Source organism: Falsiroseomonas ponticola, assembly GCF_016805305.1.
Classification (GTDB): Bacteria; Pseudomonadota; Alphaproteobacteria; order Acetobacterales; family Acetobacteraceae; genus Falsiroseomonas; species Falsiroseomonas ponticola.
In genome coordinates, this window is record NZ_JAERQN010000007.1 from 1 (window position 1) to 114,383 (window position 114,383).

At 71.2% G+C, this 114,383-nt stretch carries 97 protein-coding genes, 1 tRNA gene and 1 pseudogene; 45 read left to right on the plus strand and 54 right to left on the minus strand.

Features of this window, described 5'->3' with window-relative positions; genetic code table 11:
- Nucleotides 1-104 (plus strand): annotated as a pseudogene (locus JJI54_RS19545) (IS5/IS1182 family transposase); the annotation flags it as partial.
- 76 nt (nt 105-180) lie between these two features.
- Here JJI54_RS19545 and JJI54_RS19550 read toward each other — a convergent pair.
- Both JJI54_RS19550 and JJI54_RS19555 read right to left on the minus strand, forming a co-directional pair.
- Entirely contained in the window at nt 181-1,257 is a 1,077-nt protein-coding gene (locus JJI54_RS19550) for an ROK family protein (RefSeq protein ID WP_203074748.1), read from the minus strand.
- Nucleotides 1,258-1,308: 51 nt separating this feature from the next.
- A complete protein-coding gene (locus JJI54_RS19555; RefSeq protein WP_203074749.1) occupies nt 1,309-1,797 on the minus strand; it encodes a CinA family protein in 489 nt (162 codons plus the stop codon).
- 226 nt (nt 1,798-2,023) lie between these two features.
- Between JJI54_RS19555 and JJI54_RS19560 the strand changes: the two genes are divergently transcribed.
- Genes JJI54_RS19560 through JJI54_RS19580 form a run of 5 tightly spaced genes read left to right on the plus strand, consistent with a single transcriptional unit; the run spans nt 2,024 to nt 6,766 of the window.
- On the plus strand, nt 2,024-4,132 hold the full coding sequence (locus tag JJI54_RS19560) for a TonB-dependent receptor (RefSeq protein WP_203074750.1): 2,109 nt from the start codon (nt 2,024-2,026) through the stop codon (nt 4,130-4,132).
- Nucleotides 4,132-4,818, plus strand: a complete 687-nt coding sequence (locus JJI54_RS19565; protein WP_203074751.1) for a Fe2+-dependent dioxygenase — start codon at nt 4,132-4,134, stop codon at nt 4,816-4,818. Before JJI54_RS19560 ends, JJI54_RS19565 begins: the two co-directional genes overlap by 1 nt.
- A complete protein-coding gene (locus JJI54_RS19570; RefSeq protein ID WP_226381931.1) occupies nt 4,818-5,480 on the plus strand; it encodes a MotA/TolQ/ExbB proton channel family protein in 663 nt (220 codons plus the stop codon). Before JJI54_RS19565 ends, JJI54_RS19570 begins: the two co-directional genes overlap by 1 nt.
- A 4-nt stretch (nt 5,481-5,484) precedes the next feature.
- Nucleotides 5,485-5,916 carry an ExbD/TolR family protein gene (locus JJI54_RS19575; protein WP_203074753.1) on the plus strand — a complete coding sequence of 144 codons (432 nt, stop codon included), beginning with the start codon at nt 5,485-5,487 and terminating at the stop codon, nt 5,914-5,916.
- A complete protein-coding gene (locus JJI54_RS19580) occupies nt 5,897-6,766 on the plus strand; it encodes an energy transducer TonB (protein WP_203074754.1) in 870 nt (289 codons plus the stop codon). Before JJI54_RS19575 ends, JJI54_RS19580 begins: the two co-directional genes overlap by 20 nt.
- Here the strand turns inward: JJI54_RS19580 and JJI54_RS19585 are convergent.
- Both JJI54_RS19585 and JJI54_RS19590 read right to left on the minus strand, forming a co-directional pair.
- The gene (locus JJI54_RS19585) at nt 6,763-8,064 is read right to left on the minus strand and encodes an NtaA/DmoA family FMN-dependent monooxygenase (RefSeq protein ID WP_226381932.1); all 1,302 of its coding nucleotides are present in this window, start codon (nt 8,062-8,064) and stop codon (nt 6,763-6,765) included. The two genes, JJI54_RS19580 and JJI54_RS19585, sit on opposite strands and share 4 nt — an antisense overlap.
- A 2-nt stretch (nt 8,065-8,066) precedes the next feature.
- Nucleotides 8,067-9,449: an amidohydrolase family protein gene (locus tag JJI54_RS19590; protein ID WP_203074755.1), complete on the minus strand. Its 1,383-nt coding sequence runs from the start codon at nt 9,447-9,449 to the stop codon at nt 8,067-8,069.
- Nucleotides 9,450-9,542: 93 nt separating this feature from the next.
- On the opposite strand from JJI54_RS19590, the gene JJI54_RS19595 reads away from it, so the two are divergent.
- Entirely contained in the window at nt 9,543-11,096 is a 1,554-nt protein-coding gene (locus JJI54_RS19595; protein ID WP_203074756.1) for an ABC transporter substrate-binding protein, read from the plus strand.
- Between the two features lie 149 nt (nt 11,097-11,245).
- Here JJI54_RS19595 and JJI54_RS19600 read toward each other — a convergent pair whose 3' ends face one another.
- The 9 genes from JJI54_RS19600 to JJI54_RS19635 all read right to left on the minus strand — a co-directional run bounded on the left by JJI54_RS19600 (nt 11,246) and on the right by JJI54_RS19635 (nt 19,926).
- Nucleotides 11,246-11,944, minus strand: coding sequence for an SDR family NAD(P)-dependent oxidoreductase (locus tag JJI54_RS19600; protein WP_203074757.1), 699 nt, complete (start codon nt 11,942-11,944; stop codon nt 11,246-11,248).
- Nucleotides 11,937-12,119 carry a hypothetical protein gene (locus tag JJI54_RS19605; RefSeq protein WP_203074758.1) on the minus strand — a complete coding sequence of 61 codons (183 nt, stop codon included), beginning with the start codon at nt 12,117-12,119 and terminating at the stop codon, nt 11,937-11,939. The genes JJI54_RS19600 and JJI54_RS19605 overlap by 8 nt, the downstream gene beginning before the upstream one ends.
- Complete coding sequence (locus JJI54_RS32800) at nt 12,119-13,870, minus strand: Rieske (2Fe-2S) protein (protein ID WP_203074759.1); 1,752 nt, start codon at nt 13,868-13,870, stop codon at nt 12,119-12,121. The genes JJI54_RS19605 and JJI54_RS32800 overlap by 1 nt, the downstream gene beginning before the upstream one ends.
- Entirely contained in the window at nt 13,867-14,001 is a 135-nt protein-coding gene (locus tag JJI54_RS32805; RefSeq protein WP_264177200.1) for a hypothetical protein, read from the minus strand. Before JJI54_RS32805 ends, JJI54_RS32800 begins: the two co-directional genes overlap by 4 nt.
- Nucleotides 14,001-14,210 carry a hypothetical protein gene (locus JJI54_RS19615; RefSeq protein WP_203074760.1) on the minus strand — a complete coding sequence of 70 codons (210 nt, stop codon included), beginning with the start codon at nt 14,208-14,210 and terminating at the stop codon, nt 14,001-14,003. The genes JJI54_RS32805 and JJI54_RS19615 overlap by 1 nt, the downstream gene beginning before the upstream one ends.
- A gap of 64 nt (nt 14,211-14,274) precedes the next feature.
- Nucleotides 14,275-15,909 carry an alpha-D-glucose phosphate-specific phosphoglucomutase gene (locus tag JJI54_RS19620; protein WP_203074761.1) on the minus strand — a complete coding sequence of 545 codons (1,635 nt, stop codon included), beginning with the start codon at nt 15,907-15,909 and terminating at the stop codon, nt 14,275-14,277.
- 89 nt (nt 15,910-15,998) lie between these two features.
- Nucleotides 15,999-17,309, minus strand: coding sequence for a siroheme synthase CysG (cysG, locus tag JJI54_RS19625; RefSeq protein WP_203074762.1), 1,311 nt, complete (start codon nt 17,307-17,309; stop codon nt 15,999-16,001).
- Between the two features lie 82 nt (nt 17,310-17,391).
- Nucleotides 17,392-18,186 carry a hypothetical protein gene (locus tag JJI54_RS19630; protein WP_203074763.1) on the minus strand — a complete coding sequence of 265 codons (795 nt, stop codon included), beginning with the start codon at nt 18,184-18,186 and terminating at the stop codon, nt 17,392-17,394.
- Nucleotides 18,187-18,279: 93 nt separating this feature from the next.
- Complete coding sequence (locus JJI54_RS19635) at nt 18,280-19,926, minus strand: hypothetical protein (RefSeq protein WP_203074764.1); 1,647 nt, start codon at nt 19,924-19,926, stop codon at nt 18,280-18,282.
- A gap of 489 nt (nt 19,927-20,415) precedes the next feature.
- Here JJI54_RS19635 and JJI54_RS19640 point away from each other — a divergent pair, with 489 nt between their 5' ends.
- Together JJI54_RS19640 and JJI54_RS19645 are read left to right on the plus strand one after the other, a co-directional pair.
- A complete protein-coding gene (locus JJI54_RS19640; protein WP_203074765.1) occupies nt 20,416-20,727 on the plus strand; it encodes a DUF4387 domain-containing protein in 312 nt (103 codons plus the stop codon).
- A gap of 17 nt (nt 20,728-20,744) precedes the next feature.
- Nucleotides 20,745-22,121, plus strand: coding sequence for an acyclic terpene utilization AtuA family protein (locus tag JJI54_RS19645; protein ID WP_203074766.1), 1,377 nt, complete (start codon nt 20,745-20,747; stop codon nt 22,119-22,121).
- A gap of 6 nt (nt 22,122-22,127) precedes the next feature.
- Here the strand turns inward: JJI54_RS19645 and JJI54_RS19650 are convergent, their stop codons facing one another.
- The 10 genes from JJI54_RS19650 to JJI54_RS19695 all read right to left on the minus strand — a co-directional run bounded on the left by JJI54_RS19650 (nt 22,128) and on the right by JJI54_RS19695 (nt 37,871).
- Nucleotides 22,128-24,227, minus strand: coding sequence for an EAL domain-containing protein (locus JJI54_RS19650; RefSeq protein WP_203074767.1), 2,100 nt, complete (start codon nt 24,225-24,227; stop codon nt 22,128-22,130).
- Nucleotides 24,228-24,420: 193 nt separating this feature from the next.
- A complete protein-coding gene (locus tag JJI54_RS32810) occupies nt 24,421-25,071 on the minus strand; it encodes a TetR/AcrR family transcriptional regulator (RefSeq protein WP_203074768.1) in 651 nt (216 codons plus the stop codon).
- A gap of 5 nt (nt 25,072-25,076) precedes the next feature.
- Nucleotides 25,077-28,229: an efflux RND transporter permease subunit gene (locus JJI54_RS19660; protein WP_203074769.1), complete on the minus strand. Its 3,153-nt coding sequence runs from the start codon at nt 28,227-28,229 to the stop codon at nt 25,077-25,079.
- Between the two features lie 4 nt (nt 28,230-28,233).
- Nucleotides 28,234-29,442, minus strand: a complete 1,209-nt coding sequence (locus JJI54_RS19665) for an efflux RND transporter periplasmic adaptor subunit (RefSeq protein ID WP_203074770.1) — start codon at nt 29,440-29,442, stop codon at nt 28,234-28,236.
- 136 nt (nt 29,443-29,578) lie between these two features.
- Nucleotides 29,579-30,709 (minus strand): MFS transporter, encoded by a 1,131-nt coding sequence (locus JJI54_RS19670; protein ID WP_226381934.1) that lies wholly within the window; start codon nt 30,707-30,709, stop codon nt 29,579-29,581.
- Nucleotides 30,702-32,333 carry a hydantoinase B/oxoprolinase family protein gene (locus JJI54_RS19675; protein ID WP_203074772.1) on the minus strand — a complete coding sequence of 544 codons (1,632 nt, stop codon included), beginning with the start codon at nt 32,331-32,333 and terminating at the stop codon, nt 30,702-30,704. Before JJI54_RS19675 ends, JJI54_RS19670 begins: the two co-directional genes overlap by 8 nt.
- Nucleotides 32,330-34,363 carry a hydantoinase/oxoprolinase family protein gene (locus JJI54_RS19680; protein WP_203074773.1) on the minus strand — a complete coding sequence of 678 codons (2,034 nt, stop codon included), beginning with the start codon at nt 34,361-34,363 and terminating at the stop codon, nt 32,330-32,332. The genes JJI54_RS19675 and JJI54_RS19680 overlap by 4 nt, the downstream gene beginning before the upstream one ends.
- 129 nt (nt 34,364-34,492) lie before the next feature.
- Nucleotides 34,493-34,804, minus strand: coding sequence for an HU family DNA-binding protein (locus JJI54_RS19685; RefSeq protein WP_092960602.1), 312 nt, complete (start codon nt 34,802-34,804; stop codon nt 34,493-34,495).
- Between the two features lie 153 nt (nt 34,805-34,957).
- A complete protein-coding gene (locus tag JJI54_RS19690) occupies nt 34,958-36,934 on the minus strand; it encodes a molybdopterin biosynthesis protein (protein ID WP_226381935.1) in 1,977 nt (658 codons plus the stop codon).
- A complete protein-coding gene (locus tag JJI54_RS19695) occupies nt 36,927-37,871 on the minus strand; it encodes a molybdopterin-binding domain-containing protein (protein WP_203074774.1) in 945 nt (314 codons plus the stop codon). The genes JJI54_RS19690 and JJI54_RS19695 overlap by 8 nt, the downstream gene beginning before the upstream one ends.
- A 261-nt stretch (nt 37,872-38,132) precedes the next feature.
- Here JJI54_RS19695 and JJI54_RS19700 point away from each other — a divergent pair, with 261 nt between their 5' ends.
- The 4 genes from JJI54_RS19700 to JJI54_RS19715 all read left to right on the plus strand — a co-directional run bounded on the left by JJI54_RS19700 (nt 38,133) and on the right by JJI54_RS19715 (nt 41,491).
- Nucleotides 38,133-38,546: a hypothetical protein gene (locus JJI54_RS19700; protein ID WP_203074775.1), complete on the plus strand. Its 414-nt coding sequence runs from the start codon at nt 38,133-38,135 to the stop codon at nt 38,544-38,546.
- Between the two features lie 81 nt (nt 38,547-38,627).
- Nucleotides 38,628-39,335, plus strand: a complete 708-nt coding sequence (locus tag JJI54_RS19705) for an FCD domain-containing protein (RefSeq protein ID WP_203074776.1) — start codon at nt 38,628-38,630, stop codon at nt 39,333-39,335.
- Nucleotides 39,336-39,376: 41 nt separating this feature from the next.
- The gene (locus JJI54_RS19710) at nt 39,377-40,330 is read left to right on the plus strand and encodes a VOC family protein (protein WP_203074777.1); all 954 of its coding nucleotides are present in this window, start codon (nt 39,377-39,379) and stop codon (nt 40,328-40,330) included.
- Nucleotides 40,331-40,522: 192 nt separating this feature from the next.
- Nucleotides 40,523-41,491 (plus strand): Bug family tripartite tricarboxylate transporter substrate binding protein, encoded by a 969-nt coding sequence (locus JJI54_RS19715; protein ID WP_203074778.1) that lies wholly within the window; start codon nt 40,523-40,525, stop codon nt 41,489-41,491.
- A 230-nt stretch (nt 41,492-41,721) separates the two neighbouring features.
- On the opposite strand, the gene JJI54_RS19720 is transcribed toward JJI54_RS19715, so the two are convergent.
- From JJI54_RS19720 to JJI54_RS19765, 10 genes are all read right to left on the minus strand, one after another.
- Nucleotides 41,722-42,759 carry an Ldh family oxidoreductase gene (locus JJI54_RS19720; RefSeq protein ID WP_203074779.1) on the minus strand — a complete coding sequence of 346 codons (1,038 nt, stop codon included), beginning with the start codon at nt 42,757-42,759 and terminating at the stop codon, nt 41,722-41,724.
- A gap of 2 nt (nt 42,760-42,761) precedes the next feature.
- Nucleotides 42,762-43,634 (minus strand): alpha/beta hydrolase, encoded by an 873-nt coding sequence (locus JJI54_RS19725; protein WP_203074780.1) that lies wholly within the window; start codon nt 43,632-43,634, stop codon nt 42,762-42,764.
- A 94-nt stretch (nt 43,635-43,728) separates the two neighbouring features.
- Nucleotides 43,729-44,382 carry a DUF2161 family putative PD-(D/E)XK-type phosphodiesterase gene (locus tag JJI54_RS19730; protein WP_203074781.1) on the minus strand — a complete coding sequence of 218 codons (654 nt, stop codon included), beginning with the start codon at nt 44,380-44,382 and terminating at the stop codon, nt 43,729-43,731.
- A gap of 56 nt (nt 44,383-44,438) precedes the next feature.
- Nucleotides 44,439-46,967: an ATP-binding protein gene (locus JJI54_RS32980; protein WP_203074782.1), complete on the minus strand. Its 2,529-nt coding sequence runs from the start codon at nt 46,965-46,967 to the stop codon at nt 44,439-44,441.
- A gap of 163 nt (nt 46,968-47,130) precedes the next feature.
- Nucleotides 47,131-48,447 carry a methyl-accepting chemotaxis protein gene (locus JJI54_RS19740; protein WP_203074783.1) on the minus strand — a complete coding sequence of 439 codons (1,317 nt, stop codon included), beginning with the start codon at nt 48,445-48,447 and terminating at the stop codon, nt 47,131-47,133.
- A complete protein-coding gene (locus JJI54_RS19745; RefSeq protein WP_203074784.1) occupies nt 48,422-48,946 on the minus strand; it encodes a PAS domain-containing protein in 525 nt (174 codons plus the stop codon). The genes JJI54_RS19740 and JJI54_RS19745 overlap by 26 nt, the downstream gene beginning before the upstream one ends.
- Before the next feature lie 93 nt (nt 48,947-49,039).
- Entirely contained in the window at nt 49,040-49,639 is a 600-nt protein-coding gene (locus JJI54_RS19750; protein WP_203074785.1) for a glutathione S-transferase N-terminal domain-containing protein, read from the minus strand.
- Nucleotides 49,640-49,714: 75 nt separating this feature from the next.
- The gene (locus JJI54_RS19755; protein WP_203074786.1) at nt 49,715-50,941 is read right to left on the minus strand and encodes a C1 family peptidase; all 1,227 of its coding nucleotides are present in this window, start codon (nt 50,939-50,941) and stop codon (nt 49,715-49,717) included.
- 4 nt (nt 50,942-50,945) lie between these two features.
- Nucleotides 50,946-51,791: a phosphatase PAP2 family protein gene (locus JJI54_RS19760; protein WP_203074787.1), complete on the minus strand. Its 846-nt coding sequence runs from the start codon at nt 51,789-51,791 to the stop codon at nt 50,946-50,948.
- 96 nt (nt 51,792-51,887) lie between these two features.
- Nucleotides 51,888-53,939, minus strand: coding sequence for a BTAD domain-containing putative transcriptional regulator (locus tag JJI54_RS19765; RefSeq protein ID WP_203074788.1), 2,052 nt, complete (start codon nt 53,937-53,939; stop codon nt 51,888-51,890).
- A 187-nt stretch (nt 53,940-54,126) separates the two neighbouring features.
- Between JJI54_RS19765 and JJI54_RS19770 the strand changes: the two genes are divergently transcribed.
- From JJI54_RS19770 to JJI54_RS19805, 8 genes are all read left to right on the plus strand, one after another.
- Entirely contained in the window at nt 54,127-55,422 is a 1,296-nt protein-coding gene (locus JJI54_RS19770) for an aminotransferase class I/II-fold pyridoxal phosphate-dependent enzyme (protein ID WP_226381955.1), read from the plus strand.
- Nucleotides 55,423-55,467: 45 nt separating this feature from the next.
- The gene (locus JJI54_RS19775) at nt 55,468-57,255 is read left to right on the plus strand and encodes a peptide ABC transporter substrate-binding protein (RefSeq protein WP_226381938.1); all 1,788 of its coding nucleotides are present in this window, start codon (nt 55,468-55,470) and stop codon (nt 57,253-57,255) included.
- A gap of 51 nt (nt 57,256-57,306) precedes the next feature.
- Nucleotides 57,307-58,509, plus strand: a complete 1,203-nt coding sequence (locus tag JJI54_RS19780) for a M20 aminoacylase family protein (RefSeq protein ID WP_203074791.1) — start codon at nt 57,307-57,309, stop codon at nt 58,507-58,509.
- Nucleotides 58,510-58,648: 139 nt separating this feature from the next.
- On the plus strand, nt 58,649-60,445 hold the full coding sequence (locus JJI54_RS19785; protein WP_203074792.1) for a peptide ABC transporter substrate-binding protein: 1,797 nt from the start codon (nt 58,649-58,651) through the stop codon (nt 60,443-60,445).
- 9 nt (nt 60,446-60,454) lie between these two features.
- Entirely contained in the window at nt 60,455-61,414 is a 960-nt protein-coding gene (locus JJI54_RS32985) for an ABC transporter permease (RefSeq protein ID WP_203074793.1), read from the plus strand.
- Nucleotides 61,380-62,309, plus strand: coding sequence for an ABC transporter permease (locus tag JJI54_RS19795; RefSeq protein ID WP_203074794.1), 930 nt, complete (start codon nt 61,380-61,382; stop codon nt 62,307-62,309). Before JJI54_RS32985 ends, JJI54_RS19795 begins: the two co-directional genes overlap by 35 nt.
- Nucleotides 62,309-63,277, plus strand: coding sequence for an ABC transporter ATP-binding protein (locus tag JJI54_RS19800; RefSeq protein ID WP_203074795.1), 969 nt, complete (start codon nt 62,309-62,311; stop codon nt 63,275-63,277). The genes JJI54_RS19795 and JJI54_RS19800 overlap by 1 nt, the downstream gene beginning before the upstream one ends.
- A gap of 10 nt (nt 63,278-63,287) precedes the next feature.
- A complete protein-coding gene (locus JJI54_RS19805) occupies nt 63,288-64,262 on the plus strand; it encodes an ABC transporter ATP-binding protein (protein ID WP_203074796.1) in 975 nt (324 codons plus the stop codon).
- Between the two features lie 3 nt (nt 64,263-64,265).
- Here the strand turns inward: JJI54_RS19805 and JJI54_RS19810 are convergent, their stop codons facing one another.
- A complete protein-coding gene (locus tag JJI54_RS19810) occupies nt 64,266-64,979 on the minus strand; it encodes a response regulator transcription factor (RefSeq protein ID WP_203074797.1) in 714 nt (237 codons plus the stop codon).
- A 108-nt stretch (nt 64,980-65,087) separates the two neighbouring features.
- On the minus strand, nt 65,088-65,741 hold the full coding sequence (locus JJI54_RS19815; protein WP_203074798.1) for an HD-GYP domain-containing protein: 654 nt from the start codon (nt 65,739-65,741) through the stop codon (nt 65,088-65,090).
- Between the two features lie 144 nt (nt 65,742-65,885).
- On the opposite strand from JJI54_RS19815, the gene JJI54_RS19820 reads away from it, so the two are divergent.
- Nucleotides 65,886-66,995: a glycosyl hydrolase family 8 gene (locus JJI54_RS19820; RefSeq protein ID WP_203074799.1), complete on the plus strand. Its 1,110-nt coding sequence runs from the start codon at nt 65,886-65,888 to the stop codon at nt 66,993-66,995.
- A 68-nt stretch (nt 66,996-67,063) separates the two neighbouring features.
- Nucleotides 67,064-67,780 (plus strand): MlaA family lipoprotein, encoded by a 717-nt coding sequence (locus JJI54_RS19825; RefSeq protein ID WP_203074800.1) that lies wholly within the window; start codon nt 67,064-67,066, stop codon nt 67,778-67,780.
- Here JJI54_RS19825 and JJI54_RS19830 read toward each other — a convergent pair whose 3' ends face one another.
- The 9 genes from JJI54_RS19830 to JJI54_RS19870 form a co-directional block, all read right to left on the minus strand.
- Nucleotides 67,781-68,908, minus strand: coding sequence for a cobalamin-independent methionine synthase II family protein (locus JJI54_RS19830; protein ID WP_203074801.1), 1,128 nt, complete (start codon nt 68,906-68,908; stop codon nt 67,781-67,783). It abuts the gene before it with no gap.
- Nucleotides 68,908-69,906 (minus strand): cupin domain-containing protein, encoded by a 999-nt coding sequence (locus JJI54_RS19835; RefSeq protein WP_203074802.1) that lies wholly within the window; start codon nt 69,904-69,906, stop codon nt 68,908-68,910. Before JJI54_RS19835 ends, JJI54_RS19830 begins: the two co-directional genes overlap by 1 nt.
- Nucleotides 69,903-70,973 carry an ABC transporter ATP-binding protein gene (locus JJI54_RS19840; RefSeq protein WP_203074803.1) on the minus strand — a complete coding sequence of 357 codons (1,071 nt, stop codon included), beginning with the start codon at nt 70,971-70,973 and terminating at the stop codon, nt 69,903-69,905. Before JJI54_RS19840 ends, JJI54_RS19835 begins: the two co-directional genes overlap by 4 nt.
- A gap of 7 nt (nt 70,974-70,980) precedes the next feature.
- Nucleotides 70,981-71,820 (minus strand): carbohydrate ABC transporter permease, encoded by an 840-nt coding sequence (locus JJI54_RS19845; RefSeq protein WP_203074804.1) that lies wholly within the window; start codon nt 71,818-71,820, stop codon nt 70,981-70,983.
- A gap of 2 nt (nt 71,821-71,822) precedes the next feature.
- Nucleotides 71,823-72,704 (minus strand): carbohydrate ABC transporter permease, encoded by an 882-nt coding sequence (locus tag JJI54_RS19850; RefSeq protein WP_203074805.1) that lies wholly within the window; start codon nt 72,702-72,704, stop codon nt 71,823-71,825.
- Nucleotides 72,705-72,709: 5 nt separating this feature from the next.
- Nucleotides 72,710-74,026, minus strand: coding sequence for an ABC transporter substrate-binding protein (locus JJI54_RS19855; protein ID WP_203074806.1), 1,317 nt, complete (start codon nt 74,024-74,026; stop codon nt 72,710-72,712).
- A gap of 114 nt (nt 74,027-74,140) precedes the next feature.
- The gene (locus JJI54_RS19860) at nt 74,141-75,208 is read right to left on the minus strand and encodes a LacI family DNA-binding transcriptional regulator (RefSeq protein ID WP_203074807.1); all 1,068 of its coding nucleotides are present in this window, start codon (nt 75,206-75,208) and stop codon (nt 74,141-74,143) included.
- Nucleotides 75,209-75,301: 93 nt separating this feature from the next.
- Nucleotides 75,302-75,700 (minus strand): Zn-ribbon domain-containing OB-fold protein, encoded by a 399-nt coding sequence (locus JJI54_RS19865; RefSeq protein WP_203074808.1) that lies wholly within the window; start codon nt 75,698-75,700, stop codon nt 75,302-75,304.
- Nucleotides 75,701-75,705: 5 nt separating this feature from the next.
- The gene (locus JJI54_RS19870) at nt 75,706-76,857 is read right to left on the minus strand and encodes a thiolase family protein (RefSeq protein WP_203074809.1); all 1,152 of its coding nucleotides are present in this window, start codon (nt 76,855-76,857) and stop codon (nt 75,706-75,708) included.
- 340 nt (nt 76,858-77,197) lie between these two features.
- Here JJI54_RS19870 and paoA point away from each other — a divergent pair, with 340 nt between their 5' ends.
- The 8 genes from paoA to JJI54_RS19910 all read left to right on the plus strand — a co-directional run bounded on the left by paoA (nt 77,198) and on the right by JJI54_RS19910 (nt 86,676).
- Nucleotides 77,198-77,812 (plus strand): aldehyde dehydrogenase iron-sulfur subunit PaoA, encoded by a 615-nt coding sequence (gene paoA, locus JJI54_RS19875; RefSeq protein WP_203074810.1) that lies wholly within the window; start codon nt 77,198-77,200, stop codon nt 77,810-77,812.
- Nucleotides 77,809-78,756, plus strand: a complete 948-nt coding sequence (locus JJI54_RS19880; protein WP_203074811.1) for an FAD binding domain-containing protein — start codon at nt 77,809-77,811, stop codon at nt 78,754-78,756. The genes paoA and JJI54_RS19880 overlap by 4 nt, the downstream gene beginning before the upstream one ends.
- 3 nt (nt 78,757-78,759) lie before the next feature.
- Nucleotides 78,760-80,979 (plus strand): aldehyde oxidoreductase molybdenum-binding subunit PaoC, encoded by a 2,220-nt coding sequence (gene paoC, locus JJI54_RS19885; RefSeq protein WP_203074812.1) that lies wholly within the window; start codon nt 78,760-78,762, stop codon nt 80,977-80,979.
- 125 nt (nt 80,980-81,104) lie between these two features.
- Entirely contained in the window at nt 81,105-82,088 is a 984-nt protein-coding gene (locus tag JJI54_RS19890; protein WP_203074813.1) for a Bug family tripartite tricarboxylate transporter substrate binding protein, read from the plus strand.
- Nucleotides 82,089-82,132: 44 nt separating this feature from the next.
- Nucleotides 82,133-83,410 (plus strand): hydroxymethylglutaryl-CoA reductase, degradative, encoded by a 1,278-nt coding sequence (locus JJI54_RS19895; RefSeq protein ID WP_203074814.1) that lies wholly within the window; start codon nt 82,133-82,135, stop codon nt 83,408-83,410.
- A gap of 52 nt (nt 83,411-83,462) precedes the next feature.
- Nucleotides 83,463-84,857: an aminotransferase-like domain-containing protein gene (locus JJI54_RS19900; protein WP_203074815.1), complete on the plus strand. Its 1,395-nt coding sequence runs from the start codon at nt 83,463-83,465 to the stop codon at nt 84,855-84,857.
- A gap of 120 nt (nt 84,858-84,977) precedes the next feature.
- A complete protein-coding gene (locus JJI54_RS19905; protein ID WP_203074816.1) occupies nt 84,978-85,964 on the plus strand; it encodes a Bug family tripartite tricarboxylate transporter substrate binding protein in 987 nt (328 codons plus the stop codon).
- On the plus strand, nt 85,954-86,676 hold the full coding sequence (locus JJI54_RS19910) for a hypothetical protein (protein ID WP_203074817.1): 723 nt from the start codon (nt 85,954-85,956) through the stop codon (nt 86,674-86,676). The genes JJI54_RS19905 and JJI54_RS19910 overlap by 11 nt, the downstream gene beginning before the upstream one ends.
- Nucleotides 86,677-86,724: 48 nt before the next feature.
- Here JJI54_RS19910 and JJI54_RS19915 read toward each other — a convergent pair.
- A tRNA-Gln gene (locus JJI54_RS19915) sits at nt 86,725-86,798 on the minus strand.
- Nucleotides 86,799-87,023: 225 nt separating this feature from the next.
- On the opposite strand from JJI54_RS19915, the gene JJI54_RS19920 reads away from it, so the two are divergent.
- On the plus strand, nt 87,024-88,148 hold the full coding sequence (locus tag JJI54_RS19920; RefSeq protein WP_404817625.1) for a Ppx/GppA phosphatase family protein: 1,125 nt from the start codon (nt 87,024-87,026) through the stop codon (nt 88,146-88,148).
- Nucleotides 88,149-88,165: 17 nt separating this feature from the next.
- Nucleotides 88,166-88,894, plus strand: a complete 729-nt coding sequence (locus tag JJI54_RS19925) for an RlmE family RNA methyltransferase (protein ID WP_203074818.1) — start codon at nt 88,166-88,168, stop codon at nt 88,892-88,894.
- Here JJI54_RS19925 and JJI54_RS19930 read toward each other — a convergent pair.
- On the minus strand, nt 88,891-90,189 hold the full coding sequence (locus JJI54_RS19930; protein WP_203074819.1) for a hypothetical protein: 1,299 nt from the start codon (nt 90,187-90,189) through the stop codon (nt 88,891-88,893). The genes JJI54_RS19925 and JJI54_RS19930 overlap by 4 nt on opposite strands.
- 206 nt (nt 90,190-90,395) lie before the next feature.
- Between JJI54_RS19930 and guaB the strand changes: the two genes are divergently transcribed.
- Nucleotides 90,396-91,901: an IMP dehydrogenase gene (gene guaB / locus JJI54_RS19935; protein ID WP_203074820.1), complete on the plus strand. Its 1,506-nt coding sequence runs from the start codon at nt 90,396-90,398 to the stop codon at nt 91,899-91,901.
- A 222-nt stretch (nt 91,902-92,123) separates the two neighbouring features.
- On the opposite strand, the gene JJI54_RS19940 is transcribed toward guaB, so the two are convergent.
- A complete protein-coding gene (locus JJI54_RS19940; protein ID WP_203074821.1) occupies nt 92,124-93,578 on the minus strand; it encodes an SPOR domain-containing protein in 1,455 nt (484 codons plus the stop codon).
- A gap of 112 nt (nt 93,579-93,690) precedes the next feature.
- Entirely contained in the window at nt 93,691-94,191 is a 501-nt protein-coding gene (locus tag JJI54_RS19945; protein ID WP_203074822.1) for a hypothetical protein, read from the minus strand.
- A 225-nt stretch (nt 94,192-94,416) separates the two neighbouring features.
- On the opposite strand from JJI54_RS19945, the gene JJI54_RS19950 reads away from it, so the two are divergent.
- From JJI54_RS19950 to JJI54_RS19975, 6 genes are all read left to right on the plus strand, one after another.
- A complete protein-coding gene (locus JJI54_RS19950; RefSeq protein WP_226381940.1) occupies nt 94,417-95,118 on the plus strand; it encodes a haloacid dehalogenase type II in 702 nt (233 codons plus the stop codon).
- Between the two features lie 145 nt (nt 95,119-95,263).
- Nucleotides 95,264-96,577, plus strand: coding sequence for an RsmB/NOP family class I SAM-dependent RNA methyltransferase (locus JJI54_RS19955; protein WP_203074823.1), 1,314 nt, complete (start codon nt 95,264-95,266; stop codon nt 96,575-96,577).
- 25 nt (nt 96,578-96,602) lie between these two features.
- A complete protein-coding gene (locus JJI54_RS19960; protein ID WP_203074824.1) occupies nt 96,603-97,196 on the plus strand; it encodes a GNAT family N-acetyltransferase in 594 nt (197 codons plus the stop codon).
- Between the two features lie 48 nt (nt 97,197-97,244).
- Nucleotides 97,245-98,831: a glutamine-hydrolyzing GMP synthase gene (guaA, locus tag JJI54_RS19965; RefSeq protein WP_203074825.1), complete on the plus strand. Its 1,587-nt coding sequence runs from the start codon at nt 97,245-97,247 to the stop codon at nt 98,829-98,831.
- 163 nt (nt 98,832-98,994) lie between these two features.
- Nucleotides 98,995-100,269 (plus strand): tyrosine-type recombinase/integrase, encoded by a 1,275-nt coding sequence (locus JJI54_RS19970; RefSeq protein WP_203074826.1) that lies wholly within the window; start codon nt 98,995-98,997, stop codon nt 100,267-100,269.
- A gap of 561 nt (nt 100,270-100,830) precedes the next feature.
- A complete protein-coding gene (locus tag JJI54_RS19975) occupies nt 100,831-103,155 on the plus strand; it encodes an SNF2-related protein (RefSeq protein WP_203074827.1) in 2,325 nt (774 codons plus the stop codon).
- Nucleotides 103,156-103,309: 154 nt separating this feature from the next.
- On the opposite strand, the gene JJI54_RS19980 is transcribed toward JJI54_RS19975, so the two are convergent.
- Nucleotides 103,310-104,278 carry a hypothetical protein gene (locus tag JJI54_RS19980; protein ID WP_203074828.1) on the minus strand — a complete coding sequence of 323 codons (969 nt, stop codon included), beginning with the start codon at nt 104,276-104,278 and terminating at the stop codon, nt 103,310-103,312.
- Nucleotides 104,279-104,429: 151 nt separating this feature from the next.
- On the opposite strand from JJI54_RS19980, the gene JJI54_RS19985 reads away from it, so the two are divergent.
- The 4 genes from JJI54_RS19985 (at nt 104,430) to JJI54_RS20000 (ending at nt 109,082) form a co-directional block, all read left to right on the plus strand.
- A complete protein-coding gene (locus JJI54_RS19985) occupies nt 104,430-106,181 on the plus strand; it encodes a hypothetical protein (protein WP_203074829.1) in 1,752 nt (583 codons plus the stop codon).
- A gap of 140 nt (nt 106,182-106,321) precedes the next feature.
- A complete protein-coding gene (locus tag JJI54_RS19990) occupies nt 106,322-106,510 on the plus strand; it encodes a hypothetical protein (protein ID WP_203074830.1) in 189 nt (62 codons plus the stop codon).
- A 219-nt stretch (nt 106,511-106,729) separates the two neighbouring features.
- On the plus strand, nt 106,730-107,299 hold the full coding sequence (locus JJI54_RS19995) for a tyrosine-type recombinase/integrase (RefSeq protein WP_203074831.1): 570 nt from the start codon (nt 106,730-106,732) through the stop codon (nt 107,297-107,299).
- Nucleotides 107,300-107,495: 196 nt separating this feature from the next.
- Entirely contained in the window at nt 107,496-109,082 is a 1,587-nt protein-coding gene (locus JJI54_RS20000; protein WP_203074832.1) for a hypothetical protein, read from the plus strand.
- Between the two features lie 307 nt (nt 109,083-109,389).
- Here JJI54_RS20000 and JJI54_RS20005 read toward each other — a convergent pair whose 3' ends face one another.
- Genes JJI54_RS20005 through JJI54_RS20015 form a run of 3 tightly spaced genes read right to left on the minus strand, consistent with a single transcriptional unit; the run spans nt 109,390 to nt 111,749 of the window.
- Entirely contained in the window at nt 109,390-109,782 is a 393-nt protein-coding gene (locus JJI54_RS20005; protein WP_203074833.1) for a DUF6525 family protein, read from the minus strand.
- A gap of 30 nt (nt 109,783-109,812) precedes the next feature.
- Nucleotides 109,813-111,291 carry a tripartite tricarboxylate transporter permease gene (locus tag JJI54_RS20010; RefSeq protein WP_203074834.1) on the minus strand — a complete coding sequence of 493 codons (1,479 nt, stop codon included), beginning with the start codon at nt 111,289-111,291 and terminating at the stop codon, nt 109,813-109,815.
- Entirely contained in the window at nt 111,288-111,749 is a 462-nt protein-coding gene (locus JJI54_RS20015) for a tripartite tricarboxylate transporter TctB family protein (RefSeq protein ID WP_203074835.1), read from the minus strand. The genes JJI54_RS20010 and JJI54_RS20015 overlap by 4 nt, the downstream gene beginning before the upstream one ends.
- Before the next feature lie 43 nt (nt 111,750-111,792).
- On the opposite strand from JJI54_RS20015, the gene JJI54_RS20020 reads away from it, so the two are divergent.
- Complete coding sequence (locus tag JJI54_RS20020) at nt 111,793-112,782, plus strand: Bug family tripartite tricarboxylate transporter substrate binding protein (RefSeq protein WP_203074836.1); 990 nt, start codon at nt 111,793-111,795, stop codon at nt 112,780-112,782.
- 44 nt (nt 112,783-112,826) lie between these two features.
- On the opposite strand, the gene JJI54_RS20025 is transcribed toward JJI54_RS20020, so the two are convergent.
- Both JJI54_RS20025 and JJI54_RS20030 read right to left on the minus strand, forming a co-directional pair.
- Entirely contained in the window at nt 112,827-113,846 is a 1,020-nt protein-coding gene (locus JJI54_RS20025) for a TerC family protein (protein ID WP_203074837.1), read from the minus strand.
- Nucleotides 113,843-114,274: a DUF4112 domain-containing protein gene (locus tag JJI54_RS20030; RefSeq protein WP_203074838.1), complete on the minus strand. Its 432-nt coding sequence runs from the start codon at nt 114,272-114,274 to the stop codon at nt 113,843-113,845. The genes JJI54_RS20025 and JJI54_RS20030 overlap by 4 nt, the downstream gene beginning before the upstream one ends.
- Between the last annotated feature and the right edge of the window lie 109 nt (nt 114,275-114,383).

The following is a 114,383-nucleotide window of genomic DNA, read 5'->3' on the forward strand; positions in this document are numbered from 1 at the left end:
GTCGGCTGAAGGACTGGCGCCGCATCCACACCCGATACGACAAGCTCGCTGCCAACTTCGCCTCGGCCGTCGCCATCGCCGCCATCCTACTCGGATGGACCTGATTGAGTCTGGAGCCTAGAGCATTTTCAAGTCGGGCGGAATCGCCAGACGACTCGGAAAATGCGTCAACACAAATGTCTAGCCCGGGTTGCTGAACCGGGCATTGCCGAGCCCGGTGCCGATGGTCAGCACCCCCCAATGCCGCACGTCGCGCATGGCCGGACTCTGGCTCAGCCCCTGCACCACCGCGTCATTGTGCAGGATGATGGCGGGCGGCAGGCCGTTGATCGATGGCAGCGCCGCCAGCAGCGCCTCCGGCAGGTGGAAATCCTCATCCTCCCAATTGCCGCCGGGCAGGTTCTGGCCGCCGCGCGCGATGCGCCCATCCCCGGTGATCACGCCGGGGCAGCCGATGCCGATGAAGGGGGCGAGCCGCCGGCCCATCGCGCCGGCCTGCTGCACCATGTGGTCCAGCAGCGTCGCCAGCCGGGCCACCGCCTCGTCGCGGTCGGGCGCTTCCTCGGCGTGTTTCCAGCGTTCGGAATCCAGCACCTCGGCGCCCGAGAGGTCCGCCGCCTCCCCCAGCGCCACCAGCCCCGCGCGCATGTTGGTGCCGCCGATATCGACGGCCAGGCAGGCATCGAATCCCTCCAGCAGCGCGGGCGGGGCCAGGTGCGGCGCGCCGCACAGCGCGGCATCGTCGGGGTGGTGCAGCACCGGCGCCACGCGCACCTGCTCGCCGCCCGCGCGCAGCAGCACGCCGACGCGGCCGATCGCCATCAGCCCCACCTTCGCCTCCAGGAATCCGCCGCCCACCGCGATGCGCTGCGTATCCCGCCATTCCGGCAGCCGCAGGAAGCGCCGCACCACGGCGGCCATGTCCTGCGCGAAATCCTCGATGGCGGAATGCACCAGCCCCGCGGCCTCCGGGTCCTCCGCCGCGCTGTCCAGCATCGCGTCCAGCTCCGCCCGGTCGATCGCGCGCGTCGGCCGGTCCTCGCCCAGCGCCTCCTCGATCGGGTCCTCCCCGCCGGAGCCGCGCGTCACGCGCGTGCGCCAGTCATCCAGCATCTCCATGAAGGCGCGGTTGCTGGCGCGGTCGCCGAGGAAGCCGTGGCCCTCCGGGTCCTGCAATTCGGCGTTGTAGGCATCGAGCCGCAGCCGGGGCAGCGCCGTCGCGCCATGGCGGGCGGCGGGCTTGGACGTGGATGGCATGGGACCTCGGCGTTGGATGAAGCCGAGTTAACGTGGCCTGGGCCGCGCGGTTCAGCCCGCCTCGGCCAGCGCCTGTTCCAGCAGCGCCAGCGCCGCGGCGGCGAAGCGGCGCATATTCGCCTCGCGGTCGTCGCTGCCCGTCTCCAGCGTCGTCACCCGCGCGAGGCGGCCATCCACCGCCAGGCAGGCATGCCCGGCCGCGTCGCCATAGCGGTTGCCGGCGGGCCCGGCCGCGCCCGTCTCCGCGATTCCCCAATCCGCGTCGAGCTTCCGCCGGATCGTCGCGGCACAGAGCGCCGCATAGGGTTCGGAGGCCGAGCGCATGCCCTGCATGGCGGCGGGCGTGATGCCGAGCAGCCCGCCCCGCGCCTGCGCCGTATAGACCACCGCGCCGCCGCGGAAATACGCGCTGGCGCCGGGCAGGGCGAGCAGGCTGGCGGCAATCAGCCCGCCGGCGGCGGATTCGGACACCGCGACGGTCTCGCCGCGCGCCTTCAGCAGCACGCCGATGCGGGCGGCGATCGGCAGCAGATCCTGCATGGCGGCGGCTTTCCTGTTGGGGCGGGGAGATTCTTACGGCTTTTCAATCCGGGCAAGGGGCGCTGTCACGCGTTGTGACATTGCGAGGCATTCGCAAACAGTCTAATCGCGTCAGGGCCGGCCCCTGTCCCGGCACCCCTCTGCCAAGCCAGCCAGCACCGGGCCTCTCCTCCTCCCGCGCGCAAGCCAGCCAGGCGCCACTTCGAGCCCCTGGAGCGCCCCGCCCGTGAAGCCCGTCACCCCTGCCACCCCTGGACTGCTGAAGCCGACGCTCGGCCTGGCGGGCATCGGCCTCGTCACCGCGCTCGGCGCCCCGGCCTCGACGGCGCAGGAAGCCCCCGCCGCGGCGCTGCCGGAGATCGGCATCACCGGCCAGGCGCCCTCCACCTACCGCACCGAAACCGCGCCGCTCAGCCGCAGCCCCGTCACGGCCGGGGAGATGCCGCAGAGCGTCAGCGTGGTGCCCCGCGCGGTGATGGAGGAACGCGCCGCGACGACGGTGCGGGAGGCGCTGCGCAACGTCACCGGCATCAGCCTGGCGGCCGGCGAGGGCGGCTTCAGCGGCGACAACCTGACGCTTCGCGGCTTCTCCGCCCGCAGCGACTTCTTCATCGACGGCATCCGCGACACCGGCCAGTACACGCGCGACACCTTCTTCCTCGAATCCGTCGATGTGCTGAAGGGCCCGTCCTCCGTCATGTTCGGCCGCGGATCGACCGGCGGCGCGGTGGACCAGCGCTCCCGCCTGCCGCTGGCGACAAACCAGGGCGAGGTCTGGCTCTCCGGCTATTCGCCCTCCGGCGTCCGCGCGACGAGCGACGTGAACATCCGCGCCGGCGACGTCGCCACGCGCATCGCGGCGATGGGGTCGCGCATCGACGCGTCGCAGCGCGACCACGTCTTCAACGAACGCTGGGGCGTCTTCCCCTCCGTCACCTGGGGCATCGGCGGGCCCACCTCGCTCACGCTGTCCTGGCTGCACCAGGAGGAGCGGAACATGCCGGACTACGGCGTGCCCTACCGCAACGGCCGCCCGCTGCGCGTCTCCACCAACACCTTCTACGGCCTGAACCAGACGGATGAGGAGAACACGCGCACCGATGTCTTCACCGCGCGGCTGGAGCATCGCGTGAACGAAGGCGTGCTGCTGCGCAACACCACGCGTTGGGCGAACTACTACCGCGACGTCTCCGCCACCGCGCCGCGCCTGAACGCCGCCGGCACCGCCATCACCCGCCAGCCGCAGGTGCGCAACGGCTTCGACGCCATGCTGGTGAACCAGTCGGAGGCGTCGCTGAACGTCAACCTGCTGGGCTTCCGCCACGACATCCTGGCGGGCGTCGAGTTCGGCCGGGAATCCTCCGAGGTCACGCGCTACAGCCAGACCGGCCGGCCGACCGCCAACCTGCTCTCGCCCGATTTCTACGACAGCGGCAACATCGTCACGAGCCTGGCGTCGGACATCAAGACATCCGCCGACACCATGGCCTTCTACTTCGTGGACCGCATCCACCTGAGCGAGATGTGGGAAGTGATGCTGGGCGGGCGCTGGGAGAGCTTCGAGGCATCCCAGACCAACCGCGGCACCGGCCAGGTCTTCGGCCGCACGGACCGGGAAGCCACCTGGCGCGGCGCGCTGATCTTCAAGCCGTGGGAAGGCGTGCGCACCTACGTCTCCGCCGGCACCTCCTTCAACCCGTCGGCCGAATCGCTGACCCTGGCGGCGAACAACGCGAATCTGGCGCCGGAGACGGCGACCACCTACGAATTCGGCGCCTCCTGGAACATCGTGGACGGCGTGCGCCTGCAGGGCGCGCTGTTCCGGACGGAGAAGCTGAACGCCCGCACCAGCGACCCCGCCAATTCCACGCTCCAGGTGCTGGATGGCGAGGTCCGCGTGGATGGGCTCGAGGTCTCGGTCCAGGGCCGCATCCGGCCGGGCTGGAACGTCATGGCCGGCTACACCTACATGCAGTCGGAGATCGTGCGGTCCGGCAACGCGGCCGAGCGCGGCAAGGAATTCTCCAACGTGCCGCCGCACTCCGCCTCGCTCTGGACCACCTACGACCTGCCCGGCGGCATCCAGATCGGCGGCGGCCTCTCCTACGTCGATCGCCGCTTCGCCAACACCACCAACACGGCGCTGGCGCCGGCCTATACGCGGGTCGATGCCGCGGTGGCCTGGACGCCGTCGCAGACCAACCTTCAGGGGCTCCGCGTGCAGCTGAACGCCATCAACCTGGGCGATGCCCGCACCTATGACACGGTCTATACCGGCCATGTCGTGCCGGGCGTCGGCCGCACCTTCATCGCCAGCGCGGCGGTGCGCTTCTGATGCTGGTCGAGATCGCCGATGTCCTGACGGCGGAGGAGGCGGCCCGCGCGCATGCCGCCCTCCTCGCCGCGCCCTGGATCGATGGCCGCGCCACGGCCGGCCACGAATCCGCGGAGGTGAAGCACAACCTTCAGATCGAGGAAGGCACCAGGCTCCACCAGGAACTCGGCGATCTCGTCCTCGGCGGGCTCGGAAGGTCGGCGCTGTTCATCTCCGCCGTGCTGCCCTTCCGCGTCTTCCCGCCGCTGTTCAACCGCTACGACCCGGGGATGAATTTCGGCGCGCATGTGGACAACGCCATCCGGCAGATCCGCGGCACGCCGCACCGCATCCGCACCGACGTCTCCTGCACCCTCTTCCTGACACCGCCCGAGGAGTATGACGGCGGCGAGCTGGTGGTGCAGGACACCTATGGCGAGCAGCGCGTGAAGCTGCCCGCCGGCCATGCCGTGGTCTATCCCGCCACCAGCCTGCATCGGGTGGAGCCGGTGACGCGCGGCAGCCGCGTCTCCTCCTTCTTCTGGATCCAGTCGATGATCCGCGACGACATGCAGCGAAGGCTGCTCTTCGACCTCGACATGGCGATCAACGGCGTGATGGCGGAACTGCCGCCTGACCATGGCGGCCCGGTCGCGCTGACCGGCGTCTACCACAACCTGCTGCGGCAATGGGCGGAGGTGGCGTGATGCAGGACGCCGTGCATGGGCCGGACCTCTCGCCGGTCGGCCTCATCCTCCAGGCGGGCCCCGTGGTGCAGGGCGTCATGGCGGTGCTCGCGCTCGCCTCCGTCGTCTGCTGGGCCATCGCGATCGAGAAGGCGATTTTGCTGCGCCGCCTGAAGCGGGAAGTGCGCCGGCTGCAGGACAGCGAGGCCGCGCAGAACGGGGAGAACCTGGCCGCCCGCCTGCACCGCGCCGCCGCGCGCGAATGGTCGGAAGGGCGCGAGGCCGGCGAGAGCCGCGGCGAGTACCGCGAGCGGATCGAGCGCGCGATGCGCGACCTGCTGTCCACCGCGCTGCGCGGCATGCAGGGCGGCGTGCCCATCCTGGCGACGACGGGCGCGGTCGGCCCCTTCGTCGGCCTCTTCGGCACGGTCTGGGGCATCATGGGCAGCTTCCAGGGCATCGCGAAGATGCAGGACACCAGCCTCTCCGTCGTCGCGCCCGGCATCGCGGAGGCGCTGCTCGCCACCGCCATCGGCCTGGTCGCCGCCATCCCCGCCGTCATCGCCTATAACCGCATCACGCTCGGCTTCGCGCGGCTGCGGCAGGAAGCGCTTTCCGCCATCGCCGTCGTCGGCGCGCGGCTTTCCGCCCGCCCGCCCCGCGCCAGCCGCGCCGCGGAATAGCGCCATGGCCTTCCGCCTGGGTGGAGAGGACGAGTCCGAGGAAAGCCCCATCGCCGAGATCAACGTCACGCCCTTCGTGGACGTGATGCTCGTGCTGCTCATCATCTTCATGGTCGCGGCGCCGATGATGCAGGCCGGCGTGCCGGTGGACCTGCCGCGCAGCGCCGCCCCCCGCGCCGCCTCTCCCCAGCCGCCGGTGGTGCTGACCGTGACGCGGGAGGGCACGATCCACCTGGACCAGGACCGCATCGAGGAATCCGCGCTGCCCGAACGGCTTTCCGCGCTGCGCCAGGCGAATGAGAACGTCACCGTCCATGTGCGCGGCGACCGCAACGTCGCCTATGGGGAGGTGCTGCGCATCATGGGCCGCGTCGCCGCCGCCGGCATCACCCGCGTCGCGCTGATCTCGGAGCCCGATGCCGGTGGCCGCCGCTGATCCCGCGCCGCGGCAGCCGGCGCAGGCCGCGCCGGTCGCCGCGCCCGCGGTGGTGATCGCGCCCCCGCGCTGGCCGCGCGCGGTCGGCGCCGGCCTGGCGCTGTCGCTGCATGGCGGCGTCGCCGCCTGGCTGCTGCTGGTGCCGCCCGCCCAGGCCCTGCCGGAGCCCGTGGTGATCCCCCTGCAGGCCGTGCTGGCCGACCCGGTGCTGGAGGAGAACGAGGCCCCGGCCGCGACGCCGGCCGAGCCGCAACCCGCCGCGGCCGCCCCGCCCCCCGAACCCGCGCCGCCCGAGCCGGCACCGCCCGAGCCGCCGCCGCCCGAGCCCGCGCCCCCCGAGCCGCCGCCACCCGAGCCCCTGCCGGAACCGCCGCCGCCGGAGCCCGTGCCGGAACCGGCGCCCGAGCCTCCGCCGCCGCCGCGCCCGGCCCCCCCGCCGCCCCGGCCCGCGCCGCCGCGCCCGGCCGCGCCGCGCGTGCCCGCGCCGGCCTCCATGCCCGCGCCCGCCCCGCAGGCGGCCCCGGCGGCCTCCCCAGGGCCGCCCGCGCCCGTCGCGGCATCGGGGCCCCCGCCCAGCTACCTCCAGGCCCTGGCGGGCGCGCTGGAGCGGCAGAAGCGCTATCCCGATGGCGCCCGCGCGCGGCGCGCCAGCGGCGTGGCCATGCTGCGCTTCACCGTGCTGCGGGATGGCCGCGTCGCGCGCTGGCAGATCGCGCGCGGATCGGGCGATGCGGAGCTGGATTCAGCCGCGGAGCAGATGATCCAGCGCGCCACGCTGCCCGCCTTCCCGGCGGGGATGGAGGGCGACATGCTGGAGGTGACCGTCCCCATCCGCTTCCAGATCCGCTAACCCGGATCGAGCAGGTTCCCCCGCAGCGTCGCCGCCGCGTAGCGCGTTCGGAACAGGCCGCGGCGCTGCAACTCCGGCACCAGCATCGTCGCCACTTCCTCGAAGGTGGTGGGGAAGACGGTCGGCGGCAGGATGAAGCCATCCGCCGCGCCCGACCGGAACCAATCCTCCATCATGTCCGCCACCTGCGCCGGTGTGCCCGCCACCAGGTCGCGCGGCAGGCGCACGGCCTCGCGGAAGCTGATGCCCTTCGCCTTCGCCACCTGCATCACCCGGTCCCGGTGCCCCTGCACGCCCTGGTTCCCGGATTGCGCGACCAGCGCGCCCTCGTCGTCGATCATGCTGAGATCGGCGGCCACGGCCCAGGAGGCCGCGGCGATGACGAGTTCCGGATCGACCTGGGACCGGATGAAATCCGCCTTCTCCTTCGCGATCGCCTCCGTCTCCCCCAGCACCACGGTGAAGGAGGGGAGCACGGCGCATTCATCGGGGTTGCGGCCGATGGCTTCCATCCGCGCGCGGATGTCGCCGCGATAGGCCAGCGCGGCCGCCTTCGTCGCCGGGGAGCAGAAGATCATCTCCGCCCAGCGCGCCGCGAAGGCCCGCCCGCGATCCGACGACCCCGCCTGCATGATGACGGGCCGTCCCTGCGGCGAGCGCGGGATGGAGAGCGGCCCGCGGCTGGCGACGTGCTTTCCCTTGTAGTTGGCATAACGGATCTTGGAGGGGTCCGCGAAGACGCCGCCTGCCTTGTCCAGCACCAGCGCATCGGCGTCCCAACCTTCCCACAGCGCGGTGCAGGCTTCCAGGATCTCATCAGCGCGGTCGTAGCGCTGGTCCTTCGGCGGCAGCCCTTCCTCCCCGCAATTCTGCGCCTCGAACTCCCGCGCCGTCGTCACGACGTTCCAGGCCACGCGGCCCTTGCTGAGGATGTCGAGCGAACCGAGGCTCCGCGCCAGGTTGTAGGGGTTGTGGAAGGTGGTGGAGAGCGTGGCGCCGAGGCCGAGCCGCGTCGTGACGCGCGCCATCAGCGGCAGCAGCGTCATCGGATCCAGCAGCGAAAGCTGCCCGCCGCGCCCGACATAATCGTCGAAATTGCCCTTGTAGAGATCGGGCACGCCGAGACCGTCCGCGAAGAAGCAGGCATCGAAGAGGCCGGCTTCCAGCACCTGCGCGATGCGCTCCCACCGCGTCGGCTCGAACAGATCGTCGAGCGTCGCCATCGGGTGCCGCCAGGTGCTGGGATAGCTCGCGCTCGGCCCGGTCTTCATATAGGCGACGAGGTGCATCTTCCGCATGGTCAGATGTCCAGCCAGCGCAGCGCGCGCGGCGGCGGCAGGTCCGGGTTCGCCGCCAGCATCCGCGCCCAGACGGCCTGCGTGACCGCCTGCGCCTCCTCGATCAGCGCCTGTTCGTCCGTCACCAGCACCTTGCCGTCGCGCAGCACGAATTCGCCATCCACCATCACGCTCTCCACCGTGCCGGGATGGCCGTAATGCACGATGTTGCCGATGAGGTTCGTCACCGGCCGCAGCGCCGGGCTGTTCAGGTTGAGGAAGGTGAGGTCCGCCTTCTTCCCCGCCGCGATGCTGCCGAGGTCATGGCTGCGCCCGATGCTGCGCGCGCCGTTCACGTTCACCGCATCGAAGATCGCCTCGGGCTGCGGATCGACGCCCTGGGTGCCCTCCGCGCCGCGATGCACGATCAGGCCGATCTTCATGGCGTGGAACATGTCCTCCGTCATGTTGTCGGTGCCGAAGCAGATGTTGACGCCGGCGGCGCGGATCTTCTTGGCCAGCACGGGATGCGGCCCGCGGCGTGACCCGTTGGCGGGGCAATGCACCATCTGCATGCCGCGCTCGCCGAGCAGCGCGACATCGCTTTCCGTGCAGTAGGTCCAATGCGCGGCGACGACGTCGGGCTCCGCCCAGCCATGCCGCGCGAGATACTCGGCCGGCGTGCAGCCATAGCGGTCCCGCACCGCGCGGATTTCCTCCACCGACTGCGCCAGGTGGATGGTGCGCGGCATGCCGTGCTGGCGCGCGAGGTCCGTCAGCTTCTCCAGGTATCCGGGCGTGCAATTATCCGTCGCATGCGCCGCGATCTGGATCTGCAGGCGGCCATCATGCGTGTTGTGGAACCGCTCGATGCCCGCCTTGGTGCGCTCCAGAAAAACCTCGCCGAAGGCCGGGTCGGGTGACCAGTCGCCATGGCGGATCTTCAGCGTGTTCACATCCGCGCAGTTCTCGCTGAGCACGAGCCGCACGCCGAGCCCCGCCATGGCATCGGCGTAGTCCGGCACATGGCGGAAGGGATCGACGAAGGTGGTGCAGCCGGACCGGATGCCCTCCACGATGCCGAGCATGCCCATCACCGCGCGCTCATGCGGCGTCATGGTGTAGGAAACCGGCGACATGTAGCCATAGACGGCGTTGCCCGCCCAATCCTCCACCGTTGCGCGCAGCACGGTCAGGATGGTGTGGGTATGCGCGTTGATGAAGCCCGGCAGCACGGCCTTGCCGCGTGCGCTCATCCGCGGAAGGTCGCGATGCGCTTCCTGCATCGCGGCGGTGGGGCCGACAGCGGCGATGCGGTCGCCGCGGATCGCGATGGCGCTGCGGTCAAGGATTGTGCGCGCTGCATCCTGCGTGACGATGACTGCATCGGTGATGAGCAGGTCCATCCGGCGGGTCGCTCCCTCGCGGTGATGACCGCGATTGCGGGCGCGCATCGCGATCCATAGGATCGGCGCGAAGCATGTTCATGGGGTGTCCCGATGCGCAAGACCCTGCTGGCCCTGGCGCTTCTGGCCGCGCCGCAAGCCGTGGCGCAGACGCTGTCCATCGGCGTCGGCGGCGCCTTCACCTCCATGGACCCGCACTACCACACCCTCACGCCGAACAACGCGCTGACCAAGCATGTCTTCGACCGCCTGGTCGCCACCGACGAGGATTTCCGGCTGAAGCCCGGCCTCGCCACCTCCTGGGAGGCGATCGGCGACACGGTCTGGGAATTCAAGCTGCGGCAGGGCGTCACCTGGCATGACGGCTCGCCCTTCACGGCCGATGACGTCGTCTTCTCCTTCGCCCGCGTGCCGGAGGTTCGCAACAGCCCCGGCAGCTTCACCATCTACACGCGCGCGGTCCAGCGGATCGAGGTGATGGACCCCCACACCATCCGCCTGCACACCGCCGCGCCGAACCCGCTGATCCCGAATTTGATGAGCGGCATCACCATCATCAACCGCAGCCTCGGCCTGCAGGTGGAGACGGCCGATTTCAACAATGGCCGCGCCGCCATCGGCACCGGCCCCTTCCGCCTCGTCAGCTATTCCCCGGGCAGCGAGGCGGTGATGCAGCGCAACCCCGCCTGGTGGGGCGGCACGCAGCCCTGGGCGCGGGTCAACTACCGCGTCATCGCCAATGATGCCTCGCGCATCGCGGCACTCCGCGCCGGCGATGTCGATGTCATCGATGCCGTCTCCACGCGCGATGTCGATGCGCTGCGCGCCAACCCCGCCATCTCCATCGCCAGCCGCCCGGCGCTGCGCAACATCTACCTCTATCTCGACCACCGGCGGGACGACACGCCCGGCGTGACGGGCGCGAATGGCGAACGCCTGCCGCGCAGCCCGCTGCGCGACCAGCGCGTGCGCGAAGCCTTGTCGCTGTCCATCAACCGCGACGCCATCGTGCGCCAGATCATGGGCGGCTACGCCACGCCCTCCGGCCAGTTCCTCGCCGCCGGGATGATGGGGCACGACCCGGAGACGCGGCCCGATCCCTTCGACCCCGCCCGCGCGCAGCGCCTGCTGGCGGAAGCGGGCTTCGCCGCCGGCTTCCGCGTGGTGCTCGCGGGGCCCAATGACCGCTACGTCAATGACGACCGCATCATCCAGGCCGTGGCGCAGATGTGGTCGCGCATCGGCGTGCGCACGGAAATCCAGGCGCTGCCCTCCAACGTCTATTTCACCCGCTCGGCGCGGGAGGAATTTTCCGTGGGTCTCAGCGGCTGGGGCACCGGCACCGGGGAGCCCGACAGCCCCATGGTGGCGCTGATCGCCACGCCCGATCGCGCGCGCGGCCGCGGCACCTCCAACCGCTCCCTGTATTCCAACGCGGCCTTCGATGCCGTGCTGGACCGCGCGCTCACCACGCTCGACCCCGCGGCGCGGGAGGTCGCGTACCGGGAAGCGACGCGCATCGCCATGCGCGACTACGCCATCATCCCGCTGCACCACCAGGTGAACATCTGGGCGGCGCGGCGGGGGCTGCGCGTCGTCGCGCGCAACGACGAGGAGACCTACGCCATGTCGGTGACGCCGGAGTAGATCCTTGTGCCTTGCAGAAATGCTGGCGCATTTCTGCCCTCAGGCGCCGGCGCGGCCATCCGGCCGCTTGGCTCGCCGCACTTGCGGCGGGCCGCATTCGCGGCCTCGGCCGCCTTCGGCGGCCGCAGGTCATAACATGCGCAGCGGTATCACCCCTTCGCCGTCACCGGCAGCAGCACTCCGGTGATGCCCGACGCCGCCGGCGAGACCAGGAACGCCGCCGCCTCCGCCAGCTGCGCCGGCTGCACCCAGCCTGCCGTATCCGCGCCCGGCATGGCGGCGCGGTTCTGCGGCGTGTCGATGGTGCCGGGCAGGATGGCGTTCACGCGCAACCCTTCCGGCTTCAGCTCCTCCGCATAGGCCTCCACCAGCCGCAGCACGCCCGACTTGCTGGCGGAATAGGCGGCGAGCTGCGCCGGCGCCTTCAGCGCCGCCATGGCGCCGATCGCCACCAGGCTGCCGCTGCCCTGCGCCCGCATGGCCGCGATGGCGGCGCGGAACAGGTTCACCGTCGTCATCAGGTTCAGGCGGAACATGTGCTCGAACAGCGCAGGCGCGCCATCGGCGATCGGCGCCATGTCGAAGCCGCCGACCGTGTGCACCACGCCATCCAGCCGTCCGAAGCGCGCCAGCACCGTCGCCACCGCGGCCTCGCAGGCGGCGGCATCACCGAGATCGACGCCCGCCAGCGGCAGGTGCCCCGCGCCCGGCAGCCCTGCCACCATCGCCTCCAGCGGCGCCGCCACGCGGTCCAGCGCGACCACGGTCGATCCGCGCGCCGCCAGCGCCGCGGCGACGGCGCGGCCGAGATTGCCGGCGGCGCCGGTGACGAGGGTGATGTCAGCCATGGGGCGATTGATCCTCATGCGAGTGGTCGGCCAGGCGGCCGCAGAATCCGAGCAGCAGGATGACGGCCAGCGCCCGCAGCAGCAATTCGGCGCCGCCGGGGTCCCACCAGGCGATGGCGTGGCCCGCGCCCTCCCAGCCCGCGACCGCGACGGCCAGGACAAGCAGCGTGCGCATCACGGCCGCATCGCCCGGAAGATGGCGACGCTGCCGATCCGCTCCACCTCGCCCTCCAGCGTCACGCGCAGCCCGACCAGGTCGCGCATCGCGGGCAGGGCAGGGCGGCCCTGGACGTCGCCCAGCACCATCACCGTGTGCCCCGCCACCGGCCGCGTCGGCACGAAGACCGCCGGCAATTCGCCATCCAGGCAGAGCGTCGCGCAGGCGCGGTGGCCGATGCCCGTGCCGGGGCGCATCCCGCCGGCCGCGCATTTGCCGTCGCAGATCTCGCCCTGGATGCGCCAGCGGCCGAGCGGCTCCGCGCGCGGCAGCGTCGCGCGGCCCTCGATCGGCATGGGCGGCTCCGCCAGCACCAGCATCTCGATCGCGCCGCGCCGCAGGATGTAGCCCTCCGCGCGCACCAGGCGGCCATGCATCGCCCGCGCCTCGGGATGCGCGCCCAGCTTGCCGTCCCGCGCCAGCAGCAGCGTGCGGTCCGCCAGCTGCAGCAGCGGGTAGGGCGCGGCGATCACCACGCCCTCGTAGCGGCCCGTCGCGGGCAAGTCGGGCAGCGTGCCGGCGGCGAAGCGCTCGCCCCCCGCCGGATCCCCCGCCAGCGCCCCCAGCGCCAGGCCCAGCGCCGGGAAGCCCAGCAGCATGAGCAGCGCGGCCGGCAGCATCACCGCCCGCAGCCCCGCCGGCAGCCCGCGCGCCCAGCCGATGAAGAAGTCACCGCCCCCCGGCGCGCCCATGCCCGGCACCGCCAGCGGCTCCACCCGCGTCCCCGGCGGGTTCGGCCGCGGGTCCAGCAGCAGCCACGGCCCATCCAGGCGGAGGTTGTAGGTCGCCAGCCTCTCCGTATAGGGCGGCGGCGCGCAGCCATCCTCGGGCCGGTACTGGAAGCCGTGCCAGGGGCAGGTGATGCAGCCATCGACGATCCGCCCCTCGCCGAGCGGCCCGTTCTGGTGCGCGCAGAGGTTGGTCACGGCGGAAAGCCGCCCCTGATGCCGGAAGATCGCGACGGGTTCGCCCCCGGGCGGCCGCACGATGATGGCGCGCCCTTCCGGCACCGCCTCCGCCCGCCCCGCCCGCACCCATTCCACGCCGGGCGCCGCCGCGGGCAGCGGCTTCAGCGCCGCCAGCAGGTGCAGCCCCGCCACCGCGATCGCCGCCGCCACCACCACCGCCGCCAGCGCCGGGCTGCCCTCATCCCGCAGCGCGCCCAGCGCCACATGGCCGATGGCCAGCGCATAGGCGGGGTAGATCGCCATGTGCAGCGCCTTCCAGGCCGCCGGCGTCAGGAAGGAGAGCCAGAAATCGTGGCTCGTCGCCGCCAGCACCGCCAGCACCAGCAGCGCCAGCACGCCGAGCGGCACGAAGGGCAGGGCCCCGCCCTCGGAGGACAGCATCGCCACGAGCGGATCGACCGCGCTGAAGGAGAAATGCCACCCCACCACCGCCATGGCGTGGGAGGCCGCGACCAGGAAGGTCACCACGCCCAGGTGCCGCCGGTTGTAGAGCAGCGGCAGGAAGCGCCGGTCGATCCGCGTCAGCGGCCCGATGGCCAGCGCGAGGGACAGCAGCAGCAGCGCGCAGCTGCCATAGGCCTTGATGGCCAGGCTCGCCGCATCCATCGCCGCCGCCTCGCCCCCCAGCATCGGCGCCAGCTTCAGGAAGGCGAACAGATACCCCAGCGTGCCCATCAGCAGCACCGCGTCATAGGCCCGCTTGGCCGGCGTCCAGCCGACCGGGACGTAGCGCGCGCTCATGGTGCCACGATGCGCGTGGGAGCGACGACCGGCGCCGGCCGCAGCGCGAAGCCCAGCTCCAGCAGCAGCGGCAGCAGCACGGCGAGTGCGATCCAGGCGGCGCGATGCGCGCGGCGATGGGGCAGGCGCATCAGTGGGAAAGCCTGGCCCAGCGCCACGCCACCACGGGCCAGAGCAGCACGAGCCCCGGCAGGAGCAGCGGCCGGAAGGCATGGGCGCCGCGCGCGGCGGGATCGATGCGGTCGATCCCCCGCAGCAGGAAGGCGATGCCCACGACCAGCCCCGCCAGCGCATAGGCCTGCGCCAGCCCCACCACCCATGCCGCCATGCCCAGGCTCATCCGCCGCGACCCCCGCACCCGCCCGGCCTTCGCCGTGGCGGGGGCGATGGTTACGCGGGAATCGTCAGGTGATGATGCTGGGCGCCGCGCGGCCGGTATGGGCCTCGATCTGCGCGATCTCCCGCGCCGCCGCGATCACCGGCGCCAGCACATCCTGCACCGGCAAATCGTGCCGCGCCGCATCGGGCTCGAAGCGCTCGAGATAGACCCGCAATGTGGCGCCGACCGTCCCGGTGCCGGACAGGCGAAAAACTGCCCGCGCATCCTCCCGGAACAGCACCCGCACGCCCTGTGCCGGCGTCACGCTGCCATCGACGGGGTCGTGGTAGGCGAAGTCATCGGCCTCCGCGACCGTCAGCCCGGCGAAGCTCTGCCCAGGCAGCGTCGCCAACTTCGCGCGCAGCGCCGCCATCAGCGCCTTCGCGGCGTCGCTATCCACTTCCTCGTAATCGTGGCGGCTGTAGTAGTCCCGGCCGTAGTCAGCCCAATGGTCGCGCAGGATCGCATCGGCCCGCTTGCCGGTGGCGGCGATGATGTTCAGCCAGACCAGAACGGCCCAAAGGCCGTCCTTTTCCCGCACATGGTTGGACCCCGTTCCCGCGCTCTCCTCCCCGCACAAAGTGATCCGGCCGGAATCCAGCAGGTTGGCGAAGAACTTCCAGCCCGTCGGCGTCTCGTAGCAGGGAATGCCGAGGCGCTTCGCCACGCGGTCCACCGCCCGGCTGGTGGGCATGGACCGCGCCACCCCCGCGAGCCCGCCCGCATAGCCCGGCGCCCGATGCGCATGCGCCGCCAGGATCGCCAGGCTGTCGGAGGGTGTGACGAAGACGCCCGGCGCCACGATCATGTTGCGGTCGCCATCGCCATCGCTGGCGGCGCCGAAATCGGGCGGGTTGGCGCCCGTCATCTCCGCCATCAGCTCCGCCGCATGCACCGGGTTCGGGTCCGGGTGGTGGCCGCCGAAATCGGGCAGGGGGGTGGCGTTCACCACCGTGCCCGCGGGCGCGCCCAGCCGCCCCTCGATGATCGCCGTGGCATAGGGCCCCGTCACCGCGCTCATCGCATCGAAGCGCATGCGGAAGCCGCGCGCGAACATGCCGGCGATGGCGGGGAAATCGACCAGCGTCTCCATCAGGGCGGCGTGGCCGGCGACGGGATCGATGACGGCGACCACCGTCTCCAGCAGCCGCGTCTCCCCGATCGCGTCGATATCCGGCGCCGCTTCCTCCGCGATGCGATACGCCGTCAGCGTCGAGGCACGGCGATGGATCGCCTCCGTCACCTCCTCCGGCGCCGGGCCGCCATTCGCCGTGTTGAACTTGATGCCGAAATCGCCCTCCGGCCCGCCTGGGTTGTGGCTGGCGGAGAGCACGATGCCGCCGATGGCCCCTGAAGCCCGGATCAACGCCGACGCCGCGGGGGTGGAGAGCAGCCCGCCCTGTCCCACCAGCACGCGCCCCGCCCCGGCCGCCGCCGCCATGCGGATCGCCGTCTCCGCCACCTGCCGGTTCAGGAAGCGCCCATCGCCACCCACCACCAGCGTCGCGCCGCGCAGCCTCTCCCCGACCGTGTCCAGGATCGACTGGAGGAAGTTCTCGACATAGTTCGGCTGCTGGAAGACCGGCACCTTCTTGCGCAGGCCGGAGGTGCCGGGCCGCTGGTCGGCAAAGGGCGTGGTCGCCACCTGGCGGATGGGCATGCGGGCGGGTCCTCCGATCGGCATTGCCGCGATGCTGGCACGGCCAGGCGCCGAACAGAACCGGGGGAGCGACGTTCCGCCGCGCCGCTTCACGAAGCCGAAGGCGGCGTCCCCAGCGCGATCGCCTCCCCCACCAGCAGCAGCGCCGGGCCGCCGCCCGTCCAGCCCGCCGCCAGCGCCTCGATGGTCCCGATGGTGCCGTGCAGGCTGCGCGCGCGCGCCGTGCCGCCCTGCTCGACCAGCGCGGCCGGCGTCGCCGGGTCCATCCCCGCGCCGAGCAGCCCATCCCGCAGCAGCGGCAGCGTCGCCACGCCCATATAGACCGCCAGCGTCTGCCGCGGCCGCGCCAGCGCCGCGAAGTCGAGGTCGAGCCGCCCGTCCCGCGCATGGCCCGTCACCAGCGTCAGCGCGCGGGAGGCCTCCCGATGCGTCAGCGGGATGCCGGCGCTGGCGGCGCAGGCCAGCGCGGCGGTGACGCCGGGCACCACCTCATGCGCGATGCCGGCCTCCCGCAGCGCGGCCGCTTCCTCCCCCGCCCGGCCGAAGACGAAGGGGTCCCCGCCCTTCAGCCGCACCACGCGCTTTCCCTCCCGCGCCAGGCGCACCAGCAGGGCGTTGATCTCCGCCTGGGGCAGGTCGTGCCGCGCGCCCTCCTTCCCGGCCAGGATGCGCTCCGCATCCCGCCGCGCCATGTCCAGCACCTCGGTCGGCACGAGCCGGTCATGCACGATGACATCGGCCTCCCCCATCAGCCGCAGCGCGCGGAGCGTCAGCAGGTCCGCCGAACCCGGCCCGGCGCCGACGAGGTAGACGATGCCGGGCGGCGTCGCCTCCGCCCCCTCCAGCGCCCGCGCGAAGGCGGCCTCCGCCTCCGCCACGCGGCCCGCCAAGGCGAGGTCCGCCGGCGCGCCCGTCAGCGCGGCATCCAGGAAGCGGCGCCGCGCCGCCAGCTCCGGCAGCCGCGCGCGGATCGCCGCCTGGAAGCGTTCCGCCAGCGCCGCCAGCGTGCCGATGGCCGGCGGCAGCACCGTCTCGATCCGCTGGCGGATCATGCGCGCCAGCACGGGCGCCGCGCCGCCCGTGCTGACGGCCACCGTGACCGGCGCGCGGTCGATGATGGCGGGGGTGATGAAGGAACAGAGCGCCGGCTTGTCCACGACATTCACCGGGATGCCGCGCGCCTGCGCCGCCGCCGACAGCGCGCGCAACTCCGCCTCCGCCGCATCGGCGCCGACCGCCAGCACCACGCCCTCCAGCAATTCGGGCGCGAAGCGCTCCGCCTGGCGGATCACCGCGCCGGCGCGCTTCAGCGGCTCCGCCTTGCGGTCGGCGACCTCCCCGGTGCCGAGCAGCAGGACGGTGCGGCCGCGAAGGTCGAGGAAGGCGGGGAAGTGGCGCATGGCGCCCTTGTGCCATGCGCAAGCGCGGCGGCGAAGCGGTCCCGGTCCAGCGGCGATGCCGGCGGAACAGCCCCGCCCGCGGCTATACCGTCGTGCCCGGCGACAGGCGCGGGATGCGCCGTCGGTACAATGCGCAGATGCCCGCCTCCAGCCCATCATCGATCGAGCCGGCAAGGATCATGGTGCTGAGGTGATCAGCCTCCGCATGCCAGCCCGGTTCCGCCGCCATGCCGATGCGGATCGTATCGGCGCTGTTCACCATGCGCGGCCGCTCACGCTCATCGGTGGAGCACGCCGTCATGACGGTGCCGTAGAAATGGTCGCTGAGCCTCAGCTCCTCCCGCGTGATCCGCGCGATCTTCACGCGATACGCCGTCGCCGGCCGGACGATGCCAGCCCGCACGCTGGTGTAGGAGTAGCGGGCGCGGACGCGCAGCTGGCTGGCGCTCGACGCCGTGCTCCTGTTCGTGCCCTCTTCCGACAGCCCGACGCCCCCTAGCGCCGTCTGGAAATTGCCCACGAGCATGGCGGCGGCGTTGCTGCCCTCGATGGCGGAGGAGACGGCGACCAGCGGCACGGTGTTGACGCGGCTGACGCTCACCAGCGTCATCTGCTCCAGCTCCGGTATGTGCGTGTCGAGCCCGCCGGTGCTGCCCGTGGTGCGCATGCCCGTCACCTCGTCCTGCAGGACCTGGCCGATGACGGGTGACAGCTGGCGGGTCACGCGGTTGAGGCGCCAGCGCCCATCCTCCGCCGATCGCGGCCCGCAATGCTCCCAATAGCCGAGCAGCCCCGCCGGGTTCAGCCATTCCGGGTAGAAGGCGTCGAGGACCGCCTGGTCCACCGTCACATCCGTGGCGTCGATCAGCATCGACATGGTGCGCTTCTCATTCCGCTTGCAAAATCCCGCGCGCCGGCCGGTGGGCCGGATCGTGATGGGTTCCGCGGGGTTGGTGGGGCAGGCGTCGTCTCAGGCGGCATCGGCGACGATGCGGTCGGCGAGGCAGAGATTGCGCGCGTCGTAGCGCAGCCCCACCACGCCCGGGATGTCCTCCTCCGGCAGCTGGTTGTCGCCGAGGTACTCGTAGGTCGCGGCCAGTTGCGTCTCGTCGCCATCGGCGATGTAGATCGGCGCGCCGTCGCCGTTCTCCTGCCAGCCGATGGTGACGGTCAGCTGGCCGACCACGGCACGCGACAGGGTCCAGGCGATGGTGCTGGGGCCGACGATCCGCGCGGCGGAGAGCTCCATCCACCCGGCATCGTCCTCGGCACGCAGCCCCGCCGAATCCGGGCGTGGCGGCTGGCTCAATCCCCGGAAATGCGCCCCCCAGGTCAGCGGAGGCACCGGCGTGTGGAACCAGCCGAGCAGCGTGTCGCCGCGATACCGGAAGCCGAGCGCGCGCGTGCACTGCCAGCCCACATCGTCGGCCAGCACGCGGGTGGCGACCTTGCCGGCCTGGCAACCGAGCCATCGGGACCCGTTGGCGGTCAGGTGCGTGTTGGCCGGGGCCTTGTCCGGATAGGCGCCGCTATTGCTGACGATGAAGACGCCCGGCACCGTGTTGGACACCGCGATCTGCCCGCGCGCCTGCGCCAGCCTGGTCGCGGTGCTGGTGTAGGTGCCGCCGGTCTGCTGCAGGAAGACGGGCACGATCCCACGCTGGTCCGGGAATTCCTCCGCCACCAGCGCGCGAAGCTGCTCGATGAGCCGCGCCAGGTTGGCCCCGAACTCCTCGTTCGGCGAGCTTTCGCCGTTGGCGATCAGGATGATGGGCGCCGAGGCCTTGAGGCCCCGCGCTGCCGCGCAGGCCTTGACGGCGCGGTAGAAGTCCCGGGCGCGGTTGAAGTAGTTCTCCGGCGCCCCGTCGAGCCATTGCTCGACGGCGGTGCTGGCGACGGCAACGCTGCCGACCACCCACCGGTTGTTCGGGTTCGCCGACAGGCCCCGGGCGCGCAGCCAGGCCGGGCGGAACTGGGCGCAGAAGCCCTCGCCAGGCGTCTCCCCGCGATTGCCTTCGAAAGGCGGCAGGGCCGCCGCCGCCTCAGCCGTCAGCAGCCCGACCAGGCGCCGGTCGCGGGATGTCACGGTGGCGACAAGCGGGGACAGCGCCAGCGGGTCGCCATGCGGGACCCAGGTCGAATCCGACAGGTTCTGCGGGTGCACGCTGTCGCCCAGCATGTAGCAGTCGGGCGCCGCCTGCTGGCGCGTGAGCACCGGGTAGCTCGTCGTGCCCTGGGCGAGGGACTGCCCGAGCAGCATGATGGCGCACAACTCCCCGTCCGGCAGGGCCAGCACGGGACGCCGGCGCCGCACCACGCTGCGATACTCCCGCGCCAGCGCCTCCATCGCATCGCGCTCGGCCGCGGTGAAGGCGCCGAGTACCCACCCGTCGCCCGCGGTGGCGGCGGCCGTGGCCTGGCCCATGCCGGCAGCCGTCAGTGCGCCGGTCGAGGGATTGATGATGACCGGCACTTCGCCGTTCGAGAATTGCAGGACGAGCGGCACGCCCGGCAGGTCCACCCGGTCATGGCCGTCGAAGCCGGCTGCCCGGAGGTAGCCCGTCCTCGGGTCGCAGCGCACCACCAACTCGCCCTGGGGCAGCGGTATGACGAACATGATCGCGCATAGGCCTTTCGCCCGCTGCCTGCCGGCGCGGACCGGCCCCCGCGGGGCACCCCATGCCCGGGCACCCGTGGCGACATGGCCGGCGCGGCTGCCAGCGGTCGATCCGGACAGGCACGGCTCGGCGGGCACGCAGGCGGCATCGCCATGTTCTCATCCCGGTCAGCGCAGGGGTGGGCGGTGGCCTGGGCGTCCATGACGCCTGGGCAGCGGGGCCGGGCGGCGCAGGGCGTGAAGCGGCCCTCTCCAACCCTCGGTGTCTTGCAGCGTCCGGCTTCTAGCGTCTGCACCCGCCATGGGGCGGTAATGCCCGACCTTCGTTTGATGCGCAATCGAAAAAAGAATAATTGATTTTCGTTGAACACGTGGCGCGAGATGATGGCGGCGGCCGACGATGCCGGCCGCCGCGCCGCGCCGGCGGGTTGACCCTGCGTCATGCCGGGCGGAGCATCCGCCCCGCAGAAGGCGGGGGAACGCGGCAGCATGAGTGGCCGACGGCTGATCGACATCGCGCGGGTGATCCGCAGCAAGAATGCGGGGCCGCTGCACTGCACGCTCGACATCCTCTTCGCCGATGATGCGGGGTTCCGGGAGGCCTTGTCCTCCCCCGCCATGACGCGGGAAGCGATGGCGCGGCTCTACGGCGTTTCCGCCACCACGGTGGAGGTCATCCCCTACGCCGCCGCGCATGCCATCAAGGTGGTGCTGGACCGCCCGGTGGTGGCGGGATCGCCCGGCGATTCGGATGTCTATGGCGCGCAGCAGCACGCGCCCTTGCTGGGGGTGGTGCTGTGAGCGTCGTCGGACGGTTGATGGACAAGGGGCCGCGGCCCGGCCAGGCGCTGCGCGTGCTGGCGGCCTCCGGCCAGCTCGGCAACGGCATCCCCGAAGCCGCGCTGAAGGCGGGCCTCGCCCGCGAACCCCATGTGCTGGGCTGCGACATGGGCTCCATCGATGTGGGGCCCGCCTATCTCGGCGGTGGAAGGCTGGCGACGAGCCCCGCGATCACGAAGCGCGACCTGCGCCTGGTGATCCTGGGCGCGCGCCAGGCGGGCGTGCCGCTGCTGATCGGCAGCGCGGGCACGGCGGGCGCGGCGCCGCATCTCGACCAGACGCTGGCGATGATCCGCGCCATCGCGAAGGAGGATGGGCTCAAGCTCCGCATCGCCGTCATCGCGGCCGACATGGACCGCGCCTGGCTGCGCGCCATGGCGCAGGCCGGGCGCGTGCAACCCATCGGCGCCATCGGCGCGCTGGAGGCGGGGACGATCGACGGCGCCGCGCACATCGTCGGCCAGATGGGCACGGAAGCCTTCCTGCGCGCCCTGGCGATGGAGCCCGACATCGTCCTCGCCGGCCGCGCCTGCGATACGGCGGTCTTCGCCGCCGTGCCGCTGATGCTGGGCTACGCCCCCGGCCCCGCGACGCACATGGCGAAGATCATCGAATGCACCTCGCTCTGCTGCGTCCCCGGCGGGCGGGACGCGATGCTGGGCACGCTGACGGGCGAGAGCTTCGAGCTGGAAAGCATGAACCCGGCGCGGGCCGCGACCCCCGTCTCCGTCGCGGCGCACAGCCTCTACGAACAGGCGGATCCGCTCCGGGTGCATGAGCCCGAGGGCATGATGGACACGACGGAGGCGGTCTATGCGGCGATCGACGATCGCCGCGTCCGCGTCTCCGGCGCCACCTGGGTGCCGGCGCGCCAGCACAGCATCAAGGTGGAGGGCGCGACCCATGTCGGCGAACGCGCCGTGCTGCTGGCCAGCACCACCGATCCCCGCGTGATCGAGCAGCGGGACAGCATCGCCGCCGGCGTGCGCAGGATCGTGGCCGATATCCTGCCGGGCGCGGGGGACTACGAACTCCGCTTCCGCGCCTATGGCACCGGGGAGACGAACCTCTTCCCCGGCGCGCGGGAAGGGCTGCCCGTGCCGGCGGAGGTCTTCTTCCTGCTGGAATGCATCGCGGGGGATGCCGATACGGCCAAGGCCATCATCGGCGTCGCCAAGCAGAACCTGCTGCATTTCGGCTTCCCCGGCCGGCTCTCCACCGGGGGCAACATCGCCTTCCCCTTCACGCCGCCGGAACTGCCGGCGGGCAGCGCCTATCGCTACTCCATCTACCACGTCGCCGAATGCGACGACCTCGCGGGCGCCTTCCCGGTGCGCATGGAGGAAGCCGGCTGACGCGCCCTACCCGAAGCGCGCCAGCAGGGAAGGGATGGCGGCGGCCGGCTGCGCGGGGCTGAACAGGAAGCCCTGCGCCTCCGCGCAGCCCTCCGCCGCCAGGCGATCGAATTCGCCCGGGGTGTTCACCCCCTCCGCCGTCGTCGCCAGGCCGAGATCGGCGGCCAGCCGCATGATGGCGCGGATGATCGCCGCGCCCTCCCGCTGCGCATCGACGCCGACGACCAGGTTGCGGTCGATCTTCACGCGGCCGACGGGAAAGCTGCGCAGCTGCGCCAGCGAACAGAAGCCCGATCCGAAATCGTCCAGCGCCAGCGCCACGCCCTGCGCGCGCAGCGTCGCCAGCGCATGCGCCGCGGCGCGTTCGTCGCCCAGGAACGTCACCTCGCTCAGCTCCAGCTCCAGCCGCCGCGCCGCCAGGCCGCTCGCCGCCAGCGCATCCGCCACCAGCCGCGGCAGCATCTCCTCCCGCAGCTGGGTCGGGCTGATGTTGACGGTGACGCGCAGCGCATCCGGCCACCCCGCCGCATCCCGGCAGGCCTGCCGCAGCACCTGGTCGCCGAGCTGGGTGATGAGGCCCGTCTCCTCCGCCAGCGGCACGAATTCGCCCGGGGATACGAAGCCGCGCGACGGGTGCTTCCAGCGGGCCAGCGCCTCGAACCCCGCGATGCGGCGCGTCGCGGTGGCGATGATGGGCTGGTAGTGCACCTCGATCTGCCGCTCCGCCAGCGCCTGGCGCAGATCGGCCTCCGCCTGGCGGATGGTCGGCGCGCCGCGCAGCGCGGCGGGGGCGAAGATCGCCAGCCGGTCGCCCGCGCCCTGCCGCGCCGTGGACAGCGCGAGTTCCGCATCCCGCATCAGCGCATCCGGGTCCATCGCGCCCTCGGACACCGCGACGCCGACGCGCGTGCCGAGCGCCACCGGCCCCTCCGGCGTCGCCACCGGCACCGCCAGGTCCCGCAGCAGCGCCGCCGACAGCTCATGCACCGCGAGCGAAGGGCACCCCGCCACCAGCACCGCGAAATCATCCGCCCCGATCCGCGCCGCGACAGCGCCCGCCGGCAGCCGCCGCGCGATCCGCGTGGCGGCGACGCGCACCGCCTCCTCCGCCGCGGCACGGCCCAGCGCGGCGCGATGGCCCTCCAGCGTCACCAGCAGGATGGCCGCGCCATCCGCGCGGTCCTGCATCGGCTCCATCCGCCGGCGCAGCCCGCTGGCGTTCAGCAGGCCGGTCAGCTCGTCATGCTCCGCCAGGAAGCGGGCGCGCGCCTCCACGCGCCGGCGCGCCGTGATGTCCTCGAAGGACACCGCCACGCCATGGTCCAGCCGCACCGCGCGGCTGCGGAAGCTGCGCGCGCCCAAGCCATCCCCCGCGCCCCGTTCGCGGATGCTGACGCTCCCGGTCTCCAGCACCGCGGTGAATTCCGCCAGCACGCCGCCCGGCCCGCCGGCATGCATGGGCAGCACCAGGCTGAGCCGCCCGCCCGCCTCCCGCCCCCGCCGCGGCCGCAGGCCGAGCAGCCGCATCGCCGCGGCATTCGCGTAGTCGATGCGGAAATCCACCACCGTGCCGGCGGCGTCGCGGATCGGCTCCAGCACCACGAAGCCTTCCGGCGCGATGTCCTGCGCCGTCTGGAACCGCGCCTCCGCCCGCGCCAGCCGGTTCTCCGCCGCCTTCAGCCCGCTGATATCCACCAGCACGTTCACCGCGCCCACCAGCCGCCCATCCGGCGCCCGCAGCGGAGAGGGGAAGGGCGCGAAGGGAATCCGCTGCCCGTCCGGCCGTTCCGCGAAGGCCCAGGCCCCGCGCACCGCCCGGCCTTCCCGCAGGCACACCGCCATCGGGCACTGGTCGGGCGGCATCTCCGCCCCATCCGGCGCCACGATGCGCCAGGACCCGCACCAGCGCTGCTCCTGCAGCGGCGGCCGCCAGCCCCAGAGCGAGGCGGCGGCCTCGTTGTAGTAGGTCAGGCTGCCGGCGGCGTCGGTGGTGTAGATCGCCACCCCCATCGCATCCACCAGCAGCCGCGCCGCCTGCCGCTCCGCCGAGGCATCCTCCCCCGCCAGGCCCAGCGTCTCGATGAAGGCGGCAAGGTCGTCGGGCACGGGCACGGCATCCGGGCGGGGATGTCCGGAAGCGGGAGCAAGCCTGGCCAAGCCGTCCATGGTCGCCTCGCGGAATCGGGTCGAAGGGATCGTCGTGCCCGACGTTTCCTGACAATCGCTAACGAATAGTTGATCGCTGCCATGCCAGAGCCGGAGCGTTCTGGCAAAACAATCTTTCTTTCAGCCGCCCCCCTCAGGCCGCGGGCCGGGGCCCCGCCCCGTGCAGGAAGACCTCCACCGCCAGGCGCGACAGCGCCTCCACCTCCGCCAGGTCGGGCGGGCTGCGCAGGCCGAGCAGCAGCTTGATATGCGCGGAGCCCAGCGCCATGCCGAACAGCATCTTCGCCCCGGCCTCCGCGTCCCCCAGCCGCAGCCTGCCGCGCCGCATCTCCTGCTCGATCCGCCGCTGCAGGGTGGATGCGCCCTTGCCCACGATCACGCGGTGGAAGGCTTCCGCCAGTTCCGGCGTGCGGCCGCCCTCCGCGATCACGAGGCGGAACAGCGCCACCTGCCGCGCGGCGAGGAGATGCGCCCCCGTCGCCCGCAGGATGGCGGCCAGCGCCGCCGCCAGGTCCTGCTCCGCCTCCTCCTGCACCACCGTCACCGGCGCCAGCGCCGCGGCGATGCAGGCCTCGAACAGCGCGGCCTTGGAGGGGAAGTGCTGGTACAGCGTGCGCTTGGACATGCCCGCGCGGCGCGCCACCTCGTCCAGCCGCGCCTCCGCATAGCCGTCGCGCAGGAACACCTCCTCCGCCGCCTCGCGCAGCAGGCGGTGGCGGTCGGCGGCGGGCATCGGCTCCCGCCCCGGCGCGCGGCGAAGCGGCGCCGCGATCCGGTCCAGCAAGGCCGTCACTCCCCGGGCGCGGGGATCGCCGCGGCGGGGGCCGCGCCATCCTTCGCATGCGCCGGCTTCGTCCGGAACAGCCGCAGCACCAGCATGAAGAAGACCGGCACGAAGAGGATGGCGAGCACCGTGCCCGTCACCACGCCGCCGATCACCCCCGTGCCGATCGCGTTCTGCCCGCCCGATCCCGCGCCCGTCGCGATCGCCAGCGGCACGACGCCGAGGGTGAAGGCGAGCGAGGTCATGATGATCGGCCGCAGCCGCTGCCGTGCGGCGATGGCCGTCGCCTCCAGCACCGGGCGCCCGCGGTCGAAGCCCTCCTTCGCGAATTCGACGATCAGGATGGCGTTCTTGGCCGTCAGCCCGATCGTCGTCAGCAGCCCCACCTGGAAGTAGATGTCGTTCGACATGCCGCGCAGGATGCTGGCCACCACGGCGCCGAGGATGCCGAGCGGCACCACCAGCATCACCGCCGTCGGGATCGACCAGCTTTCATACAGCGCCGCCAGGCACAGGAAGACCACGAGCAGCGAGATGGCGTAGAGCGCCGGCGCCTGGCCGGAGGATCGCCGTTCCTCGAAGGAAAGCCCCGCCCAGTCGAAGCCGATGCCGGGCGGCAGCTGCGCCGCCAGCCGCTCCATCTCCGCCATCGCCTGCCCGGTGGTGTAGCCCGGCGCCGGCCCGCCCTGGATCTCCCGCGAGGCGATGCCGTTGAAGCGCTCCAGCCGCGGCGATCCATAGACCCATTCGGTGCGCCCGAAGGCGGAGAAGGGCACCATCTGGCCATTCGCGTTGCGCACGAACCAGCGGTCGAGGTCGGAGGGCAGCATGCGGGACGCCGCATCCCCCTGCATGTAGACGCGCTTGATGCGGCCGCGATCCATGAAGTCGTTGACGTAGGTGGCACCCCAGGCGGTGGAGAGCGTCGTGTTCACGTCGCTGATGGAAAGCCCCAGCGCGCTGGCGCGCTCCCAATCCACCATCAGGCGGAACTGCGCCTCGTCATTCAGCCCGTTCGGCCGCACGCCGGCCAGGATCGGGCTCTGCGCCGCCAGCCCCAGCAGCTGGTTGCGCGCATCCATCAGCGCCGCGTGGCCGAGCCCCGCGCGGTCCAGCAGCTGGAAGGTGAAGCCGGTGGCGTTGCCAAGCTCCGTGATGGCGGGGGGGGAGAAGGAGATGACGATCGCATCCTGCCAGCCCGCGAAGCGCCGGTTGATGCGCGCCGTCAGCGCCTGCACCTTGTTCTCCGCCCCCGGCCGGTCCGCCCAGGGCCGCAGGCTGATGAAGCCGAGGCCCGAATTCTGCCCGCGCCCGCCGAAGCTGAAGCCGTTGATGGTGAAGATGGAGGCGACGACGCCGCTCTCCTCCTCCCGCAGGTAGCGGGTGATCTCGTCGAGCGTGCGCTGCGTGCGTTCCGTGGTGGCGCCGGGCGGGCCGATCACCTGCACGAAGGCGGTGCCCTGGTCCTCGTTCGGCAGGAAGCCGCCGGGCAGGCGCAGGAAGGAATAGCCCAGCGCCCCCAGCAGCGCGGCATAGACCACCATCATCCGCCAGGGCCGCTTCATGCTGCCGCGGATGCCACGCTCATAGACGCGGGAGGTGCGGAAGAAGCCGCGGTTGAACCAGCCGAAGAAGCCCCGCGTCTCCTGGCCCGGCTTGTGCGGCTTCAGCAGCGTGGCGCAAAGCACCGGGGTGAAGAAGATCGCCACCGCGACGGACAGGCCCATCGCCGTCGCGATGGTGATGGAGAATTGCCGGTAGATCACGCCGACCGACCCGCCGAAGAAGGCCATGGGCAGGAAGACGGCCGAGAGCACCAGGCCGATGCCGACCAGCGCACCGGTGATCTGGTCCATCGATTTGCGCGTGGCGTCGATGGGGGAGAGGTGTTCGTCGGCCATCAGCCGCTCGACATTCTCCACCACGACGATCGCGTCATCCACCAGCAGGCCGATCGCCAGCACCAGGCCGAACATGGTGAGCGAGTTGATGGAGAAGCCGGCGGCGGCCAGCATCGCGAAGGTGCCCAGCAGCACGACCGGGATGGCCAGCGTCGGGATCAGCGTGGCGCGCCAGTTCTGCAGGAACAGGAACATCACGAGGAAGACGAGGACCACCGCCTCCACCAGCGTGTGCACGACGCTGGTGATGGACAGGCGCACGAAGGGCGTGGTGTCGAGCGGATAGACCACCTCCAGCCCCTGCGGGAAGTTGGGGCGCAGGCGCTCGATCGTCGCGCGCACATTGTTGGCCGTGTCCAGCGCATTGGCGCCGCTCGCCAGCCGGATGCCGATGCCGGCGGAAGGCTGGCCGTTGAAGCGCGTGGTGAAGGCGTAGTTCTCCGCCCCGATCTCGACGCGCGCCACGTCCCGCAGCCGCACCTGGGACCCGTCGGGCCGCACGCGCAGCAGGATGGAGGCGAATTCCTGCGGGGTCTGGAGGTAGGAGGGCCCGATGATGGTGGCGTTGAGCTGCTGCCCCTGCACCTGCGGCAGCGCCCCCATCTCGCCGGAGGAGACCTGGACGTTCTGCGCGCGGATCGCGTTGGCGACGTCGCCCGGCGTCATGCCGTAGTTCAGCAGGCGGGCGGGGTCGAGCCAGATGCGCATGGCGTATTGCGCGCCGAAGACCTGGTAGTCGCCCACGCCCGGCGTGCGGCTGATCGGGTCCTGCACGCTGGTGACGAGGAAGTCGGAGATGTCGGTATTCGCCATCCGCCCGTCGGTGGACACGAAGCCCACCACCAGCAGGTAGTTGTTGCCGGACTTCGTCACGCGGATGCCCTGCTGCTGCACCGTCAGCGGCAGGCGGGGCGTGGCCAGCTGCACCTTGTTCTGCACCTGCACCTGCGCGACATCGGGGTTGGTGCCCTGCGCGAAGGTCAGCTGGATGGTGGCGCTGCCATCCTTGGCGGTGTTGGAGGAGAAGTAGAGCAGGTTGTCGATGCCGCTCAGCTGCTGCTCGATGATCTGCACCACGGTGCTCTGCACCGTCTCCGCCGAGGCGCCGGGGTAGGAGACCTGGACCGAGATCGCGGGCGGCGCGATGGCGGGGTACTGCGCCACGGGCAGGATGCGCAGCGCCAGCAGGCCGGCCAGCATGATGCCGATGGCGACCACCCAGGCGAAGACCGGGCGGTCGATGAAGAAGCGGGCCATCGCCTCAGCTGCCCGCGCGGGCGACGGGGCGCGCGGCGGGCGCGCCGCGTTCCGTCGGGTTCACCCGCGCGCCGGGGCGGATGCGCTGCACCCCCTCCACCACCACGCGGTCGCCGGGCGCCACGCCTTCCGTCACCAGCCAATCCGTGCCGATGGCGCGCGTGGTGCGCAGCGTCCGCGCCTCCACCACGTTCTGGGCATTGACGACGAAGGCCATGGGCTCGCCCCGCGGGGTGCGGGACACCGCCTGCTGCGGCACCAGCAGCGCGCTGTCGGTGACGCCTTCCTCCACCTCCGCGCGCACGAACATGCCGGGCAGCAGCAGCTGGTCCGGGTTGGGGAAGACCGCGCGCATGGTGACGGACCCCGTGCCCTGGTCCACGATCACCTCGCTGAACTGGATCTCGCCGGGATGCGGGTAGCGCGACCCGTCCTCCAGGATCAGGGAGGCGCGGGCCTGGTCGATGGAATCCCGCCGCAGCGCGCCGCTCGCCACGTCCCGCCGCTGCTGCAGCAGCGCCGCGCTCGGCTGCGTCACGTCCACATAGATCGGGTCGAGCTGCGTCACCGTCACCAGCGCCGCCGCCTGGTTCGCCGTCACCAGCGCGCCCGGCGTCACGGTGGAACGGCCCGTGCGGCCATTGATGGGGGAGGCGACGCGCGTGAAGGCCAGGTCGATGCGCGCCGTCTCCAGCTGCGCGCGGGCGGACATGACATCGGCCTGCGCCTGGCGCAGCGTCGCCTCCGCATTCTCCAGGTTCTGCTGGGACACCGCCTGCGCCGTCACCAGGGACCGGTAGCGGGTGGCGGTGCCGCTGGCCGCGCGTTCCGTCGCCTCCGCCCGCGCCAGCGCCGCCTCCGCCCGCCGCACCGCGGCTTCCAGCGTCGCCGGATCGATCTGGAACAGCGGCTGCCCGGCGGAGACACGTTCCCCTTCCGTGAACAGCCTTTCGCGCAGCACGCCGCCCACCTGCGGCCGCACCTCCGCCACGCGATAGGGCGCGGTACGGCCGGGCAGCGTCGTCGTCACCGGCACTTCCTTGCGTTCCAGCGTCACCACCGTCACGGCGGGCGGCGGCGGTGGCGCGCCCTGGGCCGCGGCCGGCTTCGGCGGTTCGTCGCAGGACGCCAGCAGCGCGACGGACCCGACCAGGGCGAGGCAAGGCAGCAGGCGGCGCGGCAGGGTCTGCCGGAAGCCGGGGGAGGGATGCATGCGACCTCGATGAAACGCGCGGTTGTCGGATTAGGAAACTGGCGCGTTTCCGCCCGATGTCAACATAATCTGCTGCAACGCAGCGTAACGCGCGGTTACGTCAGCGGCGCGCCAGGCTGGCCCGCGGCCCCTGGCATCACGCGGCGCGGCCCCTTAGCCGCGTGCTGGCCAGGAAGGCGAAGCAGATGGCGGCGGCGAAGAAGGCCAGCCCATGCGGCGCGGCTTCCATGGACAGCCCCGCCAGCACCGGCCCCGCCAGCGCGCCCGCGCCCCACATGAAGCCCATGGCGGCATAGACGCCGACCAGCGCCGAGCCCTGGAAGCGGCTGCCCACCACCGCCAGCATCACCGTGTAGATGCCGACGAAGCAGCCGCCCCAGGCGAAGAGCAGCGCGTAGGTGGTCCAGGGATTGGCCAGCGCCACCGGCCAGGAAGCCGCGCCCAGCCCCGCCGCCAGCGCCAGCAGCCGCACCAGGCGCAGCCGGTCCATCCGGTCCGCCAGCCAGCCGATCGGCAGCTGCAGCAGGATGGCGCCCACCATCATGCAGGTCATCAGCTGCGTCGCGCTCTCCTCCGTCCAGCCCAGCCGCACGGCATAGAGGGCGAGGAAGGAGAGCCCCGCCGTCTCGATCGCCGCGTTCAGCACCACGGCCGCGATGGCGACGGGGGCGAGGCGCATGAAATGCAGCGGCCCCTCATGGGACGGCGTCTCGAAGGCCGGCGCCACGACGCGGGGCGAGGCCACGAGCAGCGTCGCCGCCAGCGCGATGCCCGCGCCGACCAGGTAGGGCAGCGCCCCATGGGTGCCGAGGAAGGACAGCATCAGCGGCCCCAGCGCGAAGCCCACCGACATGGCCGCCGTATAGGCCGCCATGGCGCGGCCGCGATTCTCCTCCGTGCTCAGGCTGTTGGTCCAGGTCTCCGACATCACGAAGAGGATCTCGGAGGCCGCGCCCATCAGCAGCCGCAGCAGGAACCACACCCAGACCAGGCGCAGCAGCGGGAAGGCGACGAGCACCGCCGCCGCCAGCAGCAGCGCGATGATCACCAGGCGACGAAGGCCGAGCGGCACCACCACCCGCGGCAGCAGCCAGGCCATGGCGAAGACGCCGACGGCATGCATCGCCGCATTGGCGCCGATGGTGATCTCGCTCAGCCCCTGAGAAGCGAGGTCGAGCGCGATGAGCGCGGCGCTCAGGCTGTAGGTCAGGCCGAACAGCGTCGCCACCGCCACCACGGCGGCGCGGGACAGCAGCTTGTCAGGCATAGCCCATCCGCGCATCGCGGTCGCGGGCCGCCGGCGCGCGATCCTCGGGCGGGCCGAAGCCGCCGCCGCCGCTCGTCTCCAGCCGCACCACGTCGCCCTGCTGGAGCTTCAGGTTGTCCGTCTTGGGCGGGATCGGCCCTTCCGCGCCATCCCGCCGCAGCACCAGCGCGCCCTTCGCGGCCGGGCCGCCGCCGGCCAGCCCGTAGGGCGCGTGGTCGAAGCGGTCCATGTTCGCCGTGAAGAAGCAATGCGCGCTGTCGATGCGCCATTCCCGCACCAGGCCGAGCCCGCCGCGCCGCATCCCGGCACCCCCGCTGCCATCGCGGAGCGCATAGCGCAGCACGGTCAGCGGCAGCTGCGCCTCGATCATCTCGATGGGGATGTTGCTGTTGTTGTGCATGCCGCTGGCATAGGCGTTGACGCCATCCTTGGCGGGATGCGCGCCCGATCCGCCGATCTCGATCTCCACCAGCACGTCGCGCTGGCCGCTGTCCTTCACCGTCTGGAAGGTGGTGACGTAGCTGTTGCCGTAATAGGCGGCGGGGATGAGGTCCGGCACCGCCTGGTGCAGCGCGCCGTTCATGGCGTTCAGCAGCCGATGGGTGACGGCAATGCGATGCGCGACGGGCGCGGGGTGGCGGGCATTGACGACAAGGCCCTCCGGCGCCGTCACGCTGATCGGCCGGTAGCAGCCTGCCGACATGTGCAGCGAGGAATCCGCGCAGCACATCAGCGCGAACATCACCGCGGCATTGGTGGAGGCGAGCGTCGCATTGGTCGGCCCCGCCACCTGGGGCGAGCAGCCGGAGAGATCGACGCGCGCCGTCTCCCCTTCGATGTGCAGCCGCACATGCAGGCGGATGCGTTTCCCCAATTCGATGCCGTCATCGTCGAGAAAGTCCTCGAACTCATAGACACCGTCGGGCATGCGCCCGATGGCCGCGCGCATGCCGGCCTCGCTCATGTCGAGGATACGCTGCCCCGCCTCGATCATCGCGGGGGCACCGAAGCGGTTGGCCAGGCGGGCCAGCGCCGCGGCACCGACTTCGAGCGAGGCGAGCTGCGAGGAGAGGTCGCCCAGCAGCAGATCGGGCTTCCGGATATTCTGCCGGATCATCGCCCAGATGCCCTCGTTGCGGACACCGCGCTCGATGAGTTTCACGGGCGGGATGCGAAGCCCCTCCTGGAAGATTTCCGTGGCCTTGGCGGCATAGGACCCCGCGACGAGCCCGCCGACATCGATGTGGTGGCAGAGCGTGCCGACGAAGGCGATGCGCGCGCCGCCGTGGAAGACGGGGCGGAAGGCCAGGATGTCCGGCAGGTGCTGGCCGCCGCAATACGGGTCGTTGAAGATGACGACATCGCCCTCGTGCCAGGCCTCCGGCGGCACATGGTCCGCCAGCAGCGTGCGCAGCGCATGCGTCATGGAGTTGAGGTGGCCGGGGATGCGCGCGGATTGCGCCAGGTTCTGGCCCTCCGCGTCGAAGACGGCGGTGGAGTAGTCCAGCAATTCGCGCACGATGGTGCTGCGGCTGGTCCGCCAGATCGTGATGTCCATCTCCGCCGCCGCCGCCGTCAGCGCGTTGCGGATGACCTCGATCTCGATCGGTCCCAAACCGGTCATGCCGCGATCCTCCGCGCGATGATCGCGCCCTCGGGGTCGAGTGCCGCGCGCCAGCCGGCGGCGATGACGTGGGTGGCGAAGGCTTCCTCGATCATGGCCGGGCCTTCGATGATGTCGGCCAGCCGCAGCCTCTCCCGCCGCCACACCGGCCAGGCGGTCGCCGCGCCGCCCTGCCAGACCTGGCGCGACCCAGGCGCCGTCGCGGCCTCGGCGGGCGTCGCGCGCGCCTCCTCCGGCTTGTCGAGCCGCCCGATGGCCGCGGCGCGCAGGGTCACGATCTCCACCGGATCGCCCTCCGCGGCATAGGAGAAACGCGCGCGATGCGTCGCGTGGAAGCGTGCGAGCAGCGGGGGCAGGGCCGGGGCTTCCGGCCAGGGCACCAGCAATTCGAAGGCCTGGCCGCGGTAGCGCAGGTCTGCGGAAAGCTCGACCGCCCGCTGCCCGTCCGGCACGCCATCCGCCGCCAGCCGCGCATCCGCCTCCGCCCGCAACCCCGCCACGGCCTCCGCCACCGCCTCCGCCTGGTCGCCGCGATACAGCCGCGACCGCGCGAGGTCCTGCACCAGGTCGGAGAAGAGGATCCCATAGGCCGAGAGCGTCCCCGGCTCCCGCGGGAAGACCACCTCCGTGATGCCGAGTTCGTCCGCCACCTCCGTCGCATGCAGCCCGCCCGCGCCGCCGAAGGACAGCAGCGCGAAGTCGCGGGGGTCGAGCCCCTTCTCGAACAGCGAGAGCCTGACCGCCGCCGCCAGCTGCGCATTCGTCACCCGCAGCACGCCCTCCGCCGCCGCTTCCGTGGACAGCGCCAGCGGCGTCCCGATCCGCGATTCCATCGCCGCCCGCGCGCCCGCCAGGTCCAGCGCCATCGCGCCGCCCAGGAAGAAATCCGGGTCGAGCCGCCCCAGCACGGCATTCGCATCCGTCACCGTCGGCTCCGTGCCGCCGCGCCCGTAGCAGACCGGCCCCGGCCGCGCCCCCGCGCTGCGCGGCCCCGCCGTCAGCCGCCCCGCCGCATCGACGCTGGCGATGGAGCCACCCCCCGCGCCGATGGTCCGCATCTCCACCATCGGCAGCCGCACCGGCAGCCGGTCCACCTCGCCCTGCGTCACCAGCCCGATGACGTGGTCCTGCACGACGGAGACGTCGAAGCTCGTCCCCCCCATATCCACCGCCACCAGGTTCGGCCGTTCCAGCCGGCGGGAGAGCCTTTCCGCCGCCAGCGCGCCGCCCGAGGGGCCGGAGAGCAGCAGCCGTGCCGGCTGTTCCGCCGCCCGCGCCAGGCTGCACATGCCGCCATTGGACTGCACGAGGAAGATGCGCGGCCTGAACCCGTCCTCCCCCAGCCGCGCCTCCAGCCGGGCCAGGTAGCGCTGCACCACCGGCATCAGCAGCGCGTTCAGCACCGTCGTCGACAGGCGCTCATACTCCCGGATCTCCGGGCTGATGTCGGAGGAGAGGCTGATCGGCACCCCCGGCAGCGCCTTCGCCACCGCATCCCGCAGCGCGCGTTCATGCGCGGGGTTGGCATAGGCATGCAGCAGCCCGATCGCGACGGCCTCCGGCGCCGCCGCGCGCAGCCTGTCCATCAGGGGCGAAAGGTCGCCGATCGGCACTTCCACGCTGCCATCGGCGCGCAGGCGTTCCACCACGCCGAAGCGCCGGTCGCGGTCCACCAGGCAGGGGAAGGGGTCGGGCGCCAGGCCGTAGATGTCGCGCCGCACATGGCGCGTGATCTCCAGCACATCCTCGAACCCCGCCGTCGTCAGCAGCACGCCCTGCGCCAGCTTGCGCTCCAGCACGGCGTTGGTGGCGATGGTGGTGCCGTGCAGCAGCAGCCCCACATCGGCCAGGGCGAATCCGAAGCGCTCCGCCGCCTGGCGGATGCCCGCCATCAACCCCTCGGAGGGATCGGCCGGCGTGGTCGGCGCCTTCCAGGCCATCACGCGGCCGTGGCGCTGGTCCAGGATCTGGAAGTCGGTGAAGGTGCCGCCGATATCGACCGCGATGCGAACGGGCTGTGTCGCGCTCATGCTTGCGCGGGCCCACGCTCAGAACGGCGCATCAGCTGATCTCCGGTCGGTTCAGACCGGTAGCATGGCCGCGCGGAAGCGGGCGCGGAAGAGGCGCCGGCCCGGTCGCCCGGGCCGGCGCGCCAGGCGTCAGGCCTTCGCGGCCTTGCGCTTCGCCTTCTTCATGCCGGCCAGCGCGGCTTCCTTCAGCGCCGGGCTCGCCTTGAACTTCACCGTGGCGCCGGCCTTCACCTGCACCTTCTCGCCCGTGCGCGGGTTCATCGCCGTGCGCTTCGCCGTCTCGCGCACCGCGAAGGCGCCGAAATCGGGAATCGTGAAGCGGCCGGTCGCGACGATCTCCGTCTTGATGGCGGCGATGATGTCGGCAGCGAGCTTGCCCGCGGCATTCGCCGGCATCTCGGTGGACTTCACGATCACATCCGTGAGGAACTTCTTTGACATGTTGCGTCTCCTTGCAGGCAACCCCGCATAGCGGAGGTCGATGCGCATGTCAGCGCCGAATGCGCTCGATTCGTCAATGTTCTCGCGCTGCACAGTGGAATTCCGGTGATGCGGGGGTGCCCGGCGGGCGCCCGCGCGCGATTCCGCCCGGATTCACGCCGCCCCGGCGGCGCGCCCGAACCCCAACGCCGCCAGCCTGGCGCGCGATTCGGGCGACTCCAGCACCCGCAGGAAGGCCCGGACCGGCGCGCGATCGGCCCGCGCCTCCGCCAGGAAGAAGTCGTAATGCTCATCCGCCAGCGGCAGGAAACCGAGGCCATAGGCGCGGGCGACGGTCTCGATCGCCACGCCCCAATCGGCCCGCCCCTGCGCCACCGCCGCCGCCACCGCATTGTGGGATTTCGGCTGGTTGGCGTAGCCTGCGGGCCTGGCGCCGCCCAGCAGCCCGTCCAGCAGGATGCGCGTGCCGGACCCGGCATTGCGGTTCACCAGCAGGCAGGCGGGATCGGCCGCGGCGGCCGCCACCGCCGCCCGTCCCTCCCGCCCCGCGAAGCGCCCGTCGCCGGGGCGGAACACCACCCCCTGCAGCCGCCGCCAGCCCGGCACCAGCCGCAACCCCGGCGCCAGGAAGGGCGTGTTGTAGGCGCCCGTCCGCGGGTCCAGCAGATGCGCCGGCGCCAGGTCGCATTCCCCCCGCTTCGCCGCCGCCAGCCCGCCCAGGCTGCCCACCGCCAGGCTGCGCGCCGCGATCCCCTCCGCCGCCAGCAGGTCCAGCAGCGCGTCCAGCCCCAGGCAATGGCTGCCGATGATGGCGAGGTCCGGCAGCTTCGCCGCGCCGCCCATGGGCCCGCCGATCAGCGTCACGCGCAGCGCCTGCCCGGCTTCCGCCCCCTGGTCCAGCGCCGGGATGGCGAAGAAGCCGTCCGCGGCTGCGAAGGCCGTCACGCTGCCCGACCCCTTGCCGAGCGGCCAGGCCACCAGCCCATCGGCGCTTTCCGCCAGCGATGCCATCACGAATTCCTCGCGCCCCAGCTCGCTCGGCATCCGCACCGCGAGCCGTGCCTCCACCTGGCTCTCCTCCCGCGCCGGCAGCCCGGCCATGGCGCGAATCAGGGGCACGGCAAATTGGTGAAAGGTGAAGACCGCGCTGGTCGGGAAGCCCGGCAGCACGAAGACCGGCCTGTCCCGCAGCTTCGCGATGCAGAGCGGCTTGCCCGGCTTCAGCGCCACGCCATGCACGATGACGCCATCGCCCAGGATGCGGTGGGAGACATCGCCCGCCCCCTTGCTGGTGCCGCCGGACATCACGACCATGTCCGCCTCTTCCAGCGCCCGCGCCAGCGCGGCCGACAGCGCCGCCTCCTCGTCCCGCAGGATGCCGAAGGGAAGGGGCTCGCCCCCATTCTCCGCCACCGCGGCGGCCAGGATGGCGGCGTTGCTGTCCGGGATCCCGCCGGGCGGCAGGGCGCTGCCGGGGGGATGCAGCTCATCGCCCGTGGAGATCACCGCCACGCGCGGCCGCCGCACCACCGGCACGGCCGCGATGCCGGCCGCGGCCAGCATGCCGATCTCCCGGCTCGTCACCACCGCGCCGGCGCGCAGCACCGTCTCCCCCTTCGCGATGTCGCTGCCGGCGAAGCCCAGGAAGGCGCCGGGCGCGGCGGCGCGCGTCAGCAGGATGGCGGGGGGCTCGCCTTCCTCCAGCACCGTCTGCTCGATCATCACCACCGCATCGGCGCCGCGCGGGATCACGCCGCCGGTCGCGATGGCGGTCGCGGTGCCGGGCGTCACCTCGATGCCCGGCGCCACGCCGCAGGCCAGCACCTCCGCGTTCAGCAGCAGGCGGCGCGGCGTCGCCTCCGTGGCGCCCGTGGTATCGGCCGCGCGCAGCGCGAAGCCATCCACCGCGCTGCGGTCGAAGGGCGGCGCATCCGCCGCCGCCGCGACCGGGCGCGCCACCACGCGGCCCAGCGCCCGCGCCAGCGGCACCTCCTCCGCCGCCAGCGCGGCGAAGGGGAAGGCATCGCGCAGCCGCCGCATCGCCTCCTCCGCGGAGACGACCTGGAGGAACTGTTCCTGCCGCGCGGCGCGGCGGATGCGCCCGGCAAGGGTGAGGTCGGGGTCAGGCAAGGGGCAGGGCCTCGATCACGGCGCCGGCTTCGTAGCCTTCCGCCTGCGGCGGCACCACCAGCAGCGCCCCCGCCCGCGCCAGCGCGCCGAGCGGCAGCGCCCCCACCGCCAGCGGCACCGCGCCCCCCGCGCCATCCAGCGCCAGCGGCACCAGCTCCGCCATCCCCACGGCGGAAGCCACCTTGGCCGAAAGCCGCAGCCGGAGCGGCGCCGGCGCCGCCGCCCCCGCCAGGCACCGCAGCGCCGGCAGGCCGAGCAGCACCCAGGCCGCCACCGCATCCTCCGCCAGCCGCGGCAGCAGCAGCGCGGGCACGCCGCCGGCGCGCCCGATTCCCGCCGCCAGGCCCGGCCGCGCGCCGAGCCCGGCCTGCGCCGCCTCCATCGCCGGATCGTCGGTCAGCACCAGGTCCGGCGGGCCGTCATCGCAATCCGCGCCCTCCGCCCGCGCCCAGCCCGCGAGCAGCGCCGCCACCGCGGGGTCCGCGTGCCGCAGCAGCAGCCGCGGGATGCGCAGCGCCACCTGCCCCACCCCCAGCGCCGCCAGCGCCGGCAGGTCCCGCGGGCCCAGCCTTTCCCCGGCCGCGCGGATCACCTGGCCGGGCGCGACATCCGCCCCCGCCGCGCGCACCCCATCCCCCGGCGCCACCGGCTGCAGCGCCATCACCAGCGGCCCCGCCGCCTCGGCATCGAAGGGGTCGAGCACCGCATCCATCCCCGGCGGCAGCGCATCGCCCGCCGCCAGCAGGGCCGGGCTGCCCGGCAGCGGCACCGGGGAGAAGGGACTCGCCCCCTCCGTCTCCGCCGCCGCCACCGCCCAGCCCGGGCGCAGCGCGATGGCCCGGGCCGGCACGGGCCCCGGCGCCACCACCGCCGCCGCCAGCACGCGCCCCAGCGCCGCCGCCGGGGGGCGGTGGCAGGGGGCCACGGGCGCCAGCATGGCGGTCAGGGCCGCGCACATCGCCGCGGGCGGCGTCAGGCGAAGCGGGGGGGGCTGGGGCGGGATGGCGCGCGTCCTGGGCTGGTGGCGCGCAGTTAGTCCCGGCGCCCCCGAATCGCCAGCACCCCTTCCGATGCCAAACCGAGAATGTATCGATCGCGAACACGAAACGGCGAGCGCGACCCTCCCACGCCCTGCACGCATGGCGTGCATCGCCCGGGGGGCCTATGCTCGCGAAACCTTGAGTACGCGCCTCCGCCCATGAACGTCCTGGCCTTCGCCCTGCGGTGGCTCGAACGGCTCCGCACCCTGCCGCTCTGGCTCCGGCTGCTGGCTGGATTCCTGCTGGGCATCATCGCCTTCCTGTGCCGGGCCAACCTGCTGGACCACCGCATGGGCGCGGGGCGGGACCTGATGCTGGTGGCGATCGTGCTCTCCGCCTTCTGGTTCGGCTTCCTGCCGGGGCTGGTGACGGGCGCGGTGGTGCGGGGCCTGGCGCTGTGGTGGTTCGTCGGGCCGCAGGAGGTGACGCTGGTGCGCCCCTGGAACGATTACGGCATCGCCTTCTTCATCGTGATGGCCGTGGGCGGTTCCGCCGCCGCCGGCCATGCGCTGCTGATCCTGGCGAATGACGGCAAGCCGGGGGACGACCCGCCGCGCCAGCTGGAGGGGTAGGCCGCCGGATTTTCGAACATGCTTGATTGATCGAATATCCTTCCCTAGGCTCCGCCGCGACGGGGATCGGGGGAGGGGGCCTTGCCGCCGCGCGTGCTGCAGAAACCGGCGGAGCCGGATGCCGTGCTGGTCAGCCAGGACGTGCTGTCCCGCCTGAAGGGCGACATCCTGGACGGGCATTATGCCCCCGGCGCCCGGCTGCGCTTCGCCGACCTCCAGCGCGCCTATGGCGCCGGCATCGGCACGCTGCGGGAAGCGCTGTCCCACCTGCTGCCCGAGGGGCTGGTGGAACTGGACGCCAATCGCGGCTTCCGCGTCGCCGCCATCTCGGCGGAGGATCTGCGCGACGTCTCCGCCCTGCACACCGAATTCGAACGCCGCGCCATCCTGGAATCCGTCCGCCATGGCGACGATGCCTGGGAAGCCGGGCTGGTGCTGGCCTTCCACCGCCTGGCGAAGATCGAGCGGCTGAGCCGCGAGGAACGCAAGCAGCGCAGCAGCGAATGGCTGGCCGCGCATCGCGACTTCCACCGCGCCCTCGTCGCCGCCTGCCCGTCGCGCTGGCTGCTGCGGCTGCGCGCGCAGATGTATGACCACATGGAGCGCTACCGCCTCGTTTCCCAGCGCCACCGCCCCATCGGGCCATCCAAGCGCGCGGAGCATGAGGCGATCCATGACGCCGCCCTGGCCCGCCAGGCGGAACGCGCGGCCGACCTGCTGGCCGCGCATCTGGATGAGACCACGGAAACCGTGCTGCGCCACGCGCCGCAATTCATGCCGCCACCCTGAGCGTCGCGCGCGGGACTGGCGGAGGGAGGAAGGAAACAGGCATGCAGGACCCCATCATCAAGGTGCGCGACGTCGCCTGGATCAGGCTCGGCGCGCCCGACCTCGACCAGGCGGAGCGGTTCCTCACCGATTTCGGCCTGCTGCGGCAGGTGCGGACGGAGGACCGCCTCTACATGCGCGGCACCGGGGATGCGCACCACCTGCACATCACCGAACGCGGCCCGGACCGGGTGCTGGCCGTGGGCTTCCACGCCGACAGTGAATCCGACCTGCATCGCCTGGCCGCCCATGCCGCCGGCGCCTCCGGCGTGGAGGACCTGAACGAGCCCGGCGGCGGCAAGCGCGTCCGCCTCAAGGACCATAACGGCTTCACCATGGAGGTGGTGCACGGCGTCGCCACCGTGGCGACGCTGCCGGAGCGCCATTCCGTGCTGAACACGGGCGCGGAGCGCCAGCGCCTCGGCCAGTTGCAGCGGATCGAGCCGCGCCCCTGCCAGGTGAAGCGCATGGGCCATGCGGTGTTCAGCACGCCGGATATCGAGGGCTCCGTCGCCTGGGCGCACCGCCACCTGGGTTTCGTGGTCAGCGAGCATGTCCATGCCGAGGACAATCCCGATTTCCTGCTGGCCAGCTTCAACCGCGCCGACCGGGGCGAGGAGTTCGTGGACCACCACATCATGATGTTCGGCCGCCACAGCCGCGCCGGCCTCAACCACATCTCCTACGAGGTGCAGGACATGGACGACCTGCATGCCGGCCATGACTGGCTCAAGCAGCAGGGGCACTACCACCTCTGGGGCATCGGCCGGCACCTGCTGGGCAGCCAGGTCTTCGACTACTGGAAGGACCCCTGGGGCCGCGTGCATGAGCATTGGACGGACACGGATGTGCTGAACGCCGCCGTGGCGCCCCGCAGGCTGCCGAAGAGCCAGGGGCTGAAAAGCCAATGGGGGCCCCAGGCCCCGCAGGAATTCCGGGAAGCCGCGAGCGTCTGATCCCGCGCGCCGCCTCCGGCGGCTTCCGGGATCAGACGCTCGCTTGCCTTGCCCTCAGACGCCGGGCGCGCGCTCCGCGCGCTTGGCTTCGCGGCACTGGCCGCGGGCCGCATTCGCGGCCTCGGCCGGCCGGGCCGGCCGCCAGTGTCTGCGCTCGACAATGAAACGCCGAGTAACGGAGGAAACAACAAGATGCTTACCCGCCGCCTGGCGCTCGGCCTGATGGCCGCGCCGCTCATCGCCCGCCCGGCCCTGGCCGCCTGGCCGGACCGCCCCATCCGCCTGCTGCACGGCTTCGCGCCCGGCGGCACGGCGGACATACTGGCCCGCCTGATCGGCACGCCGATCGGCGAATCACTGGGCCAGTCCGTCGTCATCGAGTCCCGGCCGGGCGCCGGGGGCAACATCGCCTCCGCCGCGCTCGCCCGCAGCCCGGCGGATGGCCACACCATCGGCCTGCTGACCGGCGGCCACGCCGTCTCCGCCGCCTTCGCCCAGGGCCTGACCTTCGACCCCGTGAACGACTTCGACTTCGTCTCCATGGTCGTGCGCTACGCCTTCGTCATCGTCGTGCGCGCGGACAGCCCGGCGCGGGACCTGGCGGGGCTGGTGGCCATGGCGAAGGCCCAGCCCGGCCGCATCACCTTCGGCTCCGCCGGCGTCGGATCGACGCATCACCTGGTCGGGGAGATGCTGAACGCCGCGGCCGGCATCCAGATGCAGCACGTGCCCTATCGCGGCGACGCCGCCGGCACCACGGCGCTGCTGGGGGGCGAGGTCTCCGCCATGGTCACCACCAGCGTCGGCGTGCTGCCGCATGTCCGCGCCGGCACGGTGCGGTGCCTGGCCGTCAGCGCCGCCACCCGGTCGAAGCTGCTGCCCGATGTGCCGACGGTGGCGGAGGCCGCCAATCTGCCGGGCTTCGAGGCGCCCACCTGGGCCGGCATCGCCGCGCCGAAGGGCCTGCCGGAGCCGGTGGCGCTGCGCCTGCACCAGGTGGTGGCGACGGTCATCAACGAACCCGCCATGCGCCGCCGCCTGGACGATCTGGTGGATGGAGAGGTCGATGCCGGCCGCCCCGGCGACATGCGCCCCTTCGTGGCGGCGGAGATCGCGCGCTGGCGCAGCGTGATCCAGCGCCAGGGCATCCAGATGCAGTAGGGGCGCGATTCCGCTGGCGCCCGCGCCATCGTTCCTGCTATGTTCCATCCATCATGGCCCGGACCGCGCCACCGGCCCGCGGCCCTCTCCCCCCATCGGGGGGAGAGGGCTGGGTGAGGGGGGCGTGGAGCCTCCACAACCCCTCCCATTCATCCGCCAGCACCCCCGAAATTCGGTGCTAAACCCGCATAAACGGCATAATCGGCTTAAACGGGTTAGCGACTAAAAAGTCACAGCAGCGCCGGCACCTCGACGTGGAGCCGCATCGCCGCCTCGACCAGCTGCTTCCACACCCCCGGCGGCAGCGGGATGCCCGCCTCCAGCCGCCGGGCGCGTTCCGCATCGCCACGCTCGCCCGGCACCAGCAGGGCCTCGGCGTCGGGCGCCAGGGGCTGGGCCGCGATGGTGGCGGCCAGGTCGTCCACATCCGCGGCCAGCGCCGCCGGATCGCCGAAGGCCGAGAGGTCCAGCGCGATGGCGACGCCGTTCATGCCGTAGGTCTTCTCGCCCCGCAGCGCGGGCGCGATCATCGGGTTGGTCGCGACCAGGCTCGCCAGGCACTCGATCATCAGCGACAGGCCCGCCCCCTTCGGCCCCGCCATGGGCAGCAGGGTGGCGACCTTGGCGGCATCCGTGGTGTCGGCGCCTTCCGCATCGATCCCCCAGCCCGCGGGGATCGGCGTGCCGGACGCCTTGGCGCCCAGGATTTTTCCGAGTGACACCGTCGCCGTGGCCATGTCGAGCAGCAGGGGAGGGTGCTTCCCGCCCGGCATGGCGATGGCGATGGGGTTGGTGGAGACCACCGCCTTCCGGCTGCCCGGCCAAGCCATGAGGGGGATGCTGGCCGTCATCACCAGCCCCGCCATGCCCTGCGCGGCGGCCTGCAGGGCGAAGTGCCCGACGGCGCCGGCATGAGTGATGTTGCGCGCGACGCACCAGCCCACATGCACGCGCTTCGCCGCCGCGATCGCCTCCTCCATCGCGCGCTTCATCGCGACAGGCCCGGGCGCGCCCGCGGCATCCAGCAGCGCGATGGCGCCGGCCGCCTTCAGCAGCCGCATCTCCGCGGCCGGGCGGATGTCGCCGGCCGCGATCTGGTCGAGGTAACGGGGGATACGGATCACGCCGTGGCTGTCCACGCCACGGAGATTGGCGAAGACCAGCGTCTCCGCCCAGACCGCCGCATCCTGGCGCGGCGTGCCCGCGGCGGCCAGGATGTCGCGCGCGAAGGCCTGCAGGGAAGGGGCGGCGATGCGGAGCTTCGACACGGTCAGGCCTTCGCCACCGGGAAATGCACGTCGAGCCATCCCTTCAGGATGCCCGCCGTGCGCTGGTTGCCGGCGGCCAGCGGGAAATGGTCGGTGCCCGTGATCAGCACCAGGTCCTTCGGCTGCCCCGCCTTCTCCCACAGCCGGATCGACTGCTCCGTCGGCGTCACCGTGTCATCCGCGCCATGGATGAACAGCACGGGGCGCGGGCTGATCCAGTGCACCACCTCCTCCGCCTTGAAGTCGAACATGGATTGCGCGGTGTCGGCGGAGACTTCCATGAGTGCGTTGGGCGAGAGGTTCTTGCGCAGGTGTTCCTGCATCGGCACCACGTCGAAGCGCGGCACGGTCAGCGCCTCGCCCGTCTTCTCCTTGTGGGCGCGGTTGGCGGCGAGCATCGCCAGGAATTTCGGCCAGGCCTCCCCGGGGTGCTGGCCCATGAACTTGCGCTCCCCATGCCCCCAGCCGCAGGAGGAGATGACGGCGGCGAAGCGCTGGTCGATGGCGCCGGCATAGCAGGCGACGGCGGCGCCGAAGCTGTGGCCGATGATGCCGATGCGGGTGGGATCGATCTCCGGCCGCTGGCTCAGCCAGTTCAGCGCGTTCTTCGCATCCGCCACCTGATCGTGGCACAGCACGTAGCCGCGCTTGCCGCCGGACTTGCCGCAGCCGCGGAAGTCCATGCGCAGCACGGCATAGCCGAAGGATTCCAGCAGCCGCGCCATGATCTCCGCATGGCTCTTGTCCTTGGACCCGATGAAGCCGTGCAGCACGATGAAGGCCGGCAGCCGCGTGCCGGGCGGCGTGCCGTCCGGGATGTGCAGGTCGCCCGCGATGTCGATGCCGTCGGAGACGAAGCTGACGGGGGTGTCCATGGAAGGGCCGTGTCCTCTGCCTTGGCGCCGCATCGCGGCGCGGGCGGAGTAGGGCACGGATTTTCGAAGATGCCAAGCATGTTCGAAGTGAAGCCTATGCCGCCGCCAGCGCGGCCTCGCCCGCCGGGGTCAGGCGGTAGGTGCCGCGGCCGACGCGCTCGAACCATCCATGCACGTTGCGGAGCAGGATGGTGGGCGCGTCCGGCACCACGGCGGCCACGGCCCGCGTTGTCGCCGGCCCGTCCCTCAGCGCCCCGGCGCAGGCCAGCGCGGCCTGGCGATAGGCGGTCATGACCGGCTGGCGGTTGCCGCCGCCCGGCGTCGGGTCCCCGCGCCGCTTGCGGTGTTCCGCCACCAGGTGGGACCGGCGCCCGGGGTTCAGCCGGGGGCGATAGGCCGTCGGCTCCACCAGCACCTCCACCCGGCCGGAGACCGGCAGCACCGCCAGCAGCCCGAAGCCCAGCAGCCGGCACAGCCGGTGGGCGCGGCGGTCCCGGTCCCGCCCCTTGCGGGTGGCCGGCACGGCCAGCCAGACCTCGTCGCAGGCCGCCATCCGGTCCACGCCCTGCAGCAGCAGTTCCAGCGTCAGGCCCGCCTTCATCTCCGCGATCACCAGCAGCGGCGGGTCGCCGGCGCCCAGCGCCACCACGTCGCAGCCCAGCACCTCGCCCTTCGGCTCCAGCCCGAGCGACTGGAGATGCGCCTTCACGGCGGCGTAGAGGTCGGTTTCGCGGGGGCGGCGGGGCATCGCCGCGGGCATGCGCCCGGCCTGCCCCGGGCGTCAATCGGCCGCGGCGGCGGATGTCAGTCGCCTGCGGCGGGCAGGCGGATGCGGAAGACGGCGCCGCCTTCCTCGTTCGTGGCGGTGATCGTGCCGCCCATCTGCTGCACCAGCCCCTGGCAGACGGACAGGCCGAGCCCCGTGCCCCGGTCCTCCGCCTTGGTGGTGACGAAGGGCTGGAACAGGCGGGCCATCACCGCATCCGGGATGCCGCCGCCATTATCGGCCACGGTCAGCACGACGAAGCCCGCATCCGGCGCGGCGCTGACGCGCACGCGCCGCGGCTGGTCCGCCGGCAGCCCCGCCAGCGCGTCGCGCGCATTGCCGATCAGGTTCACCAGCACCTGCTCCAGCGGCACCAGCTGGCCGAGCACCCGCGGCACCGGGTTGCCCAGCGCCAGCACCAGCTGCACCCCGGCATCGCGCAGCGTCCCGCCCAGCACCGCCATCGCGCCTTCCACCGCCAGCTCCAGCGGCACCGGCTCGGGCGCCGCGCCTTCCTCGCCGCCGCGGGCGAAGCGGCGCAGATGCTCCACCACCGCCGCCGCGCGCGTGACATAGCCGCTGGCCCGGCCGAGCCGCGTGCCCACCGCCGCCAGGTCGCCCCGTTCCAGCGCCTGGCGCGTGTTGGACAGCGCGAGGCCGATCGCCAGCAGCGGCTGCTTCAGCTCATGCGCCAGCCCGGCCGACAGCTCCCCCAGCGAGGCCAGCCGCGCCGCGGCGATGGCGCGCGCCTTGGCATCCAGCTCCGCCGTCACGTCGGCCAGGTAGCCGACGATGTCCATGGCGCTGTCATCGACGCGCCCCACCACGGAAACCGTCACCCGCACCGCGATCGCCCCGCCATCGGGCCGGCGCACCGCCAGGTCGGCGGACCAGCGCCCGTCGCGGCGCATCGCCTCGATGCCCGGCACCAGCGAATCGGCGGGCAGCAGGATGGCGCCGAGCCCGCCCGCCGCCGCCAGCGCCGCCGCCGTCCAGCCCGTCACCGGCTCGATGCTGCGGCTGACGAAATCCTCCCGCCAGCAGCCCTTGCCCGGAAGCTGGCAGCCGGCGCAGGCCCAGACGCGGCCGCGGAACACCACCACGGGGGCCAGGGCCAGCGTCTCGTCCATCTCGGCCCGCGCCGCCGCTTCCCGCGCCAGGGCGGCCTGCTCCGCACTGGCATCGCGCATGTAGCCGACGATCTCGCCCCCGCCATCGGGCCGCACCGACAGGCGCTGCATGTGCATCACCACGTCGCGCCACCCGCCATCGGGCTGGCGGATGCGCCAGCGGCGGATCGCGCCGCCATCCCGCAGCACCTGGCGCACCATCTCGGGCCGTGCCGGCGCCTGTTCGTCATAGAGGCGGCTCCAATCCTCCTCCCGGTCCAGGCTGCCATCCGTCCAGCCCGTCACCGCCTGCACGTCGCCGTCGCGGTAGGTGAGGCGGGAGGACCCGTCGGCGGCGACGTCGCGCAGGAAGATCACGGCGGGCAGCCGGGCATGCAGCCGGTGCAGCTCCGCCCGCCCCGCCGCCAGCAGCGCCGCCTGCGCCGCCGATCGCCGCCCCCGGTCCGCCACCCGCACCAGCAGGGCGCAGAGGATGGCGAGGCCGGTATAGCCGAGCGCCGCCAGCAGCGACGCCGTCTCCAGCAGCCTGGCCGTGTGCAGCGCGCCCGCCGCCTCCACGCCCGCGACCGCGATCAGGTTCGTGCCCGGCAGCAGCTGCGCGACGACGAAGCGGACCGGCCCGTCCGGCACCAGCGGGCCCGTCGCCGTGAAACGGCCCGCGCGCTCGATATCCTGGCGCCGCGGCGCCGGCAGCACCGGCGTGCCGATGCGCGGGGCCCCGCGCTGGTTGGCGGCCAGCAGCTCCCCCTCCTGCCGCACCAGCGCGATCACGTCCGTCGGCTGGTCCGTCACGGCGGCAAGCTGCGGGGCCACATCCTCCGGCCGCAGCAGCGCGATGGCGACGCCGGCGAAGCTGTCCCCGGGCCCGGTCAGGCGCCAGGATACCGGCAGCAGCTGGCCCGGACCGCTATTGGGCAGGCCGAAGATGGGGCCGGGATGGCCCTGGCGGTGCTGCTGGAAATGCGCGCGGTCCGCCACCGAGAAGCTGTGATGCCCGCCCTCGGAATGCCAGATCACGGCGCCATCCGGTCCCGCGACGCCAAGCTGCGCGATCGCCATGGCGGGGTTGGCGAGGATGGCGCGGATCGTCGTCTCCACGTCCCGCCGCCGCGCCTCATCCCCCGGCGCGCCGAGCGACTGCCAGCGCTGCGAGAGGTTGCGCAGCATGCGCGTCACCTCGATGGTCTTGCCCGCGACCTGCCCGGTGGCGATGGCGATGGACCGCGCGCGGTCGAAGCCCGCCGCGGTCGCGGCCTGCATCACCTGGTGGGAGAGGGCGTAGGCCAGCACCCAGGCCCCCACCACGCTCAGCCCGAGGAGCAGCACGGCCACGATGCGGCCGATGGCGGCCAGGGTGCGCGTGCCGCCGGCGTGCCGGCCCGCATTGGCCGTACCAGCAGCGTCCCCGACCGGGGTAATCGAAAAGAAGTGCGGCACGGGTCGAAAACGTCCTGGACTGTTCCCGCCTAGTCAGCCGGGGCGGCCGGGGCGCGCCACGCAGGAGAGGGTTGTGCGGTCGGTCCGCCTCGTGCGCGCCCCCTCTAGCGCAGGCGTGAGCTTTGCAAGGAAGTTGATTCGTTAATTCGACGAAATCCGGACCTCACGCCACCCGGGCAGTGGCCAGGAAGGCGCGGACCCCCTCGCTCAGCCGTTCCGACTGCGCGGCCAGGTCGCGCGAGGCGCCGAGCACGGCCTGCGCCGCGGCGCCGGTCACGGCAGCGGCCTGGCCCACGCCCTCGACGCTCGCCGCCGCCGTGGCGCCGCCGCTCGCCACGCCCTGCACGCTGCGCGCGATCTCCTGCGTCGCCGCGCCCTGTTCCTCCACCGCCGCGGCGATGGCGCTCGCCACCTCGTCGGTCTGGTGCACGGCGGCGCCGATGCCGTGCAGCGCCGCCACGGCGGCCTGCGTCGCGCCCTGGATGTCGGCGATCTGGCGGCCGATCTCCTCCGTCGCCTTGGCCGTCTGCGCGGCGAGCGACTTCACCTCCCCGGCCACCACGGCGAAGCCCTTGCCGGCCTCCCCCGCGCGCGCGGCCTCGATGGTGGCGTTCAGCGCCAGCAGGTTGGTCTGCCCGGCGATGGCGGCGATCATGCGCACCACCTCGCCCACCCGCGTCGCGGCGGCGGCGAGTCGCGCCACGCTGGCATCGGTGCGCTCCGTCTCCTCCACCGCCTTGCGGGCCACGGCGGAGCCGCGCGTCACCTGGCGGCCGATCTCGGCGACCGAGGCGGAGAGTTCCTCCGCCGCCGCCGCCACGGCATTGGTCTCCGCCGCCGTGTGGCCGATGGCGCGGGCGGCGCTCGCGGCCTCCGTCGCGCCGCGGCCGGCGCTGTCGGACAGCGCCTCGGCGCTGCCGCGCAGCGAGATGGCGGCGCCCGCGACGCCGGTGACGACCTGCCCGACCTCCGCCTCGAACCGCGCGGCGAAGCCGGCGAAGGCCTGCGCCTTGGCCTCCATCGCGCCGCCGGCCGCGTTGATGTCCGCCGCCGCCGCCGCGAAGGCGCCGGGCAGGCCGCGCAGCAGCACCTTGCGGTGATGCGCGCCGAGGCTGGCCGCCTTCATCGACCCGCCCGCTTCCCGCACGAAGGCATCGGTGATGTCGAGCAGCCGGTTCACGCCGCGCTGCACCTGGCCGAGCGTGCCCGGCGCCGGCACGCCGATGAAGCGCGCCTCCAGGTCGCCCCGCGCGGCGGCCTGCGCCACGCGGGCGATGGCCGCCATGCCGGCATCCTGGCGCCGCAGCCGCCAGGCCGCGGCTGCGAGGGCCGCCAGCACCAGCACGCTGCCCGCGAGCGCGAGGGACGGGCCCGAGGCCAGCAGGAGGCCCGCCTGGCCGAGCGCGACGGCCCCCGCCGCGCCGACCAGGAGGAGCGGCGAGGCGCCGCGCCGCTCAGAGGGAGAAGGCGAATTGCTCATAGGGCAGCCCCCTTTCGGCCAGGAAGGCGGCCAGCAGCTCGGCGCCCTGGCGCTGGCCGGTCTTGCGGTCGGATGGCGCGGCCTCCGCGGCCAGCAGGCGCCGGTAGAGCGGTTCGATCCGCGCGACCTGCGCCTCCTCCGGCTTGCGGCGGTTGGAATGGTAGCCGGTGATCGTGCCGGTCGCGTCGCGGCTCGGCGTCACATGGGCGAAGACCCAGTAGTGGTCGCCGTTGGAGGCCAGGTTCTTGACGTAGCCGAAGAACTCGCCGCCCGCGCCGATCGTCTTCCACATCATCTCGAAGATGCAGCGCGGCATGTCGGGGTGGCGGACGATGCTGTGCGGCTGGCCCAGCACCGCCGCCAGGGTCAGGCGCGAGACGGTGAGGAAGGTCTCGTTCGCATAGAGGATCCGGCCCCTGGGGTCGGTCTTGGTGACGATGATCTCGTCATCGGCGAAGGGGCTTGCGCGACCCGTCGGCACCGGCCTGGGGATGGCCATGCGGCACTCCTGCGACACCGGCGGCCGGGGCTGGCCGCCGGGGAGGATGATGCGCCCCGGATGCTAACGGGATGCAGCCGGCGCCGCGCGGCGTCAGGCCGGGGGCGGGGCGGTGCGGGCCATGGCCGGCAGGCGGGAGACGCGGGCATACCAGGCCTCCAGCGCCGGATGGCCGGGGCGCCAGGGCTCGTTCGCGTAGCGGAAGTCGAGGTAGCCGAGCGCGCAGGCGATGGTGATCTCCCCGATCGTGGTCAGCGCGCCGAGGCTCGCCGCCTCCGCCTCCAGCGCATCCACCGCGCGGGCGACCTTGCCCTGCTGCAGCTCGATGTAGCTGCGCCGGCCTTCATCCTGCGGCAGCGCGATCTCCCGCCGCCGGGGCTGGGAGGCATCGAGGATGCCATCGCCGAGCGCCTGCTGGCGCAGCGCGTTCCAGCGCGCCGGGCCGGCGGGCGGGAAGAGCGGCGGCGCGGTGCCGATGCTGTCGAGGTATTCGCAGATGACCGGGCTGTCGAACAGCGCCATGCCGTCATCCGTCACCAGCGTCGGCACCTTGGACAGCGGGTTGAGGCGCGGCAGCGCCGGGTCCTTGCCCGCTTCCAGCCAGGGCTCGATCAGGTGCTCGATCCCCCGCTGGATGGCGCAGGCGCGCGCCTTGCGGACATAGGGGCTGTTGGGGGAGATGGTGAGCTTCATGGCGGGCCGCTTCCTCCTCGGTCGCGGCCAGTCTCATCCTGGCGCCGGCGCGCCGCAATCCGGGGAGGGGGGGCCTCAGCCCCCCGCCATGCGCCGCCCATGGTCGCGCATCCGCGCCTCCGCGGGCGCGAGGGAGAGCAGTTCCCAGCACCAGCGGTCGAGGTAGCGGGCCGAGAGGTAGCCATGCCCCTGGCGGCCGATCGGCGGGATGCCGTCCTGGATATCCGTGTGCGGGAATTCCGCGAAACGCGCGCCCCAGCTGTTGCGGAACAGGAAGTAGCCGCCGAGCGGTTCGCGCGCATGCGGCAGGAAGCCCAGGATGCAGACGGCATGGCCGCCATCCTCCACCATGCCCGGCACGGGGTCCGGCACCTTGCCGTAGAGCAGCGCGCTGCGGGACCGCCAGTTGTTCTCGCCTGGCGCCGCCGCGGCGTCGCGCATCATCGGCAGGGCGATGGCGGTGGCGCGGCCCTGGCGCAGCAGCGCCAGCACCCGCGCCGCGGTGCCCGGGCCCTGCGCATCCTCCGGCTCGTCGTCATAGATCACCGGGTCGGTCCAGCGGTCCTTGAAGGCCTTGGCCTGCACGGCGGGCGATGGCGCGGCGCCGGTGGCCCAGGCGGGGTCGGGCAGGGCGGCGATGTAGGGCTGGTCGGCCTCCGCGCAGATGCCGGCCAGCGACAGCGCCTCCATCGCCTGGCGCAGCTTGTGGTGCTCCGGCTCCGCCTGGCCGGAGGGGCTGCGATGCTTCATCGCCCAGAACAGGTACTGCTCCGACAGGTCGGGATCATCCTCCCCGGCCAGGTGGTGCGGGTGCTCCAGCATGGCGGCGACGGCGAAGGGGATGCAGGTGGGGCGCCTGCCCTGTTCGCGCAGCCGCCAGCGCGCCTCCCCCAGCAGGGTCACGGCCGGGCCTTCCAGGCGGGGCCGGTCGCGGGGCGGCCTTTCGCCGGGGAAGGGGGGGCGGCGTTCGGCGTTCTGGGTCATGGCGGGGGCCTCGGCGGGCAGGGCGTTCGGGAAGAAGGGCGGGACGGCGCCCGGCAGCGGCGCGGGCAGGCGGCGGCGGAGCGCCTTCAGCGCCCGGATCTCCCGCGGCTCCGACAGCGCCGCCGCCGCCGCCAGGATGGCCGCGCGGCGTTCGGCGCTGCCGTCGAGCAGCGAGGGGTTCAGCTCCATCCGGCAATGCAGCGTGCGGGGGCTGCAGGCGCCGGCTTCCGCCAGGCGCTGCGCCTCACCCCGGCTGAGGCCGACCCGCGCGGCGAGGCGCAGGAATTCGGCCGGTGCCTGGCGCCCGGTGCCGGACATGGCCTCAGCCCCTCGGCTTCGGGGCGGGGCCGGCGCTGGTGCCGCCCCATTCCGCGCTGGCGGCGGCCAGCGGCGTCGGCTCCCCGCGCCAGATCTCGGATTGCAGCACGGGGCGGAGGCGGCCCCAGATGCTCGGCCCCTTGCCCTCCACCCCGCGGACCAGCCTTTCGCTGGCGAGCGAATCGCTGGGGTAGTGCACGCCGGCGATGTGGCGGTTGACGGTCAGCCGTTCGGCCAGCGCGCGGCAGGCCGGCGCCATGGCCGGGCAGGCTTCCGCGAGCGTCAGGCCGATGAGGTGGGCGTGCAGCGCATGGCCGCTGGGGTAGGAGGGGTGCGGCGGCACCGGGATGGGCGGCATCAGCGCCGGATAGACCTGCGGCGGGCGCGGCCGGTTGTAGACCGCCTTCCAGTGCATGCAGACCATGTGCGCCGCGGCCATCGCCGCCGACATCAGCGTCCAGGTCGCGGGGTGGGATTGCGGCGTCATGCTGAAGAGCTGCGCCCAGTAGCGCGCGGGCTCCCCGGACTGGGCGACGAGTTCGTCCATCCGGTCCTCCCGCAGGTAGATCAGGTCCAGCAGCGCGGCGACGTCCTGCGCCAGGGCCTTGGGCGCATTGTCCGGCGGCGGCAGGGGCACCTGTTCCCAGCCGCTGCGCGCGAAGGCGGCCAGGATGGGCATGGCGCGCAGCGTCGGGTCCCAATGGCCGGGCCGCCAGGTGGCGCCGAGGATCAGCGGCAGCTTGCCCGTGGCCTCCGCCTGGGCCAGCTGGTCCGCCGTCGGGGTGGAAGGGCCTTCCAGCGCGCCGTCGATCGGCAGGCCGCCGCCGCCGCCCGGGCCTTCGGGCCGCATCCCGCCATCCCGCGCCCCAACCCGCCCGCCGGGGGACATGCCCCCGTCGCCACTCGATCTCGTCATGGTCCTGTCCTTGCTGTCCCTGCCGGCTCGTCAGGGGGGGAAGCCGGCCAGCAGAAGCTGGCGGCCATAGGCTTCGCGCCGCGCCGCGTCGCTGAAGGGGTGCTGGGGAAGGCTGGCATGCACCCGGTAGCCGGGCTGCTGCGCCAGCGCGTCCCGCGCCAGGATGCGCGCCGCCTCCACCTCTCCCTGCGCGGCGAGGGCGGCGGCGGTGACGCGCAGGTTCGAGAGGTAGCGCGGGTTCAGCGCCATCGACCGGCGCCCGCAATCGGCGGCGGCGGCGAAATCCCCGGCGACGTAGTGGGCGATGGCCAGGAAGTGCAGCGCGCGGAACTGGAAGGGATCCTCCGGCGCCAGCGCCAGCGCGCGTTCCGCCCGGCGAACCGCTTCCGCGCCATCGCCGAGATAGGCGTAGGTGGGGCTGCTGTGCAGCCAGGTGGTCGCGTCGTTCGGCGCCAGTTCCAGCGCGCGGGCCAGCAGGCGGAGCGCCTCGTCATACCGGCGGTGGCGCGTGGTGCGGTTGTGGCCGAGCAGCGACAGCGCCCGCGCATTCTGCGGATCCGCCGCGATGGCGCGCGCCACCGCGCCTTCCATCGCCGCCGTGTCCGCCGCCACGTCCCGCGACCAGCGCTGCCCGACCCAGAGGCTGAGCCAGGCTGCATGGGTCGCATGCGCGATGGCGGAGCGGCCATCGAGGGCGATGGCGCGGCGCAGCATGTCGCCCGCCTGCTCGAAGGGCTTCTCCTCCAGCGTCGCCATGGCGTGGCGCGCCTGCAGCACCAGGTGGTAGGCGCCGATGCTGCCGGGCGGGCGGCGAGCGGCCTCCCCCAGCTCGATCTCCTGCACCCTTGGGGCGAGGGTATTGGCGACGCTGGCGGCGATGGCGTCCTGCGCGGCGAAAAGCCCCGCATCGGTGGCATCGAAGTTGCGCGCCCAGACCACGGCGCCGCCTTCCACCGCCGTCAGCTTCACCGTCAGCCGCAGCGATTCGCCGCCGCGCCGCACGGTGCCGGAGACGACGTAGCGCGCGCCGAGCGCGGCGCCGGCGGCGGGGGCATCGAAGCCGTCCTCCGCGCCATCCGGCCGGCGGCCGGCGATCACCACCGGCTCCCGCATCGCGGCGAGGGAGCAGATCACCTCCTCCACCATCCCCTCCGCGAACCAGCGGGGCACCGGGTCGGCGCCGATGGCGCGGAAGGGCAGGACGGCAACGCGGGGCACGTCGTCCGACCAGGCGGCGGCGCGGGCGCCGGCGGGGGCGCGCCAGGCGGTCTCCGCCTTGCCCTCCACCAGGCCCTGCTTGATCTCCACCGCCAGCGCCTGCGTGGCGGCGGAGGGCTCCATGTCCAGCTCCGTGCCCAGATGGTCGTAGAGCGCGGCGTAGTGGCGGAGCGCGATGCCAAGCTCCCCATCCTCCGCCGCCAGGCGCATGGCGACGCGGCAGGCGGCCTCATGGGTGGGGTCGAGCCGGAGCGCCGCTTCCGCGATCTGCCGGCGCGCGGCGCGCGGATGGCTTTCGTCGCCATAGGCGGCATCGAGCGCGTGCTGCACCTGCGCGAGGGCGGTGCGCCGGCGCGCCGCCAGCCAATCGGCGAAGAGCGGGCTCAGATCCTCGTAGCCCGCCAGCATCTGGTCGATGCAGCCGGGCTGGCTGCGTAGCACCTCCGGCACCTCCCCCGCCCGGATGGCGGCGAGCACGCGGTCGAGGTCCAGCGCGAAGGCGCCGGGGGCCAGCGACACCTCGTCCCGCGCCGCGACCAGCGCCTCGCAGCCCCGGCGCTCCAGCACCTCCCGCAGCTCGAACAGCGTCTGGCGGAGGGAATTGCGGGCCTGGCGTTCGGCGACATCGGGCCAGAACAGGCCGGAGAGCCGGTCCCGCGGCACCGCGGCCGTGCCGCCTTCCAGCGCCAGGAAGGCCAGCAGCGCCCGCGCCTTCCGGCCTGCCAGCGGCAGCGACCCGCCCGCGAAGCCCAGCGTCAGGCCGCCCAGGCAGCCGATCGCCAGGGTCGGCCCGGGGATCGGTGCGCTGGTGGGCTCGGGCGGGGCGGCGCGGGCGGTGGCCGCCAGCGGGCTCATGCTCGTCATGACCAGTCCGGTTGTCGCGGTTGCGGGGCGGCGGCGGAAAGGCGGGGTGGATGTTGTCCTGCAACAATCCACCACGCGGCCCCCGGCCGTGGCAACGCCACGTTAAGAGGGCATTAACGCGCGTCTAACGCTCGGCGAACGCGGCCCGTGCATGGTGGCGTCCGAAGGAGACACGACCTTGCGCGCCATGCACGACGACCACCGCGGCCTGCCCGAGCTGGAGACCGTGGCCGCGGACTACCTGGAGCGGGAGGGGCCCGACCTGCTCGACCGCTGGGAACGCCACCAGGCCTTCTGGGAGGCGCGGATGGCCGCCGGGCTCGACCCCCAGCCGCGCGTGATGCTGGACCGGGTGGGGCCGGAGGCGCATGTGCTGTCGCGCGGGCAGGACCGGCTGCGGGGGGTGAACTTCGCCTCGCCGGACTACCTCTCCCTGTCCAGCCATCCGGCGCTGGCCCAGGCGGCGCGAGAGGCGATCGGCCGCTGGGGCCTCGGTGCCTCCGGCCCCGTCTGCGTGCAGGGCGGCAGCCTGCCCCAGCAGGTGCTGGAGGAGCGGGTGGCGGACCTGCTGTGCTGCCGGGATGCCACGGTGTTTCCCTCCGGCTGGGCGGCGACGCATGGGGTGCTGACGACCCTGCTGCGGGAGGATGACCACGTCATCCTGGACCCCGCCTGCCACCCCGCGCTGCGGGAGGCCGCGGCGCGCGCCACGGCGAACCGCCACGCCGTGTCCCAGCGCAATCCCGGCGCCGTCGCCGCCTACCTGGCGCTGCTGCGCCTGCGCCACCCCCGCGCCGGCCTGCTGGTGGTGGCGGAGACGGTCTGCGCCGCCGATAGCGGCGACCAGGACCTGCGGGCGCTGCGCGACGCCTGCCGGGAACACGGCGCCACCTTCATGATCTGCGCCGGGCATGACCTGGGCGCGATCGGGCATGGCGGGCTGGGCTTCCTGGGCGAGCAGGGGCTGGCCGGGGAGGTGGACATCGTCGTCGGGTCCTTCTCCGCCAGCTTCGGCAGCGCGGGGGGCTTCGTGGCGGGCAATGCCAGCGGGCTGAAGCCGGCGCTGCTGGGCTTCGCGGGGCCGCTGCTGCACGCCACCGCCTTCTCCCCGGTCCAGGCCTGCATCGTGCTGGCGGCGATGGACCTGCTGCGGTCGGCGGAAGGGGCGCAGCGGCGCCGCCGCCTGATGGCCAACGCCATGCAGCTGCGCCAGGGCCTGGCGGCGCGCGCCTTCACCGTGCCGGGCCGGCCGAGCGGCATCGTGCCGGTGGAGATCGGCAGCATCGCCGATGCGCGGCGCCTGACGCGCGCGGCGACGGCGCGCGGCGGGCTGGTGGAGCTGGTGGAGCATCCCGAGGTGCCCCGCTTCAGCGCGCGCTGGCGGCTGCATGTGATGGCGGACCATACGGAAGCGCAGATCGACCGAATGATCGCCATCGCCGTCGCGGCGCGGGAGGAAGCGCAGGCCCGCAGCCCGGGTTGACAGGCCGCGCCCGGCATCAAGACTGGGCGCATGCAGGAAGACCGGTTGCGCCGCCTCCTCGACCAGCTTCGCGGGGGCGCGGTGACGCGCCGCGACGCCATGCGGCGGCTGGCGGCCATGGGGCTGGCGGCGCCGCTGGCGACGCAGCTGATGGCGCTGGCGGGGGTATCGCCGGCATCGGCCCAGGCGAATGCCCTGGGGCCGGAACCCGCGCGGCGCGGCGGCGGGGGGGCGCTGAAGCTCCTCTACTGGCAGGCGCCGACGCTGCTGAACCCGCATTTCGCCACCGGCGCCACCAACCAGGACGCGTCGCGCATCTTCTACGAACCGCTGGCGGGCTGGGCGGCGGATGGCACGCTGCTGCCGGTGCTGGCGGCGGAGATCCCCACCCTCGCCAATGGCGGGCTGGCGCCGGACGGGCGTTCCGTGACCTGGCGCCTCAAGCCCGGCGTGCGCTGGCATGACGGCGCGCCCCTGACGGCGGACGATCTGGTCTTCAACTGGGAATACGCCCGCAACCCCGCCACCGCCGCCGTCACCGCCGGCAGCTATCGCGACGTGGAGGTGGTGAAGGTCGACGACCTCACGGTGCGGGTGGAATTCCGCCAGCCCACGCCCTTCTGGGCGGAGACCTTCGTCGGCTCCCGCGGCCTCATCATCCCGAAGCATCTGTTCGAGCGCTACACCGGTGCCGCGTCCCGCGACGCGCCGGCCAACCTTCGCCCCGTGGGGACGGGCGCCTATCGCTTCGTCTCCTTCGCGCCGGGGGATGTGCTGCATGCGAGCCTGAACCCAGACTACCACCTGCCCAACCGCCCCTTCTTCGACACGCTGGAGGTGAAGGGCGGCGGCGATGCGACGAGCGCCGCGCGCGCCGTGCTGCAGACCGGCGACTATGATTTCGCCTGGAACCTGGCGGTGGAGGACGACATCCTGCGCCGCCTGGAAGCGGCGGGGCGCGGCCGCGTGGTCTTCATCGAGGGCGGCGACATCGAGCTGCTGCACCTGAACCCGACCGACCCGAACCGGGAGGTGGAGGGCGAGCGGTCCCACCCCGCCACCACCCATCCCGCGCTGGCCGATCCGGCGGTGCGCCAGGCGATCGGCCTGCTGGTGGATCGTGATTCGCTGGAGCAGTTCATCTACGGCCGCGGCGGCCCCGCCACCGGCAACGTCCTCAACAACCCGCCCCGCTTCCGCCCGCCCCAGCCGCCGCGCGCCTTCAGCGTGGAGCGGGCGAATGAGGTGCTGGAGGCGGCGGGCTGGCGCCGCGGCGCGGACGGCATCCGCGCGAAGGATGGCGTGCGGCTGCGCTTCGTGCTGCAGACCTCCGTCAACGCGCCGCGGCAGCGCACCCAGGCGCTGATCAAGGCGGCCGCGCTGCGGGCGGGCATCGATGTGGAGGTGAAGGCCGTGGCCGCCACGGTCTTCTTCTCCTCCGACGTCGCCAATCCCGACACCTACACGAAGTTCTACGCCGACCTGCAGATGTTCACGACGGTGATGACGCAGGCGGACCCGCAGCGCTTCATGAACCAGTTCGTCTCCTGGGAGATGGCGAGCCGCGCCAATCGCTGGCAGGGCCGCAACGTCTTCCGCTGGCGATCCGCCGACTACGACCGCCTGTTCCGGGAGGCGGAGGGAGAGCTGGACCCGATCCGCCGCGCCGCGCTGTTCCTGCGCATGAACGAGCTGGTGCTGGCCGATGGCTACGTCATTCCGCTGGTCGGGCGGCCGCGGGTGAACGCGCATGCGAATACGCTGCGCCCGGTGCTGAGCGCCTGGGACAACACGCTCTGGCTGTTGAGCCATTGGGGGCGTCAGGGGGGCTAGGAAGGCGCGGCGAGAGGGGCCTAGGCTTCCCATGACAGGCAGGAGCCCCCCATGACCGCCGCTTCCGTGATCGAGGCCGTGCAGCCCTGGCAGCCCGAGCTGGCGGCCATCCGGCGCGACATCCACGCCCATCCCGAACTCGGCATGGAGGAGCATCGCACCTCCGCCCTGGTGGCGCGCTACCTGGAGGGGCTGGGGATCGAGGTCGCGACCGGGATCGGCAAGCTCGGCGTCGTCGCCACCATCAAGGGCAGGCTGCCGGGCCAGCGGGTGATCGGGCTGCGGGCGGATATGGACGCGCTGCCGATCGAGGAGCGGACGGGCAAGCCCTGGGCATCGACGACGCCGGGGCTGATGCATGCCTGCGGCCATGACGGGCACACGACGATGCTGCTGGGCGCGGCGAAGTACCTGGCGGCGAACCGGGATTTCGCCGGCACCGTGCACCTGATCTTCCAGCCCGCCGAGGAAGGCCGCGGCGGCGCCAAGGCGATGCTGGAGGACGGGCTGTTCGATCGCTTCCCCTGCGACGCCATCTACGGCCTGCACAACAAGCCCACCATCCCCGCCGGCCGCTTCGCCATCCGCAAGGGCCCCGCGCTGGCGGCGGCGGACAGTTTCACCGTGGTGTTCCACGGCACCGGCGGCCATGGCGGTTCGGCGCCGCACCTGGCGACCGACGTCACGGTGGTGCAGGCGCATTTCGTGCTCGCGCTGCAGACCATCATCGGCCGCAACGTGCCGGCGGTGGAGAGCGCGGTGCTGAGCGTCGGCGCCATCGCCGGCGGGTCGCTGAAGGCGTCCAACGTGATGCCGGCGACCGTCACCGTGACGGGCACGTCGCGCAGCTACACGCCGGCGGTGCGGGACCTGCTGGAACGCCGCATCGCCGAGCTGGCGCAGGGCCTGGCCGCGATGCATGGCTGCACCGCCGACGTGACCTATCGCCGCGGCGTGCCGCCGACCGTGAACCACCCGGAGCAGACCGAGGTCGCCATGGCGGCGGCGGCCGATCTGGTGGGGGAGGGGCTGCTGGACCGGAACATGACCCCCGTGATGGGGGCCGAGGATTTCGGCCTGATGCTGGAGAAGCGGCCAGGCGCCTTCATGTTCCTGGGCGGCGGCACGGGGCCGGATGGCGTCTCCCCCAACGTCCATACGCCGCTGTTCGACTTCAACGACGACATCATCCCGATGGGCGTCGCCTACTGGGCCAGCGTCGTGGCGCAGGAGTTGGGCGGCCAGCGCCGCTGAAAAGGGCGATCGGGGCGTTGCCGAAAATGGCTGGCGGCGCCGCCACAATCCTGTAGCGTTGCGCGAGACAGGGGTGCGGGGTGGACGGGCCGGGCAACGGCCCGCCACGCCGAATGAGGCAATCATCGGGAGAGTTGGGATGACGGAAGACGAACTCCGCGCGCTGATCGGCCGGGTCAAGAAGGGCACGCTCTCGCGACGAGGTTTCGTGAAGCGGGTTGCCGCGGTGGGGCTGACGGCGCCGATGGCGACGCAGCTCCTGGCCGTGACGGGCGCGGCGCCGGCGGCCGCGCAATCCATGCCGCCCTACCGGCCGACGCGGCGCGGCGGCGGCGGGCCGCTGAAGATCCTCTACTGGCAGGCGGCGACGCTGCTGAACCCGCATTTCGCCAATGGCAGCACCAACCAGGAAGCGGCGCGCGTCTTCTACGAACCGCTGGCCGGCTGGGCCGCCGATGGCACGCTGGTGCCGATCCTCGCCGCCGAGATCCCGAGCCGGGAGGCCGGCACGCTGGCGGCGGATGGCAGGTCCGTCACCTGGAAGCTGAAGCAGGGCGTCACCTGGCATGACGGCACGCCCTTCACGGCGGATGACGTCGTCTTCAACTGGGAATACGCGCGCAACCCCGCCAATGCCACGGTGACGTCCGGCAGCTACAAGGACATCAACGTCGTCAAGGTGGACAGCCACACCGTCCGCGTGGAGTTCCCGAAGCCCACCCCCTTCTGGGCCGATGCCTTCGTCGCCACGCGCGGCATGCTGATCCCGAAGCACCTGTTCCAGAACTTCGCGGGCGCCAATTCGCGCGACGCGCCGGCCAACCTGCGCCCCGTCGGCACCGGCCCCTACCGCTTCGTCAGCTTCGCGCCGGGTGACCTGCTGCGCGGCGAGCTGAACCCCAACTACCACATGCCGAACCGGCCGCATTTCGACACGATCGAGATCAAGGGCGGCGGCGATGCCGTCTCCGCCGCGCGGGCCGTGCTGCAGACCGCGGATTTCGACTTCGCCTGGAACCTGCAGGTGGAGGAGGAGGTGCTGGGGCGCCTGGAAGCCGCGGGGCGCGGCCGCGTCAATGTCGTGGACAGCGGCAACATCGAGTTCATCCAGCTCAACGTCACCGACCCGAACACGGAAGTGGATGGGGAGCGTTCGTCGATCCGCACGACGCATCCGGCCTTCTCCGACCCCGCGGTGCGGCAGGCCATGAACTTCCTCTGCGACAAGAATTCGCTGCAGCAATTCATCTATGGCCGCGCGGGCCGCGCCACGGCCAACTTCCTCAACAACCCGCCGCGCTACCGGTCGGAGGCCATGCGCTCCGAATTCAGCGTGCAGAAGGCGAATGAGGTGCTGGACGCGGCGGGCTGGGTGCGGGGCCGCGACGGCATCCGCGCCAAGGGCAATGTCCGGCTGCGCTTCGTGTACCAGACCTCCGTCAACGCGCCGCGGCAGCGCACCCAGGCGCTGATCAAGCAGGCGGCGCAGCGCGCGGGCATCGACCTGGAACTGAAGTCGGTGGTGGCGACGGTGTTCTTCTCCTCCGACGTCGCGAACCCGGATACCTATCCGAAGTTCTACGCCGACATGCAGATGTACACGACGACGATGACGGAGGCCGATCCGCAGACCTTCATGAACCAGTACGTCTCCTGGGAGGTCAGCCAGAAGTCGAACAACTGGCAGGGGCGCAACGTGCTGCGCTTCCGCAACGAGGAATATGACCGCATCTTCCGCGAGGCGGATGGGGAGATGGACCCGGTCAAGCGCACCGCGATGCTGATCCGGCTGAACGACATCGTCTGCGGCAGCCACCACATCATCCCGCTGCTGAGCCGGCCCAACGTCTCCGGCCAGATCAACGCCATGCGCACCAACCTCAGCGGCTGGGACAACTACCACTGGATGATCGGGGATTGGTACAAGGAAGCCTGAGCTTCCCCTGTGGCCAACTACCTCCTCCGCCGCCTGCTGATCGCGATCCCGAGCCTGCTCGGGATCAGCGTCATCCTCTTCGTCGTGCTGGCGCTGGCGCCTGGCGATCCCTTCGGGGAGCTGACGACGAACCCGGCGATCCCGCCCGAGGTGCGCGCGAACCTTCGCGCCAGCCTCGGGCTGGATGATCCGATCCACCTTCGCTACATCAGCTGGCTGACGGCGATGATGAAGGGCGATTGGGGCTATTCCTTCGTCAGCCGCATCCCGGTGGACCAGCTGATCCTGCAGCGCCTGCCGACGACGCTGGCCGTGATCGGCATTTCCCAGATCGTGGCCCTGGCCATTGCGCTGCCGGTGGGCATCTATGCGGCCACAAGGCCCTATTCGATCTTCGACCAGGTCGCGAATACGCTTGCCTTCGTCGGCTTCTCCCTGCCGACCTTCTTCACCGGCCTGGTCTTCATCCTGATCTTCTCCATCACGCTGGACTGGCTGCCCTTCGTCTATCGCACCGGCATCGATGCCAGCGGCTGGCGCTGGTGGTGGGAGCAGTTCCGGCAGTCCATCATGCCGATCATGGTGCTGGGCCTGTTCCAGGGGGCGACCTGGACGCGCTTCGTGCGCTCCGCCGTGCTGGACGTGATCCGGCTGGACTACGTCACCACCGCGCGGTCCAAGGGGCTGACGGAAGGCACCGTCACCATGAAGCATGTGGTGCGCAACGCCATGATCCCCGTGGTCACGCTGGTCGCGCTGCAGATGCCGGCGGTGTTCGGCGGCGCCATCGTGACGGAGCAGATCTTCCGCGTGCCGGGGATCGGCAGCCTGCTGATCACCTCCATCCTCGCCAACGACACGCCGGTGATCATGGCGGTGACCTTCGTCTTCGCCGCCCTCGTCATCTTCTTCAACCTGCTCGCGGACATCCTGTATGGCTGGCTCGATCCCCGCATCAGCTACAGCTAGCATCCCGGCCAGCCGCCCGCGCGTCGGGCCGTGGCGGGAGGTCTGGCGGCGCTACCGCAAGCACAAGCTCGCGGTGGTCAGCGCCGTCATCCTGGCCACGCTGATCCTGGGCGTGCTGCTGGGCCCGCTGGTCTGGACGCTGCCGATCGACGAGATCGACTTCTCCGCCCGGCTCAAGGGCCCGTCCTGGGAGCATCCGCTGGGCACGGACGATCTGGGCCAGGACCTGCTGGCGCGGATCCTCTATGGCGGGCGCATCTCGCTGGCCGTGGGTTTCGCGGCGATGCTGGTCGCGGTGGTGGTCGGCGTCGTCGTGGGCGCGCTGGCGGGCATGTCCGGCCCGCGGGGCGATGCGGCGCTGATGTGGGTGACGGACCTGTTCCTGGCCCTGCCGCAGCTGCCGCTGCTGCTGCTGATCATCTACCTCTTCCGCGACAGCCTGAAGGAGGTGGTGGGGCCGGAGGTCGGGGTCTTCATCCTGATCGTCGCCGTCATCGGCGGCTTCCGCTGGATGCCCGTGGCCCGCCTGGTGCGCGCGCAGTTCCTCTCGCTGCGGGAGAAGGAATTCGTCGAGGCCGCGCGCGCCCTGGGCGCATCCCGCACCCGCCTGGTGGTGCGCCACATCCTGCCCAATGCGCTGGGGCCAGTGATCGTCGCCGCCACCATCGACGTCGCGGCCGCGATCCTGGCGGAATCGACGCTGTCCTTCCTCGGCCTCGGCTTCCCGCCGGATATCCCGACCTGGGGGCGGCTGCTCTTCGACGCGAAGGATCACCTCGACTTCTCGCCGCACTGGGCGCTGTTCCCGGGGCTCGCCATCTTCCTGACCGTGCTCAGCATCAACTATGTCGGCGACGGGCTGCGCGATGCGCTCGACCCGCGGCGCGTGCAGTAGTGGAGCGCCTGCTGGAGATCACCGGCCTCAAGGTCCATTTCAGGACCGATGATGGCTGGGTGCGCGCGGTGGATGGCGTCGATATCGGCGTTGCGGCCGGGGAGACGCTCTGCGTCGTGGGGGAGAGCGGCTGCGGCAAGACCGTCACCGCCAAGACCATCCTGAAGCTGATCGACATGCCGCCGGGCAAGATCGTGGCGGGGCGCATCGGCTGGCAGGGGCGGGACATCGTGCCGCTGGGCCCGGCCGAGATGCGCGGCATCCGCGCCAAGGAGATCGGCTTCATCTTCCAGGAGCCGATGACCTCCCTGAACCCCGTCTATACGGTCGGCGAGCAGATCGCCGAATCCCTCCGCACGCATGAGGGCCTGTCCCGCAAGGCGGCGATGGACCGCGCGGCGGAGATGCTGCGCCTGGTCAACATCCCGAGCCCGCAGCGCCGCATCCACGACTACCCGCACCAATTCTCCGGCGGCATGCGCCAGCGCGTGATGATCGCCATGGCGCTGGCCTGCAACCCGAAGCTGGTCATCGCGGACGAACCGACGACGGCGCTCGACGTCACGATCCAGGCGCAGATCCTGGACCTGCTGAACGAGATGAAGGAGCGGCTGGGCATGGCCGTCCTCCTCATCACCCATGCCATGGGCGTGGTGGCGGAGACGGCGCAGCGCGTCGTCGTCATGTATGCCGGCAAGGTGGTGGAGGAGGCGCCGGTCGGCGAGCTCTTCGCCAATCCGCGCCACCCCTATACCCAGGGCCTCATCCGCTCCATCCCGCGCATCGACCGGGCGGCGACGGAGCATGTGCGCCTCGAAGCCATTCCCGGCACGGTGCCGAGCCTGCTGAACCCGCCCATCGGCTGCCGCTTCGCCGCGCGCTGCCGCTACGCCACGGACGCCTGCATCGCCGCCGAGCCGCCGCTGCGGGAGGTGGCGCCGGGGCACAAGGTGGCCTGCATCCTGTAAGGCGCGCGCGATGACCGAACCGCTGCTCTCCGTCCGCAACCTCCAGAAGCGCTTCGACGTGAAGGGCGGGCTGCTGCGCCGCACGATCGGCCAGGTGCATGCCGTCTCCGGCGTCTCCTTCGACCTCGCCCCTGGGGAGACGCTGGGCCTGGTCGGCGAATCCGGCTGCGGGAAATCCACCACCGGCCGGCTGATCCTGCGCCTCATCGAGCCGACCGACGGCGAAGTGTGGTTCGAGGGGCGCAACGTGACCGCGCTGGATCACAACCAGCTCGGCACGCTGCGGCGCGACCTGCAGATCATCTTCCAGGACCCCTTCGCCAGCCTGAACCCCCGCATGACCGTCGGCGCCATCATCGCGGAGGCGCTGATCATCCACGGCCTGGCGAAGACGCGGCAGGAGCGGGAGGACCGCGTCGTGGAACTGCTGGAGACGGTCGGGCTGAATGCCGACCACATGCGGCGCTTCCCGCATGAATTCTCGGGTGGCCAGCGCCAGCGCATCGGCATCGCGCGCGCGCTGGCCGTCTCGCCCAAGCTTGTCGTCTGCGACGAACCGGTCAGCGCGCTCGACGTCTCGATCCAGGCGCAGGTTGTGAATTTGCTGGAAGACCTGCAGGAGAAGTTCGGCCTAACCTACCTCTTCATCGCGCATGACCTGTCGGTGGTGGAGCACATCAGCGACCGGGTGGCGGTGATGTATCTCGGCCGGGTGGTGGAGATCGCCTCCTCCCGCGACCTCTACGACACGCCGCTGCACCCCTATACGGAGGCGCTGCTCTCGGCCGTGCCGATCCCGGACCCCACGGTGAAGCGCACGCGCATCCGTCTTCAGGGGGATGTGCCGAACCCGATCAACCCGCCGTCCGGCTGCCACTTCCACACGCGCTGCCCGATCGCGAAGTCCGATCCGTGCTCGACCCGGGTGCCGGAATTGCGCCAGGCGCGGGATGGCCACTGGGTGGCCTGCCACCTGCGGGGATAGGCGCTACCAGGCCAGCCGGTAGCCGCGCCCCCGCACCGCCGCGACCGTGACCTGCCCCGCGGAGGATTCGCGCAGCTTCTGCCGCAGCATGGAGGCCAGCTGGTCCACGCCGCGCTGGTCCGGCAGCAGGCGCCGGCCGAGCGCGCGTTCGGAGATGCTGGCGCGATCGGCCAGGTTCTCCGGCGCTTCCAGCAGCAGGTGCAGCATGGAGGCCTCCCCGCCCGTCAGCCGGATCTCCCGCCCATCCGGGGCCACGATCCGCTGTCGCGTGGGTTCCAGCCGCAGGCCGACGATGTCCCAGGCGCCGGGCTGCGGCGTGGCGGCGGGGCGGGCCAGGGCGGCCACCGAATCCAGCCGCCGGCTCAGCGCGCGAATGCGGGCCACCATCTCCCGCAGCGAGAAGGGCTTGGTCAGGTAGTCGTCGGCGCCGACCTCCAGCCCGACGATGCGGTCCACCTCCGCCGCCCGGCCGCTGACCACGATGATGCCGATATCCGGCCGCCGCGCCGCTTCCTGCACGAAGGCGATGCCGTTGCCATCGGGCAGGCCGAGATCGACCACGACGATGCGCGGGTTGCAGGCCGCGAGGCGCGCCCGGCCCATGGCCAGGGTCTCCGCCGCCTCCACCCGCCAGCCATCCTGCGCCAGCGCGTCGCCGATCGACGCGGCGATGGCGGGGTCATCCTCCAGCACGAGAAGGGGGCGGGGTGCCGGCACGGGCTCCTCGACTGCCGTTGAAATGAAGCCGTCAACACAACCATACCGCGAAAAATTAACCATGTCGACACGGATCAGGTGCTGGCGTCGCCGTGCCGTGGTGCCGGCTCAGGGCTCGAACAGGGCCGAGAGCGCCGCATGCCCCCGTGACGCCGCCGCCAGCAGGATGGCGGTGGCCTCCGGGTCGAATTGCAGGCCGGCGCAGGCCCGCAGCTCCGCCAGCGCCGCCTCCCGCGTCAGGGGGGTGCGGTAGGCGCGGTCGGGCTCCACCATGGCGACGAGGGCATCGGCCACGGCGACGGCGCGGGCCAGGCGCGGCAGGCCGGCGGCCGGCAGCCCGGCGGGGTAGCCGCCGCCCTGCCAGCGTTCGTGATGCCCCAGCGCGACCTCGATGACCGCCGGCGGGAAATCCGCCTCCGCCAGGATGGCGGCGCCGGCCTCCGGATGGGCGCGGATCATGTCCCGGCCATCCTTGTCGAGGCCGGAGGGCGAATCGAGCATCCCCGGCGGGACCCGGAGCTTGCCGACATCATGCAGCAGCCCGGCGACGAAGGCCGTGGCGGGGTCGCCCAGCCAGGCCGGCGCCTCCGTCCCCATGGCGAGGAGCGCCTGGCCGACCCGCATCGAATGCCCGGCGCTGGGCGGGTGGTGGCGCTTCAGCCGGGCGAGGAGCGCCAGGGCGGCATTGCGCCGCGGATAGCTGTCCAGCAGCACGGCATAGGCCGCGCCGGGCGGGGGGGAGATCGGCCGGGCAGGTTCCATGAGGGGGAGGCTAGGCGTGGGCGCCGCGCGGGAAAGCCCCGGGGCGCGCGCGCCCTACAAAACCGAACAAAACCTGCGTCGATCCGACGCGACCCTTGCGCGTAACGGTGGCTGCGGATGCAACCGGAAGGAGGGGTTCTGGCGATGCGGCGCGATGGCCTTGCCCGCAGGTCGCTGCTGCGCCTGGCGCCCGGCCTGGCGGCGAGCCTGGCCGCCGCCCCGGCGCGGGCGACGCTGCCGGTGGCCCCGCACCCCGCGGGGGTGGCGGATTGGGATGATTTCCGCCGCCGCTTCATCACCCATGACGGCCGCGTGGTGGATAACGGCAATGCCGGCGCGACGCATTCCGAGGGGCAGGGCGCCGCCATGCTCTTCGCCGTCCGCTTCGATGACCGCGCGACCTTCGACCGGCTGCTCCGCTTCAGCCGCCAGGCGCTGCGGCGGCCGGATGATTCGCTGCTGGCCTGGCGCTACCAGCCCGGCGCCGCCGTGCCGGTCGCGGACCTCAACAACGCCACGGATGGAGACCTGCTGGGCGGCTGGGCGCTGGCGGAGGCGGCATCCCGCTGGTCCTCCGGCGAATACCGGCGGCTGGCGGCGCAGGTGGCGCGGGACGTGCTGCGGCGCCTGGTGCTGGCGCATGCCGATGGGCCGGTGCTGCTGCCGGGGGCGGAGGGTTTCCTCAAGCCCGACCATGTCGTGGTCAATCCGGGCTACTTCATGCCCAACGCGCTGCGGGCCCTGGCGCCCCTGGCGCCGAGCCCGGCCTGGGCGGGGCTGGAGGCGATGGGCCGGCAGGTGACGGACCGCGCCCGCTTCGGCCGCTGGCGGCTGCCGGCCGATTGGGTGGCGCTGTCGCGCGGCGATGGCAGGCCGGTGCTGGCGCCCGGGCCGGCGCCGCGATTCTCCTACGACGCGGTGCGGGTGCCGCTGCACCTGATCTGGTCGGGCAGCGTGGCCGCGCCGGCCCTGCTGGCGCTGGCGGAATTCTGGGCGGAGCCGGAGCACGCGGCGGCACCAGCCTGGGTCGATCTCCGCAGCAACCTGGTGGCGCCCTATCGCGGGGATCTGGGCATCCAGGCCGTGGCGCAGCTGACGGTGGCGACGGTGCTGGGCCGCGTCTCGGCCCTGCCGCGGGTGGAGGAGGCGACGCTCTACTACCCCGCCTCCCTCGCCCTGCAATGCCGCCTGGCCTGGCAGGATATCGGCCCGCGGATCGCTGCCGCCCCCGTGATGGGCGCGGCGCCGGCCTGACCGCGCGGCGCGGTGGCGCGCGCCCGCCCTCCGGTGATATCGGAGGGGCCTGTCGGGAGGCGCGCTGGATGCGAAGCGGCATGGTTTGGCGGGCGGGGGTGGCCGTCCTCGGGATGGCGGCGCTGGCGGGCCCGGCTTCCGCCCAGGGCGGCGATCCGCTGGAGCGGGTGAACCGCTACACCCATGGCTTGAACGCCGCGCTGCGCGCCCATGTGCTGACGCCGGCGGCGCGCGCCTATGTCGGGCAGGTGCCGGCGGAGGTTCGCCAGGGCATCGGCCAGGCGCTGTCCAACCTGGGGGAGCCGGTGACGGCGATCGCCGGGCTGGCGGGCGGGGAATTCGCCATCGCCGGCAATGCGCTGCAGCGCTTCGGCATCAACACGGTGCTGGGCTATGGCGGGGTGCGGGACGTGGCGGCGGAACGCGGGCTGGCGCCGCGGCCCTTCGGCCTGGCGGATGCCGCCTGCGGCTGGGGCGTGCCGAGCGGACCCTACCTGGTGCTGCCGGTGCTTGGCCCTTCCACCCTGCGCGATGCCGCGGCGAGCATCGCGACCGGCCTCGCCCTGTCCCAGGCGCTGGGGGCGGAGGCGCTGCTGGGCTGGCAGGCGGGATCGTCCTTCCACGGCTATGCGGAGGTCCATCGCGACCTGGATGCGGCGGATGCGCAGGCGCTGGATCCCTACGCCATGCAGCGCAGCGCCCATCTGCAGCGCCGCGCCCGCGCCTGCCCTGGCGACGGGGCGCTGCAGGTCGCGGCGGGGCTGGTCGAGGCGGAGGAGGAGTAGCTACAGCCGCGCGCCTGCGATCCGCGCGCCCTCGACCAGGGAGGCCAGCTTCGCCCAGGCGATGTCGCCATGCACGGCGCCATAGCCCGCGAAGGTGCCGAAGCCGCAATCCGTGCCGGCGATGACGCGATCGGGCCCGACGATGCGGGCGAAGGTCTCGATCCGCTGCGCCACCAGCTCCGGGTGCTCCACGAAGTTGGTGGTGCTGTCGAGGCAGCCGGGGATCAGCACCCAGTCCGGCGGCAAGGGCGTGTCGCGCCACACCGTCCATTCATGCGCGTGGCGGGGGTTCGACGCCTCGAACAGCAGCCCGCCGATGCGCAGCTTCAGCAGTTCCGGCAGCACGCGCGCCAGCGCGATGTCGCGGGTGTGCGGGCCCTCGTAGTTCCCCCAGCAGATGTGCAGGCGCACGCGCCGGGGGTCGATGTTGCGCAGCGCGTGGTTGATGATCTCGACATGGCGCGCGGCGCGGCGGAGGAAGTCGTCCTCGCTCATCTCCGGATAGAGCATGTGGCGGCCGAGGCCGAGGTCCGGCGCATCGATCTGCACCGTGAGGCCCGCTGCGACGATGCCCTCATATTCATGGCGCATCCCCTCCGCCAGGTCCTGCATGTAGCTGTCGATGTCGGGATGGATGTCGGAGGGCTGGAACAGCGCGATGACGCCGGGGGAGGCGCTGTTCATGAAGCCGTCGCGATAGCCGGCCTTCTCCATTGCCGCCTTCATCACCGTCAGGTCGCGCGCCAGCGGTGCCATGTCCTTCACCGTGATCGGCGCGGTGCAGCGCGGCCGGCGATAGGTCGGCGTGCCGCCGGCCCTGGACAGCTTCTCCATGTAGGAGGGGAAATCCTGGAGGTCCGCCGGTGCGCGGCGCGGGCTGTCGCCGGAGAAGCCCGTCAGCCGGTCCTTGATGTAGGTGGCGTAGGAGATCTTGGATGTCTCGCCATCCGAGGGCAGGTCGATGCCGATCGCGGCCTGGCGCGCCAGCACGGCATGCGTCGCTTCCTCCATCGCCTGGTCATAGGCGGCGGGGTCGAAGGGCTGCTCGCGTTCGCGGGTGAAGAGCAGGTCGGCGACGATCTGGCTGCGGGGCAGGGAGCCCACATGCGTGGTCAGGATGCGTGCCATCACACGAACTCCGGCGCCGCAGGCGAATCGCCGCCGCGGACGACATAGGCGGCGACGCCGTTGGAGGAGCAGGCGCGGAAGGCGCGGGGCAGGCCCTTCGGCGTGGTGAAGGTGTCGCCCGGGCCCATGATCACCTCGCCCTCGGGCGTCGTCACCTGCAGCACGCCGCGATGGACGAAGATCACCTCCTCCTCCGCCCGCCGGTGGGACGGCACGGTGGCGCCGGATTCGAGGCGGAGCGCGCGGAGGTTGAAGCCATGCGGCCACCAGCCCGCGATGGGGCCGGGGGCGAAGCCATCGGCGGTGGCCTGCGGCGTGATGATGCCGAGTTCCTCGACGCCATCGCGCGCGAGCGGCGAGGCGGGGTTCGGCGCGAAGTCGCGCGGCTTCACCACGCAGCCCGCCAGCTTGTCGGCGGGCGGCGTCGCCAGCGCGGCGATGTCGCCGGCGGTTGGCGCGCGTTGCAGCGTGGCGCCGGCGGGCACGGCCTCGCCCAGCGTGGTGTCCACCAGGCGGCCGCCTTCCAGCAGCACCAGGCCGTATTCCTTCGCGAGGTCGAAGACGCGCGGGCTCCACGTCACCTTGCCGGGATTGTCGCGGCCGAGCACGGCGAAGAGGAAGCCCGTCTCCTCCCCGATATTCTCGAAGCCGCGGAACATGTGGATGGGGATGGAGATGACGTCCCCTTCCTCCATCACCGCCTCGCCCTCATCCGCATTGACGCCGAAGATCATGCGCCAGCGGCCCTTGTGGACGATGAAGACCTCCGCCGTCTCATGGCTGTGCTGGCTGTTGAGGCAGCGCGGCGGCTGGCGGGCGCCGCCGATGTTGAAGCCGTGCGGCTCGGCGATGTGGACGTGCTGATTCGGATTCTCGCTGACGCCAGGCCCGATCAGCGTGAAGTTCTCCTTCTGGTCGGAACCGGGGGTGCGGCTGTCCACAAAGGCGTTGCGGCAGGGGATGAGGTCCGCGTAGCGGATCAGGCGATGCTGGATCATCGGGGGGCTTCCGGATTGAGGCGCCTGGTGGTGGCGGCGTCGAAGAGGTGCAGGCGCGTGGCATCGAGGCGGAGGGCGACGGCGCTGCCGATCTCCGCCCGCCAGGCGCGATCGGCCTTGGCGATGATCCGAGCCTCGCCGGCCATGGCGGTGACGAGCACGGCATCGCCGGTGAGTTCGACCGCGTAGATGCTGGCATCGAGGTCACCGGAACCGGCGGGCGCGACCGTCACATCCTCCGGCCGCACGCCGAGCACGGCGGGGCCCGCTTGGCCGCGCACGCCGGTGACGCAGCGGAAGCCGCCGGGGGCGGTGAAGACGCCGTCCGCATGCTGGCCGGTGACGAGGTTCATGGGCGGCGATCCGATGAAGCCCGCGACGAAGAGGTCCGCGGGGCGGTCATAGATCACCTCCGGCGTGTCGAGCTGCCGGATCTCGCCCTGGTTCATGACGGCGACGCGGTGCGCCAGCGTCATCGCCTCGATCTGGTCATGGGTGACATAGACCGTGGTAACGCCGAGTTCGTGCTGGAGGTGCTTGATCTCGGCCCGCGTCGAGACGCGCAGCTTGGCATCGAGGTTCGACAGCGGCTCATCCATCAGGAAGACGGTCGGGCGGCGGATGATGGCGCGGGCCAGGGCCACGCGCTGCCGCTGGCCGCCGGAGAGTTCGCGCGGCTTGCGATGCAGCAGGTCGCCCAGTTCCACCTTGGCGGCGGCGGCCCTGACCTGCGCGTCCCGCTCCGCGCCCTTGATGCCGCGCAGCTTCAGCGGATAGCCGATATTGTCGGCCACCGTCATGTGGGGATAGAGGCCGTAGGACTGGAACACCATGGCGATGTCGCGTTCGCGCGGCGGCAGATCGTTCACCCGCTGGCCGCCGATCAGGATGTCGCCGCTGGTCGGTTCCTCCAGCCCCGCGATCATGCGCATCGTCGTCGTCTTGCCGCAGCCCGAGGGGCCGAGCAGGACCATGAATTCGCCATCGCGGATGGCGAGCGACTGGTCCCGCACCGCGACGAAGCCGCCCCAGCGCTTGGTGACGTTGAGAAGGGCTACATCCGCCACATCGGCCTCACTTGACGGCGCCGCCGGTCATGCCGCGGACGAAGTGCCGCTGGATGACGGAGGACAGGAAGAACATCGGTATCGAGATCAGGATGCCGGCCGCCGCGATCAGCTCCCACAGATCGCCACGTTCCGTCCGGAAGCGCGTGATGCCGACGGGCAGCGTGACGGCATCGTCGCGCGTCAGGATCAGGGCGAAGAGGAACTCGTTCCAGGTCAGGATGAAGCAGAAGACGGCGGTGACGACGACGCCGGGCCAGACCATCGGCACGACGATGTCGATGATGACGCGCAGCCTGGTCGCGCCATCGACCATCGCCGCTTCCTCGGATTCCGTGGGCACGGCATCGAGGAACCCTTTCAGCATCCAGACCGCGAAGGGGGTCACGATGGCGAGGTTGACGACGACCAGCGCGAGATGCGTGTCGAGCAGGCCGAGGTCCCGGAACAGCAGGTAGAAGGGCAGCACGACGACGACGGCGGGGATGAACTGCGTGGCCAGGATGGTGAAGAACAGCGCGCCCTTGAAGGGCATCTCGAACCGGCTGAAGGCATAGGCGGCGAGGGTGGAGGCGGGGATGGAGACCGCGACGGTGAGCCCCGCCACCACCAGGCTGTTCAGGAAGGTCTGCCCGATGTTCCAGGGATGCGCGAAGATCGCGCGGAAATTGTCGAGCGTCGGCGTGAAGAAGACCGTCAGGTCGAAGAGGTCCACCGGCCGCTTGAAGGCCGTCAGCGCCATCCAGAGGATGGGGAAGAGGATCAGGAACAGCACCAGCAGCAGGATGGCGGATTCCACCCCGCGCCAGGCCAGGCGCCGCCGCCGCGCGCGCGCGTTGCGGTCCATGCTCAGGCGCCCCCGGGCTTGCGGAGGATGAGCTTCATGTACCAGACCGCCAGGAAGACCAGCAGCGCCGTCAGGATCCAGGCCACCGCGCTGGCATAGCCCATGTCGTACCAGCGGAAGGCGATGGAGAAGACGAGATGCGCGAGCGTCACCGTCGATTGCCCCGGCCCGCCGCCCGTCAGCGTCACCACCTGGTCGAACATCTTCAGCGCGAAGACGGTCTTGAGGATGGCGACGACCGCCAGCACCGGCAGCAGGGCCGGGATGGTGACGTCCCGCAGCACCTGCCATTCCGTCGCGCCATCGATGCGGGCGGCCTCCTCCGGCTCCTTCGGCAGCGCGGCGAGACCGCCCAGCACGACCAGCGTCATGTAGGGCACCCAGCGCCAGGCGTCGGAGAACATCAGCACCAGCAGCGCGGCGACGGGATCGGCCAGCCAGACGAAGCCCTTCAGCCAAGGGATGATCGCGCCCGCCAGCCAGGTGAAGACGCCCATCTCCGCGTTGAACATGAAGCGGAAGGAGATGCCGACCAGCGCCGGCGACACGGCGAAGGGCAGGATCAGCACGGCGCGCGTGACGCTGTGCAGCACGCCCGCCCGCCGCAGCAGCAGCGCCAGGCCGAGCGCCGAGATCACGGTGACGGTGACGTCCAGCACCGTGAAGATCGCCGTCACCTTCGCCGCATTGGTGAAGTCCGGGTCATCGGTCAGCGCGATGAAGTAGTGCTCGATGCCGATGAAGGGGCCCGGCGTCAGCGACCGCGTCAGCCGCCAGTCCCGGAAGCTGGTGACGAGGGAGACGCCGAGCGGCCAGATCGTCGTCCCCATCACGAGCAGGGCCGCCGGCAGGATCAGCACATATTTCAGCCAGCGGTCCCGCATGCGTGTCAGCCGCGGCGGACGATGCGCCGCACCTGCGCCGCGGCGGCGTTGAAGGCATCCGGCACGCTGCGGCTGCCGGATGCCGCCTCGCTCATCGCCGTCTCCAGCGCCTCCGCCACCTGCGGCCATTCGGGGCCGAAGGTGATGCTCTCCGTCCGTGCGAGGCCCTCCGCCGCGAAGCGGTGCATGCCGCCGAAGCGGGCATTCACCTGGTCATCCACCAGGTTCGGCTGCATCACCGCGACCACGTCATTCTCCCGCGGGTCGAGCAGCACCTCCTTCTCCAGCGCCGGGTTGGCGATCCAGGTCAGCAGCTCCGCCGCCGCTTCCTTGCGGCGGGACCGGCGGCTGATGCCCCAGACCCAGGTATTGGTGAAGGTGGTGCGCGGGCGGCCGGCGTAGCTCGGCATGGGGGCGAAGCCGAGCTGCGCCTCGCTCAGCCGGCTCGATTGCGGGTTCACCAGCGTGGAGCGCACCCACCACCAGACCGGCAGCATCGCCGCATTGCCCTGGCCCATGAAGTTCACGGAATCCTGCTCCGCGAAGGAAAGGCTGCCGGCCGGCGCGATGCGGTGGCGGCGGAGCAGATCGACATAGTCCTGCACGGATTGCAGGCCGGCGGCGCTGTTGAAGGCGGGCTGGCCCTGCGCGTCGAACAGCTGCGCGCCGCGGCCCCAGAGGAAGTTGTACCACACCATCAGGTTCTGGCCGTTGCCGCGGCCATAGGGCACGGAGACGCCGCTGATGCCCGGCTCCTTCTCCTGGATCGCGCGGCCGGTCTCGACCAGCGCCTCCCAGGTCGCGGGCGGCGTGAGGTTGTGCTTCTCGAACAGGTCCTTCCGGTAGAACAGCAGCTGCACATGGCCGCGGCTCGGCAGGCCCAGCAGGCGGTTGTTGACGCGGCCCTGGCGGAGATGCGCTTCCGGCCAGCGATCCAGCGGGATGCCCTTGGCGCGGACGATGTCGTCGATGGGGTCTAAGAGGTTGTTCAGCGAGGCCACCCACTGGTCCATCGCGATGGCCAGGTCGTAGTCGCCGCCGCCGCCGACCATCTCCGCCGTCAGCGCTTCCCGCATGCTGGCGAAGGGGACGAAGGTGTATTTCGCGGTGATGCCGGTCTGTTCGGTGAAGGCCGCCAGCCGCGCCTCATGCGCGCGGAACTGGCTGGCCACTACGCAGAGCACTTTCAGCTCCGTCCCCGCGAAGGGCTTGCCAGGCCGGAGCCCGGGCGTGGCGGTGACGGAGGCCTGCGCCCTGCCGGCGGTGGCCCATGCGGCGCCGCCCGCGGCGGCGGCCAGGATGTCGCGACGATGCAGCGCCATGGCGCGTTGTCCTCCCTGGCCGTGGCTTCGGCCCGGCCCCTTGCGCGGCAAGCCGCCCTGGCTTGCATGCGTATGCAAGCCTATCGACAGACCGAAGCGGCTGGCAAGTCTCCCTCAGCCGCTTTCGGTCCCCCGCCAGATGCGCTGGCCGTCCCGCTCCACCCAGCCGCTCGCGGGCAGGCGGGTGCTGGCGCGGATCACGAGTTCCCCGGGGATCACGGCCTGGCGCGTCGGCGCGGCCGGGTTCTCGATCATCTCGCAGACCAGCGCGACGGCGGCATCCACCATGGGCTGCAGGGGCTGGGAGAAGGAGGTGAGGGCATAGCTCCGCCAGGAAGCGGGCGCGGTATCGTCGAAGCCGACCAGGGAGAGGTCCTCCGGGATGCGCAGCCCGAATTCGTGGCGCGCCACCTCCGCCACCGCGATCGCCATGTGGTCATTGGCGCAGAAGATGGCATCGGGGCGGTCGCCATCCCGCAGCAGGTCGCGCGCGGCGGCGGCGGCGGCTTGGAAGCTGTAATGGCCCGTCGCGCGGCGGGGCGGCGCGAAGCCGTGGCGCGCCAGCCAGGTGGTGAAGCCGCGTTCGCGGTCGCGGCTGGTGGAGGAATTCTCGATGCCGGCGACGAAGCCGAAGCGCCGGTGCCCGCCCGCCGCCAGCAGTTCCGCGATCCGCTGGCCGCCGCGGAAATTCTGCCCGGTGACGGAGGAGACATGCGGCGCGCGGGTGGTGCGGTTGAACAGCAGCACGGGGATGCCGGCGCTGCGGCACTGCTCCGCCAGGGCCGAGGAGAGGGTGGTGGAGGCGAGGATGAGGCCATCCACCTGCCAGGCCATCACCTCCTCCAGCAGCGGGTCGGCGTGGCGGCCATGTTCGGGCATCAGCAGCAGCAGCTGGTAGCCGCGGGCGCGCAGCCCACGCGACATCGCCTCCAGCACCTCCGGGTAGAACTGGTTCTGCAGATAGGCGGCGGCGACGCCGATGATGCGGCTGCGCCGCGTGGTCAGCGACCGCGCGATGGCATTCGGCCGGTAGCCCAGCGCGCGCGCCGCTTCCTCCACCTTCCGGCGCGTCTCCTCCGCGATGGAGGCGCCCGGCGTGAAGGCGCGGCTGACCGCGGATTGGGAGACGCCGGCGCGCTTCGCGACATCCGTGGCGGTGACGGGGCGGCGGCCTTCGCTCATCGGTCCATCGGTCGCGAAGGGTGGCACGCCAGCATCAGGGTCCGTCCGGGGGCAGGGCAGGGTGCCCGCCGCCGGGCCCCGCTGGCAAGAAGCTCAGGCGGGGGTGAAGAAGGGCAGGGCGTGGCCCTCCGCGCCCTGCTCGAAGCCGATCAGCACGGGCAGGCCGATCCGTGGCGCCTCTCCCCTGAAGCGGCCCAGCGCGCGGACCCCTTCCTCCATCGCCACGACCACGAGGGTATAGGGCAGGTCCCCCTTGAAGCCGGGGTGGAAGGCGTGGTGCGCGACCATCCAGCTATGGACCGTGCCGCGGCCGCTGCAATCCTTCCACGTCACCTCGAAGGAATGGCAGGCGTCGCAGAGCCAGCGGGGGTAGTGGCGCAGCCGGCCGCAGCCCGCGCATTGCTGCACCCGCAGCACGCCCGCCGCCGCGCCATCCCAATAGGGCTGGGTGAGGGGGGAGGGGTGGGGAACCGGCTTCGCTGCCTCGTCCATCATGCCTATCCCCGCCGCGCGATCAGCAGCGCGCCATCGCCGAGGTCGCCATATCCGGTGGCGAGCCCAAGCTCCACCCCCGGCACCTGGGCGCGCCCGGCCTGGTGGCGCAGCTGGCGCACCAGCTCCACCACATGGTTCATGCCGATCATGTGTGCCTGGCTCAGCAGCCCGCCATGGGTGTTCACGGGCAGCGCGCCGCCGAGGGCGATGCGCCCGCCCTGCACGAAGGCGCCGCCCTCGCCCTTGGCGCAGAAGCCGATGTCTTCCAGCTGGCAGAGCACGACCCAGGTGAAGCAGTCGTAGATTTCCGCCACCTGGATCTCGGCCGGCGTGACGCCCGCCATGGCGAAGGCGCGCGGTGCGGCCTTGGCGATGCCAAGGCGCGTCATGTCCGGCCGCTGGGTGATGGCGCTGGGGCTGTCCGGGTGCCCCTCCGCGATGCCGGAGACGAGCACGCGCGGCGCGCGCATGTCCCGCGCGCGATCCGCGGCGCTGAGGACGAAGGCCGCGCCGCCATCGCTTTCCAGGCTGCAATCCAGCAGGCGGAAGGGATCCGCGATCATCCGGCTGGCCTGGTGGTCCGCCAGGGTGATCGGCTTCTTCATGATGGCGTTGTCGTTCAGCAGCGCATGGCCGCGGATCGCGACCGCTATTTCCCCCAGCTGTTCGCTGGTGGTGCCGAACAGCTCCATGTGCCGCCGCGCCATCGGCGCGTAGAGCTGCGCGGGCGCGATGGCGCCGAGCGGCAGCTCGAACTCCGTCACCAGGTGGAATTGCGGCATGGCATGGATGCGCGCGCCGACCCGGGCGGCGAGGGAGGTGTTGCGCCCCGCCGCGACCAGCACATGGGTGCAGAGCCCAGCCTCAATCGCCGCCGCCGCGGTCTGGATGGAAGCGATACCGCCCGCGCCGCCCATCGGCGTGACCGCGGTGTAGCGCAGGTCGGGGATGCCGAGGTTGGTGGCCAGTTCCTCCGCGCAGGCGCCGGTCGTGCCGATGGGCATGATGCCGTCGATGTCGCGGGGGGAAAGGCCCGCATCGGCGATGGCGGCCAGCGCGGCCTCCAGCTGCAGGGCCGTGGCCGGGCGGGTGGCGCCGCGCTGGTAGGCGGTCTCCCCGATCCCGGTGATCGCCACCTTGTCACGAAGCGACATCAGGCCGCCCCGCTTCCGCGGCCCTGGCGCGCTGCCGGCATGCGCTTCGTTTCCCCTCTTTCCTGCGGGGCATCATGGGGCCTCCTCCCGCCGGGCGGAAGACGGGGCAGGGCGCGGAATGACGGTGGCGTGATGGGGGGCTGCCGCAACGGCGCGTGACGCTGCCGGTTGTGACGGCAATGCCCGCATGGCGCGCATCCCTTCTGCCGGGATGCCCTGGCGAGGCAGCGCCGGCGAACGGCGCCGCACTCAACCCCGAAGCATGGACGGCAGGTGCCCCGGCACCGGCGTGCCCCTGGGCCGCGCCGACATCGTCCCTCGACCCGGAAGGACCTTCAGCATGACCGCGCCGCCGCCCCTCCCGCTTTCCCGCCGCAGCCTGGTGGCGGGCGCCGCCGCGCTCTCCGCCGCCCCCTCGCCAGGCATGGCGGAGGAGGCGCCGGCGACCTCCGCCGTCTCGCTGCTGGTGAACGGGGAGGCGCACAGCCTCGACCTTGATCCGCGCACGACGCTGCTGGACGCGCTGCGCGAGCATCTGCGCCTGACCGGCAGCAAGAAGGGCTGCGACCACGGGCAATGCGGTGCCTGCACGGTGATGGTGAACGGCACGCGGATCTACAGCTGCCTGACCCTCGCCGTGATGCATGAGGGCGACGCGGTCACCACGATCGAGGGGCTGGGCACGCCCGACCGCCTGCATCCCCTGCAGGCGGCCTTCGTGCGGCATGACGGCTACCAATGCGGCTATTGCACGCCGGGACAGATCTGCGCCTCCGTCGCGATGCTGGAGGAGATCAGGGCCGGCATCCCGAGCCACGTCACCGCGGAGCTCGAGGCGCCGCCGGCCCTGACGGCGGAGGAGATCCGCGAGCGGATGAGCGGCAACATCTGCCGCTGCGGCGCCTATGCCAACATCCTCGACGCCATCACCGAAGTCGCGGGGACGCCGGCATGAGGCCCTTCACCTATGAGCGTGCCCGCAGCCCGGCGGAGGCCGCCGCGGCGGCGCGCCGGCCCGGCACCCGCTTCATTGCCGGCGGCACCAACCTGCTCGACCTGATGAAGCTGCAGATCGAGACGCCGGCCCATCTGGTGGATGTGAACCACCTCGGCCTCGACGCCATCGAGCCGACGCCGGAAGGGGGGCTGCGCATCGGCGCGCTGGTGCGCAACACGGACCTCGCCGCCGATGCGCGGGTGCGGCGGGACTATGCGGTGCTGTCGCGGGCCCTGTTGGCCGGCGCCTCCGGCCAGCTGCGCAACCGGGCGACCACGGCCGGCAACCTGCTGCAGCGCACGCGCTGCCCGTATTTCTATGACCCCGCCCAGCCCTGCAACAAGCGCCAGCCCGGCAGCGGCTGCGCGGCGATCGGCGGCATCACCCGGCAGCTCGCGGTGATCGGCGGCAGCGAGGCCTGCATCGCGACCCATCCGAGCGACATGGCGGTGGCGCTGCGCGTGCTGGATGCCGTGGTGGAGACGGTGGATGCGGCGGGCGCGACGCGCGCCATCCCGATGGCGGATTTCCACCGCCTGCCCGGCGACACGCCGCATGTGGAGACGGCGCTGGCGCCGGGCGATTTCATCACCGGCGTGACGCTGCCGGCCCCGGCCGGCGGGCGGCATTTCTACCGCAAGGTGCGTGACCGCGCCTCCTACGCCTTCGCGCTGGTGTCGGTCGCCGCCGTGGTGCAGCCCGATGGCCGCGGCCGCGTCGCGCTGGGTGGCGTCGCGCACAAGCCCTGGCGCGTGGAGGCGGCGGAGGCCGCGCTGCCCGATGGCGCGCGCGCCGCGATGGGCGGCATCCTGGATGGCGCGCGGCCCACCCCCGACAACGCCTTCAAGGTCACGCTGGCGGAACGCGCGCTGGCTTCCGTGCTGGCCGAGGCGAGGAGCTGAGCGATGAAGTTCGAAACCCCCGCCGCCGCCAACCCGATCGACCAGATGAAGGTGGTGGGCCGGCCGCTCGACCGCATCGATGGTCCGCTGAAGACCACCGGCCGCGCGCCCTATGCCTATGAACGCCACGATGCCGTGGCCAACCAGGCCTATGGCCATGTGCTCGGCGCCGGCATCGCGAAGGGCCGCGTGGTGGCGATGCATACCGAGGCCGCGCGCGCGCTGCCGGGCGTGCTCGCCATCGTCACCACGCTCGACATGCCGCAGCTGCCCAAGGGGAAGATGAACACCGCCTTCCTCTTCGGCGGTGCGGAGATCCAGCACTACCACCAGGCGATCGCGGTGGTGGTGGCGGAGCGCTTCGAGCAGGCGCGCGACGCCGCCGCGCTGATCCGCGTGGAGTATGCGCGGGAGGAAGGGCGCTTCGACCTGGCGGCGGAAGGCCATGCCGCGCAGCCCGTCGATTCCGATGGGGAGGCCGGCAGCGCCGCCGAAGCCGATGACCGCGTCGGCGATTTCGAGGGTGCCTTCGCGCAGGCCGAGGTCACGCTGGACGAGACCTACACCACCCCCGACGAGAGCCACGCGATGATGGAGCCGCACGCCACCATCGCGGCGTGGGAAGGGGGCAGGCTCACCATCTGGACCTCCACCCAGATGGTGGCCTGGTGGCGGCGTGACCTTGCCATCACGCTCGGCCTGAAGCCCGAGGATGTGCGCGTGGACAGCCCCTATGTCGGTGGCGGCTTCGGCGGCAAGCTGTTCCTGCGCGCCGATGCTGTGCTGGCCGCGCTGGGCGCGCGGGCCGCGGGGCGGCCGGTGAAGCTGGCGCTGGCGCGGCCGCAGGTGGCGAACAACACCACGCATCGCCCGGCCACCATCCAGCGCATCCGCATCGGCGCGGGGCGCGACGGGCGCATCACCGCCATCGCGCATGAAAGCCTCTCCGGGGACCTGCCGGAGGGCCAGCCGGAAACGGCGGTGGCGCAGACGAAGCTGCTCTATGCCGGCGCGAACCGGCTGACGGCGATGCGCCTCGCGGTGCTCGACCTGCCGGAGGGCAATTCCATGCGCGCGCCGGGGGAGGCGCCGGGGATGATGGCGCTGGAGATCGCGATGGACGAGATGGCCGAGCGGCTCGGCATCGATCCCGTCGAGTTCCGCATCCTGAACGACACGCAGGTGGACCCCGCCGATGCCGGGCGATCCTTCTCCCAGCGCCAGCTGGTGCGCTGCCTGCGGGAGGGGGCGGAGCGCTTCGGCTGGGCGCGGCGCAACCCCGTGCCGGGCCAGTGGCGCGAAGGGCGCTGGCTGCGCGGCATGGGCATGGCGGCGGGGTTCCGCAACAACCTGGTGGTGACGTCCGGCGCGCGCGTGCGGCTCGGCGCCGATGGCATCGTGACGGTCGAGACCGACATGACCGATATCGGCACGGGCAGCTACACCATCATCGCCCAGACGGCGGCGGAGATGATGGGCGTCGGGCTGGACCGCGTGCGCGTGCGGCTGGGCGATTCCGATTTCCCGGTCTCGGCCGGCTCCGGCGGGCAGTTCGGCGGCAACAGCGCCACCGCCGGCGTCTATGCCGCCTGCGTGAAGCTGCGGGAGGCCGTGGCGCAACGGCTCGGCTTCAACGCCGCCGACGCGACCTTCGGGGAGGGGGAGGTGCGGTCGGGCAACCGGCGCGTGGCGCTGGCCGAGGCCGCCGCGCGGCAGGAGCTGGTGGCGGAGGACCGGATCGAGTTCGGCGACCTGTCGAAGCGCTTCCAGCAATCCACCTTCGCCGGGCATTTCGTGGAGGTCGCCGTGGACGCCTTCACCGGGGAGACGCGGCTGCGCCGCATGCTCGCGGTCTGCGCCGCGGGCCGCATCCTCAATCCCAAGACGGCGCGCAGCCAGGTGATCGGCGCCATGACCATGGGCGTCGGTGCGGCGCTGATGGAGGAGCTGCATGTGGACAAGCGCCACGGCTTCTTCGTGAACCACGACCTGGCGGGCTACGAGGTGCCGGTCCATGCCGACATCCCCCGGCAGGAGGTGGTGTTCCTGGACGAGGCCGATCCCGTCTCCTCCCCCATGAAGGCGAAGGGGGTGGGGGAGCTTGGCCTCTGCGGCGTCGGCGCCGCCGTGGCCAATGCGATCTACAACGCCACGGGCGTGCGCGTGCGCGACTATCCGGTGACGCTGGACAAGCTGCTGGAAGGCCTGCCGGACGTCACCTGACAGCAAGGGGGGCCGGGAGACGGGCCCCCACTGTCCCAGCAAGATCGGCCGCGACTGTCCCTGTTGTTCCGGCGCCGTCTGGGACACTCCTCGGGTAACGACAAAGCCCATGAGGAGGGACGCCCATGCTGCGACGCACGATGTTGGCCGCCGGACTTGGCCTGCCGGCGCTGATCCACACCCGCTCCGGCCAGGCCCAGGCCACCGGCGGTGCCTGGCCGAACCGCGCCGTGACCATCGTGGAGGGCTATCCGCCCGGCGGCGTCACCGACCTCGCTTCCCGCGCCGTGGCGGAGCGGATGGCCCGCGAACTCGCCGTGCCGGTGGTGGTGGACAACCGGCCGGGTGCCGCGACCTCCGTCGCCGCCACCTATGTCGCCCGGTCGCGGCCGGATGGCTACACGCTGGCGATGGGCACCACGACGCTCGCCATCAACCAGACGCTCCAGCCCACGCTGACGCCGCGCGATCCGGGGCGGGAGCTGGACCCGATCGGCATGGTGTTCCGCACGCCCTTCATCCTGCACGTCCACCCTTCCATCCCCGCCCGGACCACGGCGGAGCTGATCGACTACGCCAAGGCCAATCCGGGCAAGCTGCTCTTCGCCTCCCCGGGCACGGGCGCCGTCAGCCATCTGTGCCTGGAGCTGTTCAAGGCGCGTGCCGGCATCGATATCGTCCATGTCCCCTATCGCGGCGGCGCGCCGGCGGCGCTGGACCTGCGGGCCGGCCGCGTCCACGCCATGTTCCAGGCGCCGCAGGAAGCCGCGCCGACGCTGCGGGAAGGCGCGACGCGCGGCCTTTCCGTCACGGCGCCGACCCGGCTGGCGGACTATCCCGCTTTGCCGCCGATCAATGAGATCATCCCGGGCTTCGAGGTCTTCTTCTGGCAGGGCCTCTTCGCCCCTGCCGGCACGCCCGCCGCGGTGATCGAACGCGCCGGCGCCGCGCTGCGCGCCGCGACGGATGATGCGGCAAATCGCGCCCGCCTGGCGGAGCAGGGCGTCGAACTCGTGTCCGGCGATGCGGAGATGCTGCGCCAGACGCTGGCGGCCGATACGGCGCGCTGGGGCAGCGTGATCCGCGATGCCGGGATCAAGCTGGAATAGGGGCCGCGCGACCTCTCCCCCAGCCACTCCCTCAGGACCGGATCATGTCGCTCAGCAACCTCACCTCCCGCATTTCTGGCTTCCACCGCATGACGATGGAGGAGCGGCTGGCGGCGGTCGCAGCCTTCGCGGGCCTCGATGATGCCGCCGTCGCGCAGCTTGGCCGCGGCGGCAACATCGACGCGCATCTTGCCGACCACATGATCGAGAACACGGTCTCCACCATCGCCATTCCCGTGGGCGTGGCGACGAACATGAAGGTGGATGGGCGGGACGTGCTGGTGCCGATGGCGACGGAGGAATCCTCCGTCGTCGCCGCGGTCTGCAACTCCGCCCGCCAGTGCTATGACAGCGGCGGCTTCGTCACCTCGGTCAGCGGCAACCTGATGATCGCGCAGGTGCAGCTGGTCGGCGTGCCCGATCCCGGCCATGCGCGTATCCGCATCCTGGAACACCGGGAGGAAATCGCCGCGATCTGCGATGGCTGCGACCCGATGCTGGTGAAGCTCGGCGGCGGCTTCCGGGATGTCGAAGTGCGCGTCGTGCCGTCCCAGGGCGGGCCGATGGTGGTGACGCACCTCATCATCGACACGCGCGACGCGATGGGCGCCAACACCGTCAACACCATGGCGGAGACGCTGGCGCCCTCCATCGAGCAATGGACCGGCGGCAAGGTCTTCCTTCGCATCCTGTCCAACCTGGCGGATCGCCGCCTGGCACGGGCACGGGCGGTCTGGCCGGTGGAGGCGATCGGGGGTGCCGCGGTGCGGGACGGCATGATCGCCGCCTACCACTTCGCGGAGGCTGATCCCTACCGCGCCGCGACGCACAACAAGGGCATCATGAACGGCGTCTCCGCCGTGGTGCTCGCGACCGGCAACGACACCCGCGCGGTGGAGGCGGGCGCCCATGCCTATGCCGCCCGCCATGGCCGCTACACCAGCCTGACGACCTGGGAGGTGACGGCGGATGGGTCGCTGGCGGGGATGCTGGAGATGCCGATGCCGGTCGGCCTGGTGGGCGGCGCCACGAAGATCCATCCGACGGCGCAGGCCTGCCTGAAGATCCTCGGTGTGAAGACCGCGGCCGACCTGGCGCGGATCATGGCCGCGGTCGGACTCGCGCAGAATTTCGGGGCGATCAAGGCGCTGGCGACGGTTGGCATCCAGCAGGGCCACATGGCGCTGCATGCGCATAACGTGGCGATCGCCGCGGGCGCGACGGGGGCGGAGGTCGAGAAGCTGGCCGCGCTGCTGGTCGCGCGTCGCCAGGTGCGGCCGGATGTGGCGGCGGAGGAACTGGCCAAGCTGCGGGCGGGCTAGCCATCCGCCGCGCCACCGCGAAGGATGCACGCGGCGGCGGGCGCAGGAGGTCATGGGAGCAAGGCCGACGACACGGGGGCAGGAGATCGTCGACCGCATCGCCGATGCGATCGAGCGTGGCCTGCTGAAGCCCGGGGAGAAGCTGGCTTCCGTCCGGCGCGCCGCGGAGGATCACGGCGTTTCCAAGAACACCATGGCGGAGGCCTATGATCGCCTGGTCGCCTCCGGCCATCTGGAGCCGCGGCGGGGCGCTGGCTACTTCGCCGCCGCCACGGCACGCCCCGCCCGCGCCCGCGTGCCGCCACACCTGGCGGAGGCGATCGACACCGTCTCTCTGCTGCGGGAACAGCTGGAGGCGCAGCACAAGGTCCGGCCCGGCGATGGTCGCCCGCCACCCGGCTGGATGGAAGGGTCCGAGCTGTCCGCGCAATTCGCGGGCGGCAAGTGGCGACCGGGTGGCAGCCTGGAACATGGCTATGGCAGTTCCTGGGGCTTCCTGCCGCTGCGGGAACGCATCGCGCTGTCGCTGGTCGAACGCGGCGTCTCCTGCGCGCCCGACCAGGTGCTGACGACGATGGGCGCCAACCACGCGCTCGACCTCGTCATCCGGCACATCGCGGAGCCCGGCGACACGGTGGTGGTGGATGATCCCGGCTACTACCCGCTGTTCGGCAAGCTGCAACTGGCCCGGCTGCGGGCCGTCGGCGTTCGGCGCCTGGCGGAGGGCCCGGATCCAGACGAGTTGGTGGCGCGGCTGGCGCAGCACCGGCCGAAGGCCTTCTTCACGCAGTCGCTGGCGCACAACCCCACCGGCGGCACGCTGGCGCCGGCCATCGCCCATCGCGTGCTGGCCGCGGCGGAACGGCATGGCGTGACGATCGTGGAATGCGATCCTTTCGCGGACATCCTGCCCGCGGCCAGCACGCGACTGGCAGCGCTGGACGGTCTGCGTCGCGTCATCAGCATCGGCACCTTCTCCAAAACCCTCTCGGCATCGCTGCGCGTGGGCTATGTGGCGGCGGCGCCGGCCGTGGTTGCGGCGCTGAACGACCTGAAGATGCTGACGGTCGTCTCGACCTCCACCTATGCGGAGCGCTTCGTCGCGCATCTCATCCAGGGCGGCCACTACCTGCGGCACCTGCGCCGCCTGCGGCAGCGGGTGGAGGCGGCGACGGCGCTGGCGGTGCGGCAGTTGGGGGAAGCCGGCTGGCCGGTGGCGCCGCCAGCGGGGGGCGGGCTCTATCTGTGGGTGCCTTTCCCGGCGGGCCTGGACGAGGCCGAGATCTGCCACCGCGCCTCGGCCGAGGGCATCTTCCTCGCACCCGGCTCCATCTTTCGGCCGGAGCGGGGGGCGGAGGGGCAGGCCGCGATGATGCGGGTGAACGTGGCCTATGCCAGCGATCCTCACTTCCTGGCGTTCCTGGCGCAGGCGGCGTCACGGCGGTGACGGGCCGGCGAGGTCGCGCTGGGGGGCAGATCGTCGACGCTGTTGTATGCGATTGGTATCCCACCTAGGCTGACCGGTGTCCGGTCCATGGCCGGACCCATCATGGCGAGGAGACACCGCATGCCTATCGGGAGTCTGGCTGTTTCACGCCGCGCGCTGCTCGCGGCCAGCGGCCTCGCCGCGCTGCCGGCGCGCGCGCAGGGCGCGTGGAAGCCGGCGCGGGAGGTGAGGATCCTCTGCGGCTTCGCGCCCGGTGGCGCGGGCGACCTGCTCTGCCGGCTGATGGCCGATGCGCTGCGCGCCCAATGGGGCCAGACGGTGATCGTGGAGACGCGGTCCGGCGCCGGCGGCATCATCTCCGCCGAGGCCTGCGCGCGGGCGGCGCCGGATGGCCATACGGTGGTGCTGGCGACGATGGCGATGCTCACCGTCTCCCCGCAGCTGCCCGGCGTCACCATGCCGATCAACATGGAGACGGAGCTGACGCCGATCGCCAGCCTGGCGGGCATCTACAAGATCCTCGTGGCCTATCCGCAGGCGCCCTTCCGGGACGTGCCAAGCCTGATCGCGCATGCGCGGGCCCATCCGCAGGCGGTGGCCTATGGGTCGGCCGGCGTCGGGTCCAGCCCGCATCTGGCGGCGGAGCTTTTCGCGCGGCAGGCGGGCGTGGAGCTGACCCATGTGCCCTATCGCGGCGGCGCACCGGCCATCACCGACCTGGTGGCGGGCCGGATCGGCTTCATGATCGGCAACATGCCGGAGTTCCTCGGCCAGATCCGCGGCGGCGGGCTGCGCGCCATCGCCTTCGGGGGCAGCACCGCGGCGCCGGCGCTGCCGGACCTGCCCCTCATCAAGCAGTGGCTGCCGGGCTACGATGTCAGCAACTGGTTCGGCTTCTGCGGCCCCGGCCGGCTGCCGCCGGAGATCCTGGCGGCGTGGAACGCCGCGCTGCAGGCGGCGCTGGCCGATCCGCCGACGCGGGCGCGCATGGTGGAGGCCGGGATGGAGATCATGGGCGGCCCCGTCGCCAGCTTCACCAACCTGATCGCCGCCGACCGGCAGCGCTGGGGCGGCGTCATCCAGGCGGCTGGCATCCGTGGCGATTGATCCCACCCCGCCGGAGGCCGTGCGGGCCCGGCTCGAGGAATTCCGCGCGCGCCGCGGCTATGTCCTGCCGCACCAGGGCGCGATGGCCGCGGCGATGCCCGACCTGCAGGACGCCTATGGCGTCATGTACAAGGCGCTGACGCTGACGGAACGGCACCTCGACCCCTTCGAGAAGGAGTTCGTCTGGCTCGCCATCCTGACGGCGGCGGAGGAGCATGTGGGCACGCACCATGTGGACCTGTTCTTCCGCACGGGCGGCACCGGCCCGCAGGCGGAGGCGGTGTTCCGCCTGGTGGCCTGGGCGCGGGGCGCGGAAACCTTCGGCTTCCTCGACCGGCATTGGCAGGGCTACTTCCCCGAGGTGCCGGCGGCCGCCGCGTACCGCGCGGGCACGGCGGCGCTGATCGCGGGGCTCGACGTGCCGGCGCCGCTGGCGCGGCTGGCGCTGCTCGGCATCCATGCCGCGCGGGGCGCGCATTGGCCGCTGACCGCCGACCTCGAGGCCGCCTATGGCGAGGCGGTGCCGGAGCCGAAGATGGCGGAGGCGATGAGCCTGGCCATGTGGCCCTGCGGCGTGAACCGGTTCCTGGAGGCGTGTGGCGTCTGGCTGGCGCTGCTGCGGAGCGGCCGGGTCGAGCCGTCTCCGGCCTTTCGCGCCTGGGCGGAGACGCCGGGGCAGGACGGTTTCGTGCTGGCGCCGCGCGGCGGCTGATGGCCGGCTGGCGCCCTGCGGCCGTGTCTTCCTGCGATGTCAGGGAAGTGGCTGGGGGACCTGGATTCGAACCAAGACTGCCCGAGTCAGAGTCGGGAGTTCTACCGTTAAACTATCCCCCACCAGCGGGGCATCGGCGTGCCGTCCGTGGCGTGGCGGCGAGGTAGCATGATGGTCGGGGCTCGGCAACTGCCCCCCGGACGCGCGATCGACACCGATAAGGGCGGGCTGGTGGGGGCCTGTGCACGCCTCGCCGTCATCGAATTGCCTTGCCCCGGCGGCGCCATCGCCGGATCATGCTGGAAGCCCGCCCGCCGCCACCCATGGCCGGGGCGGGCGCCCGGACCATGATGACGAAGGATGCGCACCAGGCGGCCGACGCCGCTCCACCCCCCGAGCCCTGCGGCGCCCTGCCGCCGGTGGGGGTGGCGCTGCGCCCGCGGGATGGCGCGATGGCCTGCGGATCCCGGGCCTATGCGGCGCTCGACCTCGGCACCAACAACTGCCGCCTGCTCGTGGGCACCCCCGCGCCGGGCGGCAATTTCCGGGTCGTGGACAGCTTCAGCCGCATCGTCCGGCTGGGGGAGGGGCTGGGCGCCACGGGCAACCTCTCCGACGCCGCCATGGACCGCGCGGTCGTGGCACTGCGCGCCTGCGCCGAGAAGCTCGCCCGCCGGCCGGTCCGCGCCCTGCAGGCGGTAACGACCGAGGCCTGCCGCCGCGCCGCCAACGGCGCCGCCTTCCTGGCCCGGGTGGAGCGCGAAACCGGCCTCCGGCTGCGCGTCATCTCCCCGCGGGAGGAGGCGGAACTCGCCATGGAATCCTGCGCGCCGCTGCTGGAGCCTGGGGACCGGCGGGCGCTGCTGTTCGACATCGGCGGCGGATCGACCGAGATCGCCTGGATCCGCACCCATCCCGGCCGCCAGGTGCCGGAGCTGATCGGCTACATCTCCGTCCCCGTGGGCGTGGTCACGCTGTCCGAACGCTGCGGCCCCTCCTGCTTCACGGAAGCCGGCTTCCACGCCGTGGTGGATGAGGTCGCGGCCAGGCTGGCCGGGTTCGACGCGGTGCATTGCATCGGGCAGGAGATCAGGGCGGGCGGCGTGCGGCTGATGGGCACCTCCGGCACCGTGACCACGTTGGCCGGGGTGGCGATGGCGCTGCCCCGCTACCGGCGGCCGCTGGTGGATGGGCAGACGCTGGAGGCCTGCGTGGCCGACCAGGCGCTGGGGGACCTCTTCGCCCTCGGGCGGGATGGGCTGGCGGCGCATCCCTGCGTCGGGCCGGACCGGGTGGATTTCGTGCTGCCGGGCTGCGCCGTCTATGCCGCCATCCGGCGCGTCTGGCCCGTGCCGCGGCTGACCGTCGCCGACCGCGGGTTGCGGGAGGGGATCCTGCTCCGCCTCATGCGCGCGGACCGGATGGCGGCGGCGAAGCGGCCGGTGCCGCGTGGCTGGCACGGAACCGCCTGAGGGCGTATGGCCCGCCCATGGCGAAGACACCCGGCGGCAAGCCACCCTCCTCCGTTCCCGGCCGGCAGCAGAACAAGGCAGGCACCAGGCCGGCGGATCGCGCGCTCAAGACCCGGCTCCGCACCGCGGAGGGGCGGACCATCGGCAGCCAGCGCTGGCTCGAGCGGCAGCTGAACGACCCCTATGTGAAGGAAGCCAAGGCGCGCGGGCTGCGCAGCCGGGCCGCCTTCAAGCTGGAGCAGATGGATGACAGGTTCCGGCTGCTGAAGCCGGGCAGCCGCGTGGTGGACCTCGGCGCGGCGCCGGGGGGCTGGACGCAGGTGTCGCTGGCGCGCGGCGGCGCACAGGCCAAGGTCGTGGCGATCGACCTGCTGCCGGTGGACCCGATCCCGGGCGCCATCCTCATCCAGGGCGATTTCCAGGACCAGGCGGCGGAGGATGCGGTGCTGGCCGCGCTGGACGGCCAGGCCGACCTGGTGCTGTCCGACATGGCGCCCAACACCACGGGCCACAACGCGACCGACCACCTGCGCATCATGGCGCTGGCGGAGATCGCGCTGGATTTCGCCCGGCGCGTGCTGGCGCCGGGCGGCGGCTTCGTCACCAAGGTCTTCGCCGGCGGGTCGGAGAAGGAGTTCCTCGCGACCCTCAAGCGGGACTTCGCCCAGGTGCGCCACGCCAAGCCCCCCGCCAGCCGGAAGGACAGCGCGGAGCTCTACGTGGTCGCGACCGGGTTCCGGGGCTAGAGCACCAGGTCCGCTACCGCCTGCGGCACGGGCTGGCTGGTCAGCACGGCGATGTCGAGCGTGCCGTCGCTGTCGGCATCGAGGCGATAGAGCGTGTTGTTGTTCACCAGCTCCGCCGTGCCCGGCACCTGCAGCGGCACCAGCGCATTCGGGTCGTCGCGCTCGCCGCTTGCCAGATATCCATCGGCGATGGGGCGTCCCAGCGCATTGGCGACGAGGGCGAAGCCGCTCACCTCCTCCGGCGCGCCGCGGACGCCGGCGTTATAGAGCGTGGCGTCCGGCAGCGTGCGCAGCAGCGAGGTGACGTTGACATGCGCATCCGCCGCCGTGACGGCGATCGGGTTGCCATTCGCGTCCACGGCCTGGAAGGAGAGGCTCTCCCCGATATGGCTGCCGATGCGGCTGATCAGGTCGCCCTGCGTGCGGATGTTGAGCGCGTTGATGACGGAGAGCGCCCCGGCATCGAGGCTGCCGCCATTCAGCGCCTCCGCCGCGTCGCGCCCGCCCAGCGCATCGACGGTGATGAGCTTCACCGCCCCCGGCGCCACGGGCTGGCCGGTGGCGAGCAGCGCCTCCGCCGCCTCATGGGCCGCGACCTGGGCGACGGCGCCGCCAAGGCTCGGGCCGACGAACTGGATGCCGCGGCCGAGCGCCAGCTGCGCCTGCACCGCGTCCGCGATCATCTCCTGGAAGGCGGCGGAGCGGACCTGGATGCCGCCGAGATCGACCGCGGCCACGGTATCGGCGATGGAGCCGACCTCCAGCCCATCGATCACGAAGATCATCGGCCCGCCATCGGCCGGCAGGACCTGGATGGCGGAGAAGCCGCTGTCATTGTCGTTGTACTGCTTGTTGACGGCGAAATCGTAGCCGCGCACCTGCATGGCGATGGCATCGGGGCCGAGGGTGTGGACGACGCGCGCGGTGGCGGAGAGCGCGGCGCCGACCTCGACCTGGATCTGCAGGAAGTCGGACAGGCCGGTGCGCACCTCGCCGGTCGAATCGGGGCCGCGATACTCCGGCGGCAGGCGGTCGATCAGCCCCTCCAGCCTGGCGAAGTTCAGGTCATCGAGGTTGCTGACGAAATCGAGGATGGCGTCGGGGGCCGGCAGGCGGGAGATCTCGTCGATCAGGTCGGTGACGTCGATCGCGGCCGCGGTATCCGCCACCTCGGCCGGCTGGGGAATCTCGATGGGGCCGGTCACGTCGGTGACGCTGTCGCGGATGGTCTCGCCCGCCTCGGTCAGGGCGTCCTCGATATCCTCGGGGAGGGTGAAATTCAGGCTGCCGGACATGGCGCGTCGGTATCCTCTGGCTTGAATGGTCCGGCCCCCCAACGCCGCAGGACCGCGCCGCGTTCACCCGCCTCCGCATCGGGCCCCGCGCCGGATGCACGCGTGACACCTCTGTCATGCATACGTCGCCGTATCACCCTGGACGCGGCAGGCGCTTCCGGTGTAGGCGGGGCCGCCAAGGTTGCGGATCGAAAGAGGCTCCCGCCATGGCGCGCTCCCCCGAGGCTGTTTCATCATCGCTGGCGCTGCCGCGCTTCGAGGAGGCCTATGCCTTCGACGACGTGCTGCTGGTGCCCGCCTATTCCACCGTGCTGCCGGCGGAGACCGATACGCGCACGCGGCTGACGCGGGAGATCTCGCTCAACATCCCGCTGGTCGCCGCCGCGATGGACACGGTGACGGAAGGGCCGATGGCGATCGCCATGGCGCAGGCCGGCGGCATCGGCGTGATCCACAAGAACCTCTCGCCCGAGGAGCAGGCCGCGCAGGTGCGGCGGGTGAAGAAGTTCGAATCGGGCATGGTGGTGAACCCGCTGACCATCCATCCCGACCAGACGCTGGCCGAGGTCCGCGCGCTGCAGGAGAATCACCGCATCAGCGGCATCCCGGTGGTGGAGCGGGACAATGGCCGGCTGGTCGGCATCATCACCAACCGCGACGTGCGCTTCGCCACCGATCCGAACCTGCGCGTCTATGAGCTGATGACGCGGGAGGGCCTGGTGACGGCGGATGCGGACGTCACGCCCGAACGCGCCCGCGCGCTGCTGCACAAGCACCGGATCGAGAAGCTGCTGGTGGTGGACGACCAGTTCCGCTGCGTCGGCCTCGTCACGGTCAAGGACATGGACAAGGCGCAGGCCAATCCCTCCGCCGTGAAGGATGCGATGGGCCGGCTGCGCGCCGCGGCGGCCACGGGCGTCGGCGAGGATGGCTATCGCCGCGCGCAGCTGCTGGTGGAGGCGGAGGTCGATGTCATCGTCGTCGATACCGCGCATGGGCATTCCGGCGGCGTGCTGCGCGCGATCGAGCGCATCAAGAAGCTGTCGAATTCCGTGCAGATCGTGGCCGGCAACGTGGCGACGCCGGAGGGCGCGCAGGCGCTGATCGAGGCCGGCGCCGATGCGGTGAAGATCGGCATCGGGCCGGGATCCATCTGCACCACGCGCATCGTGGCGGGCGTGGGCGTGCCGCAGCTGACGGCGGTGATGGAAAGCGCCATCGCCTGCCGCGAGAAGGGCGTGCCCTGCATCGCCGATGGCGGCATCCGGTCCTCCGGCGACATCGCCAAGGCGATCGCCGCCGGTGCCGACTGCGTCATGATGGGCAGCGTCTTCGCCGGCACGGACGAGGCGCCGGGCGAGGTTTTTCTCTATCAGGGCCGGTCCTACAAATCCTATCGCGGCATGGGCAGCCTCGGCGCGATGGCGCGGGGGTCGGCCGACCGCTACTTCCAGGCCGAGGTCAGCGACAAGCTGAAGCTGGTGCCGGAGGGCGTCGAGGGCCGCGTCGGCTACAAGGGGCCGGTCGGCACCGTGATCCACCAGATGGTGGGCGGGCTGCGCGCCGCCATGGGCTATACGGGCAGCGCCACCGTGCCGGACCTGCAGAAGAACGCCCGCTTCCGCCGCATCACCAATGCGGGGCTGCGCGAGAGCCATGTGCATGACGTGGCGGTGACGCGGGAGGCGCCGAACTACCAGCTGGAGGGCTGATCCGGCCGCCCCGCCGCAACGCCTTGATATCGCCTGATACTACGAATTAGGCGTCTTTAGCCGATTATGCCGTTTATGTGCCTTTAGCACCGTTTTTCGTGCCCCCCGGCCGCGACCGCCGGGGGGCGGGCGGGGCTTCGGGCGCGGTTCGGCCGGTGGTGTCTGGAACATAGCAGGAACGAGGGGGCGGGGCCAGGGTTTTCTGGGCCGGGCTTCCGGTCCTCAGAGGCTGATCCAGCAGGCGAGCTGGCGTTCGGCCAGGCGGGCGCAGAAGCGCTCGGCTTCCTCCCGGTTCGCGAAGCCGGCCAGGCGCAGGCGGAAGATCGGCGGCGCGTTCTCCCGCTCCACCCGCAGGATGAGGGGCGTGCGGCCGGCGGCGAGGTCCGGCAGGCGGGCGGCGAAATTGTCCCAATGGCGCTGGGCCTCGGCTTCGCTGCCCGCGGCGGTGATCTGCACGCGCGGGCCGCCGGGGGGCGCGGGGCGGGCGGGGGTGGGGCCTGCCTCCGCCGAGGTGGCGACGGCGTCGCGGCGGGGCGGCGCGGGCCTTGGCGCCGGCGCGGCTTCGGGCGCGGCGGCCAGGGGTGCGGGCGGCGGTGCGGCCGGGCGTGCCGGGGCGGCCGCCACGGGCGCCGGGCGGGCGGCGGGCGCTGGTGCGGGTGGGGGTTCGGCCACGGGGGGTGGCGGGGCGGTGACGGGCTCGGGCGCCACGGGCGGGGGTGCCGCAACGGCAGCGGGTGCGGCCGCGGCGGCGACGGCTTGGCGGGATGGCGTGGCGGGCGCGGCTGCGAGGGCGGCGGGCGCCGGCGCGGCGGCGACGGGCCCAGGCGCGACGGGCGGAGGTGTTGCCGGTGCCGCGACGGCTGCGGGCTCTGGCGTAGCGGCGACAGTTGCGCGGGACGGCGCGGCGGCGACGGCTGGGCGGGACGGCGCGGCTGGCGCGGGTGCGGCGACGGTGGGCTCGGGCGCCAGGGGCGGGGGTGCCGAAACGGCAGCGGGTGCGGGCGCAGCGGCGACGGCTTGGCGGGATGGCGCGGCGGGCGCGGGCGCGGCGATGGCGGGCTCAGGCGCCAGGGGCGGGAGTGGGGGCGGTGCCGCAACGGCCGCGGGCGCGGCGGCCACGGCGGGGGCTGCGACGGCGAGGATGGGCTCCGGCGCGGCGGCAGCGGTTGGGCGGGACGGCGCGGCGGCCACGGCGGGGGCCGCGACGGCGAGGATGGGCTCCGGCGTGGCGGCAACGGTTGGGCGGGACGGCGCGGCGGCTGTGGCGGGCGCGGCGACGGCGAGGATGGGCTCGGGCGCGGCGGCCACGGGCACCGGCGGTGTCGCGGCGGCGGCGGGCGCGGGCGCGGGGGGCGCGGCGGTCAGGAGGATCGGCGCGCCCACCGGGGCGACCGGGAGGGGCGGCGGCGGTTCCGCCGCGTCGGAGAGGTCCAGCAGCCGGATGCGCGTGACGCCGCCGCGGCCGGGCAGGACCGGCGGCAGCATGATCCGGTCCTCGGGCACGGCCGGGGCGGCGCTTTCCGCCAGGGCGGCCGGGGCGGGGGGCGCGGTGGCCACGCAGGCCGCCAGGGGCACCAGCAGGGGGCAGGCCAGCAGCAGGCCGCGCAGCCCGGGCCCCGCCTGGCGCCTGGCCGGCGCCGGGCCGTGCCTCTCCTCCTGCCGATCGCTGCCTGTCATGCGCGCTGGCCCGGAGCCTCCTGCCACGCGCGCATCATGGCGAAGCGCGGCGGGCGGCGCTACCGGCCTCGTTGCAACGGGGGGCGAGGGTGGTCGCCCCCCTGCAAGCCGGTCAGCGGCGCTGCGGCGGGATTTCGCTGATCCGCAGCGTCGCGCGCTGGGGGGCGCCGCGCTCGAAGGTGCCGACCCAGATGTTGTAGTTCCCGCTCTGCGGGTTCTGGATGACGATGCCGGGGTTCACGCCATCGAAGTCGTCGTTGCAGATCCAGCGGCCGGAGGCGTCGTTGATGACCAGCGTGGTGTCCACATTGGCGACGACCGAGATGTAGAGCGGGTACTGGCCGGAGGTGTAGTTCAGGTCCACGTCGGGCTTGGAGAAGTCGATCCAGCCCGCGCAGTCCGGGCCGATCCCGGTCGCTTCCCGGTCCCCGCCGGCTTCCACCTGCACCTCATGCGGATCGGGCTCGAACCCCGCGCGGAGGTTGGCGGTGGCGTAGCGCGGCTGGGCGCGCCAATCCGGCGTGGCGGAGGGCGCGGGCCCCTTCTGCTGCGCCAGCACCCCGGCCGTGGCCATGACCAGCATCACGCCGGCGGCGGCGATCGTCCTCAGCATCGTATTTCCCTCTGCGGCGCGCTGGATGCACGCCCGGCGCCAGATGAACCCGGCCCGGGGGCGTGCCGCAAGGGGCGCGCAACCGATTGAAACACATCGCGCCTTGGTGATCGGGGGCGCTGATCCGCGGGCCCGCCGCGGCCGTATGGCGCAGGCGGCATGCCGGTGCTTGCCGCCGGCGCCCCGCGGGGCGACCATCGGATGGAGGAAGGACAACTGACGACCATGGCATCCCCCCCGGCGCCCCGGCCCACCCCGGTCGGCGCCTGCGTCTTCGACGCCTATGGCACGCTGCTCGACGTGCATGCGGCGGTCGGCCGGCATGCCGCGCGGATCGGGGGCGGCAGGGCGCCCGCGCTGTCCGCGCTGTGGCGGGCGAAGCAGCTGGAATACTCCTGGATCCTCTCCCAGACCGGCGACTACGAGGATTTCGAGGCGCTGACCGAGCGCGCGCTGGATGTGGCGCTGGCCACGCAGGGCATCGCCGATCCCGGGCTGCGGCATGCGCTGCTGGCGGCCTACCGGGAACTGGACGCCTTCCCGGATGCCGCGCCGGCGCTGGCGGCGCTGCGGGCGAAGGGGGTGGCGACGGCCATCCTCTCCAACGGGTCGCCGGGCATGCTGGCGGCGGCGGTGGGCGCGGCGGGGCTGGCGCCCTGGCTGGATGCGGTGCTGTCGGTGGACGACATCCGCCTCTACAAGCCCGCGCCCCGCGTCTATGCGCTGGCTGCCATGCGCTTCGGCTGCGCGCCGCGTGACATCGTCTTCGTTTCGGGCAATGCCTGGGACGCCTATGGGGCGGCGCGCTTCGGCTGCCGCGTCCTCTGGCTGAACCGTACGCCCCAGCCGGAGGAGTACGGGCTGGACCGCCTGGCGGAGGGGCGCATCTCGACCCTCGCCGAACTGCCTGATCGGATTCTCGCATGACAATGAGTTTGAGCCGCCGCGACCTGCGGCCCGGAGGGCCGAGCGGCCGAATGGCCGCCGCCGCCTATGCGGCGGAGCCAAGGGCCGCGGATGCGGCCCGCCCGGCGTTTGAGGGGCACGAAGGCTTTGCCTTCGTGCAGGCACAATGACACCCGCCGCGCGGCTTGCCGCCGCGATCGACCTGCTCGCTGCCGTCGAAGCCTCCCCGCGCCGTCCGGCCGACGGCATCGCCAATGATTTCTTCCGGGCCCGCCGCTACATCGGCAGCTCGGACCGGCGGAACGTCTCCGACCGCGCCTGGGGGGTGATCCGGCAGCGGCTGCGCCTCGCCTGGCATTTCGAGCAGGTGGGGGAGGCGCGGCCGGGCGCGCGGCTGCTGGTGGCCGGGCACCTGCTGGTGGCGGAGGGCTGGCTGCTGGACGGCATCGCCCAGAACTTCTCCGGCGAGCGCTTCTGCGCCGGGCCGCTGACGGAGTTCGAGCTGGCGGTGCTGAAGAAGCTGGAGGGCCGGCCGCTGCTGCACCCCGACATGCCGGAGGGGCCGCGGCTCAACCTGCCGGACTGGGCGCTGCCGGGGCTGCGCGCCCGGTTCGGGGAGGGGCTGGCGGCGGAGGCCGCGGCGATGGAGGAGGCGGCGCCGCTCGACCTGCGGGCCAACCTGCTGAAGGGCACACGGGACGTGGTGCTGGCGGCGCTGGCGGGGGAGGGCGTGCCGGCCACGGTGACGCCGCTCTCCCCCTGGGGGCTGCGGGTGGCGGACCGGCGGCCGGTGGGCGCGACCAAGGCCTATCTGGAGGGCCTGGTCGAGGTGCAGGACGAGGGCAGCCAGCTGATCGCGCTGCTGACCGATGCCAGGCCCGGGATGCGGGTGGCGGATTACTGCGCCGGCGCGGCGGGCAAGACGCTGGCGATCGCGGCGACCATGGACAACAAGGGCCACATCGTCGCCTGCGACGTCTCCGCGACGCGGCTGGAGGGTGCGGTGAAGCGTCTTCGCCGTGCCGGCGTGCACAATGCCGAACGCCATCTGCTGGCCGCCGGCGACAAGTGGCGGAAGCGGAACTCGAAGAAATTCGACCGGGTGCTGGTGGATGCGCCCTGCACGGGAAGCGGCACCTGGCGGCGCAACCCGGATGCACGCATCCGCACAAATGCGCGTGACCTGGCGGAGCTGGTGCTGAAGCAGGCGGCGATCCTGGACGATGCTTCAGAATTGGTGCGCCCCGGGGGGCGGCTGGTCTACGCTACCTGTTCGCTGCTGCCGGAGGAGGATGAGGTGCAGGTCGAGCGCTTTCTGCAGCGCCATCCCGACTTCGAGGCGGTGCCGGTCCCGGGCCTCTGGGCCGGGCTGGCGCCAGGGGCCGCGGCGCCGGTGGAGGCGGATTGCATGGCGCTCTCGCCCGCGCGGCACGGCACGGATGGGTTCTTCGCGGCCGTGATGCAACGGCGGGCGCCCTGATGCGGGGCGGGGGCGGGAGGGCCGCATGATCTGCATTCGCCGCGCCCGGCCGGGCGATGCCGCGGGGATCGCGGCGGTGCATGTGGCCGCCTGGCGCAGCGCCTATGCGGGGATCCTGGGCGACCGCTACCTGGCGGGCCTGTCGGAGCCGCGGCAGGCCGCCTTCTACCAGCGGGCGATCCTCGACCGGCGGGATGGGCATGCCGTCTTCGTCGCGACGGCGGGCGGCGGCGACCAGCCGGTGCCGGAGGGCGACCGCGCGGCGCCGGCGGAGGCGCCGGTGGTGGGCTTCGCCTCCGGCGGGCGGGCCAGGCGGCGCGGCCTGGCGGAGGGCGAGGTCGAGACGCTCTACGTGCTGGATGATTTCCGGGAGCGTGCCGTGGGACGGCGGCTGATGCGGGCCATGGCGGCGCATCTGCGCGCCATCGGCTGCAATTCGGCCATGGCCTGGGTGCTGGAGGACAATCCGAGCCGCTTCTTCTACCGCCACCTCGGCGGCCGGGTGGCGATGCATGAGGAGATCCGCGTCGCCGGCCAGGGGGTGGGGCAGGTGGCGATGGTGTGGGACCCCATCGACGTGCTGCTGGCGGCGACATTGACGGCGCCGGAGGGCAGCTAGTCCGGCTTCGCGCTTGCCCCCGCGCCGGGGTTGTGGTCATCACCCGCCATGACGCAGACCGACACCCTCCCCGACATCCCCGCCCGGCATGAGCGCATCCTGGTGCTCGATTTCGGGAGCCAGGTGACCCAGCTCATCGCCAGGCGGCTGCGCGAGAGCGGCGTCTATTGCGAGATCTGGCCCTTCAACGCGGCGCCGGAACAGCGCATCCGGGATTTCGACCCCAAGGGCATCATCCTCTCGGGCGGCCCCGCCAGCGTGACGGAGGGGGAGAGCCCCCGCGCGCCGGACTACGTCTTCGAATCGGGGCTGCCGGTGCTCGGCATCTGCTACGGGCAGCAGACGCTGGCGCATCAGCTGGGCGGCGTGGTGGAGGGCGGGCATGCCCGGGAATTCGGCCGCGCCTTCATCGACGTGACCGGCGACTGCGCCATCACCCAGGGCGTCTGGGCGAAGGGGGCGCGGGAGCAGGTGTGGATGTCGCATGGCGACCGCATCACGCAGCTGCCGCCGGGCTTCCGCGTGGTCGCTTCCAGCGAGGGCGCACCCTTCGCGCTGATCGCCAATGACGAACGCCACTACTACGGCACCATGTTCCACCCGGAGGTCGTGCACACGCCGCATGGCGCGCAGCTGCTGCGCAACTTCACGCACCTGGTCTGCGGCTGCCGCGGCGACTGGACCATGGGCGCCTTCCGCGCCGAGATGATCGAGAAGATCCGCGCCCAGGTCGGCACCGGCCGGGTGATCTGCGGCTTGTCGGGCGGCGTCGATTCCTCGGTGGCGGCGGTGCTGCTGCATGAGGCGATCGGCGACCAGCTGACCTGCATCTATGTGGATCACGGGCTGATGCGGGCGAACGAGTCGCAGCAGGTGGTCAGCACCTTCCGCGACCGCTTCAACATCAAGCTGGTGCACCGGGATGCCTCCGACCTGTTCCTCGGCCAGCTCAGCGGCGTCACGGACCCCGAGATCAAGCGCAAGACCATCGGGCGCCTGTTCATCGAGGTGTTCGAGGAGGAGCAGAACAAGGTCGGCGGCGCCGATTTCCTGGCGCAGGGGACGCTCTATCCCGACGTGATCGAGAGCGTCTCCGCGACCGGCGGGCCGAGCGTGACCATCAAGTCCCACCACAATGTCGGCGGCCTGCCCGAGGGCATGCGCATGAAGCTGGTGGAGCCGCTGCGGGAGCTGTTCAAGGACGAGGTCCGCGTGCTGGGCCGCGAACTCGGCATTCCCGAGGAGATCGTGGGGCGGCACCCCTTCCCGGGGCCGGGCCTCGCCATCCGCATCCCGGGCGAGGTGACGCGGGAGAAGGCGGACCTGCTGCGGAAGGTGGATGTCATCTACCTCGAGGAGATCCGCGCGGCGGGCCTCTATGACGCGATCTGGCAGGCCTTCGCGGTGCTGCTGCCGGTGCGGACCGTGGGCGTGATGGGCGATGGCCGCACCTACGACATGGCCTGCGCGCTGCGCGCCGTGACCAGCACGGATGGCATGACGGCCGATGTCTATCCCTTCACCATGGAGTTCCTGAGCCGGGTGTCGAACCGGATCGTGAACGAGGTGCGGGGCATCAACCGCGTGACCTACGACATCACGAGCAAGCCGCCGGGCACGATCGAGTGGGAGTAAGAAAAATTCCCTAAGATACTGAAATCAAAAAGGAAAAATCTTACACGCTAGTTTCACGCGGCCAAAATTTCCGTTGCTCTCCAACGGGTGCCTGCGCAATGTTGCACGGAAAGCTGCACAATCTTGCAGCTACTCCTTTCCGTAGTCGCCCGGGCACCCGCGCATGGTCATCAAAAAGCAGGAATTCAGCGAGGACGAGATCGTCATCTTCGAGGATGCCATCATCTACAAGCGCGGCGACTACTGGCAGTTCAGGCTGTGGCTGCGCAAGGAAGGCAAGTATGCGCGGCGCAGCCTCGGCACACGCAATCGCACCACCGCTATCGAGAAGGGCAAGGAGCTTTATCTTGAGCTTTTTGCCAACATCAAGCAGGGCAAGACTTACTTCTCCATCGACGCGAAGAAGGCCGTGGAGCTCTACGTCGCGCATCGTCGCAAGGACGTTGAGGCAGGGCTGATCGTGCCTGGCAGGCTCAGTACCATCAACTCACATCTCAAGAACTGGCTCGACTTCATCGGTCGCGACACCAAGCTGAAGGAGATGGAGCGCACGGACTGCGAGGGCTACTTCCATTTCCGCGTGAAGGGTGCTGGCCGAACGGCAGCGCGTCAGGTCACCGTGCAAAATGAGCAGAGCACCATCAACGCCATGATGGACTGGCTGTTTAAGCGCGGCGAGGCCCGTATCGATGGCTTTGATTTCCGCCGTCTGCCGCGCATCGACACGCGCGACGATGCGATCCGGCGCGCGACCTTCTACGACGAAGAAATCGCAGCCATCCATCAAGCCATCGACGGCTATTGCGATCGGGAACGTAACGCGTTGGACGAGCGGGAGTGGCTGATGCGCTGCGTCGCTGGGCAGTTTTTCCGCATGGCCGCGATGTCAGGTTTGCGCGTGGGTGAGCTAATGCAACTCACTTGGCACGATGTATGGTGGCGCGGGCATTGGTCCAAGAAGAAGGAAAAATACATCAATCTGGTGAACGTCATGGTTCGCGCCGGCACCAGCAAGGTGCGGAGAAGCCGTGAACTCTACTTCAAGGATGATGGATACCTGCGCGATTGGCGTGACATCGTTGCGCCCCGCTGGGCTGATGCCAGCGAGAAGGGCAAGCTGATCTTCTCCATCGATGGGAAGGCACCGATCACGAAGCGCGCGCTCTACTACCATTTCGATAAGGTGCTGGAGTTGGCCGGCATCCATCGCGAGGATCGCGAACTCGTGCCCTACAGCTTCCGCCACTATTTCATCACCGAGCGCATCACCGCAGGCCTAAGCTACCAGCAAGTGGCCGAGATGTGTGGCACGTCGGTTGCGCAGATCGAGCGCACCTATTTCCACCTCAACGACGACGCCCGCGTTTCACACGCGATCGCTGGGTACGAGATCGACGACGACGACCTGGAAGACCCCGCGGAGGACGCGGAGGACTGATACGGAACCCAAGTGCGCAGTTAGCTATCGCTTCTGCACGGGTAAGCGGAATGCTAACTTCATCTCTTGAAGATCCCAGACCGGGGTCTGCGCACATCCATCACCAAAGCCCGCAAATGTCAGATTGGAAATAGGAATAATTTCCTCTTTGTTATCTTCATTTTTGGAAGATAACGCGCAGCAGCGAAGTCCCGTTCGCGATAAACATGCTCTTTGCCGCGTCGCATCCCTCTTAGGTCGGTCTCCAACTGGGACAACTGGTGCAGCGCTTGGCAAATCCATCTATAAGTTGTTAGCCATGCTGCTCGGCCGCCACAGCCTTCTGCTCCACTGCCCCACCCCCGCAAAGCGCCGTTAGGTTGGCGCGTATGGAATGAGCCGCCATGCTATGTTTCATCGCGGCATGACGCTATCCTTACGCGCATATCATGAAGCCCGGTGACGGGCGCTACAGCAGAGGGGGAGGCAGATTAGACGGTGACCCAGAACTTCTTTGACCGCCCGACACTCGCCTCCCCGTATCAGTAACAAAGACAACGAAAAGCGGGGCATCTAAGGGCAGTGCAGCGAGGCTTCACTCAGTATCAGGCGAAGTACTTCGCCCACTTCCTGACACGGGAAGGTTTCGAGGACGGGGACGCGCTTACGCAGTCCCTCTCTTCCGCTCGCGTGGACCTAAATCCTCATCAGGTCGATGCCGCCATGTTCGCGCTGCGATCCCCCTTGTCCAAGGGGGTGCTCCTGGCCGACGAGGTTGGTCTTGGGAAGACGATCGAGGCCGCGCTTGTGCTCAGCCAGTATTGGTGGAGCCGCCAGAGAAACCTGCTTCTCATCGTTCCGGCCTCGCTGCGCAAGCAGTGGGCGACGGAGCTTATGGAGAAGTTCTCGCTTCCCTCAGAAATTCTTGACGCAAAGCGCCTGAAGGACATCACGGCCAGCGGGCACCCGAATCCAATTGGGCGGGCCGAGAGCATCGTCATCCTCTCTTACGAATTTGCCGCCCGCATGGCTTCCGCCATCCGGATGGTGCCGTGGCACCTGGTTGTGTTCGACGAGGCTCACAAGCTCCGAAACGTCTACCGCGCGGCTGAAACCTCGCGGGCTGCCGTCCTGCGGGACGCGCTTGCCGGTCGCCATAAGCTCCTGCTGACGGCCACACCGCTCCAGAACAATCTCATGGAGCTGTTCGGACTGATCAGCGTCATCGACGATACCTATTTCGGGTCCGAACAGGCATTCCGCGCAGAGTTCGGTGGGCGGGAAGAGGTCGCCTCGCAGGCGCTCCTGGCACGCCGCCTTGAGCCGATCTGCAAGCGCACCCTGCGGCGTCAGGTGCAGAAGGCGGGTCTGATTAACTATACGAACCGCCTCGCCAAGACATTCGACTTCACGCCAGCCCGGCTGGAGACCGACCTCTACGACCTGATGTCGGCTTATCTCCAGAGAAGCGACACTATCGCCCTCGGCCAAAACGGGCGGCATCTCGTGACCTTGATGCTGCGGAAGATCCTCGGATCCTCGTCCTTCGCGGTGGCCCAGACCCTCGACAAGATGGTCAAGCGGCTTCAGGGCAAGCTGATCATCGACGACAAAACGCTCGACGATATCGATGGCTTCGCCGAGGAAGCGCCCACGCCTGGACTTCAGGCGCCAACTGCACCCCCGTTCAAGTATGCCAAGCCCGAGGAGATCGGGCTGGCCAAGACCGTCCTCAACGTCGTCCTGCCGCAGATCAGCAAGCAGGTGTCCTCCATCAAGGACCTTGAAGACCCAAAGATTGTACAGCGGATTGCCGATGCGGCGATGGCTGCCCAGAAGGCTGAGGACGGCTTGCTTTCCACGGTAACGCCGGAGCAGGCCAAGGCCGTGGCAGCGGAGGTCTGCAAGCAGTTCGTCCAGCGGACGATTGCCATTCCCATGCTGACGATCACGCCCGAACAACATGTATCATTCGGCTTCCGGCGCTTCGACGTCGACCTGAAGTCCTGGAACTACCAGCCGCTCTCGCGGGAGCTGCTGATCCAGATCCTCCGCACGGAGGAACGCAGCGTCATTTCCGGCGATGCCGGCGGCGAAACACCGTCACGGCTTGAAGATTATGTCGTGGCCAAGCTGATTGACGTGCCCGAGATCGACTACGACGCCCATGCCGACATCCTCTATGATCTGGCCGGGCAGGTGGTCGCCCACTTCCGGGCGAAGCATGCGGATGACGAGCAGGTCCGCTCGATCCTGCAAGGCCATGCGCGGCAGATCGCCGAAGCCCTCGTCGTCCAAATGAAGCGACACATGTGGCGTGAGCAGACCAACTACCGCGTCACGCAGGTATCCGCCTTTGATCAGCTGAAGCCGCAGACCTTCGATGGCAGCGGAAAGGATGCGATGCGGGACTATCGAAGCCCGCCCGAACGCCTCAGCGACATGAAGCGCTTCATCTTCGTTGGCTTCGAGAAGTCCTGCTACAGCATGGCCAAGTTCGATTCCGACCCGGAGAGGCGGATGGCGGTCATCCTGGAGCAGGACGCCTCCGTACAGCTTTGGATGAAGCCGGGGCCGAACCAGTTCAGGATTTACGACGAAGACAACGCGCCCTACCAGCCCGACTTCGTTGTTGAGACCGCCACCGACAAGCTGGTTATCGAAACGAAGCGTGCATCGGAGATGGCGAACCCGCTCGTCGTCAGGAAGGCTGATGCAGCTGCCTTGTGGTGCCACATCGCCAACCGTGCCAACGGCGAAGGCGTGGGCGATAAGCCATGGTCATACTTGCTTGTGCCGGAAACCGCCGTGCTGTCGAACGCCACCATAAGCGGATTGATGGCCTCTCACACGCGGTCGGTGGATGCTGATTTGCTGGCCCGATACGTCTTAACGGAAGCCGCATAATCGAAGTGCCTGTATGCGTGCATGGGGAGCGTCATTATCTTCATCTCCTGAAGCTGGCCGTTGGGGTTATTCCTTCTGACCGCCTTCCCCATGCACGAGCCATCGCGTCGTGAGCGAGATGACGCTTTGCATGAAAATGCATGACCCGCAGCGGCTACGCCTCCCCTGTGCTCGCAAGGGCCTCCCGTTGCCGCTGTTTCTCTGCCTTTCGAGCCTTGAGCTTCGCGACATGCTTCCGCCCCCATGCGACGTAATCCCATAGCAGCTTGCCGACCGTCGCATAGTTGAACTCGGGCCGGTTGGGATCAGGAGGTAACGGGTCAAGGCAAGGGAAGCGCCCACGCGCCGCGTGCTCGGACAGGAGATATGCGCGCCGCAGCTGCCTTGCCGTGACGATCTCCATCAGCCTGCGCTTGACGTCCTGGTCGTCGCTTCGGGGACGCTCAGGGTCGGTCCAATAATGCGGTGCGAGGCCCAGGTGATTGCCGACCTTGTAAAGCGGGGTCTTGGGCGATGAGGCGCGCACCAAGAGCGCGCGCATGGCCGTGGCCACCGTCCGCTCACGGATTTTGTTATCGAGGAGCTTGGCCTCAACGACCCCTTCCTGTGCGGTTTCAGGCCCGAGCTCCCGCTCGATCAGCTCTGCCACGGCACGCAGCATGCGCCGCCTGTCATGCGAGACGGGGATGGCCACCAGTACCGCCGCGGGCAACCCCTCGCTGGGCCTCTCCTCCGTGAGGTACTGATCAAGGCGGGTGAACACCTCGTTGACCTTGCCTTCATCGACCTGCTCCCCGTGGGTCAGCTTCAGTAGGCCGTGCACCCTGGGCTTCGCGGATGCGCCAAAACGAAACTGCGCGGTCCTGATCCACCAGTCATCGAAAAAGCAACGATAGACGCTGCCGAAGGCGGCGTAGGTGCGTTCGACGTCGGCGAAGTCGGCGGGCAGCGGGCGAGCGTCTCGTGCCAGCATACCCATGGCGATCCGATGGGCCAGCCGATAGCTCGGGCTGACCTGAAGGTACTCAAAAAGCTGAGGATATCGCCAGTCGAGGTCGATGCTGAGGTCATGGTCGCGCAGGCTGATGCGCGACAGGCGGACTAACTTCTCGGGCTTCCCCATGCCTCACCCTAACTCAAATCGCTCCGCTCATACCAGTTAGAAGCACTTTTCGGTTTCACCGGTCATCTTCCGTGCGTCGACGGCGGCCAAGGCGGCCCCGTCTCCCGGCCGCGATGGGGCGGCCGTGCCACGAAATGGAAGGATCGAGATCATGACGTACGAAGACCACGTGCAGCCGACCGAGCTCAACGGCGCCGCTCTCCTGGACACGCAGGTTAGCGCGATCAGTGAGGTGGCCGGGCCGGCCGTGCCCGCCGTCACCCGCACCGAGCTGGAGACCGCCATCAAGAGCGCCAGCACGGCCTATGTGTCCGCGCGCAACAACGCCGCCAATGCCGCTGCCACGGTCTACTACATCTGGCTCCACGCTTGCTCGGAGCACGCCAGCGCCGAAAATAAGCAGTGGTATGAAGGCAAGCGCGCCGGGCGGCAGGCCGAGATCACCGCGTGGAACGCCGCGCTCGATAAGGAAAAGGCCAAGGAGGAGGACGACAACAAGAAGAAGCTCAAGGCGCTGCGCGACCTCAAGCGTGCGGCGAACGACCCTGATCGCGTTCGTGATCTGGACGGCCAGATCACGGCGCAGCAGGAAGCCAGCAAGGAGCGCATCCGCGCGCTGACCAAGCGGCACAGGGTCAGCCTGGAAACGCGTGCCGACGCTGCCAAGTTCACCGAGATCACCAAGCTCGTCCTTGAGCTTGACCAGCCGAAGCAGTCGTCGCAGGTGAACCGCTTCGCGACCGTGGTGCAGTGGATCGAGAACAACTACGCCAAGGAAGCGCAGCCGAGCATCGAGAAGATCGCCAAGCACATCCTGGATCAGGGTGGCTTCGATAACGTTTACGAACACCAGCGGGATAGCAAGGGGAAGTCTTCCGAGACGAAGGCGGCTGCCAATCCTGCTGCCAGCAGCAAGAGCGGCGACGATGAGGCGCGGCAGGCGGTCGTCGACCACTTCCGAAACGTCGTTGCCAGTGCTGGTGCGCTGGCAACGCTGCCGCTCAACCAGCCGCGCGAAACGAATAGCCTGGTCGCGCTGATCGGTCGCGTTGGCAAGGATGGCGTCACCGTGATCAGCGAGGTCGGCATGCCTGTTGATAAGCTGCTCGACCTCTGCGTCGCCCAGCGCGACCAGACGCTGCTGCCCGGCGACGCCGGCTGCGAGTTCCTGGCCACGGCGTTGGCGGCGGGCAAGCTCGTGGAGGACGGTAACCGCGTCAGCAAGGGCGGCGAGATCAAGAAGATCACGCGCGAGCTTTCCATTCTGGCCAACCCCAATGGCGGCCGGCTCGTGATCTCCGCGCTCAACACCAATGTCTCGGTGGTGGTGCATGCCACGCCGAAGCAGGCCACTAGCGGCCTGCTGCGCCAGCCCGGCTGGTGGAAGCTTGAGCACGAGCAGGTCGCGCCGCTGGAGCAGCGCCTGGAGGATGGTATCGCGCGCAAGATGGTCACCCTGCGCATGGACGACACCCCGCGCGAGGTTGGCGCCAACCTGCTGCCGTCCCCGTTCGCCTGGGAAACGACGAGTGGCCCCTTGGCCACCAAGGGCGACACGACCGCCACCCTTGTGCATCCCTGGCTCGCCATGTCCCCCCACGAGATCAGGCCGCTGGACATCGAGGGCTTTTCCCCCGCAGGGACGGTCACGCTGTCGCGGAATGACCTGCTGGCGCTGGCCAAGGGCAGGATCGCCAACTGGCTGAACACCAACACCAAGGGTGCCGCGGAAAAGAAGAGCGCGCTGGCAACGGTGACGATCAGCCGGTCCATGCTCAAGGTCGAGAGCGTTGAGGAACCTGACCTGGTTCCCTGTGGCGGCAACATGAGGGGCACGGTCTCGCTGAAGTTCCGCCCCCGCGTGCTGGCCAAACCGGCGGCGCCCTTGCCATATCGGCGGTGAAATCACGCCGAGGCGCTAAATAACGCTATGAAGACCTATCGGATTACGGCGGCCATGACGCCGAAGCAGCGGGAGCGCGCCCGTGATGCCGTGCTTGCTGCCCTTTTTGCCGCGCTCGACGCGAAGCTGGTGCAGCGCCCATGCTGATACGCGAGATCGTGGACGCGCAGATCAAGCAGGTTGACGCGCAGATGGCCACGCTGCGCAAGCGCAAGCAGCAGCTCAGCGCGGACAGGGCACGGCAGCGGGCGAACGATGCCACGCAGCGCGCGCAGCATAGTCGCCGTGCAGCCCAGCTTGCCCAGCAGCGCGCGGCCAAGCCCACCTGACGCGCTGCGCTGGATTTCAAAAGTCTTGAGTTTGCAGCCCCGGACGGGCGCGGGCAGGACATAACAAAATTCGCGTTTTCATAGGTTTTGCCCTGCGGAGCGGCGCAGCTAACCCACTGTGATCATTGCGTTCAGCCCAAGCGTCTTTCAGGTCGTCCAGCCCAAACATCAGGAAATATGCTGCTCGCAGCTGAAACATGAGGTTTGGAGGAGCTGCGCATGCCGCAGGCGAAAGTGCTGTCGGGCAAGGAGCTGAGGCGCGTGTTGGATTACGTTGCCACGCGTCCGCACGCAGCGCGCAATAGGGCCATCATCCTGCTGACCCATTGGGCTGCGATGCGGATTGGCGAGGTCGCATCGCTGCGCGTTGGTGATGTCGTGGCCAGGAACGGCACGATCAGGACCGAGATACGGCTGGACGCTGCGCGCACGAAGGGCAAACACGCGCGCACGGTCTATGTCAACGATAAGCTCCGTAAGGAGCTGGCGGTCTACGTGAAGTCGTTGGGCGACATGCCAGGTGCAGATGCGCCCCTGTTCGCTACCCAAAAGCGAACGGCCTTCTCCGCTAACAGCCTGTGCCAGGCCGTGAACGTGATCTACGCGCGAGCTGGCATGGAGGGCGCGACCAGCCATAGCGGGCGGCGGTCTCTGATCACCGCGTTAGCTAGCAAGGGCGTGGGGGTGCGCGTGCTCGCCGCCATAGCGGGCCATCGAGACATTCGCGTCACGCAGGCGTACATCGACGTTAATGATGCCATGATGCGAGCAGCGGTTGAGCTGGCCTAGAAGCGGTCACGACGACACTAGGCATCGGTGAGCCGTGAGCCATTTGGTCAGGCGTCTGCCCTCCAGCCGCATGCAGCGCGAAACCAGCAGGAGACGGTGGCTGTACTTGTTATAGTGCGTTAAGCAGATGGCAATGTGATATGCTTTCTAGAACGACACCGATTCTCGGAGATGCATGTTGCCGCCACCTGTTAAGATGAGCTTATTCTTCGGCGCTGGGGCGGAGGTGGGCTATGACATGCCAACCGGGGGGCGCTTCGCTCTCGAAATTTTCCGTCGGCCTCTGGATGGCGAGCGTGAGATTTTCCAAAAAATGAGGGCGAGCATCAACCCGCTCTCCACTTACGCCACTAAGTGGCTTCCCAAGGATTACGCTAGCAAGCGCGTAAACGTTTTTGGCAAAAGCGAAAAGACCACCGTTTTCGAATCAAGCCTCGAGTACAAGCGTCACGAGATCAAGCTTCAGCTCGATAGATATGACGAACATGCCCTCTACTTGCTGCGTCAAAACGGGATCTCAGAGCGGGAGATCGATGATGAATTTGCGAAAAGCTTTGATGGCCGGCGCTTGGGTGCGCACACATTCGGCGGGGTAGTGCGCTTGAATGACAGGTTGGGGGCGAGTCATAAAATTTTTGAGACGAACTATTTTTCTGCGATGCTGGACCTCCTTTCAAACAAAGCTCTTGCAACGCCAGCGTTAAAAAAATATGTGCGGGCCACTTTGCAGCTATACGTTGGCGCGCTTGGCCAAGACTTGGTTTCATCGCTGAATCATGAGTTGTTTACTCACGCGCCGGCAAATTTGGCCGTTTTTGATGATCTGGATGGACTTTTTCGGCTTGAGCATATTCAGGCTGGGCTAGAGGCTTATGAGCTTATCATGGAGCCATCAAAGCCGCCAAAGCTGAATCCTGGGCAGTCGCTACCCGAAGTGTTCGAGGCTATCGCTTTTGGCGTGCTCGATAGCATCATGTCTTCGTGCTTAGATTACCAAGCGCTTATGGACGGACATTTTCGTTATCTTTACGCACCTCAAGAGTGGGCCAAGTTCTGCAAGATAAGTATTTTCCTGCATTCTGTGCGATCCTACATCGTGGAACTTGAGAGTAAGGCGCTGGCCAACCTCAGCGGCGGCGACGGCTACTATCATGACATAGCAAAATGTGTCGCAGCGGGGGGCATCGCGATCAGTGGTGTCGGAACAGCGAACTACACTTCCCTGTTTAATGAGGTGATGAAGTCGGCAGGACTTGGTGAGCGTGCGAGCTTCCTGAACGGAAGCGTGGGCGACTACTACGACCCCTACCGAAACTCTATTTTGGCCATGGAGAACGATGAAGTCGCGACCTGTGGGCGCTTCGTGGTTCCGTTTCTTTTCACCCAGAGCGGCATTAAGCCTCTTACGACGGTGGAGATGTCACGTCGGTACGTGCAGTTTTACGATGCCATGGATGCAAGCGATGCGGTTGTTGTAGCTGGCTTTGGGTTCAATGGAGATGACAGCCACATCAACGGGATGTTCCGACAGCTTATTGAGTCGGCAGGATCAGCCTCGAAGCGGAAGATATTTCTGTGCTGGTACTGCGATGATGTGGGGCGCTTCGACGAACGCACCGCGAAGTTGGAAGTTTGCAAGAAGCTTCGCGTAGAAAACCTGGATGGGGTAACGCTGGTGCCCGTTGGTCGTGACCGGAAGACCGTGGGAGGATCGAATTGGCTCGATCACATCGTTGCCACGCTTGCGGTAGCCGTTGATCTAAAAGCTCCATCCTCTGCATGATCGCAGGCCTGTACTTTACTGCGACGCAAAAATAGGCGAAACCCAATTAGACAAAATCACGGCTATTATTTCTACGTATTTTCAAGATATTAACGTTAATCTGCGGCAGTACAAAGACTGGAAGGGTACGCATCGGATGGAGAGTGGCGTTGATTGCAGGTCGCGCAGCGCGCAAGATCGCGTTTCAAGCGCGGCGAGAGTAAGATCTTCGTGCATCACGCGCAAAGACCGGCACTTACACATAAGTTGCACAGGCGCTTCTTTGGTCCGCAAGCCATTGAAAAATCATGCGTAATTTTGTGAGTGACTATGGAGTGGGAGTGAGGCGCGCCGCGCGCCCCTGACGCCGCGGGCGCGCCGCGTCATAGCGCAGCACCGTGGCGCCGGCGGCCTGGTGGGGCAGGGGCGTGCCCCAGTGGGCCGCGTGCGCGGCGGCGAAATCCTGGCGCTCCAGCGCCTCGCAGCGGTCGATGTGGTTCAGCAGCCGGCGCTCGGCGCGCGCGCTGCTGCCGGTGCGGCGGCGGAACAGGCGCCAGAGCATCAGCGCATTCACCGCCCAGCCATCATAGCTGTGTTCCTGCAGGCGCTGGCGGAGGCGCGGCGGCAGCGCATCGAAGGCGGCCCAGTCATCGCCGCTGAAGCGGCGCCAGAGGCGGGGGCGTTCGGTGACGTCGTTCGGTGAGGCGGCCGGGGTCTGCATTGTTATAACATAACAAACCATAGGCGCCCTTCAACCGGGGCGGCGGCGCATCCAGGCGGCCAGGGCGGTGGTCGCGGCGGCGGCGGCCAGCAGCGCGGCGCTGGCGGGCTCCGCCAGGAAGACGGACCAGTCGCCCCGGGCCAGGACCAGCGCGCGGCGCAGCGCTTCCTCGAAGGGGGCGGCCAGGGTGAAGCCGATCAGCAGGGGCGTCGGGTCCAGCCGCGCGCGGGCCAGCGCCCAGCCCAGCAGGGCGAAGCCCAGCAGCAGCCAGAGGTCGAAGACGCTGCCCGAGCTGGCCCAGAGGCCGCCGCAGCTCAGCACGATGACGATGGCGGCCAGCAGGCGCAGCGGCAGCCGCAGCACCGCGGCCCAGAGCCCGGCGAAGGGCAGGTTCAGCGCCACCAGCATGGCGTTGCCCAGCAGCATGGACAGGATGATGGCGCCGACCAGGTCGGGCCGTTCCGCCACCACCGCGGGGCCGGGCGCGATGCCCTGCAGGAACATGGCCCCGGCCAGCACCGCCATCGTCGCATTGGCGGGCAGGCCGAGCGCCAGCAGCGGCGCGAAGGAGGTCTGGGCGGCGGCGTTGTTCGCGGCCTCCGGCGCCGCGACGCCGGCCATCTCCCCCTGGCCCCAGCGGCCGCGGCGGCGGAACAGCCCGCGCTCCGCCGTCTGCGCGGCCAGCGCCGCCAGCAGGGTGGAGGCGCCGGGCAGCAGGCCGATGGCGCTGCCGATGAGGCTGCCGCGCAGCGCCGGGGCGGTGGCGGCCGCGACCTCTCGCCGCGCGGGCCAGGGGGAGCCGACCGGCAGGGTGCGCCGCGCGGCGCCGCCGGATTCGAGGGCGCGGATCAGCTCCGCCACGCCGAAGAGGCCCATGGCCAGCGGGATGAAGCCGATGCCGTCGGCGAGTTCGGGGATGCCGAAGGTGAAGCGCGGCCGCCCGCCGGCGACATCGGTGCCGACCAGGCCGAGCAGCGCGCCGAGCGCCGCGAGCGCCCAGGCCGCGAGCAGCGGGGCGGGGGAGAGCGCGACGGCGGCGGCCACGCCCAGCAGCATCAGCGCCGCCGTCTCCGCCGGGCCGAAGGCGATGGCGAAGCGCGCCAGCGGCGCCAGCAGCAGCGCCAGCACCAGCGCCGCGACCAGGCCGCCGAGGAGGGAGGCAAGGGCGGCGATGCCGAGCGCCGGCCCCGCCCGCCCGGCGCGGGCCAGCAGGTGGCCCTCCTGCGCCGTGACGATGCCGGAGGCCTCGCCCGGCACGCGCAGCAGGATGGCGGTGGTGGAGGAGCCGTACTGCGCGCCGTAGTAGATGCCGGCCAGCATGATGAGCGCGCCGGCCGGCGGCAGCGCGAAGGTGACGGGCAGCAGCAGCGCGATGGTCGCGACCGGCCCGAGGCCCGGCAGCACCCCGACCAGCGTGCCGAGCGCCACGCCCGCCAGGCAGAGCAGCAGGTTGGCCGGGGCGAAGGCGGGGCCGAGCCCCGCGCCGAGCATGGCCAGCGCTTCGGTCATCGCGCCGGGCCGATGGCGGGGGTGGGCAGGCCGAGCGCGCCCAGGAACAGCGCGGTGGAAGCGAGGGCCAGCGCCGCGCCGCCCGCCAGGATGGCGCGCCGCCGCAGCCCCGGCGCGGCGGCCAAGGCGAGGCTGCCCGCGGCCCAGGAGGCCGGCAGGAACCCCGCCCAGGGCAGCAGCAGCGCGAAGCCCGCCACCGCCGCGCAGAGCATGACGCCCGACCGGGCGCCGCCCGCCCCCTCGGCCGGCGCCGGCCGGGCCGCGGCGGCGTGCAGCAGGCCGAGCGCCACCAGCGCGCCGGCCAGCAGCGCCGGCACGAAGCCCGGCCCCGGCCGGCCGGAGGGCAGGCGGAAGGGCTGGCCGAGGGCGGTCGCGAGCGCGGCCAGGCCGATCGCCGCCAGCACCAGGCCCGGGGCGGCGGTTACGGCGCGAATGCGAATGAGTTGCAAAACCGTCATCCACCGCTCATATCGCGTCCAGCACATCCCTGGGAGTCCCCCCATGCCATCGCGCCGCGCCCTTGCCCTTGCCGCCCTGGCGGCGCTGCCCTTGCCCTCGGTCGGGCGAAGCGCGCGGGCGCAGGGGGCCGCCTGGCCGAGCCAGCCGATCCGGCTGGTCGTCGCCTCCGCCGCCGGTGGCAATGCGGATGTCGTCGCCCGGCTGGTGGCGCAGGCGCTGGAGCCGCGGATCGGCCAGCGGATCCTGGTGGAGAACCTGGCCGCGGCATCCGGCATGCGGGCGACGGAGGCGGTGGCGCGGGCGGCGCCGGATGGCCATGCCTGGCTGGTCGGCACTTCCTCCCAGCTCGTGCACAACATCGCGCTGTTCGACCCGATGCCGGTGGATATCGCGCGGGCGCTGCGGGGCGTGGCGATGATCAATGAATCGCCGGGCGTGCTGGTGGTGAAGGCGGACCATCCGGCGCGGGACCTGGCGGATTTCATCGCCCGCGCGAAGGCGGCGCCGGGTGCCTTCGTGATGGGCAGCGGGCCGGCGGGCACCACGACGCACATCATGGGCCTGCATTTCGCCGACCGGGCCGGTGTGCGGCTGGAACACCTGCCCTATCCCGCCGGCAGCCAGGCGATGCGCGACATACTGGGCGGGCGCGTGACGGCGATGTTCGACATCGCGGTCACGGCGCTGCCGCAGATCCGCGGCGGCGCGGTGCGCGGGCTTGGCGTCTCCTCCCCCGAAAGGCTGGCCGCGGCGCCGGAACTGCCGACGCTGGCGGAGGGCGGGCTGGATGGCTTCGTCGCCGGCACCTGGAATTCCATCGCCCTGCCGGCGGCGACGCCGGAGGCGGTGGTGGCGCGCGTGAATGCGCTGGTGAACGAGGTGGTGCAGGCGCCGGCGATGCGCGCGCGGCTCGGCGAACTCGGCGGCTTCGTGCCGGCGGCGATGACGCCGGCGGAGGTGGATGCCTATGTCGCGCGGGAACGCGCGCTGTGGATTCCGGTGGTCCGCGCCACGGGGGCCCGGGCCAGCTGAGCGGAGGGGGCGCGGGCACCGCCGGGCTGCCCGCGCCCGCCCCTTCATCGCGCCGCCGCCGCGCCCCGCGTCTTCCACAGCGACCAGGCGATGCCGGCCGCGAGGATGGCGAAGGTGATGGAGAGCGACAGCGCGGGCGGGAACTTGCCCGTCTCCGGGAAGACGAGGTCGGCCACGAAGATCTTCGACCCGATGAAGACCAGCAGCACCGACAGCGCATACTTCAGGTAGTGGAAGCGGTGCACCATGGCGGCCAGGGCGAAGTAGAGCGCGCGCAGGCCGAGGATGGCGAAGATGTTGGAGGTGTAGACGATGAAGGGGTCGGTCGTGATGGCGAAGATCGCCGGCACGCTGTCCACCGCGAAGATCACGTCCGCGACCTCCACCAGCACCAGCGCCAGGAAGAGCGGCGTCATGAACCAGGTGGCCTTGCCCGTCACGGGATGCGGCTGGCGCACCCAGAACTTCTCGCCGTGCAGCGCCTCCGTCACGTTGAAGCGGCGGCGCATGAAGCGCAGCAGCGGGTTGGACGCGATGTCGGGCTTCGCATCCGCCATCACCCACATCTTGATGCCGGTGAAGATCAGGAAGGCGGCGAAGAGGTAGAGCACCCAGGCGAACTGCGCGACGATGGTGGCGCCGAGGCCGATCATGACGGCACGCAGCACGATGACGCCGAGGATGCCCCAGAACAGCACGCGGTGCTGGTAGATGCGCGGCACCGCGAAGTAGGTGAAGATCATCGCGATGACGAAGACATTGTCCATCGCGAGCGTCTTCTCGACGATGAAGCCGGTCCAGTAGAGCGTCGCGGCCTCCGCCCCCGCCAGGCCGATGCCCTCGGGCTTGAGGTTGTCGAAGCTCCACCAGACCCAGAAGCCGAAGGCGAGGCCGAGGCCGATATAGACGGCGGAGAGCAGCAGGCTCTCCCGCACCTCGATCTCCCGCGCCTCCCGGTGCAGGACACCGAGGTCGAGCACCAGCAGCAGGGCGACGACGGCGATGAAGACGAGCCACATCCAGACGGGCGTGGCGAGGAAGGTTCCAGTCAGGAACGCGATCATCCGGGACTCCGAGGGGTTGGTGCGACGTGGTTCGGGGGGTCTCCGGCGTCTGGCGGCGGGCGGGCCAGGTGGGCGCGCAGCAGGGCCATGTTGCGGCGGTTGGCGCGCAGGAAGATGTCCGCCGTCCAGCCGAGCAGGGGGACGGCGCCGATCGCGGCATCCAGCGCCACATGGCCGGCCATGCGCAGCAGCACCGGGCGCGGCACGCCGAGCCGCGCGGCTTCCAGGATCAGCCAGGCGGAGACGCCCTTGGAGACCAGCGGGCCGATGCCGGGCAGCAGGTTGGCGGCCGCATCCGCGCCGAAGCGGATGGGCGTGCCGGGGATGCGCAGCGCGCTGTCCAGCAGCCAGGCCAGGCGGTCGAGGCGGGTGAGGGCGGCGTCGTGGCGCGGATCGGTCCCGGACAGGTCGTCGCGCGGCGGCGACATCGGCATCTCCCAAGGCGGGCCGCGCAGCGCGCGACCCGGCGATTGAAAGTGTCCGACATGACGGCGCCATCGCCGCCAGAGGGGCCCGGACCCCAGTGATGGCGCGAAG

Coding starts and splice junctions, on each gene's coding strand:
- JJI54_RS19550 (WP_203074748.1), bottom strand. CDS start 1,257: ATGCCATCCACGTCCAAGCCCGCCGCCCGCCATGGCGCGACGGCGCTG.
- JJI54_RS19555 (WP_203074749.1), bottom strand. CDS start 1,797: ATGCAGGATCTGCTGCCGATCGCCGCCCGCATCGGCGTGCTGCTGAAG.
- JJI54_RS19565 (WP_203074751.1), top strand. CDS start 4,132: ATGCTGGTCGAGATCGCCGATGTCCTGACGGCGGAGGAGGCGGCCCGC.
- JJI54_RS19570 (WP_226381931.1), top strand. CDS start 4,818: ATGCAGGACGCCGTGCATGGGCCGGACCTCTCGCCGGTCGGCCTCATC.
- JJI54_RS19575 (WP_203074753.1), top strand. CDS start 5,485: ATGGCCTTCCGCCTGGGTGGAGAGGACGAGTCCGAGGAAAGCCCCATC.
- JJI54_RS19580 (WP_203074754.1), top strand. CDS start 5,897: ATGCCGGTGGCCGCCGCTGATCCCGCGCCGCGGCAGCCGGCGCAGGCC.
- JJI54_RS19585 (WP_226381932.1), bottom strand. CDS start 8,064: ATGCGGAAGATGCACCTCGTCGCCTATATGAAGACCGGGCCGAGCGCG.
- JJI54_RS19590 (WP_203074755.1), bottom strand. CDS start 9,449: ATGGACCTGCTCATCACCGATGCAGTCATCGTCACGCAGGATGCAGCG.
- JJI54_RS19595 (WP_203074756.1), top strand. CDS start 9,543: ATGCGCAAGACCCTGCTGGCCCTGGCGCTTCTGGCCGCGCCGCAAGCC.
- JJI54_RS19600 (WP_203074757.1), bottom strand. CDS start 11,944: ATGGCTGACATCACCCTCGTCACCGGCGCCGCCGGCAATCTCGGCCGC.
- JJI54_RS19605 (WP_203074758.1), bottom strand. CDS start 12,119: ATGCGCACGCTGCTTGTCCTGGCCGTCGCGGTCGCGGGCTGGGAGGGC.
- JJI54_RS32800 (WP_203074759.1), bottom strand. CDS start 13,870: ATGAGCGCGCGCTACGTCCCGGTCGGCTGGACGCCGGCCAAGCGGGCC.
- JJI54_RS32805 (WP_264177200.1), bottom strand. CDS start 14,001: ATGCGCCTGCCCCATCGCCGCGCGCATCGCGCCGCCTGGATCGCACTC.
- JJI54_RS19615 (WP_203074760.1), bottom strand. CDS start 14,210: ATGAGCCTGGGCATGGCGGCATGGGTGGTGGGGCTGGCGCAGGCCTAT.
- JJI54_RS19620 (WP_203074761.1), bottom strand. CDS start 15,909: ATGCCCATCCGCCAGGTGGCGACCACGCCCTTTGCCGACCAGCGGCCC.
- cysG (WP_203074762.1), bottom strand. CDS start 17,309: ATGCGCCACTTCCCCGCCTTCCTCGACCTTCGCGGCCGCACCGTCCTG.
- JJI54_RS19630 (WP_203074763.1), bottom strand. CDS start 18,186: ATGTCGATGCTGATCGACGCCACGGATGTGACGGTGGACCAGGCGGTC.
- JJI54_RS19635 (WP_203074764.1), bottom strand. CDS start 19,926: ATGTTCGTCATACCGCTGCCCCAGGGCGAGTTGGTGGTGCGCTGCGAC.
- JJI54_RS19640 (WP_203074765.1), top strand. CDS start 20,416: ATGAGTGGCCGACGGCTGATCGACATCGCGCGGGTGATCCGCAGCAAG.
- JJI54_RS19645 (WP_203074766.1), top strand. CDS start 20,745: ATGGACAAGGGGCCGCGGCCCGGCCAGGCGCTGCGCGTGCTGGCGGCC.
- JJI54_RS19660 (WP_203074769.1), bottom strand. CDS start 28,229: ATGGCCCGCTTCTTCATCGACCGCCCGGTCTTCGCCTGGGTGGTCGCC.
- JJI54_RS19665 (WP_203074770.1), bottom strand. CDS start 29,442: ATGCATCCCTCCCCCGGCTTCCGGCAGACCCTGCCGCGCCGCCTGCTG.
- JJI54_RS19670 (WP_226381934.1), bottom strand. CDS start 30,709: ATGCCTGACAAGCTGCTGTCCCGCGCCGCCGTGGTGGCGGTGGCGACG.
- JJI54_RS19675 (WP_203074772.1), bottom strand. CDS start 32,333: ATGACCGGTTTGGGACCGATCGAGATCGAGGTCATCCGCAACGCGCTG.
- JJI54_RS19680 (WP_203074773.1), bottom strand. CDS start 34,363: ATGAGCGCGACACAGCCCGTTCGCATCGCGGTCGATATCGGCGGCACC.
- JJI54_RS19685 (WP_092960602.1), bottom strand. CDS start 34,804: ATGTCAAAGAAGTTCCTCACGGATGTGATCGTGAAGTCCACCGAGATG.
- JJI54_RS19695 (WP_203074774.1), bottom strand. CDS start 37,871: ATGCTGGCGCCCGTGGCCCCCTGCCACCGCCCCCCGGCGGCGGCGCTG.
- JJI54_RS19700 (WP_203074775.1), top strand. CDS start 38,133: ATGAACGTCCTGGCCTTCGCCCTGCGGTGGCTCGAACGGCTCCGCACC.
- JJI54_RS19710 (WP_203074777.1), top strand. CDS start 39,377: ATGCAGGACCCCATCATCAAGGTGCGCGACGTCGCCTGGATCAGGCTC.
- JJI54_RS19715 (WP_203074778.1), top strand. CDS start 40,523: ATGCTTACCCGCCGCCTGGCGCTCGGCCTGATGGCCGCGCCGCTCATC.
- JJI54_RS19725 (WP_203074780.1), bottom strand. CDS start 43,634: ATGGACACCCCCGTCAGCTTCGTCTCCGACGGCATCGACATCGCGGGC.
- JJI54_RS19730 (WP_203074781.1), bottom strand. CDS start 44,382: ATGCCCCGCCGCCCCCGCGAAACCGACCTCTACGCCGCCGTGAAGGCG.
- JJI54_RS19740 (WP_203074783.1), bottom strand. CDS start 48,447: ATGAGCAATTCGCCTTCTCCCTCTGAGCGGCGCGGCGCCTCGCCGCTC.
- JJI54_RS19745 (WP_203074784.1), bottom strand. CDS start 48,946: ATGGCCATCCCCAGGCCGGTGCCGACGGGTCGCGCAAGCCCCTTCGCC.
- JJI54_RS19750 (WP_203074785.1), bottom strand. CDS start 49,639: ATGAAGCTCACCATCTCCCCCAACAGCCCCTATGTCCGCAAGGCGCGC.
- JJI54_RS19755 (WP_203074786.1), bottom strand. CDS start 50,941: ATGTCCGGCACCGGGCGCCAGGCACCGGCCGAATTCCTGCGCCTCGCC.
- JJI54_RS19760 (WP_203074787.1), bottom strand. CDS start 51,791: ATGCGGCCCGAAGGCCCGGGCGGCGGCGGCGGCCTGCCGATCGACGGC.
- JJI54_RS19765 (WP_203074788.1), bottom strand. CDS start 53,939: ATGACGAGCATGAGCCCGCTGGCGGCCACCGCCCGCGCCGCCCCGCCC.
- JJI54_RS19770 (WP_226381955.1), top strand. CDS start 54,127: ATGCACGACGACCACCGCGGCCTGCCCGAGCTGGAGACCGTGGCCGCG.
- JJI54_RS19780 (WP_203074791.1), top strand. CDS start 57,307: ATGACCGCCGCTTCCGTGATCGAGGCCGTGCAGCCCTGGCAGCCCGAG.
- JJI54_RS19785 (WP_203074792.1), top strand. CDS start 58,649: ATGACGGAAGACGAACTCCGCGCGCTGATCGGCCGGGTCAAGAAGGGC.
- JJI54_RS19795 (WP_203074794.1), top strand. CDS start 61,380: ATGGCTGGCTCGATCCCCGCATCAGCTACAGCTAGCATCCCGGCCAGC.
- JJI54_RS19805 (WP_203074796.1), top strand. CDS start 63,288: ATGACCGAACCGCTGCTCTCCGTCCGCAACCTCCAGAAGCGCTTCGAC.
- JJI54_RS19815 (WP_203074798.1), bottom strand. CDS start 65,741: ATGGAACCTGCCCGGCCGATCTCCCCCCCGCCCGGCGCGGCCTATGCC.
- JJI54_RS19820 (WP_203074799.1), top strand. CDS start 65,886: ATGCGGCGCGATGGCCTTGCCCGCAGGTCGCTGCTGCGCCTGGCGCCC.
- JJI54_RS19825 (WP_203074800.1), top strand. CDS start 67,064: ATGCGAAGCGGCATGGTTTGGCGGGCGGGGGTGGCCGTCCTCGGGATG.
- JJI54_RS19830 (WP_203074801.1), bottom strand. CDS start 68,908: ATGGCACGCATCCTGACCACGCATGTGGGCTCCCTGCCCCGCAGCCAG.
- JJI54_RS19835 (WP_203074802.1), bottom strand. CDS start 69,906: ATGATCCAGCATCGCCTGATCCGCTACGCGGACCTCATCCCCTGCCGC.
- JJI54_RS19845 (WP_203074804.1), bottom strand. CDS start 71,820: ATGGACCGCAACGCGCGCGCGCGGCGGCGGCGCCTGGCCTGGCGCGGG.
- JJI54_RS19850 (WP_203074805.1), bottom strand. CDS start 72,704: ATGCGGGACCGCTGGCTGAAATATGTGCTGATCCTGCCGGCGGCCCTG.
- JJI54_RS19855 (WP_203074806.1), bottom strand. CDS start 74,026: ATGGCGCTGCATCGTCGCGACATCCTGGCCGCCGCCGCGGGCGGCGCC.
- JJI54_RS19860 (WP_203074807.1), bottom strand. CDS start 75,208: ATGAGCGAAGGCCGCCGCCCCGTCACCGCCACGGATGTCGCGAAGCGC.
- JJI54_RS19865 (WP_203074808.1), bottom strand. CDS start 75,700: ATGGACGAGGCAGCGAAGCCGGTTCCCCACCCCTCCCCCCTCACCCAG.
- JJI54_RS19870 (WP_203074809.1), bottom strand. CDS start 76,857: ATGTCGCTTCGTGACAAGGTGGCGATCACCGGGATCGGGGAGACCGCC.
- paoA (WP_203074810.1), top strand. CDS start 77,198: ATGACCGCGCCGCCGCCCCTCCCGCTTTCCCGCCGCAGCCTGGTGGCG.
- JJI54_RS19880 (WP_203074811.1), top strand. CDS start 77,809: ATGAGGCCCTTCACCTATGAGCGTGCCCGCAGCCCGGCGGAGGCCGCC.
- paoC (WP_203074812.1), top strand. CDS start 78,760: ATGAAGTTCGAAACCCCCGCCGCCGCCAACCCGATCGACCAGATGAAG.
- JJI54_RS19890 (WP_203074813.1), top strand. CDS start 81,105: ATGCTGCGACGCACGATGTTGGCCGCCGGACTTGGCCTGCCGGCGCTG.
- JJI54_RS19895 (WP_203074814.1), top strand. CDS start 82,133: ATGTCGCTCAGCAACCTCACCTCCCGCATTTCTGGCTTCCACCGCATG.
- JJI54_RS19900 (WP_203074815.1), top strand. CDS start 83,463: ATGGGAGCAAGGCCGACGACACGGGGGCAGGAGATCGTCGACCGCATC.
- JJI54_RS19905 (WP_203074816.1), top strand. CDS start 84,978: ATGCCTATCGGGAGTCTGGCTGTTTCACGCCGCGCGCTGCTCGCGGCC.
- JJI54_RS19920 (WP_404817625.1), top strand. CDS start 87,024: ATGATGACGAAGGATGCGCACCAGGCGGCCGACGCCGCTCCACCCCCC.
- JJI54_RS19925 (WP_203074818.1), top strand. CDS start 88,166: ATGGCGAAGACACCCGGCGGCAAGCCACCCTCCTCCGTTCCCGGCCGG.
- JJI54_RS19930 (WP_203074819.1), bottom strand. CDS start 90,189: ATGTCCGGCAGCCTGAATTTCACCCTCCCCGAGGATATCGAGGACGCC.
- guaB (WP_203074820.1), top strand. CDS start 90,396: ATGGCGCGCTCCCCCGAGGCTGTTTCATCATCGCTGGCGCTGCCGCGC.
- JJI54_RS19940 (WP_203074821.1), bottom strand. CDS start 93,578: ATGACAGGCAGCGATCGGCAGGAGGAGAGGCACGGCCCGGCGCCGGCC.
- JJI54_RS19945 (WP_203074822.1), bottom strand. CDS start 94,191: ATGCTGAGGACGATCGCCGCCGCCGGCGTGATGCTGGTCATGGCCACG.
- JJI54_RS19950 (WP_226381940.1), top strand. CDS start 94,417: ATGGCATCCCCCCCGGCGCCCCGGCCCACCCCGGTCGGCGCCTGCGTC.
- JJI54_RS19955 (WP_203074823.1), top strand. CDS start 95,264: ATGACACCCGCCGCGCGGCTTGCCGCCGCGATCGACCTGCTCGCTGCC.
- JJI54_RS19960 (WP_203074824.1), top strand. CDS start 96,603: ATGATCTGCATTCGCCGCGCCCGGCCGGGCGATGCCGCGGGGATCGCG.
- guaA (WP_203074825.1), top strand. CDS start 97,245: ATGACGCAGACCGACACCCTCCCCGACATCCCCGCCCGGCATGAGCGC.
- JJI54_RS19970 (WP_203074826.1), top strand. CDS start 98,995: ATGGTCATCAAAAAGCAGGAATTCAGCGAGGACGAGATCGTCATCTTC.
- JJI54_RS19980 (WP_203074828.1), bottom strand. CDS start 104,278: ATGGGGAAGCCCGAGAAGTTAGTCCGCCTGTCGCGCATCAGCCTGCGC.
- JJI54_RS19985 (WP_203074829.1), top strand. CDS start 104,430: ATGACGTACGAAGACCACGTGCAGCCGACCGAGCTCAACGGCGCCGCT.
- JJI54_RS19990 (WP_203074830.1), top strand. CDS start 106,322: ATGCTGATACGCGAGATCGTGGACGCGCAGATCAAGCAGGTTGACGCG.
- JJI54_RS19995 (WP_203074831.1), top strand. CDS start 106,730: ATGCCGCAGGCGAAAGTGCTGTCGGGCAAGGAGCTGAGGCGCGTGTTG.
- JJI54_RS20000 (WP_203074832.1), top strand. CDS start 107,496: ATGAGCTTATTCTTCGGCGCTGGGGCGGAGGTGGGCTATGACATGCCA.
- JJI54_RS20005 (WP_203074833.1), bottom strand. CDS start 109,782: ATGCAGACCCCGGCCGCCTCACCGAACGACGTCACCGAACGCCCCCGC.
- JJI54_RS20010 (WP_203074834.1), bottom strand. CDS start 111,291: ATGACCGAAGCGCTGGCCATGCTCGGCGCGGGGCTCGGCCCCGCCTTC.
- JJI54_RS20015 (WP_203074835.1), bottom strand. CDS start 111,749: ATGACGGTTTTGCAACTCATTCGCATTCGCGCCGTAACCGCCGCCCCG.
- JJI54_RS20020 (WP_203074836.1), top strand. CDS start 111,793: ATGCCATCGCGCCGCGCCCTTGCCCTTGCCGCCCTGGCGGCGCTGCCC.
- JJI54_RS20025 (WP_203074837.1), bottom strand. CDS start 113,846: ATGATCGCGTTCCTGACTGGAACCTTCCTCGCCACGCCCGTCTGGATG.
- JJI54_RS20030 (WP_203074838.1), bottom strand. CDS start 114,274: ATGTCGCCGCCGCGCGACGACCTGTCCGGGACCGATCCGCGCCACGAC.